Origin of the sequence: Marinirhabdus gelatinilytica (genome assembly GCF_003353425.1) — a bacterium.
In the GTDB taxonomy this organism is placed as follows: Bacteria; Bacteroidota; Bacteroidia; order Flavobacteriales; family Flavobacteriaceae; genus Marinirhabdus; species Marinirhabdus gelatinilytica.
Window position 1 is genome coordinate 284,102 of record NZ_QRAO01000003.1, and the last position, 115,343, is coordinate 399,444.

The window sequence follows — 115,343 nt, forward strand, 5'->3', positions numbered from 1 at the left end:
CAGTACTTACAGCAAAAGGCAAGCAAAGAGCAGATTTTTGGGCCACCCATTTTAAGGAAATACCACTAGATGCTGTTTATAGTACAGACTATGTCCGCACCAAGCAAACCGCTGCCCCAACGGCAGAGCGCAAGAACCTTCCTGTTAAAATGTACGATCCAAAAAACCTATACAGCCCAGATTTTCAAGAAAAGACCAAGGGAAAAACAGTTTTAGTAGTAGGACATAGCAACACAACCCCCGCTTTTGTAAATTCCATTTTGGGCGAACATACATATCCACAGATAAGCGATACTGAAAATGCACTACGTTATAAAGTAGTGGTTCCTGAAGCTGGGGAAACTATTGTAACTATCGAAAAATTTGAAATGCAGTAACATTGGTTAGCTCCAATCTGGCAATTGGTTTTGGAGCTTTAAAACTAAAGATCTATGACCACCTCATCAACGCCTCTGCGCACTTTTTTAAAGTCTGCAAACATATCATCCTTTGCGCGGTAGCCTACGGCAAGGACCAATACCGAGTGTAGGTTTTTTTCTTCCAGCTGTAAAAATTCATCATATTTTTCAGGCTCAAACCCTTCAATGGGGCATGCATCAATATCTTCCAAGGCACATACTGTTAGCAAGTTACCCAAGGCTATATAGGCCTGTTTTTCCATCCACTGGTTTATCTCTGTGGCTTCTTTTTCGGCAAAACTGTCTTTTAAAAAAGTCTCAAAAGGTTTTAAAATGGCCCTGGGGGTGTTCCGGGTGGAGGCCACATTGTTAAAATAGTTTCCAATATACTTGGAAGTAAGCTTGCTTTCCACGCAAAGTACGAGCACGTGGGATGCTTCTGCCACCTGTTGTTGCTCCATCGTAAAGGGTACCAATTGTTTCTGTAACTTCTTGTTTTGGATCGAGATCATTTTTAAGGGCTGTAATCCGTAGGAAGTAGCGGTAAGATTAAATGCCTCTTTAAGTATAGCAAGCTTTTCTTCAGAAAGTGTCTGGGTAGCATCAAACTTTTTGGTAGCGTAGCGCCATTGTAGTTTTTCGAGTATGTGGGAGTTCATTTACGTATCTTTGAAATACAAAGGTACAATTCCTATTTCAGTAGAAAAGCAAGACTGTATCATAGTATTCAATACACTAATAATCCAAACCAATGTCCAATACCGAAAACAGAAAAGACCAATCTGTAACCCGAATCTTTAAAGCCGTATTTCCCAACACTACGAACCATTACGATACACTCTTTGGCGGCACAACCCTGCATATGATGGATGAGGCCGCATTTATTTGTGCCACCCGTTTTAGCCGAAAGAAAGTGGTCACGGTTTCTACGGACAAGATAAATTTTACCAAACCAATCCCCGAGGGCACGATCGTAGAGCTTATTGCCCGTGTTGACAAGGTGGGCCGTACCAGTTGTGTGGTACGGGTAGATATCTTTATGGAGGATATGTATTCTGAAACCCGTGAGAAAGTGGTCACCGGATTCTTCACCTTTGTAGCAGTAAATGATGAGAAACAACCAGTGCCCATTATATAAGCACTGGATTTCAAGCTATATCCCCTCCAAAATATTTTAAACTGAAAAAATCCAAAGCACTACCCTATCCCATCAACTTTGTCTAACTTTAGGCACAAAATTATTGAACAACTACCCATGCCCGCTTTACAATAACCCATGTACGAAAAACAATACGATACCATCATAATAGGTTCAGGAGCCGGAGGACTATCGGCTGCTATTTGTCTTGCTCGAGAAGGACAAAAGGTTTTGGTCCTGGAGCAGCACGATGTTCCGGGAGGCTGGTGCCATAGCTTTTATCTGGAGGGACACAGGTTCACCCCCGGGGTGCATTATATAGGGCTACTGGACGAAGGAGAGTCTACAAACAACCTATACAAAGGGCTGGGAATAGCCAACGATCTTGTATTTTTCAGGATGGCCGAAAACGGCTATGAGCATCTGCATATGGGGGATGACAGGTTTGACTACCCATCAAATTTTGATGATCTGGTAGCTAAGCTGTGCGAAAGGTTTCCGAAGGAAAAGAAGGGCATTGTTAAATATCTTACACTCGTAAATAAAGTAAACCACCAATTACAGTTAATCCCGAAACTAAAGACCTTTTGGGAAAAATTGTTCGCTCCCTTCCATACCAAGGAAATGGGGAAGTATGCACTTTTCAGCTTAAAGCGTGTGATAGATTGGCACTTAAAAGATGAGAAGCTCAAAAAGATACTCAATGTGCAATTTGGCGACCACGGGATGCCTCCCAGTAAGGCAAGCTTTCCGTTACACTGCGCCATTATGGGGCATTATTTCCAAGGAGGCTACTACCCTATGGGCGGTGGAGGTGCTATTATAAAAGCAAAAACCAATCTTATAAAAAAGTACGGCGGTACTGTTCAAACCCGTGCCAGGGTGCAGCGTATCCTTACAAAAGGAGATGCCAAGAAAACTGCTATAGGTGTAGAACTTTCCAATGGCGAGAAAATACACGCAAAGCGAATTATCTCCAATGCAGATCCCGAGACAACCTACAGAAAACTGGTTGGCGAAGAAAATTTGAGCAAAAAACTCATAAAAAAGCTGGACAAGACAAAGTATTCCTGTACCTCGTTAATGCTCTTCCTAACAGTAGATATGGACGTAGCCAAAGCAGGGCTGGATTCAGGGAACATCTGGTTTATGGCAGATGAGGGCCTAGACGAAATCTACAACGATTTACAGAGAATCGATATTGAAAACGGCCCCTACTTTAAAGGGATGTTCGTAAGCTGTACCTCCCTGAAAGACCCTGTGAGTTTTGATGGAAAACACCACACTATAGAGGCCATAACCTACATAAACTACGATGCATTCAAAAAATTTGAGCACGAAGGAGCAGAAAGATCGCAGGAATATCTTTCTTTTAAAGAAAAACTTAGCAAGAAAATGCTGGCTACCCTTGAAAAAATAGTCCCCAGCATAAGCAACCATATCGTGAACAAAGAGCTTGGCACCCCAATAACCAATGAATATTACGTAAACACAACAAACGGGAGTGTCTACGGGACCGAAAAGAGCCTTAAACAAATAGGCCCTTTCGCTTATAAACCCAAAAGTGAGATTGAGAACCTCTACCTCTGCGGCGCAAGTATTGTATCCCACGGCATTGCCGGCGCCAGTTATTCTGGTGTACAGACCGCAGGAGTGATTCTAGGCAAACACCAGGACGAACTCCTACAACCAGACCCAGCCCAGACTCTTCGTATATACAATGCCGAGGATACGGCATCTTTCCCAGAATGGATGCAAAGGAAACAAGAAGTAAGGAAAGCACGATTAAAAGCCAATGACAAAAGGAAAAACCTAGAGGTATAGGTTTTTATTAAATGGATTGGGTGTTTTATTCTTATAAATAAAAGCTCTAGGCAGAGAAAGAGGAGTTACATTTCCCTACAATTTCCCCTCATGAGAATAAAACGCGATCTCGCTATCATAATCTCTACTTTTAGTGATACTGAATTAGTCACCCTTTAAAAAATCATCATAGAGGTTTCAGTACTAGTTACCATTTTTTTTTTAGATAAATAGGTAAACTTGAGCCGTTAATAAATACAATCACCTCAAAATACCCAAAAATATGAGCCGAATAGCATTCTTAATCGGCTCATAATATAAAATCGAGCTTTTAAAGATAGGATTAACGCCGTTGATCCCTCAATCAAATGCTGGTGACAATAAAGCTCGCTATCGCTATCGCGATCTCTGGCTTCTGATTTTTGTCCACTTACAAATACTTGCAGCATTTGATGTTTCAAAAAAACAAAAGCTCGATACATTAGCAGTAAATAGGACAAACAATTTTGAGGACATTGTTAGTAGTACAGTAATTACTGGCACAGGAAGCAGAATAAATAACAATCCTTCCCTATTAAAAAGAGCAAAAAGAAAAGCTATTACCAACGCCTTAGTTTTAGCTATGATTGATGTTGCAAACGAAAACGGTGAGATTGAATATATCAAACCCTATTGGAATACATACTACTGTCAAACTTCTTTAACAAGTACTGAAGGACTATATTATTGCAATTGGTGTAAAAACAGATGGTGCGCTACTTGTTGTGGTATAAGAAAGGCTCACATTCTAAATAAGTACTACCCTATTATTTCAACTTGGAAAGAACCTCATCTTCTCACTCTTACATTAAAGGCAGTTAAAGCTAAAGAACTTGATAGTAGAATTAATCAAATTACGAAGTTCTTCAAAAGAATCAATGACCGTTGTAAGAAAAGACACCAAAGAGGTAAAGGCATGAAAATAATGGGAGTAAAATCATTAGAATGCAATTTCAATGCGACAAAGCAGACTTACAATCCGCGTTATCATATTATTACACCCAATAGACAAACTGCTTTATACTTAAAACAAGAATGGAAAAAAGAATGTAACAAATATTCATTTCAAGCAGGTGAGAAAGGGCAAGATTTAAGACGAGTGAATAATACTGAAAGAGACTTGGTTGAGGTGATTAAATACGGAGCTAAAATATTAAGCAACCCCGACCCTACCCACAAAAGAAAACGTAAAAAAGGTGATATGACAGGTTTACACATTTATGCTAACGCATTACACACTATATACAAAGCATTTGATAGGCATCATTTATTTAGCAGTTTTGGCTTTAAGCTGCCAGAAGTTGTTGAGCACGAATCTACAGAAAGAATAGTTAAAGAGTTTGAAAAGTGGCAATACAGCCCCAAGTTAATGGATTGGGTGAACAATGACACAGGCAAACTCTTATCAGAATATGAAATAGACGGTTATTTAGAATAGATTTTGAAAACTTGTATCGATAAAGAACTTTGCTAATTACTTTTTCTATATTTGAGAATCATAATTTCCTCCCCAATAAAATATAACCAATGTCAGAAGAACAAAAACAACTCCTACAGCGTAAACTCTGGGAAATAGCAAACCTCCTAAGAGGTAAAATGAACCCAGACGATTACCGTGACTACATTTTAGGATTTATATTTTTCAAGTATCTATCTGAAAAACAGGAGCTTTATGCAAATCAACTACTTGAAGGTGAGGAAGTAACCGATTTCACGAAAGTGGAAGACCCAGAAACACTTGAGGCAATCCGAGAAGAGTCACTTATAAAATTAGGATACTATCTTAAGCCTGAAGAACTATTCGCAGCAGTAGCCAGCAAAGGAAGTTCTAAAATAGAAGGCGAAAGCACGTATATTCTAGATGACCTTCAGGAAATCCTACGCCATATCGAGCAAAGTACTATGGACAGTGAGTCTCAAGATGACTTTGAAGCACTGTTTGAAGACTTAGACTTAACCTCAACCAAGCTAGGGCGTACCGTAGGTGCAAGAAACGAGATTATCGTAAAGATTATCAATGCTTTGGATGAAATAGATTTCAGATTAGAAGATATCGATAGCGATGTATTAGGTGATGCTTACGAGTTCCTTATTGGTAAGTTTGCAGCTGGAGCTGGTAAAACCGCAGGAGAATTTTACACACCTCAACAGGTTTCTACCATACTGGCTAAAATTGTCACTACAGGAAAAACCAAAGTAAAATCAGTATATGACCCAACCTGTGGTTCGGGTTCGTTGTTATTACGTGTAGCCAAAGAAGCAGACGTGAGCGAGTTCTACGGTCAGGAATTAAACCGTACCACCTACAACCTCGCACGTATGAATATGATTCTGCACGATGTGCATTATCGTCAGTTCGATATACGTCAGGAAAACACGCTAGAAGAACCGCAACACCTAGAGTATCGTTTTGAGGCGATTGTGGCAAATCCACCGTTTTCAGCACATTGGAAAGGGAATAAAAACCCACTCAACAGTACAGACGAGCGTTTTAGTCAGTTCGGGAAGCTAGCACCTAACACAAAGGCAGATTATGCATTTGTAACCCATATGTATTACCAACTAGCAGATAATGGTACAATGGCGTGTGTATTGCCTCACGGTGTGCTGTATCGTGGCGCAGCAGAACACGTGATACGCAAATACCTCATCGAGGAGCTTAATGCATTAGATGCCGTGATAGGTTTACCAGCAAATATATTTTACGGTACATCCATTCCTACCTGTATTCTGGTACTCAAAAAATGCCGTGAGGCAAATGATACCATTATGTTTATCGATGCCAGTGGTGAAGACCATTACGAGAAGGTAAAGAACCAGAACGAACTGCGAGAGCAAGACGTTATGGAAATTGTAGAAACTTATCGCAATAGAACCGAAAAGGACAAATACAGCAACGTAGTCACCTTACAAGAGATACGTGATAACGATTACAACCTCAATATGCCTCGTTATGTAGATACGTTTGAAGATGAGGTCATCATCGACCTAGATGCGGTGACCGAAAGACTCAAAAATATAGATGAACAATTAGCCGAAGTCGATGAAGAAATCGCAGGCTATTGTGAAGAGTTAAACATTGCAACGCCTTTTTAGATGAAGTATAACAACTATTTGGGCGTGACCTTATCAGGTCGGGCTATTCGTTACAAGTCCTCGTTCGTGCCTCACTGTGGGCTTTACACTGCTATCCCTCACGCAAAAACCAGCTCGATATGTCAGAACAATTAAAGCCAGAGCTGCGTTTTCCTGAGTTTGATGGAGATTGGGGCGAGACTACGTTTGATTCACATTATTCGTTTAAGCCTACTAATTCATTTTCGAGAGATAAACTGAACTATGAAGCTGGAACAGTAAAGAATATCCATTACGGTGACATTCATACAGAATTTGACCTATTATTTGATGTAACAAAAGAGAAAGTACCTTTTATAAATGATGACGTTAACATTGAGAACATCGATGATGAAAATTATGTGCAAAAAGGCGATTTAGTCATTGCAGATGCTTCAGAAGATTATGCTGATATTGGAAAAGCTATCGAGGTAATAAACACAAACAATGAACGCCTTTTAGCAGGTTTACACACCTTTCTTGCAAGAAGAGAAGATGATGAGGTGGCTGAAGGTTTTTTTGCATTCTTATTGAATACCTACAAAGCAAGGTATGAGATAATGCGTATCGCTCAAGGAACTAAAGTATTAGGATTGTCTAAAAATAGACTAGGTGAAATACCGCTATACATACCAGAGCCTAACGAACAACAAAAAATAGCCAATTTCCTAAAAGCTATTGATAAACGCATCAAATTACTCAAAGCCAAAAAAGATGCCTTAGAAGAGTATAAAACCAGCATAATGCAAAAGCTATTTGCTCAAGAAATACGCTTTAAGCAAGATGATGGTAGTGATTTTCCTGAGTGGGAGGAAAAGCGAATTGATGAGATATTTGATGTTACCAGAGGAAACGTTTTAGCTGTTCCAGAAATGAGTGATTTACAAACCGAAGAGTACAAGTATCCAGTATACTCTTCACAAACAAAACTTGATGGGCTAACTGGCTATTATAAGGAATTTTTATATCAGGACGCTATTACGTGGACAACTGATGGAGCAAATGCTGGTGAGGTTAAATTTAGAAAAGGAAAATTTTATTGCACTAACGTTTGTGGTGTTTTACTCAGCACTGATGGATACGCAAACAGCTGTATAGCTCAATTATTGAATAAAGTAACTCATAGATATGTCTCCTACGTTGGTAATCCTAAATTAATGAATAACGTTATGGCAGGTGTGAAAATTGAATTTCCACACACCGATGAACAAGCTAAAATAGCAGAGTTTATTGATTCAATAAAAGTTAAGGTTGACGCATTATCTTATAAAATAGAGGAAATTGAAAACTATAAGGAATCTGTACTTCAAAAAATGTTTGTGTAGTTATGGAGTTGACGAAGGCAAAAATAGAGGAGTTTAAAGACGAAATAGAAGGCTTAACAGGCTATAGCTTAATTGTTAAAGAAATTGAGGAAAACCTACCTAAAAATCCAGATATCTCAATAGAATCTTGTAAATCATTGATAGAAGGACTTTGCAAAAAATCTTTAGAGCTTATCAGTGATAAGTACAATGACGATATACGAGTAAGAAGGAACTGCGAAGGTAAAATGACATATTTAGTAAGAATGGCTTTCGATGAGGTTTACAGAACTGGATTTGAGAGAGATTTACATATGTCACTCTATAAAATTATAAAAAATAAAGATAGAATTGACTCGCTCATTACTTCAGCCACCTTAGAAATGCAAAAGAACGCAAAGAAAGCAGTTGATAAGATAACAGCGATAAGACACGACAGAGGTGATATATCACACGGTAGAATTTATCCAAAACCTTCAGAAAGTGAACTACATCTAGCAAGGTCTATAGAGTCTATTACTGATGGTATTTGCTCGTTTATGATACACGAACTAGCCATACAGTATGAAATCAAAAAAGAAGAAGATAAAAAGCTGGTTTACAAAAAAGAAGAGGATTACAATGAGTGGCTAGACGACCAAAACGATAACCTCATTACAAAAATTGACTTCAGCAGATTGCTTTTTGACAACAGCTATGAGAAGTATGAGGAAATATACTACGCAGAGTATCAGGATTACCTAGATACACTTCAGGATGATGATGCAGATGAATCAGCAGACACACAACCAGTCGAAGCTGTACAACGTGAGGTGGAAAACCTCATCAATACATTCAAAGAAGAAGAGTTTTGGACACCTGAGCGATTAAAATCACTTGAAGATTGGACTAATGGCTACAATTTCAAAATAGATGAAACAAAGTCCGTTATCGAAGAATATCTTTTCACTGACAAATTGCCATTACCAGATGAAGCTATAAAGGTTTTAAAAGAAAAACCAAGTTTAAAAGAACGCAAAGAAATGGTTGAGTTTTCAATGGGACGAATTAGGATGATTGCGGAGTCATTAAAAGAAAATTAAAGAGCTTTTATATTGGATAGAATTGAGATAAATACACCAGAAGAATTTACCGAGTACTGGATAAAAAAGGAGACCCAAAATCTAAATATTAATTTTGAGTTTCTTATTCCATTTCCTATTCCTAATGTTAGACAGGGTGCAACTCATTTACAATCTGTAAAATTGCACGACTGTATTTTTGTACACGGTTTGAAGTTAAATTCCAATGGCCCGGTAACCAATAATGATGGAAAGGTTATCAGTGAGTCTAACTTGGAGTTCATTAATTGCGAGATACATAAAAAACTCGATGCTGAGGATTCGGTGCTAAATTGTAAGGTAAGATTTAGAAATTGTGACTTTTATGGTGATGTAAATTTTAGAAACACAAGTTTTAAACAATTAGCAGATTTTTGGAAATGTACATTTCATCAACCTACAACCTTTTACAAGACAGACTTCTGGGATATTACGGTTTTCTCGGCAGTAACATTTAAAGAGAACGTTTTGTTTACGTACTCATTGATTGATAAACTGATGATACTACGAGGTGCTAATCCAGAGAAGGGCTTTGATATTTCACTTGCCATTATAGCTGGTCAAATGAACGTTTATGATTTTCGAATGGACGACTACAAATCCTATGGAGAAATCTATAAGAAAGCAGCTAAACTCTCTAGTCATAAAGATGCTAAATCTTATAATGACGTTTTCGAGAATCTTTATGAAAATGCAGTTTCGTCACATCACAAAATCCCATTAGAAAACAAGAGAGAAACATATCGCATACTCAAAAGTCAACTTGAGTCTCAGAAAAACTTTGTAGATGCGGTACCATATCGAGTGATGGAAAGCAAGACACTTTTAAAAGAGTCTTGGAAAAAGCTAGTAAATGGTCATACATTCAGCAGACCGATTTCAAATATTATAGTATTATCACTTAATGCTATATCTAACTGGTTTGGTCAGTCTTATATTTTAGGTTTTGTTTTCACAGCTGGTGTAGGTGGTTTGTTTTTTACTTGGATGCTGTCCTATATTGGGAACTTTGAGTTGACTACAGATATCTCAGAATGGCAATGGCAGTACTTTGTACAGTACCTGAATCCCACACATAGAACAGATTTTATGAAAGCCATAGATGAAAACCCTAGTCAAGGATTTTATGTATTAGATTTCGTGGGACGAATATTTATAGGATATGGAATCTATCAAATCATACAAGCATTTAGGAAATACAAATAGATGACAACACAACCAGAACAAATATTAGAGAATAACCTAGTTATGCAGCTAGTCGCATTAGGTTACAAAAAAGTGGAGATAGTTGATGAGGTTTCTATGTTGTCCAATTTAAAAACGCAGTTAGAAAAGCATAATAAAGTAGCCCTATCAGAGCAGGATTTTAAGCAAGTACTTAACTACATTAACAAAGGGTCAATTTTTGACCGTGCAAAAATTCTACGTGACCGTGTACCGTATGTAAACGATAAAGGTGAAAACAAAACCATAGAACTCATTAACCAGATACACTGGTGTAGAAATGAATATCAGGTGACACAGCAAGTCACTATTGAAGGTAAGTACAAGAATCGTTACGATGTTACGATTCTCATAAACGGTTTACCATTGGTACAAATTGAGTTAAAGCGTAGAGGTTTAGAACTTAAAGAAGCATTTAACCAGATTAACCGCTATGAGCGTCACAGCTTTGGAGCTGGAGCTGGTTTATTTCAGTTTATACAGTTATTCGTAATCAGTAATGGAGTCAATACAAAATACTACGCAAACAGTCCTATCAAAGCTCGTTCGTTCAAGCAAACCTTTTACTGGACAGACACCAAAAATAAACTTATTACTCAGCTAGCAGACTTTTCTGAGATATTCCTAGAGCCGTGTCACGTATCAAAAATGATATGCAAGTACGTTGTGATGAACGAGTCAGGACGTTACCTGATGGTATTACGTCCGTATCAGTTTTATGCAGTAGAAGCTATTATCGATACCGTAAAGACCACAACAAAAAACGGTTACATTTGGCACACAACAGGTTCCGGTAAAACATTAACATCGTTTAAGACCAGTCAGATACTCACGCAAATGCCACAGGTTCACAAAGTGGTTTTTGTAGTGGATAGGAAGGATTTGGATTATCAGACCACTAAAGAATTTAATAGCTTCAGTAAAGGTAGTATTGACGGTACAAATGATACCTCAACACTAGTAAAGCAATTAACAGGTGATGCAAAACTAATAGTAACCACTATACAGAAACTTAATACCGCAGTGACAAAGTCACGCCATATCAAAAAAATGGAATCGCTTAGAGACAAACGAGTGATTTTCATATTTGATGAGTGTCACCGTTCGCAGTTTGGTAAAACACACGAAGCGATTAAGACGTTTTTTGAGAATAGCCAGATGTTTGGTTTCACAGGAACACCTATTTTTGAACCTAACGCAGGAAAGAACGAATATGGCAAACGTACCACTGCAATGCTATTCAATAAAGACTTGCACAAGTATGTGATTACTGATGCCATACGTGACGAGAACGTACTTAAATTCTCAGTAGAGTATATCCAGACCTTTAAAAAGAAAGATGGAATCCAAGATATTGAGGTAGAAGCGATTGATGAGAAAGAAGTAATGGAAGCACCTGAACGTTTAGATGCTATTACTAACTATATCATAGCAAACCACAACAGGAAAACCCACAGCCGAGAATTCACCGCAATCTTTTGTGTGAGTAACGTTGATACCTTAATCAAATACTACAACCTATTCCAACAGAAAAAGGAAGCTGGAGAACACAAATTACGCATAGCAACCATATTTTCATACAACGCAAATGAAGACGATAAGGAAGCAGTTGGTGATACGTGGACAGATGAAGAATATGCAAGAGCAGCAGAACCATCAGCAAGCTATGGAACAGCTGAGAAGAACCAGCACACCAGAGAACACCTTGAAGGTTTCATAGGTGACTACAATAAAATGTTTGCGACAAATTACAGTACTAAGGATTCGCATTCATTTTACAATTACTACAATGACATCGCAAAGCGAGTAAAGCACAAGCAAGTAGATATTTTACTGGTGGTCAATATGTTTTTGACTGGTTTTGATAGTAAGTCACTGAATACCATTTATGTAGATAAAAATTTAAGTTTTCACGGTCTAATACAAGCCTATTCCAGAACAAACCGAATATTAAACGAATTAAAATCGCAAGGTAACATCGTAGCGTTTAGAAATTTAAAAGAACGCACCGATGAAGCAATCAGCTTGTTCTCAAACATCAACGCAAAGGACGAAATTATAATGCAGCCGTACGAAGAGTACGTTGAAAAGATGAACGCAGCATTTATCGCATTACTGCTAATAGCACCTACGGTTAACAGTGTAAACAATCTGAAGGATGAAGAGGAAGAACTAGCTTTTGCGAAAGCATTTAGAGAGCTAATGCGTTTAAAAAATATTCTTAGCACGTTTACAGAGTTCACGTTTGATGACCTCAGCGTAAACGAGCAAACTTTTGAAGATTATAAAAGTAAGTATCTAGACCTATACGATAAAGTAAAGAGTCACGATGCAAAGGAAAAAGTATCGATACTTCAGGATATAGATTTTGAGCTGGAGTTGATACACCGTGACGAGATTAATGTTGCATACATTTTAAAGCTATTAGCAAAACTCAAGGATGCCACACCAGAAGATAAAGAAAAGCAAGAGAAAGCTATCTACGATATCATCGCTGGAGATACGAGATTACGTAGTAAGCGAGAACTAATAGAGAAGTTTATAAATCAACATTTACCACTAATTGAAGATTCTGAAGATATTGGTGACGAATTCACAAACTTTATAACTAAGGAAAAGCTAATGGCTATTAAAGACCTCAGCGATAAAGAAGACCTAGATGCTACTAAACTGGAGAAAGTAATCGGTGACTACCTATTCACAGAAAAAAAGCCTTTACGTGATGATATTGTTGATTTAATGAACCAAAGACCAAGTTTGAAGGAGCGAAAAGCAAAATCTGAAAGAGTGACTTCAAAAATTCTAAAGTTCGTTGAAACCTATATAAGTGGGATTAATTATTAAAATATATATATATGACTAAAAGAAAAGAAGATTTTAAAGTTTGGATGGTTCGTGCAGGAAGTGGTAGTTGGTTGCTAGATGATTTTCTAACTGAAGAAGTTGTAGCTATTGGTTGGAATGATTTAGGAGAATTGGAGAAGGGACTTACTTTAGAAAAATTAAAGAAAAGGTTAGTAGAAAACTATCCAGATGATTCAAAAGGGAGAATAGGTCAAAGTGCTGGACAAATATGGCGTCTCTATAGAGATTTTAAAGTGGGTGATAAAGTTATTACTTATGATTCTGATGCTCGAATGTATTATATTGGGGAAATTAAATCCGGTTATAAGTTCAGTGAAAAATTAAAATATCAGCATCATCGAAAAGTCAAATGGGAAGAAATTCCTATAGAAAGAGATTTATTAAAAGTAAGTTCCAAAAATACCTTAGGTTCAATTCTGACTATTTTTGAAGTCCCAAAGGAAATTTGGAATGAATTGAGAGAAGCTCATCCATATTATATACCTCAAGAACAAATAGATGAACAAGAAGAATTGCTTAGACGCTATGAAGAACAAGAATTAGAGCAATTAAAGGAAGATGTAGTTTATAGGTCAACGGAATTTATTAAGGATATAATTACAAAATTGTCCGCATCTGAATTGGAGGAATTATCAGCTGGCATTATGCGAGGAATGGGATATAAAACAAGAATGACCAAAAAAGGTGGTGGCGATTTAGGAAGTGATATTATGGTATCTCCAGATGGTTTATCAATGATTGAACCTATCATCAAAGTTGAAGTAAAGCATAAAATTAAAAGTAAAGATAAAGTATCAGCTCCTGAAATTAGGAACTTTGTAGGAGGACTAAGAGTAACGACAAAGGGAATTTATATTTCTTCAACAGGTTTTTCTAAAGAAGCACAATATGAAGCAGAAAGAGCCAACTTTCATATCACCTTAATTGATTTAGATTATCTAGTCGAATTAATTATAGAATACTATGAGAAGCTCGACTCCGAAACAAAATCTTTAGTTCCTCTGAGGGCTATTTACTGGCCACTATAAAATCGCTGGAACTGTCAACTATTTTGTCAACTGTAAAAACAAAGCCCCGACATCATTGCGATAACAGGGCTTTTTGCGGAGAAAGAGGGATTCGAACCCCCGGAGGTGTGACCCTCAACAGTTTTCAAGACTGCCGCATTCGACCACTCTGCCATTTCTCCTTGAGTGCTTCTCATCAAGGTATTTCCTTGAATGCGGTTGCAAATATACTACGTTTTTTAAAACCACATAAACTTTTTTGGCTGAAATTTCAGTACCTAAAGTATTGTTAAGTGTGTATCCCGTGTTGCAACAACTCATTAATTTTATTTGAAACTAACAAAACCTATCCATGTCCGAAATACTCAAACGTATCATAGCAGCACAGCAAAGCGACGACTCTCCATTTGTAAAAGATTCCGAAGGAAGGATCCTAGAACTTACCACTACCCAAGGCGAGGTGTTCACCGGCTATTACCAAGCCGATGATGGCACTTATTATACACAACAGGATTGGCTGGAGCACCAACGGCAGTTGGAACTGCAAAGAATTGCCGAAGAAGAATACGAAGCCCAACAAGCCGCGTTAGCACAGGAGAGAGCCCAACGTGAAAGAAAGAAAGAGCAATTGGCAGCACAGCAAAAAAAGAAAGTAAAAAACATAAGCAACATACCAAGAGCCAGAACCATGCTGGTCGCGATAATGGTGCTTTCGGGGATTGTGGTGTTATCCTTTATATTTTGGCCCGATACTATAAAAACAGATCAGGATACAAAACCAGAGGTTTCAACTAATGATGTTGTTACCCAGCAACCGTTGGATACTATCTTCGGAAATGCCATTATTACAGGTATAGATGTGAGAATGAGAGCCCAACCCAACCTACAAGGGAAAATTATAACCTACTTTCCTAAGGAGAATGAACGTGTGCTCGTGGTACAGGCAGTAAACGATACGTTGGACTGGGCCAGGGTAAGGCGTGAAAACGGTATCGAGGGCTGGGTCTTTGGGGAATATGTCAAGGCGATGGAGTAAGAATATTAAGTATGGAGTAAAATCAAAGTATGGAACTACCTATTATTTTAGTGTTTGTAATTATTGGTGTTACCATCCTATTGTTTGTTACTGAGTTTTTCGCAATAGACAAGATCGCGTTCCTTATTATCATCGCCCTTGTTCTCTTGCAGCTTACCACCCCAGAGGAAGCTATTAGTGGTTTTTCAAACCCGGCTGTCATTACCATTCTCTCATTAATGATACTGGCTATTGGACTAGAGGACAATGGTGTAATACAGTGGTTAACCTTGGGTATCAAGAAACTGAAGATACTTCCACTACTCCTGCTCACCCCAGCATTTATGGTACTCTCGGCTAGTATTTCGGCTTTTATAAGCACAACGGCCGTGGTAATCATATTTATAAAGATTGTGAGCCAGTTGGCCGAGAAGTACAATTTTGGGACGGCCAAATTGCTTATGCCAATTTCCTTTGCCGGGATCCTTGGAGGAAGCTGTACACTTATGGGGACCTCTACCAACCTCTTGGTAAATTCCATTTCAAAACAACAAGGGGTGGAAGCTTTTTCATTTTTTGAATTTACCCAGTACGGTCTTATTTTCTTGGCAATCGGTATCGTTTTCATGACAATAGCTGCACGGTTCCTACCTAAAAGACAAGCAACAGATCTCCCGCACGAATACGAAATCGAAAACTATATCTTCACCGTAGAGATTTCAGAAACATCAGACTTAGTTGGAAAGACCATCAAGGAAGTAGATTTTATGGCTGAAGATATTGCAACCGCCTTAAAGCTTATTAGAAATAACAACATTATAAATGCCCCTGGTATCCATGTAGACCTAAAAGCTGGCGACAACCTGGTGCTCATGGGCACTTTCGATAACATTACAGAGATTGTCCAACAACACGAACTGGCCATTAACGACCGTCGCCGTGATGCACAGAAAGATGTTTCGACAGAGAGTGATAATAAGGAAAGTGATACCATGGCGTATGTAGAATTGTTGATACTTCCGGGGTCGAAACTTATTGGAAGCACCTTAAAACATATGAGGCGCATGTCGCTAAATGGCGCCTACCCAATCGCCATTAAAAAAAGAAAGAACTTGAGGAACACCAAGGAGCGACTCATACGAAAGGACATAAGCGATATAAACATAAAATCCGGTGATCGTCTTCTGGTGGAGCTTCAGGAACAGCAATTGGGGAAGATGTATGCATTGGAGAATGTTGCCATACTAAACCAACACGAGTACCAACCCCCAGTGGCGTTTCGGCGTAAGATTACAGCGCTCCTTATACTGCTGGGAGTAATTGGACTAGCAGCCAGTGGCCTCTTGTCCATTCTAGCAGCTTCCTTAACCGGGGTTGCCGCCCTACTCCTCTTCAGGCTGATAACGCTAGAGAATATTTACCACAGGGTAAATTGGCAGATCATATTCTTACTGGCCGGAATGATCCCCATAGGAATTGCTTTGAACAATACCGGGGCCGATTCCTTTATTAGCGAACAACTTATGAAATTGTTACAAGGGCAATCCCCTATGATAGTAATTGGTTTATTGTTTGGAGCCACTATGTTGCTTTCAGGGTTTATAAGCAACAATGCCACTGCTATTATTATGACCCCTATTGCAATCGCTATGGCTTCAGGGTTTGGGCTGGATGTAAAGACCTTTGTGCTGGCCGTACTGTTTGGGGCAAATTTCAGTTTTTTTACTCCTGTGGGCTACCAAACCAATACGTTGATATACAGCACCGGTACTTATAAATTTAAGCATTTCGTTATTATAGGTGGCATACTTTCCCTTATCTTGTGGGTAGTTGGCACACTGTTATTAACCAATACTTTATAACATGTATTCAATAATTCAGCAAACCGAGGAAGACATCACCACCAGCAAAGGAATTGTTGCCACACTTACCGACACACTTTTGGGATGGTGGGAAGCTTTTATAGTAAAACTACCCAACATTGCGGTGGCCATACTCGTCATAATCCTATCGTTTATACTGGCAAGGGTTTTCAAAAACGTACTGCTACGTATCCTTAGAAAGCATATGGAAAACCGTTCTATGCGGCGCATACTGGCAAAAATGCTATACGCCTGTATTGTACTTATAGGTTTTTTTCTGGCTCTGGGAATCCTCAATCTAGATAAGGCCCTTACATCTATACTCGCAGGGGCAGGTGTGGTGGCACTGGCCATAGGGCTAGCGTTGCAGGGTACGTTGAGCAATACGTTCTCTGGTGTTATGCTCTCGTTCTTACCACGGATACGTATAGGCGATTTTGTAGAGACCAATGAACATGCTGGTTTTGTCCATGAAATAAGCCTTCGGAATTTAGTACTCCGCCAACCCGATAACAAATATGTTATCATGCCCAATAGCAAATTTATTGAAGAACCGTTCGTGAACTATAGCCTGGACACCCGGGGACGTGTCTCGGTATATTGCGGTATTGCCTACGGAAGCGACCTCCACGCTGTAAAGAAGCTGGTGCTGGAGCAAATTGAAGCCGCCTTCCCCCCTACCCAAGGTGAGCGCATTGAATTCTACTATACCGAATTTGCTGACAGCTCCATAAACTTTATGGTTCGCTTTTGGATAGATTACACCAAGAAAAGCCAGATGTATACCGCGCAAGACAAAGCCATCTTGCTCATAAACGATCTCTTCAACAAACATGGTATAGAGATACCGTTCCCTATACGTACCTTAAAGATGCCCGACCTAAAACACAAACCAAACGATTTATAATATGGAAACCCATACAGAAATAGCAAAGAAGATAAACACATTGGTCACAAAAAACAACGACCTCAACGCTAAGTTCCTTTCATTCTCCATACTGGCAGAAGGGGCCGTGCTACAAGGTATACTAAGAAAGCATGCAGATATGCACCGGTTTTTTAGTCTCCAGTTGGTGCACGACCTAAAGACCTATGTGCCAGATTTTAACCTAGAACTCAACCGCACCATAGCCAATGCACTGGAAATGGGCTGGGAGGACATAAAAGCTTCCCTAGGGTTGGAAAACGATAAGGATCTCGAGACCCAATTGGCAAAGGACCATAAAGCTAGTATAGCACTGTACAAAGAGATTCTCCTTATCCTACCAGAGGAAATGCCAAAACTGAAATCCCTCTTGGAAGCCCACCTCTCCTGGCACTACAAAGCAGATGAGTATCTACCAGAAATAGATGAATAACTTATTTATTGCATACTAGTACCTGTAACGTATTGCTGTTCTTTTTAAAACAGGTTACCTTTGTTCTTTTAAACTGAACAACCAAGAAACCATTCGATACATGCCAAAAAGCAGTTTTGTTCGCTATGGGCTCTCGTTACAGTCTTTCTCCTATGTTGAAAGGTCATTCAGGAACCAATTTTTTATTAATTCTAAATTCTATGAAATGCTAAAAGCAGTTTTGTTTGATATGGACGGGGTTATTGTAGATACCGAACCTTTGCACCGAAAAGCCTATTTCAATATGTTCAGCGATATGGGCATTACTGTTTCTGAAGAAATGTACACCGGCTTCACAGGACAGGCTACCCTAAATATCTGCAAGGAACTTGTTGAGCATTTTCAGCTTACCGAAGCACCCAAAACCCTTGTAAAAGTAAAGCGAAAGCACTTTAAGCATTTGTTCGATACCGATGACTCCCTCCAACTTTTGGATGGCGTACTGGAACTGATACAGGACTATTACAATAACGGACTCACCCTGGTCCTGGCCTCTTCTGCCTCTATGCCCAACATCAACCGTATTTTTGAACGGTTTGATCTGGACCAATATTTCGTGGCCAAATTGAGCGGTGCCGATCTGGAAAAGAGCAAGCCCCATCCCGAGATCTTCATTAAAGCTGCCGAAGCCGCAGGGCACCCAAGAGAGCACTGTATGGTGATAGAGGACAGTGCCAACGGCATCAAGGCCGCAAACGATGCAGGCATCTTCGTGGTGGGATACGACAGCAAGCACAGTACAGACCAAGATTATGACAATGCCAATAAGGTGGTTTCTTACTTTGATGAGATTTCTTATGAAAAGGTGAAGAACATTGTATAGCCTACCCTTTGTTATTACGTTTAAAGTAATCTATTACCCGTAGGCTGGTAAGCCCGTGTATAACGATACTGAACAGTACCACATAACTCACAATACCAAATAGCTCTCTATATCCTTCAAACGTTCCATGCATCAAGGCGAAACTTAAATAGAAGAAACTCCCTATCCCCTTGATACCAAAGAACCCTATCGCCCACTTTTTTGCCGTACTGAAATTGGTAGTGGCCATCGCCAAATAACCGAACAACGGCCGCACCACCACCACAATGGCCAAGGCCACCAACATTCCTCGCCAATCGGTAAAGCTTAGGATACCGGACATAACCGCTCCCCCAAAGAAAATGGTCCATAAAGCCACCAAGAGCTTTTCGGTTTCTTCAATAAAATGCACCATGGTAGTGTTGATGTTCTTATCGGTATCGGCTGGGCGGTAGTATTGCATAAATACCCCGGTAGCAAACACACTCAAGAAGCCATAAGTGCCAAAACCCTCAGCAAGACCATAGGAGAAAAAGGTAAGTGCCAGTGCTATAAAACCTTTTAGGATGTACTTCTTTTCCCTATCGGTATGGAAGCTTACGGCATAACTGTATATAAAGCCTATCACGGCACCAACCATAAGTCCCACAACTATTTTAAAAAGTACATAGTACCATGCAAAGTGCCACCAATCTATTTCCGCCAAGCTGCCGGACTCGCTCAACAAAATAGCAAGGAACACGAACGGAAATGCCAAACCATCGTTAATACCCGCTTCAGCAGTAAGGGTATAGCGCAATCCTGTGTTCTTCTCATCTAGGTCTTGGTGTTCCTCCAACTGTAGTTCCGAAGCCAGTACGGGATCGGTTGGAGCTAGGACGGCCGCCAACAACAGGGAAGCAGCGCCATGCAAACCCAATACAAAATGTGCAAGACAAAACACGGCCACCATAAACAAAGGCATGGTTATCACGATAAGAGACAACGGTTTTTTCCAATGACCCCAGGTGTAATTGGTTCCCACCTTTAGCCCTGCCGTCATTAGGCTAATAATTACGATGACTTCGGTCACTATCTTTCCAAAATTGAATTCCCACAAGGGGTCCGGCCACGGCAAGGGTGCCTCCAACCAATAGATAACCGCTCCCATTACGAGCAATGGGATGATATAGGTAATCTTGATCTTCTTGGTATAAATAGGGATAAAGGCCATTAGTGAAATGGCAAAACCCACATAGGCGAGGGCTAGGAAGTAATCAGATATTTCTTCAAACAAATCTCTCTACTTTATGGACACTAAAATACTATCTTTTATGCTAAAACACTAGTAGTAAGTATCGCTATGCACAATAGGCTACATCGCGATTATGAATCCTGTACGCCCTGTAATAATTTCTCCATTAATTTTTTATCGCCATTGTTGTGCAGTACCGAGACATCTCCAGTAGATTCCAACACTACGGCAAGGACTTCATCAAAATCTATTACGTTAGCTTCCCGAAGTTTTGCTATGAGGTCGTCTTCGCCCATATTGGTCTTGTGCAGGTTTTCATACAATATTTCCCCATCACGCATCAACAACATAGGTTTGTTGGTAAATATTTTCTTCAGTGTAGCAGATTTGCGCACACAAAAGGCAAACAGTGTTTGAAACGCAATGATACCCGCCAATGCCACGGCTCCCTTCAGCAAAGAGGTGTTGGTATTAAGCACTACGGTTGCCAAGATAGAACCTATGGCTATGGTACTTGCAAAATCGAAACTGGACATCTTTGCAAAGGTGCGAAGCCCAGAGATACGGGTTATGGTAATGATGACCGTAAAAATGATGACTATAGATGCCAGTACTTTTAACAACAAGGGTAATTGAGCAGTAATCCAGTTTTCCATGGGTGATATGTTTTTTGTGAAAATAGGTAATTATTGGAAAATTATTGAATGTAAAACCTACTAAATTTAACGTAATGATAGCAGAAACACCGTTACCATTTACCGAACTTTAGCCTATTAATTTTACACAATGAAAGTAGCTATTGTTGGCTTTGGCCCCAGGGGTTTGGCTTGTTTGGAAAATTTGGTGCTGGCATCCAGCCAGATAGCCCAATCCAAAAGGGTAACTATTGTACTCTTTGAACCCTCTGAAGCTATAGGTACAGGAAAGGCCTGGCGGCTGGACCAACCGGAAACCAATTATATCAATATTTCCAACAGGGCACTGCTGGATTTGCAAGGAAGGGAAAGGATAGTATGGGAGGGGATGGAGGTTCCTGCGTTTCCTTCGTATGCGAGTTGGTGCTTAGAGAACGATACCATATTTGATCCCGATACCGATAAAGACCAATTTCCACCAAGATCGCAAATGGGCACCTATTTACACCATCGTGCCAAGAGTATCTGTAAGGTATTACTAGCTGCCCAGCGTGCTACCTTAGTGCAACAAGAGGTAAAAAGGTTGTCGTACAACCCCAAAACAGTCACGCTCTATACACAAAACGAGCGCTATACCGTAGATGAGTGCCTACTTACCTTGGGCCATCTGCCCACTACAAACAGTGACGAAACCAAAAAATTTAAGAGGCACGCCAAAAAAGAGAAGCCTATCTATATACACAACCCCTACCAGCATACCCTAGCACATGAGGATTTGGGGGTTCGCAATTTGTTTATAAAGGGATTTGGGCTTACTATGCTAGATGTGATGCGGCAACATACCAATTATAAATTTGGAAAGTTCCAACATAAAAAGGGAAGTCATTATCTTACTTTTAAGGCGGCGACGGGCTGTATACGAAAAATAATTCCCTACAGTGACGACGGGCTGGCTTTGATACCCAAGCCCTATAGCAAAAGTATTGATGCTAAATTTACCCCCAACAAAGAGCAACAGAACCGTTTTGAACTCAATATACGCAACCATCTCTCCCAACCCAAACAATGCAACGATGCCCGTTTTTTTACAGACGCCTTTGCAACCGTTGCTACCGAGATATATACTGCAATTTGCCAAACTAACTATACGCAGGAGGAATTGCAACAAGTTACCGTACAGTTGTTAGAGGCTTCCAGCACCCAACACCCTAGCCTATTGGACACCTCCCTACCGGTAGTGACCTATATAAAAAAGAGTATCGAAATGGCCATGGGACAAGCCGAACCCACTTTAGACTATACCATTGGGCAGGTATGGCGGCACTTGCAACCCATAATGTACCGCTTGTTTGCGTTTAGCGGCCTCCCAGGGAAAGTGATAAAAGCCATAGTAGATATAGATGAAGGCACCAAACGCTATTCTTATGGTCCCCCAGTAAAGAGTATGTTGCAATTACTCGCTCTAGAGGAAGCGGGCATTGTGGACCTGCGCTTTGTGAACGACCCAGAGATTAACTGTATATCCCGTGGATGGCAACTGAAAACCAACGACCTCACCGTTACAGCGGGTATGTTATGCAACTCGGTAATGGAGCCGCCTGTGTTACGACAACTGGACCACCCCCTAATTACCAGCTTACAAGAACAAGGACTGGTACAAGAAGTTTACGAAGGACTGGGCATTGCTACCCGACCGGATGGTACTGCGCGCGCGCCTGCACACCCAGACCATAGGGTGCCCATTGCCGTGCTTGGCCGAAATGCCAAGGGCAGTGTACTAGGGACCGATGCCATTTTGGAATGCTTTAGTCCCGAGACCAAGGACTGGGCGTTGGGGGCGGCACAAGCTATCCACTAAATGATGTGTTTGATTTTTACGTTGTTGTGTATTTCTTAAATTTCAGAAATTATTGCTTTTTTACCATATTGTACACTTGGACTCACTTGGACTATATATGGAGTAGCTATGGGGGAACTAAGGTAGATTAGAGGTTGAAACCATCAAGAATCAACTAAAGATATATAAGTATATGAAAACCATAACACAATGGGGCAGCGATACTTTTTTTATTGCTATCAATAGCATAACATCTTGTAAATTGTATCTTTAACTATGACATTGACCTTACTACTTGCTTGGCTTATTGCAACTAGCTGTATGACCGGATTCAGTTATTTATTCTCTACGATACTGGGAGAGAATTTTAAGGAGCCCCAATTACTAACCGATCTATTGGGTGAAATTGCTGGGCGCAAGCTCTCGGTATGGGTGGGATGGGTCGTGCACTACCTCACTGGTATCATGTTCCTGGGTATGCTAATAGGATTGTATTCGATTACGGGGGTGGAGGTCTCCATAGTTTGGGGGATTGTTTTTGGGATGGTGATGGGTGGTATAGGCATCCTTATGTGGAAGGTGCTCTACAAAGTTGCACAGGAAGATCCGCCCACGAATACCCGATTGTTCCATTTGCAACTTATTATTGCGCATGTGTTCTTTGGGATGGCAGCGATTGCCATAGAAAAAGTATGTATGCCCTATCTAGGGAGTTTGTAACCTTTTTTTAACCTGCTAGGCACCCACTACCTCACCCCCATTGACATGGATGAATTGTCCCGTGATATAACTAGCGTCCCTTGAAGCCAAGAATACATAGGCGGGACCCACCTCGCTTGGCTGTCCTGCCCGTCCCAGCGGGGTGTCCTGACCAAAATCTGAAATGTTGTTAAAGGTAGCAGGAATCAAGGGGGTCCAGATTGGACCTGGGGCCACTCCATTAACCCGTATGTTCTTTTTTGCCAATTGCTTGGCTAGCGACCGTGTAAAACTAACTATCGCTCCCTTGGTACTCGCGTAATCCACAAGATGGTCGCTACCCCTATACGCAGTAACGGAACTGGTGTTTATAATACAATCGCCAGATTGGAGATGTTCCATCGCAATTTTTGACAGGTAGAAGTATGGGTAGATATTTGTTTTGTAAGTAGTATCGAAATCTTCCAGCGAAATGTCCTTTAGGGTATCCTTGGGGAACTGTACCGCGGCATTGATTACCAAAACGTTCAGTGCACCAAAGTGGTCTATACACTTTTTTAGAGTAGCCTCGCACTGGGAAGGTTCCTTTACATCTGCCTGGATGAGCAGACATTGCTGCTCTTCTTTCTCTACCAACTTCTTGGTTTGCTGTGCATCTTTTTCTTCGGACAGGTACACAATGGCCACATTGGCACCCTCGCGTGCAAAATGTACTGCAACACTACGCCCTATGCCACTGTCGCCACCAGTAATAAGGGCAATCTTGCCAGCTAGTTTGCCACTTCCTTTATAGTCGTCCCTAATTACTTCGGGTTCGGGATTCATCTTGTTCTGTCTTCCTGGCTGATCTTGGTTCTGTTCTGGGAATTCGGTGGGTTTGCTCATAGTGGTTTGTTTATATAGTATTCATTATTACCTATTATAGCCTAGTTCTCTTACATTCTGATAGGTTCTTGTACCGGTTACTCTTTTTCAGTGGTCTGCTCCTCCTCTTCCTCTTCTTCCAATTCTTCTTTTGAAATCAAGTGGTGGTCTTTCCCCAATCCCACGATATTGATAATATTGCTCACGGTATTATACAGCATTAGGATTACCGTAATAAGTGCACCACTCAACATAGAAGAAACAATGAGCGTAGACCAATAGATAACATCGTACCAAGTAGTGGGGACATTATCTGTCTCGGTAATGGGAATATTGAAAAGTTGGAACAAGACCAAGGCACATACGAACAAAATAGTATCGATAGTGGCAATGTTGAGTACCTGCTTATAGTGGGCTTTTTTGAGTTTATTTTTAGTACCGCTACTTATCCCCAACAACGTGAGCAAGAGTGCAAGGATCGTGGCCGAAGCCAACACTATGGTATTACACAGCATATTAAGCCCGGGCAGGGAACTGGCAATCAACTTTTTTGCTTCGTAGCCAGATATTTGACCTATAACAACCACGGCCAGTGTTAAAAATAGGGTTACAATAAGTCCGCCTATAAACGCCCTTTTATTCTTTTGGAAGATATTTGAAATTTTATTGTTTGATCCCATAGTTTTACTGTGTATCCATCATTTTTATTAAAATCCAATATTTTTTGTCTACTTGAGAAAACCCACTGGATACGCCTCGTTTAGCCCTTTTTTAGTTGCTTGCTTCTTTATCCTTGTTACAGTTCCTTAGATATATAGCCAGCATTAGCCCATTTAACACAAAGGAGACCCCATTGGTAAGGATTATAGGCCAGTCAGTTTTTATAATTCCATATACAGTCCATAAGCCCACCCCCAGTAGCAAAATGGACAAAAATACCGGACTGATGGATTTGACCTCCTGGGTTTTAAGTGCTTTGTAAATTTGGGGTATAATAGCAATGGTGGTAAAAATTCCTGCGAGGGTACCTATAATTTCTGTTATATCCATTATTATCTATTATTGTACACCTATGCGATTAGCAACGGGCATCTTGCTGGCGTTTGCATCGCTTACCATGAGCCACTTTATAAAATTAGAGTATATGCCCTAGTCCTGGTGTTAAGTTTTTGCTAATACCCATGGCAAAGCAGTATTAAATTTATTATAAATAAAAGTATTGTGTCTTTTAAGGAATGGTTGACGAACAAGGGATTTTATTTAACACAAAAGGAACTGAATAGTATTGGTAAGTAGTGTTGGGATGAGGGAGATTCTTCGGCTGTGCCTGAGAAGGACAATTTGGATTGTAGACTTACGAATTACGACTTTAGAATGAAGAGAAGGATGTGGGATTCCTCCCTGCGGTTCGGAATGACATTGGGAAGCCACCCTGTCATTCTGAACGGAGCACAGCGAAGTGAAGAATCTAATTCACGGTTGGAAATGGTATTGCAACTTGAGATACAAAAAGAGATTACTTACCTCTTTATCAAGATAATAATTAAGCAACCTGAACTAAATATACCCAGTATTGGGTATTAATTACTAATAAATTTTAGATATCTTTATAATAGCTAACAGATTGATAACCAATACATTTTAAGTTATGAAAAATAGATACCGTTTGTTAATGGTAGCACTTCTATGCACCATTACAGTACTCGCACAGCGTAATGCTCCAGTAGCTGGACATGCAGCACAACTTACAAATCTCTTAAAGAAAGATTATTCACGCTTAGACCCTGTCACTATAAACATTACTATTAATCAAGACAGGGCAACAGTAATAGGTATAATCAAAAATTATATTAAAGAGGATACTTTACTTTCTAAAGTCAATGTAAAAGAGAAAAAAGATAGTATTGATGATCTCCGATTAGAAATAAAAGCTCAAGAAAATAAAATTACCCAACTCACTAGAAAACAAGTTGAAAATAATAAAGATGTCCTTAATCAAATAAAAGAAGAAAGAGATAGTCTATTAACAAACCTTAATTTAATTGATTCCTTACTATGGGATATCCATAAAACTGAAATGGTAAAACTACAAGCTATTTTTAAGGACAATCCCTACCTTGTACATCTTATCGAGCTATTTATAAAAAAATACAATAATATAGCCTCTAAAAAGCTAGATACTTGGGCGAAAGAAAACAGCTTTGCAAGTATCCCAAAAAATTTATCCTTTTTGACGGGCGACCTGGCCTTTGGGACTCTAATAGACGGTATGAGCAAATTTCTAATAAAAAGGGCAAAGGAAGAGTTAACCGTTTACATTCTAGAAGAAACAGAAAAAAAACTGAGTGCGGCAGAAAGAGACACCCTTAACATACTTAATGAACTTATGCTCGTTATGCCAAAAACCTCCGAGTATCTAAAAAATTTCCAACCAGATGTTTATAGCCAAGAAACCTTGAATGATGTTAAACAATATGTTAATGCAGATATAGAACAACTACTTCACAATATTCCCAGGCTCGAAGAAAGCTTAAGATTTAAAGGAATAATTAATGGCAATGAGAGCCTGAAGATTTGTTTTCAGGCACTGAGATTAATACCTCAACTTTCCAAGGTTGAGCATCCTATAGACTATTACGAAATTCTCAAAAACAACCTATTGTTAAGCGAGTACCAAATAGACCGAGAAATAGTAGATATATTGGAAACAGCCGCCATGCTAACCTATAGCCTTACAGCTATAGATGGAAACCAAACTAAATTAGTCACCACAAAATTTATAACCACTTACAGCCAAGAGGAACATTTTTTAATGGGATATATAGGCTTGTTAAACCAACAACATCTTAAATATTTTAACATAGAATATAAAAATAGTGTCAAGGAAATTATGGACACCATTCCTCCCAATAAATTGGAAGAAAAGAAAATTGAGATACAAAATATTGTACGAACAATATTTAAGATTGTTGAGAATGCTGAACGTTTATATCAAAACGCTTCAGAAATTAAACAAAAAAGTGAAGAGAGCGAAGAGCAAATATCGCCAGAGGTTGTATATCAATATATAGAAGATTTTTTAGTAATGTTTGAAGATGCAAAAAAAGCAAGCATCTACCTCATAGAAATAAAAAACGGTAGAGTAGCTTCTATATATCAAAATTCATTTTCAAATTTTTTCAAAACAGCTCGCATAACCAATGAGATTGCACTAGACCTACAAAGAAAAAGGTATGCCAAAGCAATAATATCTGCTATTAAAATACCTCTTTCCTTAAATAATAGTAATAATGAAAATATAAGAGGTTACGAAACAACCTATAAGCTTATAAACTTTTACGATGATCTTGCCAACGCCACCGACGCCGAAAGTGCCGAAAAGGCCATAGAAGCCTTTGTATTGCCAAGAGGTAGCTATAAAATGAAAAGAAAATTTATTACACCAATAATGCTTAATGCCTATCCTGGTTTTTTAGGTGGAATAGAATTAAGTAATGTAGAGAACAATAAAACTTCTGGTTATGTAGGTATTACTGCCCCAGTTGGTATCTCGCTTGGTCTAGGAAAATTTGGACTGTTTACAAGTATAATAGACATTGCAGCACCAACCAGACTAAGATTGGACAGCAGTAAGGATACAAAAACACTCTCAGACTATACATTTAATAACATTTTTGCACCTGGATTATATTTCACATACTCTTTTGGCAATTCTCCTTTAGTATTATATGTAGGAGCACAATACGGCCCTGAGCTGGGTTTTACTGAGGATTTAAATGGCAATATTGCCACTACCAATACCGAAGTATTTCGCATTGGCGCTGGAGTTACTGTAGACATTCCCTTGCTTACACTCTATAGAAAACCAAAGCAATTTAAAACCCTTAAAGCAAATAGTAATAAGGAACAATTAAGAATATTAAGAAAAGAAAAGAAAAGGATTGAAAAAAGTATAGAAAGGTTGAAGGATGAAACTCAAAAAAATTAATTTATGAGGTTAATTTTCAAAACAAGTTTGTGTTTAATATTCCTATTCATTTGTTCTCAAACAATGGCACAAATTCATAATGAATTGTACATAGAAGAAATAGAGGAAGAACAAGAAACCTTAAATGAAAAGTATAAAAATGACGATACGCCTCAAGAAGGATATGAGCAACAAAAATCTGAACAAATCCTGTACTATGAGCTTGAGTCTAAACAACAAGAAGAATTAAAATACAAAATAAAAAAAATAGAATACTCAGTTGATGGTGAGGCTATAAAAAATTATTTGAAGCAACAACAGGTTGAAATTCCAGCGATAATTCAAGATTCCGAGGAAGAAAAAGATTCTACAATTGTTAAGTCAACAAATGAGGCAGCACAAGAAAATAAGAGAGATAATCATTATAAAAAAGACAATAATGAGCAGAAATCCAGAACACTATTTGGAGTGTCAAGATTCGACAGCCGTATTGAGTTTGCTGCTTTAGATGCAAATTATCCAGAAGAAAAGCAAATGTTACTTACAGCAAAATCGGTCGGTATGATCGTTGAAAAAAAACAACTTAAAAAAGTTTCCAAAAACTATTACCAGCTAAATACAACAAGAACACTGGCAAACACTTACAACGTATGTCCTGAAACTGCATTTAAAGAACAGCCTATTGCAGGTGTAGGCACAGCATTCGTAATTGGTGACAACCAGTTCATTACAGCTAAGCATGTCTTTGAGAAAGACCCAAAAAAATATGCTATTGTATTTGGCTATAAAGTTTTAAACAAAATAAATACAGTAGAAAATATCATAGCTGAAAGAGATATTTATTTCGTAGAAAAAATTACAAAATCTTCAAATCAACTGGATATTTGTGAGTTTACTACTAACAAGCAATTTTATGGTATTCCACTTTCAATTGAAAAACAAAAGCAAGCAAAATTTAACACATCTGTTTATATGATTGGTCACCCATTAGGTTTACCGAAAAAATTAACATTGAAAGCATCAATAAATAAAGCAGATCATCCTCAATACTTCTTAACAACTCTAGATAGCTTTGCCGGTAATTCTGGATCGCCTGTTTTTGATAAAACAACTCACAAAGTGATTGGAGTAATGGTCTCAGGAGAACTGGATTTTATTTTTAACGGTACCTGTTACAAAGAAAAATCCTGTTCCCCACCGTATTGTTTGGGTGAAAAAGTAGTTCGCATCACCTCATTTATAAATTAACATTACAATCAGAGATACAAAAAGAGATTCTTCGGCTAACGCCTCAGAATGACATTGTGATTTTGATTGATGATTTGATATGGGGTTTCCCCTGCGGTTTGGAAGGATATTGGGAAGCTCCCTCTTGGCATAAAAAAACCACCTAATTTATTTAGATGGCCTTTGCAAATCAATAGGAACATTTAATCAATCCCTTTGCCCACTTGGGCTTTCCTTTACCTTGCCGTTGTTATCATAACCCGCAGGATCATTGCTCTCCGGGGTTTTCTTGGGGTCGTTCTTTGTGGGGGTATCAGGTTCATTGGGTTTGCTGTTGGGCTCCCCGGGATAGTCTTGATTCTGTATGTTCTGCTCGTTTTTTTTGTCCTTATGGAGCAACGGTGCTTTTTTATCTTCTTTCATAATATCGGTTTTAGTTTATTTTTTTCTTTTCGCCATGGTTGCAAAAAATTAAGTGATTAGACTAATAGTACCATATCTAAACAAATTACGAAATACCCTATGGGTGAAAGTAATTCCAGATTGGATAAATTTCCTAAAACATTCCCCTTGCCCCCTTCGAAGGGGGGATTATAGTCCCTATCCTTTATGGAAGTGAGTTGGAGGGAATGTGTCCTTTGATTAATACTTATTTGTGTTCTAAGCAGCTAGGTATGCTTTGCAAGCGTCTATACATTCACGGCAGGCCTTTGCGCAGTCCTGGCAATGTTGGTGGTCGTGCTGCTCGCAGGTACTGGCGCAATCCTCACATACACTTATACAGTACTCAATCAATCCATTTACATTCTCGTAGGAGGTGTGCAGTACTTGTGAAAGACTGCTACATACCTCGGCGCATACACGGTCCGTACGGATACAGTGTGCCATTTGTTTAACATTATCCTCATCCAAACAGGCATCGGCACAATGGTTACAGGCATTGATGCAGCTTCCTAAGGTGCTAATGAGTTCATTCCTTTTCATAGTCTTTGTAGTTTAAAAAATTACTCTTCTTCTTGTTGTTGGGTGGTGGGAATGTCCCTACCCCCATACCCTGCTTTTTGATTATCTTTTTTGTTGATAATCTCAGGTTTTAAATCGGTTTGTTTCTTTTTGTCGGTCATAGTTTCCTTTATTAAGGTTAACTGTTCATGTTTTTATTTGGCTCATCCAGTTCCCTGTCCTTTTTAGTATCGTTCTTGGACTTTTTGGGTCTATCCTCGTTATCGTGGGTGTCTGGTGTATTGTTTTCGTCCAGTTCCCTATCGGGTGAGGGCTGTTGTCTCTTAGGACTAAAACCAGCCTTACGGTTTTTAATCCGCAGCTTAGTGGTTACACCGCTCTTTTTAGATTGTTTTTGATCGCTCATCATACTAGATCATTGGGTACGGGTGCTATCATCCTTATCACCATACTGGTTGGTATGCTCTCTCTTCTGGGGACCTTTACGGGTCTCTGGGTGCAAGCTCTCGGCGAGCTCTCCTTCTTTCTTTTGTTTTTCTTTTTTGTCGGACATAATTGTGGGGTTTCTGTTGTCTGTTGTCAGTTGTCTGTTGTCTGTTGTCTGTTGTCTGTTGTCAGTTGTCAGTTGTCTGTTGTCTGTTGTCAGTTGTCAGTTGTCAGTTTTCTGTTGTCAGTTTTCTGTTGGGGTTGAAATATCTCCCTAGCTCCATACAAAGGGGAATAGTGGGTTTGGCTTCTTTATTTTCGGAATCCTTTGTAATTGGAGTTAGGGAGTTTGCTTGTTAGGCTGTATCCCTTGGTTGGTGCTTTTCCCTACGTTGCTTTTCCTGATAATTGATCTCACGCCCATCTGCCTCATTAGCTTTTTCGTCAATGGCGCTATCCTTAATGCTGGTTTTGTGCTCATCCTGTCCGGGAATCTTTTTATCGTCTGTACTCATAACTCAATAGTTTTAAATTAGTATAGCTTAAAGATACCCTAAGAACTTCAAAAACTGAAGGGCATTAGCACTCTTTAACAGCCAATGTTAAACAGTTCTCAATTAGGATTTTGCTAAGAGATTTCAGTATATATTAAAAGTATCTTTATACTGAAAAAAAATAAACCGCTGGAACCTTTCAGTACAAAAAAAAGAAAACTATGAAAACTACAAAAGAACAAGCAGACCAAGACATCCATGAAAACTTAGTAAACAATCTACAGGAACTCCTGGAAAAAAACATTGATGCCGAAGAAGGATACTCCAAGGCCATGAAAGATGCCAAGAACAATAGGTTGAAATCCTTTTTACAACACCAAGCTGCCAAAAGAAGCCAGTTTGTTACCGAACTAAACCAAGAGATCCGTAACCTGAACGAAACCCCGAAAGAAAAAGGAAGTACTACAGGTAGCCTACACCGCACGTGGATAGACATAAAGTCTTCCCTAACCGGTAATGACGATGAAGCCGTACTGGAAGAGTGCATCCGTGGTGATAAAGCTAGCGTAGAAGAATATGAGGAGCGCTTGCAGGAAAACCGTTTCCCACAAAATATCCAGCAAACGTTGAACAACCAGCTCTCTGAGATACGGGGAACACTTTCCAAAGTGAAATCCTTGGAAGATATCGCAGATAATCTAGACTAAAATTTAATACCTGCTATGTAAGAACCGCCTTGAGGACTTATCCCAAGGCGGTTCTTTTTATTATAATTCTGCTGTAATGCTTTCGAGATGGTTTTAGTATCTCAATATAAATCGAGCAGACCTACATAAACGAAATAGTTTTTGCTATAAGGGACTAAGTAACTGGAATATTGGCTTCCTTGATGGCCTTGAAGCCTCCGGCTACATCAATTACATTGTGAATTCCCCGTGCTTTTAAAATGGAAGCCGCAATTACGGACCTATAGCCACCGGCACAGTGTACATAAAAGGATCCTTCTTCAGGAAATGCTTCCAAATGTTTATTGATATGTTCCAAGGAGGTATGAGTAGCCGAGGGAATATGGGCATTGTCCCACTCGCTATCCTTGCGCACATCGAACACCGGGGCATTGTCTTGCAATACTTCCTTGAGCTTTTCTGCTGGTACAGATTGTAGGTTGTCCGTTTCCTTGCCAGCTTCTTTCCAAGCTGTTATGCCACCTTTTAAATACCCTAGCGTATTATCGAAACCTACACGGGAAAGACGGGTCACCGTTTCCTCTTCCCTTCCCTCTGGTGTTACCAAGAGGATGGTTTGGTTTACATCGGCTATCATAGCACCTACCCATGGGGCAAAGCCACCATCTATACCAATAAAGATAGAGCGTGGAATATGTGCTTGTATAAATTCTTTTTGGTGGCGTACGTCCAAAACCACAGCTCCAGTGGCATTTGCAGCATCCTCGAACTCCTGCGGGGTCATTGCTTTGGTGCCCCTCTCTATCACTTGGTCAATATGATCGTAGCCTTCCTTGTTCATCTTTACATTCAACGGAAAATAGGCTGGTGGTGGTAACAAACCATCGGTTACTTCCTTTATAAACTCTTCCTTGGTCATATCTTCCCGAAGGGCATAGTTCATTTGCTTCTGGTTGCCCAAGGTATCCACGGTTTCTTTCATCATATTTTTTCCGCAAGCTGAGCCTGCTCCATGTGCGGGATAAACAATTACATCGTCATTCAATGGCATAATCTTGTTCCTAAGGCTATCGTATAGCATCCCTGCTAGGTCTTCTTGTGTAAGATCGTTTCCCTTTTGGGCTAAGTCTGGCCTACCTACATCGCCCAAAAACAGGGTGTCCCCACTAAAGATACAATGATCTTCTCCATTTTCGTCCTTAAGAAGATAGGTGGTACTCTCCAACGTATGCCCTGGGGTATGCAGTACCTTTAGGGTAAGCTTCCCAATGGTGAACTCTTGCCCATCCTTAGCTATTTCAGCATTAAAACTAGGGTTGGCATTGGGGCCATACACAATAGGTGCGCCGGTTTCCTTGCTAAGTGATAGGTGACCACTCACAAAATCGGCATGGAAATGAGTCTCGAAAATATATTTTATGGTAGCGTTATCCCGCTTGGCACGCTCCAAATAAGGCTTGGTTTCGCGAAGTGGGTCTATGATGGCAGCTTCTCCATTGCTCTCAATATAGTAAGCGCCTTGGCTTAAGCAGCCCGTATAAATTTGTTCTACTGTCATGGTTCTTCAAAATTTATGCAAAGATATAAAAGATGGAAGAGCGTAAGGGATTTTTAATTATGGATTGGATCATTCAAGGCTCAAGGATTCAGATTGTTTCTCACCCCTCATAGCTCAACACAGAAAATGTTACCTGCCCAGCTCTACCCACTACCTACTATCCCTTCTCCTCCTACGTATCTTTTTACTGTTTACTTTTTTCTGGAAAGCGCGGCTGTATTTGGTCATGAGCGCGTGGGTCTCTTTTTCGGGTTTGCCGTAAAGGCGTGCATATTCCTTTGCCATTATGTTGATCATGGTCTTGGAAAGCCACAGTCGCCTAAAATTGTGCATACGCTTGTGGAAGTCCATGGGCTCAAAGCGCATCCTATTTAAATCTATCAAGTAGAAATCGTAGGTACCGTCGCCCATATCATTTATCAAGGTGTTGCCTGGCGAGTGGTCCAAAAAATTGATCTCCTTTTCGTGCAACTGAAATGTAAACGCTGCCATTTGCCGTAATACCTCCGCACGGTTGGGCCAGTTGGGATTGTGGTTCAACACCCTGAAATCAAAGTCATAATCCACGTGCTTGGAAATGTAGTAGCTGTCTTTGAGTCCTCCAACGAACACCTCAACATACCCCACTGGCAAAGGGGTATTGATACCTTTTTCAGTCAAAATCTTGGCATATTGGAACGACCGTTTGGCCTTGCTCTTCCGCAGGTATCGGTACACCAAGCGCTGCACCGCATTTGGGGTCTTGAACTTTTTAATATTATAAACCTCGCCTTTAATTTCTACCTTTTTTATCACGTTGCGCTCGCCCTTGGTCACGTACGCGCCCATAGTTTCAAAATTGTCAATAGCATCCCACAATTGGGGTCCGATATGTTGGTAGTCTTTATGTACGTGGGTTACTTTCATGCGTCGGTTTGTTGGAGTCCGTAGGGCGTCCAGGTACTTTTGGTGGTTTTGGTGGTTTTACGTATCTGTTTGTTATTGGCAAGCATTTCTTCGGTTACATAGCCCTGTGGATGTTCCAGATGCATGGTCACCAAACTGTAACGCGCCTGGATAGGTCGCACTCCTTTGTTCATCAACCGCTCGCCCAATTCGCGGTCCTCGCCGCCATATTGCATGCGTTCGTCAAATCCGTTTACGGCTACGATATCCTCGCGCCAACCCGAGGCATTGTTGCCATCCCAGGTTGCCTTTGTGGGGGTGATCCAGTTCAGGAATTGTTCTTTGGTGCCGGTGGCTGTGAGCTTGTTCAGTTTAAAACTTTTTTTCAGTCCTTGGGCGACCAACCAATGTGCATCAAAACATTTTCGGGTGCGGATATCTTCTTCTGAAATATTTTCTGAAATATCCTCCGGCAACTTAAAATAGCCACCCGAAAGAAAGCTATTGGGTTTTCGCATAGCCAAATGCTTTTCCACCAAATCGAAACGTGGAATACAATCACCATCGGTAAAAATAAGGTATTCGGCTTCAGTGGCTTTGATGGCTTTGTTGAGGATCTTCGTCTTCTGGAACCCATCGTCCTCTTGCCAAATGTGTGCAATCTTCAGTACATTTTTCTGCTGAAATTGTTGGATGACCGTAGCGGTTTCTTCCGTAGAGCCATCGTCTGCGATCACGATATCGAAATTGGTAAAAGTCTGCCCCTCGAAGCCCCACAACGCTTTTGTGAGCCAGCGTGGCTGGTTGTACGTGCTAATTATCACCGAAACAGAACTCATGGTTGAAAAAAAATAAATACCTTGCGAAGGTACTCTTTATGAAACAAATTCTTGTTATACAGAACAAACGAATTGGCGACGTGCTCATAAGCTCTGTACTTGCCAATAACCTAAAGAAACGCTTCCCAGAGAGCCATATCACCTACCTTGTGTACCCCTATACGACTGGGGTACTGGAACACAATCCGAATATAGACCACATTTGGACCGTGGAGGAACAATGGCTAAAAAAACTGCCCAACCTGTTGCGGATGATAGCGCGTGTGCGCCGCAAGAAATATGATATTATCTTCGATCCCTACGCCAAGTTCCAGAGCAGGATGCTGTGTTATTTTTCGGGTGCCGAATACCGGATTGGTTTTAAGCGGCCGGGAAAAAAACTGAAGCTTCCGTTCTATTCACATCCCATTCATTTTATTCCGAAGAAGACACAGTTTTGCGGTAAAGCTATTGAGAATAGACTGAACCTACTGAATTCGGTATTCCCCATGGAAACTATGGACGATACGCCCAAGATTTATGTAACCGGCGAAGAAGCGCAGTACGACAAAATCGAGCACCTACATCGACCCGTCATTATGTTGGGTGTTTTGGGCAGTACCCCACAAAAATCAATGCCCTACGAATATATAGCGAAACTGATAGATTTTATTGCCAAAAATTACAATGCATCCCTCCTTTTCAATTACGCACCTTACCAAAAAACCGAGGCGCAGGCTATTTACGAACTGTGTGAGCATAAGGAACATATACATCTGGACATCTATGAGGACAGCATTCGTGGTTTTATTAACTTGATGAGCCAATGCGACCTGCTCATTTCCAACGAGGGCGGCAGCGTACACATTGCAAAGGCACTGGACAAGCCCACGTTTACCATCTATTCGCCCTATATTGAAAAAGAAGATTGGAACAGTTTTGAGGATGGGGTGAAACATCAATCGGTCCACTTGCTGGATTTTAAGCCCGAACTGTACAGTAGCTTTACCCGTGAAGAACGAAAAGCCATTGAGGCAGACCCTTCCAAAATGTATCACGAATTGACACCAGAACTGATTCTAACAAAGCTGAAGCCCTATCTGCAACATCACTTACAAAAATGATCCCACTATGAATATCTTGGATAAATTTCACCACTGGCGCCGCCGCAGACGATGGAACAAACAGTACCGAAGCGGGCGTTGGAAAAGCCTAAAAAGTGATTTGGAGGCGAGCCGTTATTTTAAGATCAAGCAGGATCTAGAAGCTTTTGCTCCTAAAAACCCAAGTATTTTGGATATAGGATGTGGCGACGGGGTGCTGAACGAACGTTTGGGCGATTTTGAGTTTTCGTATTTTCTGGGGGTCGATTTTTCTTCGGAATCTATTAAGCAGGCACAGGGAAAAAACTTACCCAAGTCCGAGTTTGAGCACTGTGACGTGCTGCATTTTGTACCCGAGCAAACTTTTGATGCTATTATATTCAACGAATCGTTCTACTATATCCCCGATACTGAGAAATCCCGAGTACTACAACTGTTGCTGGACCATCTCTCACCTGAGGGAGTGCTCATCGTTTCCATATTCAGGGACGGTCCAGGCTGTTGGGAATACTTCAAGGAACACCCCAACCTAAAAGAATTGGATCATGAGACCATCACTACCTCCAAGGAAATGACGTACTGGAAGATTGGAGCGTATAAATGTAGCCGGTAGTCTTTAGTCTTTGGACGGTATTTTTAGTAAGTATAAAAAACATACTGCCACTGGTCACTGCTAACTGTCTTACTTATCCTCTCCCTTTACGATCCCGTGCTCCGTCCATTTTTTCTTTTGGTCCCTTACTTCCTTTCTAATGGCAAGGTTACGGTCTAGGGATTCCTTGGTTTTGTAACCACGGGCGTGGTCCAGGTGCAATACAATGGCCTTGTGGCGGATTTGTTTGGGTTTGAGTCCGTAATTTTCCAAACGTTCGCCCAGCTCGCGGTCGGGACCCCCGTATTGCATACGTTCGTCGTAACCATTGATGGCAATGAGGTCTTCTTTCCAAGCACTACTATTACAGTTGTTAAAGCTAGCATTTGTGGGGGTTATAAAATCGAGAATGCTCGCCACGGTGTTGCCACTGTTCAATTTTAACGCTTGGGTTCCTTTAAGTTTGTCGTGTTGTTTTAACCAAGAGACGTCAAAGGCGTTTTCGGTCTTAATAGCCTCGTCGTCAATGGCCTCACTGGTTTTCATAGGCAACTTGCAGTACCCACCGGAAAGGAAATAGCCCTCTTCGGCATATTTTGCGTGTACCTCCACAAAATCCTTTCTAGGGATGCAATCGCCATCGGTGAACAAAATATAGGGTTTATCTGCTTCGGTAATAGCGATGTTCAAGATACGCTGGCGGCGGTACCCATCGTCCTCGTGCCATATATGGCGCAATGGTACGGGGTAATCTGCCTTAAAAGAATCTATCAATTCCTTGGTGGCGGGACGCGAGCCATCGTCTGCTACGAGTACCTCAAAATTATTGTAGGTTTGGTATTTGTAGCCCTCCAGCACCTTTTGCAACCATTCCTCCTTGTTGTAGGTACTCACTATTACGGTAATGCCTAGATTGTTCAAGTTTCTTATGTTTTAAAATAGGTTACAAAGGTACAAACTTTAGAGGGAGCATGTAAATTTTGGTATCTTTGGACCGTGCCAACACTCGCCGTCATTATGCCAACCCTGAACGAAGAAGCCTACGTGGAGGCTGCGCTTCGGTCTGTACGATTTGCAAATGAGATTATCGTGGTGGACTCCTTCAGCACAGATGATACGCCAGCGATTGCCAAAAAGTATGCTACCACCTTCCTGCAGCGGAAATTCGATAACTTCTCAAACCAAAAAAACTACGCCCTGGAACGCGCCAAGACCGACTGGGTTCTTTTCCTGGATGCGGACGAACGGATTACCTATCCCTTACAACAGGAAATACTAGCAGCTATGGAGAGCGGCACACACGGCGGCTACAAATTGAACTTCCCCCACTTTTATATGAACCGTTTTCTCTACCACCACAGCAATGATGTGCTACGCTTGGTAAAACGAAAAGGCGCTAGCTACCAAGGTTTGGTACACGAAAAACTTACTTGTGATGGTACCGTCGGGCAATTAAAAAATCCTGTGCTTCACTTTACATACAAAGGATTAGAACATTTCCTGAACAAGAAGGAAAGCTATGCATGGTTCCAGGCCGAGCAACTACAAAAGAAAGGCAAACGCACCACTTGGGGACATCTGTTCTTTAAGCCTACGTGGCGGTTCTTTAGCTCCTATATCTTCAAGGGAGGATTTCGGGACGGTATCCCGGGACTGACCATTGCGGCCAATAATGCCTACGGGGTGTTTCAGCGGTATGTGAAGTTGTTGTTGTTAAACAAGGGAATGAGATAAAGGTTCCAGGAAATACGTTAAAACAGTTTGCCGAATTTTAATTTCCGTTTGAATTTCAAGAGCGACCACTCCCCCTTCACATCTATACGGTTGATCTCGAATGGATTATGGAAAGGATATTTTTCAATCCTATTGCCAATGCGTAGGGCAAGTTGGAAACCATTTTCTTTCAGTTGCTGAAAGAACTGCTCTTTCTCGGGGTCCTTTCGGGGGAATTTTCCGTAGGGATAGGCAAGTACTTTTGTAAAATTCAGATTTTCTTCTGAAACTTTTTGGAAACACGTTTGGGTATCGGTTTCAACTTCTGAGGCTGATAGCGCATCGTAATTTCTATGCTGAAAACTATGATAGGCCAGCTCGATGGTTTCGGGCGGTAACGAGCGTAATTGCTGGGCGGTCATAATAGGTATTTCTCCATTATTCCATTGGTCACTTTTCCCCAAATATGCTAAAGGGATGAAAAACGTTGCTTTCAATTTGTATTTCTGGAGAATGGGCACCGCAAATTCCAATTGGTCCACGTAGCCATCATCAAAGGTAATGATACAGTTGTTGCCCCCTAAAAGTGTTCCAGCAGCTAAAATTTCAGCAAAATGATGCGTGCGGTATCCCTTGGATGCCAAATGTTTACACTGTGCCTCGAAGTCCTTTGCGTTTACGTGCAGCCCCTCCCCTTTTTTGGGAGAGATGTCGTGGTACATCAATATAGGGAGTTTTGCCATGGGTTGTGGGTGCAGTACTTCGGTAAAATTAGTATTTTTACCCAAACTACCACCCACTCTTGGAGCATACCGTAAAAATTTCGGCGCTTGCCATTACCTTGAACGAAGCAAATAACATGGACACCTTTGTGCAGGGCCTCTCCTTTGCCGATGAAATTATTATCGTAGATTCCTTCAGTAGTGATGAAACGGTGGCAAAAGCCAAGCAATACAGCAACGTTACTGTTTACGAGCGGGAATTCGACAACTTTTCGGCACAAAAGAACTTTGCAATTTCCAAGGCAAAAAACGATTGGGTCGTGTTTTTTGACCTGGATGAGGAAGTGACACCACAACTTGCCGAAGAGATCACCAACTCCCTTAAAGATCCAAGTGCCATTGCTTATTTTGTAAAGCGTGATTTCTACTTTATGGGGAAAAAGATAAAGTACAGTGGGTTGCAGAACGATTGGGTGATCCGGGTCTTCAACAAGGGCCACTGCCAGTACAACAAGAATTTGGTGCACGAAACCCTAGAAGCCAATGGACCTACAGCAAAACTTAAGGCGACACTCCCACACCATACCTACAAAAGCTTTGACGACTACACTGCAAAAATGCACCGCTATAGTGCGTTGCAGGCAAAAATGCTGTACAAGAAAAAAAAGAAACCTACGTTGTACCATTTTCTGTTCAGGCCTTTGTACAGGTTTTGGCACCAGTTTTTGATACGCTTGGGAATCTTGGACGGCAAGGAAGGCTTTATCCTGGCGTATGTGAGTGCGTTTTCAGTGTTTAAGCGCTATGTAAATCTCTGGTTGTTATACCGAAAAATAGACTGATATGAAACATATCTTTTTGGAAGCGCACAACCTAAAGAACAAATTTTCTGGCTTTGGGCAGTTCAATTACCACCTCATCAAAGGCCTTGCACAGCAGGATTTGAGTGGATTGGACCTTACATTGAACGTAAAAGACATTTCAGGATTGAAAGATGAATTTGGCAACACCTTCAGCTATAAGAAATACAAGAGCATTACCCGCCACAAGCCATTCCGCATCAAGAAAAAGTACGATCTGTGGCATTGCCTGAACCAAAATATTAAAGTAGAGCCCTTTTATAAGATTCCGTATCTGTTAACGGTACACGACATCCACTTTGTTACCGAAGGTTCCGAGGGCCTGCAGGCCAAACTCCGCAAACAATTTGAAAAAAAACTGAAACGCGCCACCGCCATCACCTATATCTCGGAATTTGCCAAAAAGGATGTCCACGACCATTTTGAAGTACCCGAAGTGCCAGAGCATGTAATCTATAACGGAAACACGATTACCAATACTTCGGTGCCTGAAAGCTTTAGCCCTAATATGGTTCCAAAACAGCCATATTTGTTCTCCATTGGCGATTTCAGTGAGCGGAAAAATTTTAAGAGCTTGGTGGAGATGCTTCGGTTTTTACCCGAGTACAACCTTGTACTTTCCGGTAACGATACTACTTTATATGCAGAGGGGCTACGGGAGCTTGTAGCAAAACATAGCCTGAACGATCGTGTTTTTATTACTGGAAAGATAGGTGACACTGAAAAAAACTACTATCTTCAAAACTGCGAGGCTTTTGTGTTTCCGTCCTTACGTGAAGGTTTTGGCATTCCGCCCATAGAGGCGATGCGCTTTGGAAAACCTGTGTTTTTGTCCAACAATACTTCCTTGCCTGAGATTGGAGGCGAGCAAAGCTTTTATTGGGACCATTACGAACCTGAATACATGGCCAGCATAGTAACAGATGGTCTAGAAACTTTCTACGCCCACCAAAATGCGTACGAAAATTGGTATGTGGCGCGTGCCCAGAGTTTTAATTGGGAAACAACCGCCAAGCGGTATTTAAAAATATATAGATCGCTTTTATAACGAAAAGACCGGTTGCACCCAGTTTTCAACACGGTATGGTGCTAGAATTTCTTCAGGTATTTCGAGGTACGGTGTGTTCACGAAGGTTTCGGGAATTTCAATGTTGTCTTCGTCTATCACAAGGATATTTTCGGGACGATAAAAATCGTAGTTCACAATATCCCTGTTTGTGGTAATTAGCTTTTTACGTTGCCCCAAAGCTTCAAAAATCCTGAAAGAAAGCCCTATCTGCTCGGCACGTTGGATTTCCACAACAATGCTACAATTTGAAATAAGCTCCGCAACCTCCTCACTGGATTTTTGGGTAGTAATAAGGGTTACGTGTTCCACGGGCATTGGGCTGCCGTTGTACACCAATATCTTTCTGGACCATCCCTTGCTATCTATATGCGCCGCTAGTCTTTCCAGGATGGGCAACCTATAATCGTTGGTGGAAATATTGAAGAATTGATACGTAGCCGGTATGTCCTCTTTAGCTTCGTGAAAAATATAATTGGTCAAAAATTGAAGATGGTACTGCTCTACGTCTTCTTTATCGTAACTATATAACACATCAAAAAAAGGAAGGATCTCTACCTTACGGGGAAACCGCCGGGTGCTGTCCCAATAGTAAGCCCTTAAATCGATTGTATAGGTTTTAATGGTCTTTAAGGTAGCGGTATCCAACACATCGGGGCGGATCATAAAAATAATATCCTGAGGACCGATGTATTTCAATATTTTCAGTATTCGTTTTGATACGAAGGTTTTTTTCAGGTTTTTGTCCAGCAATATTTTTGAGAACACATTCTGCAAGCGGTGCAAGCTGTTTTTGTACTGAAAAGCGGGATTGTCCAGGTAGATAATCGTGGGAGTTACTCCATTGTAGGATTTCAAAGCACGGAAGATGTGCGTTGTGTACCCAAAAGCATACGGAGCGATAATGGTGATTTTCTTTTCAGTCATTGCTTTGTTTTGACCTACACCACAATACCCAAACCGTTACAGTTAGGATAATTATACACACGTTTACCTGTAGCCTTGGCAATATCTATTACGGCACGTCGTACCTCTGGGAAGCTTTCGGTGTCATGGAAAATGGTACAGGTACTATGCTGTGCTGCCCAAAGACCACACTCGTAGGTTTCGGCATAATTGTGCACAATATCTACATGGGAAAAATCGTAGGTGCTATCGTCTTTTTTGATCCAGTCCTTGTAATCGGCTTTCACTAAAGTAATATTCTCAAAGTCTTGTAGTCGTTCTTTGGTTTCTTGGTAATGGTCACCTTTAAAATCGGTATGCTCATCGCCCACAAAGATATCTACTCCCGTAACTTTCTTGAAATAATTGGAAAACACTACCGAAGAATACCCAAATTCCACCCCAAACTCTATACAGCGCTCCCTGCCAATGTTGAAGGTATCGAGGATATCCTCTACAATCTCTTCCAGTCCTGCCCAGGCGGTTACCACCTCTATCATATTTTCGGGTTTTGAGTATTTTTTGGGTTGGTAGGTAGGCATTGGCAATCGCTTGTGCAACCGATATTTTTTGAATTTTGAACGTAGACCCATAGTGTATTGTATATTTGACAAATGTAACAAAACATACGCAGCATGCTAGATGTAGCCGTTATATTGATAAACTACAACACCGCCAAGTACACCCTGCAGAGCATTGAAAAGGTTAGGGAACATACGGGTGCAGACACTACCTGCCAGATTATTGTGGTGGATAATTGTTCGCAAATAGCTGACTATGAACACTTAAAAAAGCATTTCCCACAGCACCCCAACATCTCTTTATACCGTACCCCAAAAAATCTAGGTTTTGGTGGTGGGAATATGTACGGGGCGCACTATGCCAAGGCCTCTTATCTATTGTTTCTGAACAACGACGCCTTTTTACAGAACGATTGCCTCGGCATCCTAAAAACCTACATGGAAAACCAACCAAAAGCAGGTGTGACCACTGCGCAGAATTATGATGAACACGGTGCTTTTGTTCCTTCTTTTGACCATAATAAAGGGCTTCGTAGGTTGCTCTTTGGCCGTGGCTTTTTGGAAGCAACACACCCAAAACGCTATCCAAAACGGAACAGAGAGTACACCCAACCCATAACGGTAGATTGGGTAAACGGTGCCTTTCTTTTTTTCAGGACAGAAATTTTTAGGGCCATTGGAGGGTTCGACACCAACATTTTTTTATACTGGGAAGAAATGGATCTCTGTGAAAGACTGCGGAATGAAGGATATACAGCCGTACTGGTTCCCCAAGCAAAGATCACGCACATACAGGGAGCGAGTATTGGCAGTTCAAAAGCCATTAATAAAGAGAGCTATATTTCGTATCTCTATGTTGTGAAGAAGCATTTTGGGATATTTAAATACGAGCTCATAAAACGATATCTAAGCCTGTTGTTCCTACTGAAAAAAAAGAAACGTTACCTACGTCCCACTATTATAAACGACAATAGAATGGAGCATTCACTGCGACACAAACAAGAAGAAAAAAATCTATGAAGACCGAAATTGAAAATGCACTAAACACCCTGAAACGTGGCGGACTCATCCTTTATCCTACCGATACCGTTTGGGGAATTGGCTGCGATGCCACCAATGCAGAAGCTATTGATAAAATTTACAAACTGAAACAACGCGTAGAGAGCAAAAGCATGATCTGTTTGGTTTCAGATTTTAAGATGCTCAACCAGTTTGTGGAGGAAATACCCGAAGTAGCTTACGACATCCTGAAATACGCCGCAAAACCCACCACGATTATCTACGACGACCCCATTAGGATAGCAACCAATATCATTGCCGAGGACAATTCGCTCGCCATTCGAGTGGTGAAGGATGATTTTTGTAAAACCTTGGTACGTAAATTCAGGAAACCCATTGTATCCACCTCTGCCAACCTGAGCGGAAGAGCCACGCCCCGTACTTTTGCTGAAATTTCCGAAGAAATTAAAAACGGTGTGGACTATGTAGTGAACCACAACCAAAAGGCAAAAAACAGCAAACCTTCAGCCATCATCAAATTAACGCTGGACGGTAGCGTAACCGTTATAAGGGAATAAACATCCCGCTTCTTATGTTGCCAAAAGTATAGCTGTGTTGTATCTTTGCAAAAGCAAATTTTTTCTATGCAACCCAATTATAAAAACGCTCTTTCCAACCCTATTTTTGGTGTTATTTCCAAAGCTGCCAAAGAGCTTCAATTAGAGACCTATGTAATTGGCGGTTATGTGCGGGACTATATCTTACAGCGTGGCATTGCAAAGGACATAGATGTGGTTGCAGTGGGCAGTGGGATTGCCCTTGCCAAAAAAGTCTCGGCATTGTTGCCCGGTAACCCGAAAGTTTCAATTTTTAAGACCTACGGTACGGCTATGCTCAAGTCTGGCGGAATAGAGCTGGAATTCGTAGGGGCCAGAAAGGAATCCTATTCAGAAAACAGCAGGAATCCCTCTGTTGAAAACGGAACCCTCCAGGACGACCAAAACCGAAGGGATTTTACCATAAACGCACTCGCTCTCAGTTTGAACGATGCTACCTTCGGAGATTTGTTGGACCCCTTTGAGGGTGTTGAGGATCTTCAGAAAAAAATAATACGCACCCCGCTGGATCCAGATATTACCTATAGTGACGATCCGTTGCGAATGTTGCGGGCCATACGTTTTGCAACACAGTTGGATTTCAAGATTGAAAAAGATTCGCTCAACGCTATTTCCCGTAATGCAGACCGTATCAAGATCATATCCAAGGAGCGCATCGTGGACGAGATACACAAGATATTGATGGCTCCCCAGCCCTCCAAGGGATTTGCGCTGTTGCACAAAACCAAACTGCTGAAATATATCTTCCCAGAACTGGTAGCCCTACAAGGCATAGAAGAAAAAGAGGGACAACGACACAAAGACAACTTTTGGCACACCCTTGAAGTAGTAGATAATATTGCTGAAACGACCGATAACCTCTGGTTGCGTTGGGCTGCCCTGTTGCATGATATAGGCAAGGCCCCTACCAAACGTTTTGACAAAAAGATAGGCTGGACCTTCCACGGGCACGAGTTTGTGGGTAGTAAAATGGTGTATAAGCTCTTTAAGCGACTAAAGATGCCCTTGAACGACAAGATGAAATTTGTCCAAAAAATGGTCTTGATGAGCTCCCGCCCCATTGCACTGGCAAACGATGTAACCGATAGTGCGGTGCGACGATTGGTGTTTGATGCTGGCGATTATATTGAGGATCTTATGACCCTTTGTGAGGCCGATATCACCACGAAAAACCCTAAGAAATTCAGGAAATACCATAACAATTTCCAGAAAGTACGAGACAAGATTGTTGAAGTAGAAGAACGTGACAAAATACGGAATTTCCAGCCCCCCGTAAGTGGCGAGGAGATTATGGAAACCTTTAATTTGAAGCCGTCGCGGGAAATAGGGATTATAAAAGATGCCATAAAGGAAGCCATCTTGGAAGGCGAGATACCCAACGAGTATGAGGCTGCACAACAATATATGCTGAAAAAAGGAAAAGAAATAGGTTTAACCCCCGCCGTATGAAAGACAACAAAAAAGTAATCTACTGGTTACTCACGGGCTGTACCCTCATCTTTATCATGGTTGTGGTAGGCGGAATTACCAGGTTGACACATTCGGGCTTGTCCATTTCAAATTACAAATTGATTTCTGGTACACTTCCCCCTATGAGCCAAACCGAATGGCAGGCCGCCTTCGACCTTTACAAACAATACCCAGAATACCAAAAACTTAACTACAATTTTACCTTAGAGGATTTCAAGGATATTTATTTCTGGGAATGGTTGCACCGTGTTATCGGGAGGTTTATTGGAGTGGTTTTCATTATTCCTTTTCTGTATTTTCTGCTAAAAAGACAGCTCACCAAACCCACGATAAAAAAATGTATCATTCTTCTAATTTTAGGTGGTTTCCAAGGTTTTTTGGGCTGGTATATGGTAAAGAGCGGCTTGGTGGACCGGCCAGATGTGAGCCATTACCGCTTGGCCATGCATTTGACCACTGCATTTATCACCTTTGCCTATACCCTTTGGGTAGCGCTGGACCTGTGGTTCCCTGAAAGAAAGGAAGTGAATATCTCCTTTAGGAATCTGTTGCGTGTTGGGCTGGTTGTATTGTTAGTACAGATTATATGGGGGGCCTTTGTGGCGGGGCTGGACGCTGGTTGGATACACAACCACTGGCCCTTGATGAGCGATGGAAAATTGATACACGAAACCGTAACGCTAGAACAAAACCCCGTCTGGAAAAATTTTGTGGAAGGGAAGAGCGGCGTGCAGTTTATACATAGATATCTTGCGTATGTTGTGGTTGCTATAGTAGCAGTTATTTGGTATAAGGGTAGAAAGATAGCCCAAAACCGTTTGCAACATCAGGGGATTAACGTGTTGGTGTTTTTGGTGTTTGTACAGTTTGTTTTAGGAGTGTTCACGCTTATCCTACAAGTGCCCGTAGTTCTAGGGGTACTGCACCAAGTTGGGGCATTTTTCTTGTTGGCAGCGTTTACGTTTACGCTACACCGTTTTAGCAAATAAAATTCCCTTAGGTATCATTGTTCAAACAGTAGTACAACTACTTTTTTCATCTTTTTAACTCTCGCAAACTATCCCAGCATTTTTTAATATTTCCATCAATTGATCTGTTTCATATAACGTACCAAGAAAATAGGTAAAGTTGTCTTCATCTATAAATTTATAAAAACTCATAACAACTTCTTTTTCCTCACTTTTAGAGACCATCAGGAGAATTTCACCGTTGTTAGTTGTTATTGTTAAATCGCATAGGCTTGAGGCTCCGTGTAATCTTTTACCCTTTATTAAATCATTATTACTTAATATCCTAAAGGCTTTTTCCAGTCTATTTAAAATTATCGTATCTGATATTCTTCTATTCGTATCTTCTGAAGATATTGTTTTTAATTCAATATTCTCCAAGGGATAACTTAACTCAGATTTCTGTTCTTTAAAATTACAAGAAGTGAGAATTAGCAATATAACTATTATTCCTAATGATTTCATTGCTTAGAAACTCTTTAAAAAAATCTCATCTATAGTTAGTTGTTTGGGCACCTAGTTTAAAGGGACAACTACCGCACCCTCTGGTTTTGCAAAGACTGAAGCATCCAACTTTTGTGGAGAGACCGTCACTTTGCTGAACAACAAATCGTTACGCTCATCAGTTGGTTTCCCGTTCTCTACGTTGTACCAGGTGAGTTTTCTAGGCAGTTGTAGGCCATTGACCTCCTGCCAATCGTCGTATTTTATATAGCTCCATTTGTCGCTCTTTTCATCCTTGCCAAAAGTTACTGTATAACCCAACCATTCCATCTTGTGGGTATCGGGGTGGAAAAATAATTTATATTCATCTTCAGGGGAATCCCCTACTCCATTCTTGTAGCTTACCTTGATACCGTTGTATAACTTGCCATCCAGTTCGGTGGGTTCCATTTCAGAATACACAATACCATCGTCACTCAAAATAAAAGGCATGGCGTAAAAATAGAACATTAGGTTATGGTAAAAGCGCGCGTTGCCAGAATAGGCATCTTCTTCGTTTTCCAGTAGCCATACTTGGTTGCCATCGTACCCAATGGACCAGTCCTTGTGTTCAATTTTTGCCTTACGGTTCTTAAGATCTGTGGTGTGGGTCTCGGTACCATTTTTACCGTCCAGCTCAAAACAGAGGTTGTTCATGTGGTTCCATTGTTCCCAGCCACCGTGTGCTTCTAGCACGTTACCAAGTGTTTTGGGAAAGTTGGCCGTCTTGTTCTCGATTTTTGAAACTTTCACCTCATCGTGTATCACTACATCAGTTTCTTTTTCGGTATCGTTTTTACAGGCCACAAGTATTGAAATTGCCAGTAGGCCTAAGAGTGCTTTTTTCATGGTTGTTTGTTTAGTGGTATAAATGTAAAAAAGCTCCGCACCAAGTCGAAGCCTTTTTAGAAACCTTTATGAAGAAAGTTTTATTTTTTGATGACTTTTTTGGTCAACACTCCTTGCTGTGTAACTATTTTGACGAAATAGATGCCACTCCCCACTGCTGAAAGATCCATCACAGTGTTGGTTTCCCCAAACAATACGGGTGTTGTATTGATCAATTTTCCATCAAGACCATGCACCGAAATATGTTCCACAGTTGTGGTTGTATTCCAAATAATGCTCAGTTTGTTTTGGGTTGGATTTGGAGATAGGGTTACAGCCTGTGCCAAAAAGGAATTAGTACCAAGCACCACTTCTTCGTCCAGATAATCTGGTATGCCATTGTTGTTAGTGTCGTCATCGGTTGGGGAGCCGTTGTTGTTATAATCTTCTTGGGCGGTGAGGGTTCCGTCACCATCGTCATCGGTATCCTGAAAGTTTGGTAGGTCATCGCCATCGGTATCATCATCGGTTAGATCCCCGTTGTTGTTTACATCTTCTATTACATCAGGAAGGCCGTCGTTGTCGGTGTCCGTAAGTCCTGGACCATCGGTCGCGATAAGAAAATTTCTTATTGCAAAGCACCCAGTGTTTCCGTTTTGTACAGCCGTATAAATTATCTCAGGATTTGATGAATTTTCATAATTTTCTGTATTCACAATATAGTTTGTTAGATTACTAGCATCTGCAAAAGTTTGGAAATAAAAAATATTTGGGCTCGGAATGTTATCACTTAGAATTTCATCATTTTCAGTAAGATCAAAAACCGCAAAACCATCACCGTCTCCATCAAATACATACAGATTGAATGGATCATTTGGATTTGGAAGTGGTAATACTACCAGTTCTAATTGGACAATCTGAAAGCAAGAACTATTAACATTTTCTACCCGCGCATAAATAATTTGTGAGTACGGGACAATATTCGCGTATGGAGATGACAGCATGTTTGTGCCATTCTCTGCATCGGCCATAGTCTCATGATAGGATACTGAAGGTGAGGGATCACCATTGACAATTTCCGCACTCTTACTGTGTAAATCAAAAGCAGCAAAACCATCATAATCGTCATCACAAACTTCCAAGGGAGTGGGCGTTATGGCGGTTGGCAAATTATTTACAACTAAGCTAAAGTTGGTAGTGTCAAAATCTCCATTACCTACATTCTCAACACGGGCATAAACAGTTTGCGGATTGATTGTATTTAAATATGCGGTTTGAGCTACAATTGCGTTTGAACCGATAGTGGCCTCAGCCTGAGTTTCATAGAAGGTAACTGAATAGGCAGCAGGGTTTTGGGCCCCTAATATTTCAGGAATATTTACCGTTAAATCGAATGCTTCAATTTCATCACCAGAGTTATTGTAATCACAAAGCATTAGGTCACTGGCCTGATTCGCAGTAGCCTGCCCCAACGCAATAGCACTCGTTGTTAATAATAGAAGGGAAAGTAAAAGTGTTCTCATCGTGATGATTTTCAACAAATATAAAAGTTCTCTTTCTAATACTGCACTTTACCCAACACTTTCAATTCTATATCTTTGCTGTATGCACAAAACCATAAGCAGCACCCAAAATACACTGGTAAAACAAGTTGCCAAACTATCCTCTACCTCCCGGGAACGCAAAAGGACAGGTTTGTTCGTTATTGAGGGCGAACGCGAAATATCTCTGGCCAAAAAGGGCGGTTACATTTTTGAAACGCTTTTGTTCTGTGCTGAAATTTTTAAGGGCGACCCAAAAAGTTTTGCTGCTGAAGATACCGAGATCGTTCAAATTTCTGAGGAAGTCTATCAAAAATTGGCCTATCGCACCACCACCGAAGGTATCTTGGCGGTGGCCGAAGCCAAGGAACTTTCAGTAAACAATTTAAAGTTTCAGCGAGACAATCCTCTACTGCTAGTAGCCGAAGCTCCCGAAAAACCAGGAAACATAGGTGCACTGCTACGTACGGCAGATGCTGCGAACCTCGATGGCGTACTCATTGCCAATCCCAGGACCGATGTGTACAATCCCAATATTATACGTAGTAGCGTGGGATGCGTGTTTACCAACCAATTGGCAACAGGAACAACGGCAGAGATCATTTCATTTTTAAAGGAAAAAAATATAGCCTTTTACAGTGCTACGCTACAGGACAGTAAACCGTATCACGAATGTAACTTTACCATGGCAACAGCACTTGTCGTGGGAACCGAGGCGACAGGACTTTCGCAGGAATGGCGCACCGAGAGCACCCAGAACATCATCATCCCCATGCAGGGCGAAATAGATAGTATGAATGTTTCGGTAGCAGCGGGAATCCTTATATTTGAGGCGAAGAGACAACGCAATTTTTTGTAAAAAATGTAAATAACCAACTTCTTATCCAAAAAAACTGGAATTTAAATTTATGAACCCAACCACACTTTTTTATATCATTATTGCTATAATCGTTTTCAACTTTGTGGTGGATAAAATCTTGGGTAGCCTAAACGCAAAGCACTTTAACGATGCCCTCCCCCCAGAAATAGCTGATGTGTATGATGAGACGGAATACAAAAAGGCGCAACGGTACAAGAGAGAGAAATATCGTTTTGGGCTGTTAACTTCAACAATTTCGATAGTTGCTACCTTGTTGTTCTTTTTTCTAGACGGTTTTGAGATTGTAGATACGTGGGCGCGAAGTTTTTCGAGCAATTCCATAGTGATCGCACTACTATTTTTCGGCATCATAGTTTTTGCCAGTGATATCCTTGGGCTTCCCTTTAGTTACTATAACACCTTTGTTATTGAGGAAAAATACGGTTTCAACACAACCAATACAGCTACTTTTTTTCTGGACAAGATAAAAGGGTGGGCATTAATGGCTATAGTGGGTGGCGGCCTGCTGGCACTCATTGTTTGGTTTTATGAGGTTACGGGCGCTAATTTTTGGTTGTATGCTTGGGGAGCCGTAACAGTGTTCACCATATTTATGAATTTATTTTATGCCAGGCTCATCGTGCCGCTCTTCAACAAGCAGAGTCCGTTGGAAGAAGGCTCGTTGCGCAATAAGATTGAGGCCTATGCTAGTACGGTGCACTTTAACCTTGCCAATATTTTTGTGATAGACGGCAGCAAAAGAAGCACAAAGGCAAATGCTTATTTTTCGGGGTTTGGTCGCGAGAAACGTATTACATTGTACGATACTCTTATAAACGATCTGGAAGAAGAAGAAATCGTGGCCGTTCTTGCACACGAGGTTGGGCATTACAAACGGAAGCACATAATTTTTAATCTTTTGGTTTCAATATTGCTCACCGGATTTACATTCTGGCTACTGTCCTTGTTTGTTGGCAACGAAACACTTTCCTCAGCCTTGGGCGTTTCGCAGCCATCGTTCCACATAGGGCTAGTGGCCTTTGGGATTCTGTACACGCCCATATCTACCCTAACAGGTTTGTGCATGAACTTGCTTTCCAGAAAATTTGAATACCAAGCAGATCGTTTTGCAAAACAAACCTATGCTGGGGCGCCGTTGGTTTCAGCATTGAAGAAACTATCTAAAAACAGCTTGAGCAACCTTACTCCGCATCCTGCATACGTTTTTATGCACTATTCCCACCCCACCCTGTTACAGCGGTTTAGAAAGTTAGTATAAGCCAAAAGTATCAACTGCCATCGTGTAGTGTTAAATTAGTACCTTTAGACGTATGAAAAAGATAGTATTCTACATCACACTATGTATAGGGATTGTACACCAGGGCTATGCCTTTCAGGATAAAGAGAGTGACTCCACAGAAGTAAATAATGACAAGAACCTTCCTTCAAAAGATTATGTCATAAAAAATGAAGCACAATACGGCAATAATCCCTTTGACGATTACAATGAAGCCTTTTACCGTGTAGATAGGCTGAACGAACAAATTGGCTTGCCTCCTACAAATTTCAACTTAAGAACCCCGCAAGCAGTGCTGGAGCATTTTGTGATATCGGCCAGAAACGGGAAATACGAGGACGCCATACATGCCCTAAACCTAAATTTGATGCCCCTGAACCTAACCGAGGAACAGGCAATTGTTCTAGCAAAAAAGCTCTATTTTGTCATGAACCAACGGGTCACGGTAGACTGGGACGCACTTTCGGACAGACCCGATGGGCAAATAGACATTAGCACTACCACCAACCAGGCCATTGCAGGTAAGCCCAGACGCAGTGTGGTGTTTGGTGAAGTTGAAATAGACGGTCGTGATATTGTGTTACGGGTGCAGCGTATTCGTTACAAGGAATTTGGTGCGCTATGGCTCATCTCTGCCAATACTGTTGAAAATATTGAACCCTTGTACGAAGTGTATGGTCCCAAAAAAATGGACAGGATTATGCCGCAATGGGCCAATGTTCCCTTTCTGGGCATCTCATTGTGGAAACTTCTTGGAACACTACTCTTGGGGCTACTAGCCTACATTGTTATGCGCATAACCATTGTTGTGGCCCGTAAACTTTTTCTTAAAAGTGAAAAAGGTTGGATAAAGAACATAGCTAATAAATTGGCCAAACCAGCTGGGCTGTTAATAGGCACTCTCTTTTTTTACATTACGCTCAACGCACTAATATCACTCTCTGGAGCTTTTGCAAACTTTGTATATACCAGCCTTATAATTATGATAGTAGCATCTATTACCTGGTTTGTGACCAGAATGGTAGATTACCTCATGACCTATATTGCCGAAAACAAAGTGGGTGATATTTCTGAAGAAGAAAACGAAGAAGCCCGAAAGCTATTAACATACATATCGGTTGGCCGAAGGATAGTAACTTTCCTTATCGTAATTATTGGGGGCTATTTCATTATCTCCCAGTTCAGGGCTTTGGAAAAGGTGGGCATCTCTATTTTGGCATCTGCCGGAGTAGCGACCGTTATCTTGGGGATCGCTGCACAAAACACCTTGGGAAATATCTTTGCGGGGCTACAAATTGCTATCACTAGACCTGTAAAAGTGGGAGATACCGTAATAATTAACGACGATTGGGGCAACGTAGAGGAAATTGGTTTCACCTACTTGGTTATTCGCACTTGGGATTTGAGAAGATTGATAGTGCCATTAAAGTGGGTAATCTCAAACATTTTTGAAAATTGGTCCATGACAAGTTCCCATCAAATTAGACCCATAACCATTCACGCAGACTACAATTTAAATGTCCCCAAGGTCCGGGAAAAATTTGAAACCCTTGTTAAAGAGTCTGAAGATTGGGACGAGGACAACCCACCCATACTCGAGGTGGTTGATGTGACCGAAAAATCCATAAAACTCCGTGCCCTTTGTAGTGCAAAAGATGCCACCACTGCGTGGAAACTACACTGTAAATTAAGGGAGGAGCTGGTTGCTTATATCAGCAAACTTCAGGATGGGGCATATCTTAGCAAAAAACGGTTGGACATTAAGGACAAATCTTAGACAACCTTTAAGTGGAAAGATCTTCTTCACAAGTAATTTCTTGAAAATAATTTGAATATCTACCGTATAATCGTACATTTATTCTATGGCTGAAGAAGTGCTGGAATCCGAAAAAAAAGAGCTTGCCAAACAATACAAGCAACTCCTCAAAATTAGCTACCGAACCCTCTCGGCAGCCGATAAAAAACTCATACGCTCTGCCTTCGACGTTGCCGTAGACGCCCACAAGGACCAACGTAGGAAGAGTGGGGAAGCCTATGTGTTCCACCCTATTGCGGTTGCGAAGATTGTAGCCTCAGAAATTGGGCTGGATGCCACTTCCATAGCCGCGGCATTACTGCACGACGTTGTAGAGGATACAGATTATACCCTGGCAGACCTGGAACAACTCTTTGGCGAGACGGTCGCAAAAATTGTAGATGGGCTTACCAAAATATCCCAAATGCCATACGATGGCGATGTATCCCTACAGGCCGAAAACTTCAGGAAAATGCTACTTACCCTTAACGAGGATATAAGGGTAATCATCATAAAAATAGCCGATAGGTTGCACAACATGCAAACTATGGACAGCATGCCTTCCCACAAACAGGTAAAAATCGCTTCAGAAACCTTATACATCTATGCCCCTCTGGCACACAGGATCGGGCTATACAATATAAAGACTCAACTGGAAGATCTTGGCTTAAAATATACCGAACCAGAAGTATACAACGACATTTTAAGCAAGATCAAAGAAAGTAAGGAGGAACAAGATGCATATATCGAATCCTTCACGCAAGTAATAAAAGACTCCTTGGATGCCGAAAATCTAGAATACGAAATTAAGGGAAGACCTAAATCCATTTTTTCCATCCGCAGGAAGATGATTGCCCAAAACGTAAGCTTTGACGAGGTGTACGATAAATTTGCAGTACGTATTATCTACAAAAGCAACAATATTGAGGATGAAAAATTTATCGCTTGGAAAGTATACTCTATAGTGACTGATCACTTTAGACCCAACCCTACCCGTTTGCGTGATTGGATATCTTCGCCTAAATCTACCGGTTATGAGGCGCTGCATATCACCGTAATGGGGCCAAAGGGAAGGTGGGTGGAAGTGCAGATACGTAGCGAGCGTATGAACGAGATAGCCGAAAAAGGCTACGCAGCACACTTTAAGTACAAAACCAACGAAAAGGATGATGGACTGGAGGGCTGGCTCAACAAGCTTCAGGAGACTCTTGAAAACAGCGAGATAAGCGCAATAGATTTTGTGGAGGAATTTAAGCTGAATCTTTACGCCAAGGAAATTTTTGTATTCAGTCCTAAAGGGGATCTGTATTCGCTACCCAAAGGAGCCACGGCACTGGATTTTGCATTCCATATCCATACAGAGGTTGGTCTTAATACCCGCGGAACCAAGGTAAATGGTAAGTTAACCCCCCTTTCCCACGTGTTGAAGAGTGGCGATCAAGTAGAGATCATTACTTCTGAAAAAGCAAAACCCTCGGCAAACTGGCTGGATTATGCCACTACGGGTAAAGCCCGGAGCAAGATAAAATCGTCCCTTAAAGAGGAGCAAAAGCAAATAGCTTCAGAAGGCAAGGAAATCTTGGCCCGTAAACTGAAATCCTTAAAGATCACCTTGGACGAGCGTACCGTGAACCAGTTGGTACAGTTTTTCAAGTTGAAGACCAGTTTGGATCTGTTTTACCGTGTAGGGGCCGGCATTATAGACAACACCCAGTTAAAAGCTTTTGCGGCTTCGAGAAGCAATGCACTGGTAAGTTTCTTCAAAAATAAAATCAGGAAACCAGACAAACCGGCCGATGTTGATAAAGATGAAATTTCAGTAAAATACGATCAGTTGGTGTTTGGCAAGGACGAGCAACACTTGGATTACGTGCTTGCAAATTGTTGCAACCCCATCCCGGGCGATGATGTGTTCGGTTTTGTTACTGTGAACGACGGCATTAAGGTACATAAGCAAAACTGCCCTAATGCGCTTCAGCTCCAGAGTAACTATAGCTACCGTATTATGCCTGCAAAATGGATAGATTCTACCCAGCGGGAGTTCAAGGCACAACTAAAGATTTCAGGAATAGATGCAGTGGGGCTAGTGAATGAGGTAACAAAGGTGGTGAGCAACAACCTGCACATAGATATGAAGAAAGTCTATTTCGACTCGGATGATGGTATCTTCAACGGTGAGATTATAGTGGTGGTTAAAAACAAATCCATTCTTGATAACTTGGTTCAAAACCTGAAAAAAATAAACGGAATCGATAAAGTTACGAGAGTTTAAATAACTACATTTGCCCTTTGGTATGAGCGCATCTACAGAAAAAAATAATCAAGCTATCGTCAAGAATGTCTTTACGGGATTCTTGGAAGAGAAAGGGCACCGAAAAACGCCCGAACGCTTTGCGATCCTTCAGGAAATTTACGAGCAGGACGACCATTTCGATATTGAATCTTTGTATATCAATATGAAGAACAAAAACTATCGTGTGAGCCGTGCAACACTCTACAACACCATAGAATTGTTACTGGAATGTGGGCTGGTACGCAAGCACCAGTTTGGCCAAAACCAAGCACAGTACGAAAAGTCCTATTTCGATAAGCAGCACGACCACTTGATCCTTAACAATGGAGAGGTTATAGAATTTTGTGACCCGCGCATACAAACCATAAAAAAAACCATTGAAGAAGTGTTCGATGTAGAAATCACGAAACATTCACTCTACTTCTACGGAAACAGAAAAACGACCAATTAGACTATTATGGCAGTAGACTTACTACTAGGATTACAATGGGGAGACGAAGGTAAAGGAAAAATCGTCGACGTACTTACAAACAATTACAACATCATAGCTCGTTTTCAAGGAGGACCCAATGCTGGACACACCTTGGAGTTTGACGGTATAAAACACGTCTTGCACACCATACCCAGTGGTATCTTTCACGAAAACGCCATTAACATTGTAGGAAACGGAGTGGTTATAGACCCCGTTATCTTCAAAAAAGAATTGGATAATCTGGAAAAGTTTGATCTGGACTACAAGAAAAAGCTATTAATATCCAAAAAAGCGCACCTCATTTTACCAACCCATAGGTTGTTGGATGCCGCAAGTGAAACCGCTAAAGGAAAAGCTAAGATTGGTTCTACCCTAAAAGGGATTGGCCCAACGTATATGGACAAAACAGGCCGTAACGGAATAAGGGTTGGCGACCTGGAAATGGACAACTGGCAAGAAAAATACCGTGCCTTGGCAAACAAGCACGAGTCTATGATAGATTTTTACAATGTTGAAATTGAGTACGACCTTGCCGAACTGGAGCGAGAATTCTTTAAGGCTGTTGAAGTACTAAAAACACTAAAATTTATAGATAGCGAAGAATACCTCTACCAAGCCCAGAAAAACGGAAATTCAATTTTGGCCGAAGGTGCCCAAGGTTCGCTCTTGGATATAGATTTTGGAACATACCCCTTCGTAACCTCATCCAACACCACAGCCGCTGGAGCCTGTACCGGATTGGGAGTAGCACCTACACAGATTGGGGAAGTCTTCGGTATTTTTAAGGCGTACACAACCCGTGTGGGAAGTGGCCCCTTTCCTACCGAGTTATTTAACAGTTACGGAGAGACCATGGCAAGTGTGGGTAATGAGTTTGGAGCCACTACAGGCCGTCCCAGACGTTGCGGATGGCTGGATTTGGTCGCTCTAAAATATGCAGTGCGTATAAACGGCGTAACCCAACTTATGATGATGAAAGGTGACGTACTTAGTGGTTTCGATAAGCTAAAAGTATGCACCGCCTACAACTATAAAGGCGAAACCATAGAGCACCTACCCTACAATATTGAAGCAGAAAATGTAACCCCGGTCTATACCGAACTAAAAGGTTGGAAAGAAGACCTCACCAAAATGACCGAAGCTTCCCAATTCCCAAAGGAGCTGAACAACTACATCGCCTTTTTGGAGGAAGAATTGGAAGTGCCCATTAAAATAGTATCGGTAGGTCCGGATAGGAAGCAGACGATACATAGATAAAGGGTATCATTGTTGATATACTGAACAAAAACAAAATTGAAAGTAGACCTTACAATCCTGAAAGTTCCGAATGTCCGGTTGAGTACAGTTGGAACCCTTATTTTTTTGTTCTTTTTAGTCTTCTGTTCTTCACTCATAGCACAGTCCAACACCGAAAAACAAAAGGTTGATATAAAATCCGGCTATCTGGAAATTAAACCAGAGCTCCCGGATGCCGTAATCTATACCAAGGACGAAAACGGCCAGGTGTACGTGGTCCATGAAGGTGTTGAGATGTGGTGCGACCAAGCATATCTCTACCCGAAAGATAATTTTGTAAAAGCCTACGGCACCGTAAAGATCACCCAAGGCGATACGGTAACGATGAACAGTACCTATGCAGAGTACAACGGCAACACCAGCTTTGCATTTGCAAGTGGTGACGTAGTGCTAAAAGAACCCAAAACAACGCTCACTACAGACACCCTTTATTTCGACCGTGTAAAACAACAAGCCTACTACCGTACGGGCGGCAAAGTGGTGGATACCGCAAGCACCCTCACCAGCCGTATTGGCCGCTATTATGCCGAAAGTAAGAAATACCAGTTCCTTAGCGATGTTAAAATCGTAAACCCAAAATACACCGTAAACAGTGAGCAACTCGATTTTTATTCTGAAACGGGAGGCGCGTACCTATATGGGGAGTCCACAATTGTAAGCGAGACCAGCACCGTATATTGTGAACGGGGATATTACGATACCCGTGGCGATACTGGCTATTTTGTGAAAAATTCCAAAATAGACTACGAAAACCGAACCCTCTACGGAGACAGTATCTATTTTGATCGAAACAAGAGCTTCGCCTCTGCCACCAACAATATCAAGGTGTTGGACACCCTCAACAAAAGTATCGTCCGTGGCCACTATGCCGAAGTCTTTCGGGATAAGGATTCGGTTTTTATCACCAAACGTGCCGTGGCCGTGACCCTGCGGGACCAAGACTCTGTATACGTGCACGCCGATACCCTGCGCATCACCGGAAAACCCGAAAACAGAATATTAAAGGGTTTTTACAGGGCAAGGATGTTCAAATACGGTGCACCCGGCGAAGAACCCACCAGTGGGAAATGCGACTCTATTTATTCTTCAGAAAAATTAGGGATCACAAAGCTCTTGCGGGAACCTATTCTATGGAGTGGCGAAAACCAAATGACGGGCGATACCATCCACCTGCTATCCAACAAACAAACTGAAAAATTGGATACCTTAAAGGTCTTCAACAATTCATTTTTAGTACAAAAGGACAGTGTGGGATACAACCAGGTAAAGGGTGAACGGCTCATAGGGCTATTTACCAATAACGAATTGGACACAGTCTCCATCATCAAAAATGCCGAGGTGATCTACTACCCGAGGAACGATAAGGGTGAACTCATCGGCATCAACAATACCGTTTCCAGCGCTATTGAAATCTATATGAAAGAGCAGCGTATTACGGGTACAAAATTCATTAAAAAAGGGAAGGGGAAAATCTACCCAGAATCTGAATTGCCCGAGAACGCACGTATTTTAAAAGGCTTTGTATGGCGTGGCGACGAACGTTTGTTTACGGTAAACGATCTCTTTAAAGGAAAACCAAAACCGTTTCTCCCAAAAATTAAAGGTATCCCCCTCCCCGAAGATGAAGGCGAGTTCTTTGACGATATCCCCCTAGAAGAAATTGAACTCCCCGAAAGCTCAAAACTAAAACCCGAAGACCTCCAAAATCGCGAGGAAGACCCCAAGGCACGGACTAGGGAGGATGAGGATGAAGGTGAAGAATAAATCTACTTAAGATGAAAAAAATATCATTAATTCCACTTCTATCTATAAGTATTTTATTTTGCAGTTTTCTATTATTCTTTGCCTTCACACAAAAAAAAGAAGAATTCTATATAGCTGAAGCATATAAAAACAATTCTTACCAACAAAAAACAGGAATTAACGACAGTGTATATCATTCATTAGTTAGTGAAGAAGAAAAACAGGGTATTTATTTTCCTTCTCACAAGGTCACAAAAGCCATTCTACATTATAAAAACCCGCCGAAGAATCAAAGAGATTTAAACAAGACTGTAACGAGAGAAGTACTTAAGATATTAAATGATAGTTCAAGTTATCGTTGGGGAGAGCTAGGGACACCTGAAGTGCATTATTTTATAACGTTTTATGATAAAAACGATAAGTGTATTGGTGTCACTACCATTGATGTTGAAGGTATGGCTTATTCCTTTCCAGCAATCGCAAAAATGAAATGGGGTATGCTAAAAAAAATGTCTAATCTATTGAGTATATTAGAAGATAGCATTAACTAATCCAACCATTAACTGAACCATGAAAAAAGACTTCTTAACATATCAAGCGCAAACCACCCCACATCCACTTGCGATGGAGGTTTCGCATGCCAAGGGAAGTTACGTTTACGACGTGGAGGGAAACAAGCATTTAGACTTTGTTGCAGGTGTATCTGCCTGTAGCCTGGGGCATAGCCATCCACGTGTGGTAAAGGCTGTAAAAGAACAAGTAGACAAGTACCAACATGTCATGGTGTATGGCGAATATGTGCAATCTCCTGCAGTACAGCTCACTAAACTTTTGGCACAACAGCTCCCAGACCCATTGGAAACTACCTACTTGGTAAACAGTGGTGCCGAGGCCATTGACGGCTCCTTGAAACTGGCACGACGCGCAACGGGGCGAAAGGAGATACTTTACGCCCACCACGCCTATCACGGCAATACCTTTGGAGCCTTGAGTGTGATGGGGTACGAAGAACGCAAGACCCCATTTGCCCCACTCCTGCCCAATTGTCACCCCATTGAATTCAACAACCTTGCTGTATTAGAGAAAATAACCAAAGACACCGCAGCTGTGATTTTGGAAACTATACAAGGAGGAGCTGGTTTTATTCTTCCCGAAGGAGAGTATCTCAAAAAAGTGAAAGAGCGTTGTGAAAAAGTAGGTGCCTTGCTTATTCTGGACGAAATACAACCTGGATTTGGCCGCACTGGGAAGCTCTTCGGGTTTGAGCATTATGGCGTAGTGCCAGATATTTTGGTCATGGGTAAAGGAATGGGCGGTGGTCTCCCCATTGGTGCTTTTACCGCTTCCAAAGAAACAATGGCATTGTTGAGCGACAACCCAAAATTGGGCCACATTACCACTTTTGGCGGGAACGCCGTGATCGCCTCAGCGGCTTTGGCCACACTCCAGGAAATTACCGAAAGTGGTTTAATGGCGCAAACCCTTCAGAAGGAAAAATTGATCCGAAAGCACCTTCAGCACCCTATGATTTCAGAAATTCGTGGCAAGGGATTGATGCTTGCTGCAATGGTCGAGACTGCCGAAATCGCTTCAGAAGTAATCCTGCGATGCAAAGCACGAAATTTGATCCTTTTTTGGCTGTTGTTCGAGCCCCGCGCCATCCGCATTACGCCCCCCCTCACCATAGGCAATGACGAAATAAAAGAGGGTTGTGACATAATTACCGATGTACTGGGTGAACTCCAGAAAAAATAAATTCAATTTAAACTATTGGTTTTCAGAATATTAAAAACCGAAAGAGCTGTTAATAATCCTGTTAACAAGAAACACGGCACAACTATTGAAAACCTCTATACATTACTATCTTTAAAAAAGTAGTAATCGTTAAATCGTAGCGTATGCCCTCTAATCCTAACGAGTATAACAATTTTCCACTATCCCGTTTCGAATCTATGTTGAAGACGAACGATGTTTATTTTTTCGATTCGGAAGAATTTGAAGAGATCATCCAGTACTATCTAGAGAACGGAAAAGTAGCGCTTGCCAAAAAAGCAACTAAGCTTGGATTGGAGCAACACCCTACATCCACGAACTTAAAATTGTTCCAGATTGAAATGTTCATTTTTGAGAACGATTTGGAAACTGCTGAAGCTTTGCTGGACAATCTTTACGCCCTAGAGCAGAACAATGAAGAGGTGTACATACAAAAGGCAAACATACTGTCGCGCCGGGACGACCACAAGAAGGCCATCCAACTCCTGGAAATGGCCCTTAAAATAACCAACGACGAGTGTGACGTGCTTTCCCTCATAGGAATGGAATACTTGTTCTTGGAGGATTTTGAAAGTGCCAAACACTATTTTATGCGTTGCTTGGAACAAGATGAGCACGATTACTCCGCACTCTACAATATTATCTATTGCTTTGAATTTTTAGACCAATACGAAGCGGCCATAGACTACCTAAATGATTTCTTGAATAAAAACCCATATTGCGAGGTTGCCTGGCACCAAGTAGGTAAAATGTACTATATTCTCAAGGAATACAATAAAGCCCTAGCCGCGTTCGATTTTGCCATTATAAGCGACGATAGCTTTATTGGTGCTTATCTTGAAAAAGGCAAGACTTTGGAACGCCTGAAGAGATATGAGGAAGCAATTGAAAGTTATTCCATCACCCTGGGTCTCGATGATCCTACGTCCTTCGCACTCTTGCGCATTGGGAAATGCTACGAAAAGCTGGGAGACGGCGAGCTGGCTTTACAGTTTTTTACCAAGTGTGTAGAGGAAGACGGTCTTTTGGACAAGGGTTGGATTGCCATTACCGATAATTACATAAAATCCAAGGACTACGAAAAAGCACTCTATTTTATCGAAAAAGCTATTAATATAGATGGTGAAAATGTGCTGTACTGGAAACGATATGCCCGTATAAACCTACGTTTGCAACACTTGGAGGAAGCCGAACATGGATTTAGACGAACTTTGGAACTAGGGAATTACGAACTGGAAACATGGCTCTCCCGAAGTGATTTGCTCATTAAGTTGGGTGAATTCCAAGCCTCTGTGAACAATCTTTTCCAAGCCAGTGAGTTTTATCCAGAAAATGCCGAGATAGAATTTAGATTGGCAGGACTGTTCTATATTTTGAAAGAAACCCGCAAAGCAGAATTCCATTTAAAAAACGGGCTTAAAACCAACCCGGATTTCCTGATGATCCTGGAAGAATTATTCCCTAAAGTAATTGCAAGGAACCAAGTGCGGCAAATTATTACCAAACACAAAAATACCTCGGTATAATTTGTTTACTTTTGGGCAACTAAAACTGCTTTTCCATGCCTTCAAGAACGCTTTCTCAATATTTGGTCATCACGGCTAAAGGCCTCGCTATGGGTGCCGCCGATGTGGTTCCCGGTGTCTCAGGAGGCACCATTGCCTTTATAGCTGGTATCTACGAGGAATTGATAGAGACCATCCACAGGTTGGATATGGGCTTTTTTAAAAGCTGGAGAAAAAGTGGGTTTAAAGCGGCTTGGAAACACTATAACCTATCTTTTTTAATGGCTCTTTTTGCAGGAGTTTTTATAAGTATTCTCTCCCTTGCCAAGGCCATTACTTGGCTCTTGGCTGAGCATCCCATATTGGTATGGTCCTTCTTTTTTGGGCTGGTTGTAGCCAGTATCCTATATGTGGGAAAACAGATTAAAACCTGGAACCCAAAAGTACTTATCGCACTCCTCTTGGCAGCATGCATGGCGTATGCCATCACCCTAGCCAAACCCATTGGCGCGACAGATAGCACGTGGTTTCTGTTTGTTGCTGGCTTTGTAGCGATTATAGCTATGATTTTACCCGGGGTGAGCGGTGCTTTTATCTTACTTTTACTCGGGGCATATACTTCGGTAATTGGCACGCTCTCGCAACTAGGAGACGGTATTACCAAACTGGATAGTGGTATTTTCTTTTCGGCATTTTGGAAATTATTGATTTTTGGAGCTGGCGCCATAGTAGGGCTCAAGGTTTTTTCCAAAGCGCTCAATTATATGTTCAAGAATTTCAAGAATATTACCCTTGCAGTCTTAACAGGTTTTATGATAGGTGCCTTGAACAAAATATGGCCTTGGAAAGAAGTATTACAATACAGGATAAACCACAATGGCGAAGAAGTCCCATTTTTGGAAAGGAGCATTCTCCCCAATAGTTTTGAGGGTAACTCTCAAATAGGTTTGGCCATAGTATTTATGGTTATCGGCTTCTTAACAATTTTCTTAATGGAGCGTTTTGCAGCTTCAAAAAAAGAACGTTAATGCAAGATACCCGTACCTTTAGCGATAAGATATGGTTAGTTCTCAAGGGGCTGTCTATGGGAGCAGCCAATAAGGTGCCTGGTGTTTCAGGTGGCGTTGTGGCATTTGTTGCAGGATTTTACGAGGAGTTTATCTATTCACTACAAAAGGTGAACCGTAAAGCTTTTGCACTCCTCTTCAACGGACGGTTCAGGAGTTTTTTTAGGTATATTAACGGGCGGTTTCTGGGCCTACTCATTTTAGGGATGGTGATAAGCTATTTCAGTGTTTCAAAATTACTGGATTATCTCATTGTCCACTACGAACTTTTTGTGTGGAGCACTTTTTTTGGAATGATCATAGGCTCCATCTACTATATCGCAAAGGATTTTGGAGAGTGGAACCGAAAATATATTGCATACCTCCTCTGCGGCATCATCGCTGGGGTAAGCATAAGTTTTTTAGAACCCGCAAGAGAGAACAGCAACCTCATATTTGTATTTTTCTGCGGCATCATAAGTGTCTCTGGAATGACCCTCCCAGGGCTCTCCGGCTCCTTTATCTTAATTTTGCTGGGCAACTATGTATTGCTTCTTGTAGATTCAGTAAACGCGCTTTTTGATACCTTTTCAGATCTTTTGCAGGGTGACACCAGCTTTATCTATAGTTCAGAACGCATAGAGATGCTCAAGATATTGGCAGTTTTCACACTGGGCTCTCTTACCGGGCTTGTATCGTTGTCGCATCTTCTTGGTTATGTGCTAAAACGATTCAAAAAAGCAACCTATGCCGTTATCATAGGCTTTATTGCGGGATCACTTGGAGTAGTTTGGCCTTGGAAAACCAAGCAGTTCGAATACGACAACTACGGAAACATTAAAGTAGATGCCAATGGCAACGAGATTATTACGGGATACGACAGGTATTGGCCGTCAGATTTTTCGCTCGAAACCTTTTGGGCAATACTCTTTATATTTGTTGGCATAGCGATAGTGCTAAGTCTAGATGTTTACCACAAAAACAAAAAATCCTCAAAAAATGGCTAAATTCGGGCTCTTGGGAAAAGATATAGGATATTCTTTTTCCAAAACCTTCTTCAGCATAAAATTTGAGAAGGAATCGCTACCACATAGCTACGAAAATTTCGATTTGACGTGCATCGAAAATTTTGAAGAATTGCTCAGCGAGAACCCCGATATAAAGGGATTAAACGTTACAATCCCCTACAAAGAGGCCATAATTCCACACCTTTTCAAATTAGACAAGGAATCCAGAAGCATTGGTGCTGTTAACACCATAAAATTTAGGAAGGACGGAAAGCTCATTGGCTATAATACCGATCATTATGGATTTGCAACGGCTCTGGCCGAGTTTCTTCCCATTAAGGAGAAAACAGCATTGATATTGGGCACTGGCGGTGCCTCAAAAGCAATTGAATATGTATTGGACGCTTTGGGTTTCAGCTACTACAATGTATCCAGAAATCCAGAAAAAGGGCAGTTTGGTTACGACGAGCTCACCTCAAAAATTATAAAACAGCACTTCCTCATCGTAAACTGTACCCCCTTGGGAACCTCACCAAATACTCACCAGTTTCCCGATATTCCCTATATTCACTTGACAACGGACCACGTACTCTTCGACTTAATCTATAACCCACGCGAAACCGAATTTATGAAACGTGGCGCATCCAAAGGCGCTAGGGTAAGCAATGGTTTTACCATGCTAAAATACCAAGCCCTTAAATCCTGGGACATCTGGAACAGCAAATAGTATCAAAATAAGTCGATCTGCTTTGTCGTTTCTATTGTTGTTAGTATCTTGAACGCTCCTTTTAACACGAACCCTAACATTGAAAAAAATGTCCGACGAAAAATCACCTGAGAAAGAAAACACCTCCCCACAAAACGACGCCATAGAAAAAGCCCTCGTAGAAGAATCTGGAAAAGAACCAGACACTTCTTCTAATAAATTGGCCACAGATGCAGATGGTGGATTGGTTGAAAACGCTATAGTCGAAACTTCAGAAGAAAATAATACTGAAGAAAAAGATGAAGCTGAAACAATCCAAAAAAAGGAAGAAAAAGTACCTGAATCACCCGAAAAAAAATCAACCAAAACTTTAGATGGAGATAATAAACCTTCTGAAAGTGAAGCAGATGAAGAAAACAGTGTTGAAGTTTCAGAAAATACTGAAACTTCAGGGTCGGATTCCGAAGAAAACTCAAACCAGGATGACAGTGAAGAGGTAGATGAAGAAGAAGTAGCCTCCAGTGACGACGAAGAAAATGAAGATGAGGAGGACGATATAGATTATAGCTCACTCTCCAAAAAAGAACTCATAGCTGCATTTGCAAAATTGCTAAAGGACAAGCACGTCCAGAATATAAAAAATGAAGTTGAGGAAATAAAGACTGAGTTCAATTCTAAATTCAGTGAAGAGCTGGAAGAAAAAAAAGAACAGTTTCTTGCAGAAGGAGGCAACATAATAGACTTCCACTACTCCACCCCGATTAAAAAGGAGTTCAATTCGCTTTACTTCGATTACAAAGAAAAAAGGAACAACTATTATAAGAATCTCAAAAAAGATTTACAGGCAAACCTTGCAAAGCGCGAAGAACTCATTGAAGAATTAAAGGGACTGTTGGGTACCGAAGAAAGCATAAACACCACCTACAAACACTTTAAGGACATACAGGAGCGTTGGCATACTGCCGGACCCATCCCTCGCGACAAGTACAACCTTACTTGGAACACCTATCACCACCATGTAGAGAACTTTTACGACTTTCTACATTTAAATCGTGAGTTTCGAGACCTGGATTTTAAGCACAACCTCGAGCAAAAGTTAAAACTCATTATAAGAGCCGAAGAACTCCAGCAAGTACAAGATGTAAACAAGGCTTTCCGGGAACTGCAAATGCTCCACAAAATGTGGAAAGAAGAAATTGGCCCCGTAGCCAAGGAATACCGCGAAGATGTTTGGGACAAGTTTAGTGAGGCCACTAAGGTAATCCACGATAAGCGTCAGGCCCACCAAAAAGAATTGGACAAAAAATATGAGGCAAACTATGAGGCCAAGAAAGAACTGGTCGCAAAAATCAATGCACAAAAAGAAAAGGCAAAACCCAACCATAACTCATGGCAACACGCCATGAAAAAAGTACAGGAATTGCGAGATGCCTACTTTGAGGCCGGCAAGGTTCCCAGAAACAAGAACAAGGAAATCTGGAATGCCTTTAAGGAAGCGACCCGTAATTTCAACAAAGCCAAGAACAACTTTTATAAGGAACAAAAGAAAGAGCAGTACGCAAATCTTGAAAAAAAGAGAGAGCTTGTTAAGATAGCTGAAGAAAACAAGGACAGCGACGATTTTGAAGCAGTGACACCACTGATGAAGAAAATCCAAGCGGACTGGAAAAAAATTGGACATGTACCCAGAAAGGACAGCGACAAAATCTGGAAAGAGTTTAAAGCTGCCTGCAACTATTATTTTGATAGGATACATGCCAAGAAAAACGAGGCCAGCAAAGAGGAAGAAGAAAACCTAGCCAAAAAGCAAGATTTATTGGAACAGGTTAAGGCTACCGAACTCACAGGAAACCATACCGAAGATCTGACAACGATCAAGGAATCTATAAAAAAGTGGAAAACGTTGGGCCGTGTTCCCTACAAGAAAAAGAATATTGAGCAGGACTTCAATAAGGTACTGGACGGGCTTTTCAAGAAATTAGACCTTGGCAAAAAAGAAGCAGAGCTCATCAAGTACGAAAACAAGCTAAGCTCCCTTGTTTCAATGGACGACGAGCGCAAATTACAGAACGAGCAGTATTATATCTCTAAAAAAATAGATGAGGCGAAGGCTGAAATAAACCAACTGGAGAATAACCTTGGTTTTTTCCAGCACGTTCCGGATGACAACCCCATGGTGGCAGAGGTTCACAAAAACATAGCGCGTCACAAGGAACAACTTGAAATCTGGAAAAATAAGCTGAAGAAAATAAAGGCAGCCCGTAGAAACTCGTAATGTGCAACTGTATCCTTTGTAATAGCAAACAAGTGACCTCCTATTACAATACCCCTCTGCACCACTTTTTACTATGCGGAAATTGCACTACAGTTTTTAGGCATCCCAATAACTATGTTTCTGCGCAGGCAGAAAAAGCAAGGTACCTCACACACAATAATGATGTTGAGAACAAAGGCTACCAGAACTTCGTAAAACCCCTAACCAAAGCGATTTCCCGTGATTTTAACAGCTTTGCCAAGGGATTGGACTTTGGCGCAGGGACAGGCCCCGTTGCCGCTAAGATACTTTCAGAAAAGGGATACGATATTAGCTTGTACGATCCGTTTTTCCATCCCAGTAAGGAAACCCTGCAAACCCAATACGATTTCATTATTTGTTGCGAGGTGATGGAGCATTTCCACAAACCAATTCAAGAATTTAAACTTTTAAGGTCGTTATTAAAACCCAACGGTAAATTGTACTGTATGTCCAGTTTATGGGAGGGTACGCTTACCGAATTTTCAAAATGGTACTATAAAAACGATTGTACCCATACCATTTTTTACAACCCAGCAAACCTGGTGTTGCTAAAAGAGCTCTCAGGTTTTGAAAATGTAGTGATTGAAGGAAAAGCGATTATATTTTCAGTAGATTGAAAATGTTAGAGCTTTTTAGCCTCGTTCCAGTACACGTCCATTTCAGCAAGGGTCATATCCTTGAGCGATTTACCCATTTCTTTGGCTTTCCCCTCTAAGTACTGAAATCGGTTTATAAATTTTTTATTGGTCCGCTCCAGAGCACTTTCGGGGTCAACCTTTAGGAAGCGCGCATAGTTTATCATTGAAAACAGCACATCGCCAAATTCCTGTTCTATTTTTTCGGCATTGTTTTCGGAGACCTCGTGTTGTAGTTCCGCCAGTTCCTCTTGTAGTTTTTCAAAAACCTGTTGGGGTTCTTCCCAATCGAAGCCCACACCGGCCACCTTGTCCTGGATCCGGTTTGCCTTTACCATTGCGGGCAAAGATCTGGGAACACCTTCCAGCACGCTCTTTTTGCCTTCTTTAAGTTTCAGGTTTTCCCAGTTTTGTTTTACTTCTTCTTCATTTGCAACCTTAACGTCGCCATATATGTGTGGGTGGCGTGATATGAGCTTATCGCATATTTCATGGGCAACATCGGCCATGTCAAAACTATCTTTTTCGCTACCTATCTTGGCATAAAAGACAATATGCAGCAAGAGATCGCCCAGTTCCTTTTTTACTTCGTCCAGGTTATTTTCCAAGATAGCATCGCCCAACTCGTAGGTTTCCTCTATAGTGAGATGGCGAAGGGTTTGCATGGTCTGTTTCCGGTCCCACGGGCATTGTTCGCGCAGTTCGTCCATAATGGTTAGAAGACGGTCGTAGGCTGCAAGTTGTTCTTTTCTTGAATTCATAATAGCGTAAAAATAAAAATTCATTTGCTACGGGGTAACAAATGAATTTATAGTTATAAAAAGATTATCCACTTATTGGTGTCCCATAAGGCCAGATTCTTCTATTCCAATTTCAGGACTTACCTGTTCAATATTTGCTCTTCCTACTACTGCTCCAAAATTAATTCCACAACGAAAAAAATACTCTTTACCTCTTTCAATATTTTCATATACCTGGGTAATGTTCTCGGTCCTTGCCCAAAATTTATGAAGTCCAAAATCTTTGATCTTATATGAAAACTTCTCTCCGTCCCGCACTCTACCAATCACCGTTTCGTCGTCCATCCTTATTTTAAAACCAATCAATCCACCTTTGGGATTATGTGGCCTGTAAAAGTGTACTACCGCATAATCTGTATTTTCTGGCAACCTTGATGTATATCTATTTTGTTGTTTTTCAATGTAACCATTTACCAATTGAATGTTGGTGTTACGGTACAAGTTAGCCCCTATCCTATAACAGGTACTTGCAAAACTGGGCTTTTTTATTTTTTGAATGGATACAATATTGGCACCAGCTTTTCTAGCTTCTGTTTCCAAGATTTCAAGTACTTCGGTATAGGTACATTTTGTGGTAAACCCTGTATCACCCACATACGTTTCGCCCACAAATACCGATCCCTCGGGGACAGCTACGCTAACCCTAAGTGTTATTACTGGAGTGTGTGTTGAAAGTTGCTTGAACTCCTGTTTTTCTATGGAACTCTTTATTCTAGGCGAACACGATATTGCAAAAACGAATACCGCTAAAAGCAATATTATTGAACGCATGCCTACTCCTCCTCAGATGAAGCGCCTTCGGTTTCTTCAGAAAAATCTGTGATACCGTTTTTTTGCAACAAGTTGTACCACTGTACCACTTTCTTTATGTCGCTTGGGTACACGCGGTCCTCGTCGTAATCTGGCAACACTCCAAAGAAAAATTCTTCAAGCTCTACCTTGGGTACTTTATGGTGTATGGTAGGCCCTCCATTTTCCTTTTCAGAAATCTTTTTAAAAACTTCGCGCAGCGGGAGTTCCTCGGTAAGAGTATAGATGGCAATCTCGCTTAAAAGGCTCACGTTATCCCTGGCACCAACGCTTATTTTCCTACCGTCAATAAGGGATTCTGCCAAAAATCCATTACGGGTTTGGGCTCTTAGTTTGTACAGTCCTGGTTTGCCTGAAATAGAAAGGATTTTCTCTAAACTCATAAATAGTGTGTTGCTTTTTTTAAGTAAGGGTGCAAATATACTTGTTCGAGATGTATTTCAATAATGAAGAATTCAGAATTTTAGCGTATTTAACGTTTCTTTTTCGCAAGGGGGAACTTCATACGGTACGCCACATCTATATTTCCTTTTGAAATTTTTGTGAGCTTACTCTTCAACAAACGTTTTTTTAACACTGAAAGTTTATCTGTAAACAAAATTCCCTCAATATGGTCGTACTCGTGCTGAATGATACGGGCCACCATCCCATCAAAGGTTTCGGTTTTTTTATCGAAATTTTCGTCTTGGTACTCAATGGTGATCTGTGGCTTGCGGAACACGTCCTCATTAATATTGGGGATGCTTAAACACCCTTCGTTAAACACCCACTCGTCCCCTTCTTCCTCGATGATCTTGGCATTGATGAACACTTTCTTGAATTCTGAACAGAGTTTTCGTTCCTCTTCACTAAGGTCTTCGTCATCCTCAAAAGGTGTGGCATCTACAATGAACAACCGTATGGGCAGTCCAATTTGTGGTGCCGCAAGTCCAATTCCTCTTGCGCCGTACATGGTATCGAACATATTTTCAATCAGGGCATCCAGTTTGGGATAGTCTTCACTAATGGCGGTTGCTTTTTTACGTAAAACGGGATCTCCGTAGGCTACAATGGGTAGTATCATTTAAAATATTTAATGTTAAAAGTAAAATGAATAATGCAAAAGCTAACCCCTATTGGAGTTTTTTCTGCTGTAATTCTTGATGCAATCAAAATTGCCGTTAATTATTTCGCTTCTTTATAAACCGCTTCGTATCCTTTTGGTTGGAGTAGATTTTCATCTGCTAAAAATTCTATCCAAAACAGCGACTCGTCACACTCTCCTATGGCAATACTCAGTTTTGCAATAAAACATTTCTTTGTTTGACCAACTGAAGCTGCCCGATAGTATGCTACCGTTGATGTCGAAGATCGTAACAATTGTTTTCTAATATGATTTCCAATACATTCTCTGGCAATTGCAACAAAACTTATACGCAATCGTGAGCGAATTTCTTTGAACGGCTTTTTAAATCCCTTTTCATACAACAAAGATCATTGAAATATACGAAATATCAATTCTTCAACTTCCGTCAACAATCCTTAAACATTCAACCTTAGTCATTATAAAGGTATTGTTGAAGGATAATAGTAGCACTTATCTCGTCCAGTAATGCTTTGTTTCTTCGTTGTTTCTTTTTTAGGCCGCTATCTATCATAGTCTGGAACGCCATTTTACTGGTGTAGCGCTCGTCCACTCTTGTAAAGGGCATATCTGGAAACTCTTTTGAGAATATTTCTAAGAACTTCTTTATTTCGGTTTCCACATCACTGGGGGTACCGTCCTTTTGAAGCGGTTGCCCAATCAAAACCCGCTCCACGGTCTCTTGGCCAATGTATTTTTTTAAAAAGTCCATCAACTTTGGAGTTTCCACCGTGGTGAGTCCGGAGGCGATTAGCTGCAGTTCGTCTGTTACAGCTATTCCCGTGCGTTTTGTTCCAAAATCTATTGCTAGTATGCGTGCCATGGTTGGCTGCAAAAATAGGAGTTTTATTTAAGGATTGGAAAGGTAAGCTGGTCTTAAAATTTCAGCTAGCAACGCAATTTGTAGGTTACTTGTAGAATTTGGCATCCTTGCGCAGCTGTGCCATTTTAATGGCCGCTATGGCAGCCTCTGTACCTTTATTGCCGTACTTTCCTCCACTACGGTCCAAAGACTGTTGCAATGTATTATCAGTGAGCACACAGAATATCACCGGGATATCACCTTGCACATTCAAATCTTTGATTCCCTGTGAAACGGCCTCGCAAACATAATCGAAATGTTTGGTCTCGCCCTGTATCACACAGCCAATAGCAATGACAACATCCAGCATCTCGAAACTTTCGGTCATTTTTTTACAACCGTATAATAGCTCGAAGCTGCCGGGCACGTTCCAGCGGACGATATTTTCCTTTATCCCACCACAGTCCAAAATAGCATCGAAAGCCCCTTGGAACATTCCTTGGGTGACCTGTTCGTTCCATTCTGAAACAACAATCCCAAACCGAAAGTCCTTCGCGTTTGGGATTGTTGCTTTATCGTAAGCCGATAAGTTATTGTTTTTTGTGGCCATATTTGTTAGGCACTTTGGTTTATTGCATTGCCCCTACCTTACCTTTATAGGCAACGGCCTTTTTGGCCTCGGTAGATTTTGGGTATTGCTTTTCCAGTGCATCAAAATGTTTATGAGCTACATCGGGCTTTCCTAAGTTCAATGCTATAATACCTGCTTTAAGTAAGAAGCGTGGTGTTGTAACATCGTTCGAGCGCATAGTAGCAGCTTCTTCGTAATATCCCAGCGCCTCTTCTTTTTGGTCCAACTGTGCAAAGGCGTCTCCAATAGCACCTTTGGCAAGCGGAGCCAACATTTCGTCGTCGCTATTGAAATTATCTAAATGGTTTATTGCTTCTTGGTAGTTATTTGTGTTCAAGTACGCCATACCTGCATAATACTCAGCCAGATTACCAGCTTTTGTACTTCCGTAGTTATCTATAATATCCAGAAAACCATACTTCCCTCTACCACCATTTAGTGAAAGATCGTACAACGAATCGCTAACAGTCTCGTTACCCAATGCCTGCTCAAAGAACTGCTGTGCTTGGAACATCTCGTCCATAGCTTCAGCTTCCTTGGGGCCCTGTACCCATTGTTGGTACCCTAGGTAACCCAATACCGCTACTGCAATTATACCTACTACTATAAGGATCCCTTTTTGGTTTTTCTCTACCCAAGCCTCGGTTTTACTGGCACCCTCGTCCAAGGTGTTGAACACCTCAGCGGTTGTACTTTCCCCTTCAAAGAGTTCGTCTTTCTCTTCTTCGTTCTTTGGTTTGGGTTGTTTATACCCTCTCTTTTTATATGTAGCCATAATTTTGGTTTACTGACGGGCAAAAATAAAATTTTTATTAGAATTTAAAAGAGAAAAAAGTCCTTATTTTTCAATAATTTGCAAGCTTAATCACAATAGGGCAAATCCTTCAGTAAAAAATAGCAACTATCTGGTTTTTATGGTTTTAAATTCGGTTTCATTAATCAATTATAAGAATTTTGAATCGCAGCGCTTTCAGTTCGACCCAAAAATAAACTGCTTTGTGGGGAAAAACGGCGTGGGAAAGACCAATGTCCTGGATGCCATTTACCATCTCTCCTTCGGAAAAAGCTATTTTAATCCCATTACCAGTCAAAACATTAAACACGGAACCGATTTTTTCGTGATTGAAGGTAATTACGAAAAAAACGAACGGGAGGAAAAGATACTGGTAAGCGCCAAGAACGGGCAGAAAAAACATATAAAAAGGAACGGGAAGGTGTATGACAAATTCAGTGAACACATAGGTTTTTTACCGCTCGTGATTATTTCTCCAGCGGATCGAGACTTGATTATTGAAGGCAGTGACACACGCCGAAAGTTTATGGATGGGGTAATATCACAAGGTGACCCTAGCTATTTACATACCCTTATAAATTACAACAAGGTACTGGCACAGCGTAATGCCCTTTTAAAATATTTTGCTGCGAACAATACCTTTAACGCTCCACAACTGGACGTTTATAATCAGCAATTGCATAAATTGGGGATGCCTATTTTTGAAAAAAGAACCCAATTTATCGAAGCCTTTGCACCCATATTCCTAGAGCGCTACAAATCTATAAGCAACGGTACCGAAACGGTTGGTCTCAACTACAAGAGCCAGCTCAAGGAAACCCCTTTACATAGGTTATTGGAGGAGAACATTAGTACCGACAAACTGAAACAGTATACAGGCTTTGGAATACACAAGGACGACCTTAAATTTCACCTCAACGAGCATCCCGTGAAGAAATTTGGATCGCAGGGACAACAAAAATCGTATCTTATTGCCTTAAAGTTGGCGCAGTTCGACTTTATCAAGAAACAGAGCAATGTAACCCCTATCCTATTGCTGGACGATATTTTTGACAAGTTGGACGAACAGCGGGTAGCACAACTTATTACGCTGGTGGACAATGACCATTTTGGGCAACTATTTATAAGTGACACACACGCCGAAAGAACCGAAAAGATAGTCAAGGAAGTGAGCCAAACGTATAGAATGTTCCCCATTGGGTAGCTGTAAGACCATATAGAATAACTAGTAATGAAGCCCGCAATAAAAAAATACATAGTACTACTCTGCCTAGGAATGCTGCTCTCCTGTGGAAATCAGGATCCGAGTGGGCAAATACAATATTTGGATGGCTACTGGAGCATTGAAAAGGTAAAACTGAAGGATGGTACCGAAAAAAACTTTAGCATTAACAGCACGATAGATTTTATTGAAGTGAACGGTGAGAGCGGTATCAGGAAAAAAGTGCAACCCAGATTGGACGGTACTTTCCGCACGAGCAACGTTGCCGAAAGGTTTGACATTAAAATTGAAAACGATAGCTTACACCTTTACTACATAACCCCCTACGATTCGTGGAAAGAAACCGTTATAAAAGCAAAGGACAGTAGCCTTGTAGTATTGAACCGGGACGGAAAGCTTTATTTTTACGAGAAGTTCAAAAAATTCAATTTTGAATAAAACACCCAAAATCTCAAAAACACTAGATTAGAATGGCCAAAAGAAACGCAGAAGAATCCAAGATAGGCGATGTGCTCAAAGAGTTTATAGCTGTAAACAGGCTGGAAAAAGGCTTGGACAAGGTTTCGATCAAGGAAGCGTGGCACAACGTTATGGGTGACGCGATTTCTAAATATACAACTGCTTTGTCCTTGGACCGAGAAACACTTTTCGTGAGCCTGAGCTCTTCGGTGCTGCGGGAGGAACTTAGTTATGGCAAGGAAAAAATCATAACGCTGCTCAATGAGGAAGTTGGGAAAGAGTTGGTGAAGAAGTTGGTGTTGAAGTAATTCACGGGTTACATGTTAAAAACTTGACAGAACACCCCCTAGCCTCCCTCAAGGGGGAAATACCAAGATTTCAGCTTCGATTTCGATTTCGATTTCAAAAGAAAAACCCTCCTGAAACTTAGTTCCAGAAGGGTTTTAAAGAAAAATTTCAGTGTTTCCTAAAACATCTCACGTCCAGAGAAGTGGAAAGCACCTTCAATAGCTGCGTTCTCATCACTATCGCTACCGTGCACGGCATTCTCACCAATGGAAGCTGCATATAACTTACGGATGGTTCCTTCGGCTGCATCGGCTGGGTTGGTAGCGCCTATCAACGTACGGAAATCCTCCACGGCGTTGTTTTTCTCCAAGATGGCAGCCACGATAGGGCCACGCGTCATATACTCCACCAATTCCCCAAAGAACGGACGCTCCTTGTGGATAGCGTAAAATTCCTCGGCATCGGCCTTGGTCATTTGTGTCAATTTCATCGCTACGATACGGAAACCGCTAGCAGTAATTTTTTCTAAAATAGCCCCAATGTTTCCTTTTTCAACACTATCTGGCTTTAACATTGTAAACGTTCTATCTGTTCTCATAGTTTTTTCAAATTTGGTGCAAAAGTAGTTATTTAATTCTCAACCGCAACCGCTTAACAATTGTTTAATACTGCTGAGTAAATTCTTCATACAAAAAATTATCCTCTCCCCTAATTTGAAATGTCACGGTTTCTTCTTCAAAATTGAAATGTAAAACACCAAAATTAAGTTGCTTTACCACATTGCTCACCCTGTAGGGGTTCTTCTCTGTCCCACTGGTTATCCAAGTATGGGTAAGGCCACTCGTAGTAAAATCTACCAAAGGATACTCCAAACCTGCATTATCATTCACAGAAATTTCTGCAAGATGTCTATCACCACTTACTATAACTATGTTTTTGGCTTTTGCACTCCTAATAAGTTCATAAAATTTAGTGACTTCTGATGGAAAATTTCCCCATTTTTCCCAACCGTGTTGATCGCTTAAAAATTGGATACTTGTGTTAATTACCGTAAACTCTGTCGTATCATCTTTTAATTCATTTTCTAGCCACTTCCATTGTTCGTCGCCCAAAATAGTCCCAGAGTGGTTTTTTGGCCAAGCACTATAGCGCACAGCAGGGTCTTCTCCTTTCTTTAAAGCTGTCCTAAAGTAACGAGTATCGAGCAATATCAACTTTACGCTTCCTCCATTTCCCTCTAAAATTCTACTATGGTAAACGCCTTTTCTCGAACGCACTTTGGCTGTATCGGGATATTCTAGAAAATCTAGTAAGAGGGTCTTTGCATCATTTTTTTTCTCCCACTCATTACCTGCATCGTTCTTGCCATAATCATGATCGTCCCAAGTCCCGATGATTTCAACATTTTCTGCCAGTTTTTTATAAGATGGATTGTTGGCAACCTTATTATAATCATTTTTCATTTTTTCGAGATCGGCCGTATCCGCATATACATTGTCTCCACCCCATACAAATGCCTTGGGTTCGTTTTGTATTATAGATTGCCAAAGGGGCTGTGGGCGATCTTGATCGTTACAGCTTGCAAAAGCAATAGTTAATGGTTTTTCTATTTCTGAAATAGTTGTAACTTCTTTATCTTCAGGACTTTTTTTCTTTTCATTACAGCTAAATAAAAAAAGTACGGCACAACACACCAAAAAGGAGATAGGATTTTTCATAATAACGGTTGTTTAGTTTATCAAAGATACAATTGCACTATTACTCTAAGGTTAATAAATTGTATCTTCGCACTTCTATGGATAAGAAGATTGCGCAACAGGTTAAGACATTTTTACAAACTCCGCAAAATATAGTTATAGTGGGGCACAAAAATCCAGATGGAGATGCCGTAGGCTCTTGTATGGGCTTGTATTTTTTTCTGAAATCCCTGGGGCACAACACACAGGTAGTGATGCCCAACGATTATCCCAATTTCTTGAAATGGATGCCTGGAAACGAGACCATTTGCACCTACGAGAAAGAAACTGAAAAGTGCCAACAGTTTTTTGATGAAGCAAACATTGTCTTCACGCTAGACTTTAACTCTTTTACACGCGTGGGAGATTTACAAGGGGTATTGGAAAACTGTAAGGCCAATTTTGTGATGATAGACCATCATCAGGCACCTGGCGACTATGCCGTGGTAACGTACAGCGATGTAGGTATGAGTTCTACTTCTGAGATGGTATATCATTTTATGGCCGGGTTGGACAGGTTGGACTTGCTTTCAGAAAATATAGCCACCAATCTATACACGGGTATCATGACAGATACCGGAAGTTTCAGGTTTTCTTCTACCACGCCTACAACCCACCGTGTGATTGCCCATTTAATGGAAGCGGGTGCGAATGGAACCCAAATACATAACAACATTTACGATACCAACACGCCAGATAGAATAAAGCTATTGGGAGTTGCGCTCAACAACATGACCATCCTCCCTGAATATAATACAGCTTTTATCACCCTTACACAGCAGGAACTGGACGACCACAACTTTAAAAAAGGAGATACCGAAGGTTTCGTGAACTATTCCCTCTCGGTTTTGGGTATAAAATTTGCAGCAATCTTTATCGAGAACAAGCAGGAAAATATCGTGAAGATCTCTTTTAGGAGCAAAGGCGAATTTTCGGTAAACAAATTTGCAAGAGCGCACTACAACGGTGGCGGACACAACAATGCTGCTGGTGGTAAAAGCGATAAGAACCTAGAGGATACTGTTACTGAATTTATTAGTATCTTGTCCAACTATAAAAATGCCCTACAAAACAATGCGTAACCTATTTTTTTTATGTGCGTTTCTTCTCCTAGCTGTGGCCTGTAAAAGCCCCGAAGCACGTAGACCCGTACAGCGAAGCTCTGGCAGTTTTATCAAGGAAAGTGCCGAACGCAACAAAAAACTCTATAAAAAGGAGGAAGCTATCATCAACAAGATCATAGCCCAGAACAGCGACAAGGATTTTGAATCCAATCCCAACGGATTTTGGTATTTTTATAATGTCAAGGACACCCTGAGCACCGTCATGCCTAAATATGGCGATGTAGTTACTTTTACTTACGATGTAAAAAACCTGGAGGGAACCACTATAGTCTCTGAAAAAGAAATTGGTTTGCAACAATACCAAGTAGACCAGAGCAACCAAGAATTGATCTCAGGGATTCGTGAGGGACTTAAAGTTATGAAAGAAGGCGAAACAGTGACTTTTCTGTTCCCTTCCTATAAAGCTTTTGGCTATTATGGCATAGAAGAAAAACTAGGCGCCAATGTGCCAATACAAAGCACCATTACGCTTAGATCTATTGAATCTTCAGAAGAAAATTAACTAGAAACCTAAATTTAATCAAATCATACAAAATGAAAAAAATATCATTACTAGCTCTATTTGTTGTAACCCTTGTTATGACAGCCTGTGAAGACAAATATCCAGAATTGGGAGACGGTGTATATGCAGAGTTTGTGACCAACAAGGGAACCTTTGTGGCCAAACTGTACAACGATGCAACACCACTAACCGTTGCCAATTTTGTTTCCTTGGCAAAAGGCACAAATACTATGGTAGACTCTGCTTATGCCGATACCCCTTATTTTAATGGACTATCGTTCCACAGGGTAATCAAGGATTTTATGATACAAGGAGGAGACCCAAAGGGAGATGGAACAGGAAACCCAGGCTATAGATTCCCGGACGAGATTGTAGACACCCTAACCCATAAGAGCAAGGGTATTCTTTCTATGGCAAATTCAGGTCCTGCAACCAATGGAAGCCAATTTTTTATCACACTAAAGCCTACCCCTTGGTTAGATGGAAAGCATACCGTTTTTGGAGAAATTGTAATGGGCCAAGACATTGTTGATGCTATTGGGGTAGTACCAACCACAAAGCCTGGTGACAAGCCCGTTGATCCCGTAATTATGAACGAAGTGAACATCATAAACAAGGGTAACCAAGATGTAGCCGATTTTGCTGGAGAACTCGATAAGCTGGAAGCTGAAGAAAAAGCCAAGAGAGAAGCCGCACAAAAATTAGCTGCTGAAAACGCAATCGAATTTGCCAACAAGCGATCTGAAGCCAAAAAGCTTGAATCAGGTCTTGAAATTTTAGTGACCGAAGAAGGAACTGGCGAAAAGCCAACAGAAGGCAACAGGGTTTTGGTGAATTGTACAGGATATTTCTCTAACGGAACTCTATTCTTTACAACCTATAAAGATGTTGCCGAAAAATACAATGCCGTGGATCCACGAAACCCTTACCAACCCATGAATCCATTATATAGCACAGAAGCAAGGTTAATCCAAGGATTTAGAGAAGGTATGTTAACCATGTCCATTGGTGAGAAGGCTATCATGTATATCCCGTCCCACTTGGCGTATGGAGAGCGTGGTAATCCGCCAAGGATACCCGCAAATGCTGATTTAATTTTTGAAGTAGAACTTATTGGCGAAGCGGAATAAAATTTTCTCCAGAACACTTAAGCCCCTTTATAGGGGCTTTTTTTATACCCAATAGGCAAGGAACTATACTTTTAAAAAGTATCTTTGCCGCTTTTTGAAGCGGAAAAACTATGTGGCAAAAAACAATCAAGAATTTTACCCAAAATCCTAAGAACGATATCCTTTCAGGTTTAACCGTGGCTCTTGCTTTGGTGCCGGAAGCCGTTGCTTTCGCCTTTGTAGCAGGTGTAGACCCCTTGGTAGGACTGTACGGGGCATTTATGATGGGGATTATCACCGCGCTCTTTGGAGGACGCCCAGGAATGATCTCTGGTGCCACCGGTGCCATGGCAGTGGTAATGGTGCATTTAATTGCCAAAGGAAATGAGGTAGGTGAAGCCCTCGCAACACCCATCGAAAATCTTGGACTGCAATGGCTATTCATTACCCTACTTTTTGTGGGTGGCATCCAGATATTGGCCGGTGTACTTAGATTGGGAAAATTTGTAAGGCTTATCCCCCACCCCGTTATGATGGGCTTTGTAAATGGTTTGGCCATCGTAATCTTCCTGTCCCAGTTAGGGTTGTTCAAAGAAAATGTAGGTGGCGAGATGCAATGGCTCCAAGGAAAAGGTCTTTGGTTAATGTTAGGGCTGGTAGCTTTAACTATGGCAATTATGTTCGGCTTGCCCAAGCTTACCAAAAAAATTCCTGCGGCCCTTACGGCAATAGTAGTGGTAGCGGCTTTGGTTATCTTCGGAAATATAGACGTGAGCACGGTAGGTTCTTTTATTAGAGATGGAGGCGGTGAAGGTTTACAAGGAGGATTGCCTACTTTTCAAGAACAAATATTCACGCTGTTCTATACCATTGGGGATAACTGGGGAATGATACTCTCCACAGCCTTTATTCTTGCTGCTGTTGGGTTGATTGAAAGTTTAATGACACTGAATCTAATTGACGAAATGACCGAGACCCGAGGCTCTGGAAACCGGGAATGTGTGGCGCAAGGTGGTGCTAACATCCTCAACGGACTCTTTGGAGGTATGGGCGGTTGTGCTATGATTGGACAAAGCATCATAAATATAAACTCCGGTGGACGCGGCAGGCTTTCAGGCGCCATTGCAGCGGTTGCCCTACTATGCTTTGTATTGTTTGGTGCACCGTTAATTGAACAGATACCCATTGCAGCGCTGGTAGGTGTTATGTTTATGGTAGTGATAGGTACCTTTGCTTGGAGCAGTTTCAGGATATTACACAAAATTCCATTGACCGATGCCATTGTACTTATTGCTGTTTCAGCGATAACGGTTTGGCAGGATCTGGCCATTGCTGTAATTGCTGGGGTAATTATGAGCGCACTATCGTTTGCGTGGAAAAGTGCAACACGAATCAGGGCCCGCAAACGTATAAAGGAAGATGGGACGAAAGTATACGAAATCTGGGGGCCCCTGTTTTTTGGTTCCACGACAGCCTTCAACAGTAAGTTTGATGTTTCCAACGATCCTGAAAAAATTGAAATAGATTTTATTGAATCTAAAGTTTCGGATCATTCTGGTGTAGAGGCTTTACGCAATATTGCCAATAAATATCTAGATGCCGGAAAAAAAATAACCCTAACACACTTAAGCCCAGATTGTAAGGAAATGCTCATAAAATGGAACCCAGAGTTCAGCTCAATAATCCAAGACGCCATAGACGATCCGCGATATCATGTAGTGACCAATATGATGGATACCGAAGTGTAAGCCCCTAATCAGTATTTTTATTATATATTTAAGTTTTGTTATGTAGATAGCAATGATATATACCGTACATTCGTCTTCATTTTCAATATTGAAAAAATAGAAAAATGGTTCGCATCTTACTGATTTTCATCTGGTTTATAACCATATCGACCAGCATAGCCCAAATCGATACCACTGCAACAGACTCTGTTCCAAAAGCTGCGGTAGATTCTTCAGAAATTGCCCAAAATAACTTTCAGAAAAAACTGGAAAACCTGGAGAGACAGCGTCTCATAGATTCCATTAAAAAAGCTGAGCTGGAAGAACGCATCAAGGATTTAAAAAACTCAGATCCTACTGAGAAAAACAAACTCCAAGAGCAAATCAACGCACTGAACGCCAATGAAACCCAAAGGCTGGAACAAAAAAAGAAAGAGATTGAAGCCCTGAGGAAATCTACCAAAGGGCATCCTGTTTTCGGGTTTTTTGATGACACACTTTTTAATATCTATACAAAATTAGGAAGCTTTTCGGCCAAGGAACGTGCGGACGCCGTGACACGCAGGATAAACAAACTACCCGAAAATCTTGCGTTCACAACAGATTCACTTCTAATAAACACTGCTGAAAATGCTTCGGATATCGTGTACGGTGAGCATATAATTATGAGTGTCTCACAAAACGATGCACTCTGGGAGAATACTACTACGGAGGCCCTGGCCGTGAGCTATAGAGATGCCATAGCCACTTCGGTCACTAACTACCGGGAAGAAACAAATATCTGGACACTGGCCAAAGAGATTGGTTTGGCACTTTTGGTGCTGGTTGCGATTTGGTTTCTCATAAAATATATTATTAGATTCTTTAGGTGGAGCGCCAAAAAAATAGAACAGCAAGAAGATAAAAGAATAAAGGGTGTTAAGCTGAAAGACTATACATTGTTTGACGCAAAGCGACAAGTTACAGCCTTGCTATTGGTAAACAAAGTATTTAAATGGTTTGTAATCCTCCTTGCTATTTATATAGCACTTCCTATACTCTTCGGGATTTTTCCATGGACCCGCAATTTTGCCGATACGCTCTTTGGCTATGTTTTAAATCCTGTAAAGTCTATCCTGCTAAGCATCTGGAACTATCTGCCCAACCTTATCACTATAATAGTGATCGTACTGGTTTTTAGGTATGTATTGAAAGGGCTTCGGTTTTTGAGTATGGAGATCATGCGGGGAAACCTGAAGATAAATGGTTTTTATCCAGATTGGGCGCGTCCTACGTATCAAATAGTAAGGGTGCTGGTTATTGCGTTTATGATTGTTTCCATCTGGGGATATATTCCAGGAAGTGATTCACCTATTTTTCAGGGAATTTCGGTGTTTTTAGGCTTTTTGTTCACGTTTGGTTCCGCCGGTTCCCTTTCCAACATTATTGCGGGATTAGTGTTAACATATATGCGATTGTTCAAGATTGGCGATCGTGTAAAGATTGGGGAGGTTTTTGGTGATGTAATTGAAAAATCCTCGCTGGTAACACGGGTAAGGACCCCAAAGAATGAGATTATCTCCATTCCCAACAGTACGGTAATGAGCAGCCATACCATTAACTACAGTAGCGATGCGCCCGAAAAAGGGTTGATAATCCACACCACGGTAACCATTGGGTATGATGTTCCCTGGAAAAAAATGCACGCAGCTCTTATCGAGGCCGCCAAGCGTACCGAACTCGTGGTAGAAAATCCCGAGCCCTTTGTGCTACAGACCAGTCTTGAGGATTTTTACGTAGCCTACCAAATAAACGCTTATATCAAAGAAGCGAACAAGCAAGCCACCATATACAGTAACCTGCACCAAAACATACAAGATGTGTGCAATGAGCAGGGTATCGAGATACTATCGCCCCACTACCGTGCTGCAAGGGATGGTAACATGAGTACGATCCCTGAAAATTATTTACCAAAGGATTATAAGGCACCCAGCTTTAACGTGAAGCAGCAAAAAGAGTAATGTACCCCATAAAAAAAGCCGAATTTCTTGATTAAGGAAATTCAGCTTTTCTGTTCTTTGGCCGGCTAGCTATCGCAGCCTCAGGTCTATTTTTCGTAGGAGTGGGTGGCCCAGTGTGGTTTGAAAGGCTTCTTTAACAACACCGTGCCTTCTACATTTCTGCATTTTTAGTCCCCCACCATGTAAGATGTTAGATAATTTTCTCATTACTGTTCGGATTAAAGGTTGATTGATGGTGACCGAAGGTTACCTATACCGTCTCTTACTGTTCCAGGTATATGCCTTGGAAGTTTTTACTCTTGCTGTTAATGCGTTGCTGTCTAAAGTTCTCATAATTAATAGTTTTAAGGTTCTACTAAAGAGACGCCTCAGTATTGTTTTTGTTACAGTACTATGCATTACAAAGTAGCAATTTAACAAAATTTAACACTTTAGGGTGATTTGTATTGACACACACAACTAATAGCTATCCTACATGTAACATTTTCTTTTAAAGAGTATCTTTAGAAAAAACAATCATGAAATATTTTATCATACTTAGTATCTTAAGCTTCTTTATCTCTTGTACTGAAAACACTCAAAAAACAACTTCCCCTTCATCTGAAAGCATAGAAACCAGTACTAAAGACACTTTAAAAACACCATCCCACTTCTTTCCAGAGCAGAAAACAAAAGTACTGGTCGTGGGAACTTTTCATTTTGATTACCCGGGGCTGGATTCCCATAAAACCACACCTGAAGACCAAATAGATGTTTTGAAAGAACCAAAAAAATCTGAAGTGACTGAACTGGTTGGCTACATCAAAAAATTTAAGCCTACCAAAATTGCTATTGAAGCTAATGCCAACTGGAATGCGACCCAAAAACTACGTGAGTATGCACAGGGACAACACAGGGATAAGCGGGACGAACGTTATCAACTGGCAATGAGGACCGCAACAGAACTGGGGGTGGATACCTTATATGAGGTAAATGCTTATTCGCTACGTAGCGATTTATACAAAAAAGATTCGCTGTTTCTTAAAAGTATCACAGGAGATGTTAATTGGGACTATGAGGATCCGCTTTGGGAGGGTTTTGAAAACTGGATGGCGTACGATGATAAACTTATCCCGAAGATGAATCTCACAGAGTATTTCAAGCATATGAACTCGAGAGAATCGCACAATTACGGCTACGGAATTTACCTCCTCGGAAACTTTAAGTCTAAAAACAATCAGGGGGCAGATCATCTATCCATCTGGTGGTATAACAGAAACCTTAGGATTTTTAGAAATATCATTGGCATTACAGAGAGTCCCGAAGATAGAATTCTGGTCGTTATGGGCAACGGACACGCGGCTATTCTAAGAAATCTTTTTGAAACCTCACCAAACTATGAGTTCGTAGAATTTGATAGTTTGGAATAGTGTTTTATCGTAATGACAATACAATAAATACACATTTTATTTTTTAGTACCTTTAAGTCGTCCCTCATGGGATGCTCCCAAACAACAAGTAATTAAAGGTATTATGAAGCAGAGAGCGCTATTACTTCTTATTGTGGGGATGGTACAAACTGGCTTTTGCCAATCAAACGAACCTTTGGACGATCTGCGCCTGGGGTTTGGCATAAACATCACTGGAGAGCTACAATCTACCCCTGGAATTAATTTTAGGATAGCTGCAACGGGAGGCGTGGGCAATTACGTACCCATCGCCAGAGATGATTTTGGTATGTTACCAGCGGTACACCTAGGCATCTTGTTCTACAACAAAGGAATGCTGGGTAGCAACCTTAACAAGAACTATTACCGCACCACCTTCTTCGACTTTTTTGCAAACGCTACCTTTACTGCTGGAGCTAAGAACAACACCACGACCCAAGAACTGGAAGGTCGCTTTGTGCCGTTGTACCATTTTTCGGATTTTGTGGCAAATCCCTTGCAAAATACTTTTGGTTATTCCCTTTCCGTTGGATCCAACTGGCTCATGAACCCAGATAAGAACAGGGCCTCGCAAACAGTGGGCTTCTTTAATGTAAACGTAGCAAGGCGTGGGCAACTATCCTATTATAACGACGGGGGGCCGGTGTTGTCACTATTCGGAGATCGGGAGGATCGTTTCTATACGGGCGGGGTGGTCATTTCGGCACATTTTAATAGGGAGGCATATATAGACCTTGTAGAGCTTAGCTTCCATAAATTCACGGGCTGGCAACAATATGCAGTAGATGCAGCAGACAAGCTGCAACTGGACCATATCCCCTACTTTAACGAAGATGCCTTTGGCTTTAACCAGCAACAATGGAAATTGAACGTAACCAGCTTTCAACAAGGGTATAGTGGATATATTACGTTATACGATTTTAACGCGCTGGACCTTCAGGATTTTATACATTTCAGTACAGATTTTCCTTATCACCCAGACTATTATGCGGGATGGCGTGTGGCTACGGGAGTATCGTCACAATTTAAAACGGAAGATTAGCGTATGAAAACCATAAACTACATCGTAATTTCTTTTATAATACTGAGTGTTGTTACTGGGTGCAAAAGTGTGGTTTTCAAGAAAATTGAAGATGTTATCCCTATTTCAGAATACACTGCCTACGTTTTCAGGCTCTGTGAATATAGAAACACCTATGGAAACAAACGGTACTTTTTATGCGACAGCCCTTGTGAGGCGAGGGATGTGAACGCTAACGACTCTATACAAGTAGTTGAAGAATTGTACGCTTTCCAATCCAATACCAATCCTGAGGATATTGTGTACATCACTTCGAAATCTGATAAATATATTCTGAAAAACGCAGGAATCTTCAACGACCCACGTTACAAAAAATATATAGCCGTATACGATTTTGAATATGTGTACTTTGGAAATTTTACCGAAAATAAAAAGATAAGCTTTGTAAACCCTGAAGAGGCACTTACCTTCTGGCTTCGTCCCGTGCCTGAAGACTGCAGGTTTGTGGTAGACAGTATTTTTAGTGAAACGGCCGTGAAAAATTCCATAAGCAATAAAAAATTGGGGTTTGACGGTTTGTTTAAAGTACCCATCCAGTTTATTGAAACCGATAGAAAGATGGTACAATCCAGAAAAGACACCACTGCTGTAACCATTATGCGCCTGGCCGATGGCGAAATTTATTTTGAAGGCGGGGGGAAAAGATACAGCCTATCCCAAAAAAGGAGGTTACGATACCACCCAGTGTACCGCAATACACACGATTCCATTGTCCAAAAAATCGTGCTGGACAGTGTGAGAGCGAATAGACAACTTGAAATAGACTTTGGGGAGTATTGATCAGGAGATTTTCAGCCCGTTCTTTACTGCCAAATTAGGTTTCAGTAAAGTTACTTCTTTACCATTTACGGCTCCCAACACCAAGCATTCGCTCATAAAAGGTCCTATTTGTTTCTTTGGGAAATTTACCACCGCCACTACTTGTTGCCCAACAAGTTCTTTGGGACCGTATAGTTCGGTGATCTGTGCAGAGGATTTTAGGGTTCCTATATCATGGCCAAAATCAATTTTCAGTTTGTAGGAGGGATTGCGGGCCTCTGGAAAATCTTCGGCCGCAAGAATAGTTCCCACCCGCATATCTACTTTCTCAAAATCTTCCCAAGAGAGGTTATTCATTATGCGTAATCTTCAGTTTTTTGCGCATTTCTTCGGAGAGATAGGTACCCGCGGCACTATAATTATCCACCAACAAACCTTTCTGTCCATCGGTAGTCTCAATTGCATATAATATGGAGCTGTCCCCAGGATCTGTCATCCCTTCAAACCTAAAATAACGTACAACCTCACAATCTCCTGCCTTCCATTTCTTCTTGAGCCCCTTAGATTGAATTCCATCTTCAACAAGGTTAAAATCTACCGTATATCCTTCGTCTTGCAAGTTTTCTATCGCTACAGAGAGCGAACTATATCCTTTTTTCATACTAATTGGTTTTCCATAAAGATACACAGGCTATGAGAGACTTTCAAATTTTTATAATATGTTTAATAGTTTACTCTTATAGGCATTCGGATAAAAGCTGAGATATAAAAATAGTTTTGCATGATCTCAAAAACCATGACACATTTAGGCTTAACAATAAGTGCAGAAATTTAAAAAACAATGTATCTTTAAGCACGACACATAAAATTAGTTTTCAGCAACATTAAAAACATCACAATGCTTTTCTCTGTATTTCCCATCCTGAAAAAATTATATTTTATACCCTTGCTCACAATAGGCCTGCTTTTTGGATGTGAGACCGAAAAACAAATAAGCTCCGTTAACCCCGAAAATTGGTCCAAACGAATGGCCAATATGAGCCAAGTGGACTCGCTCGAGTATGGCAAATCCTATCTTTCCATCTATTCACAGATCTATAGCCTTTCTGAACATACCACACACAACCTAACGGCCATGGTGAGCATGAGAAACACCAGCGAGGAGGACACCATTTATATTTTACGGGCCGAATATTTCGACTCCCACGGAAGGTCTATCCGAAACTATTTTAAAAACCCCATTTATCTAGCTCCACTGGAAACTACAGACATTGTGATTGACGAGCTGGATATTACCGGAGGCACCGGAGCCAACTTTATCTTTGAATGGAACAAACCCCACAAGTCCCCCGAACCATTGTTTGAGGGCGTTATGAACTCTACCATGGGACAACAGGGGCTCTCCTTTACCACACAGGCAAAGCGCATTGAATAACTGCTTATAAAGAATATTTTTTGCGATATCCCTGCTGAAATTCTTTCAAAAAAAGACACTGACGTAACACAATAAAATCGATCGAAGCTGAAGTTTGAAGAGCGATCCTATTTCCGAAGCAAAAGGAAACTATTTTAAGGTTTCTATAAATTTTCATACCCCCTAGTTTCCTTATCTTTGTGCAGCTATGAAATTCAAGATCAAATCAGATTTTAAACCTACTGGAGACCAGCCCCAGGCCATACAATCATTGGTAAGCGGCATTGAGGGAGGAGAAAAATACCAAACCCTACTAGGGGTTACGGGGAGTGGTAAAACCTTTACTGCGGCCAATGTGGTGGAGAGCGTGCAAAAACCTACCTTGGTATTGGCACACAACAAAACCTTGGCGGCACAGCTGTACAGTGAGTTCAAACAATTTTTTCCAGACAATGCGGTGGAATATTTTGTCTCTTATTACGACTACTACCAGCCCGAAGCCTTTATCCCCAGTAGCGGCACCTATATTGAAAAAGACCTTTCCATTAACGAGGATATCGAGAAATTGCGATTGAGCACCACCTCTTCCCTACTCTCGGGAAGACGGGATGTACTCGTGGTCGCTTCGGTTTCTTGCCTGTACGGTATTGGTAATCCTGTTGAATTTCAGAAAAACGTTATAAGCCTCCAAAAAGGGCAAATTCTGGCACGCACCAAATTACTCCATAGGCTGGTACAAAGCCTTTATTCGCGTACCGAAGCAGAATTTTCCAACGGAAGGTTCCGCATAAAAGGAGACACCGTAGATGTGTACCCTGGCTATGCAGATGACGCCTTCCGAATCCACTTTTTTGGCGACGAGATTGAAGATATCGAAGCTTTCAATCCACAAACCAACGAGATTATTGAAAAATACGACCGCCTGAATATTTATCCCGCAAATATGTTTGTTACCTCACCAGATGTCTTGCAGGGTGCTATTAGGAACATTCAGGACGACCTCGTGAAACAAGTAGACTATTTTAAGGAGATAGGAAAACATCTTGAGGCAAAACGATTGGACGAACGTACCAATTTCGATCTGGAAATGATACGCGAACTGGGCTATTGCAGCGGTATTGAAAATTACTCACGTTACTTGGACCAGCGATTGCCAGGTACGAGACCTTTCTGCTTGCTGGATTATTTTCCGGACGATTATTTAATGTTGGTGGACGAGAGCCATGTATCCATCCCTCAAGTGGGTGCCATGTATGGTGGTGACCGTTCCCGAAAGGAAAACCTGGTGGAGTACGGCTTTAGGTTACCCGCCGCAATGGACAACCGCCCATTGAAGTTTGAAGAGTTTGAAACCCTACAAAATCAAGTGATCTATGTAAGTGCAACCCCAGCAGATTATGAACTGGAAAAAAGTGGTGGGGTATATGTAGAGCAGATTATAAGGCCCACTGGACTATTGGACCCGCCTATTGAAGTACGTCCAAGTTTGAACCAGATAGACGACTTGTTGGAAGAGATCCAGCAGCGTGTAGAGAAAGACGAGCGTGTGCTGGTGACCACACTCACCAAGCGAATGGCCGAAGAACTCACCAAGTACCTTAGCCGTGTAAACATACGCTGTCGTTATATCCATAGCGACGTGGACACCTTGGAACGTGTGGAGATTATGCAGGATCTCCGTCTTGGTATATTTGATGTTTTGGTTGGGGTGAACCTGTTGAGGGAAGGATTGGACTTGCCAGAGGTTTCACTCGTGGCCATTTTGGATGCAGATAAGGAAGGTTTCCTTCGCAGCAACCGTTCGCTAACGCAAACGGTGGGACGTGCCGCACGCCACATTAACGGAAAGGCAATTATGTATGCCGATAAGATTACCCGAAGCATGCAAGCAACCATAGATGGCACCAATTACAGAAGGGAAAAACAAATTGCCTATAATAAAGAGCACAATCTCACCCCAAAGGCAATAAAGAAGAGTTTTGAAAACGCACTCACCAAAAAGAAAACCGAGCGCTATACCTTTGATACTGCCGAAAGTCTAGCCGCAGAACCTGAAACTGAATACCTTACAAAACCACAAATAGAGAAAAAAATAAGGGATACCCGTAAAGAGATGGAAAAGGCAGCAAAAGAGCTCGACTTTATGATGGCCGCCAAACTAAGGGATAAGATAAAGAGCTTGCAGGGCCAATTGGAAAACGTTCAATCTTGAAAGCAAAAATATTTAGTATGCCCTTAACACGCTACATAGTTGCTATTTTGTACTTTTCTGCCTGTATGATCGCTACTTCCCAAATTGACCAATCCAACAAAATAATTCCCGAAGATATAAGAGCCGAAGCACTTACGGCCCTCTCCTATTATCCAGAATTAAAGGATACCGAAATCGAGTTCAAGTATAAGAACAACATCAGGAAATCTACCATGCAGGCACAGCCCACGTTTGGCAGTATTTTTAGGAGCAAGGAGAACAGGAGCTATATTATCTTGATAAGCCGAAAGATTCAAATTGAAGATGAGAGCTTCACTTTAAAGGACATCCCCAGCGATGTCATCATAGGTTGGTTGGGGCACGAACTGGGACATATTATGGATTACCGTGACAGGACGGGTGTAGGGATGATTATCTTTGGGATTAAGTATCTCTTTAGTGGTGCACATATCAAGGAAGTGGAGCGTGCGGCCGACACCTATGCCATTAACCACGGGATGGGAGAATACATCTTAAAAACGAAGAACTTTATCCTCGACAATGCCAGCTTTTCTGAAAGGTACAAAGCAAAACTCCGCAAACTCTACATGTCCCCAGAGGAGGTGATGCATTTAATAGAACAAAAACAGTAGCTAATAGCTAATGCCTAAAAATATTACTCCAGCTCCTCTTTTACAAACGCTTCCCAATCTGCAAATTTCTCTTCACCCATAACCCGTTCCATCTTTACCTGTCCGCCTTTCTTCTTGTTGGCGCCGCTCCATTCGTAAAATACATTGGGCGGGACGGTGGTAACCTTTACTCCTTTTAAAGATTTTCCACGCGCCACTTTGTAATTTTTATTGGCTTCTTGTAAAGTACTATCAAGGGCTTCGGCCAGTTTTGTTGCCGGAACAGTAGCTTCGGTGCCCAGATACCAGTGGTGATGGAACTCCCCATCGATCTTTACGGCAGCGAGGGTAAATTCAGGAATCTTGATATCGAACTGTTCCTCCATCTCGCGCAGGGCGGTTTCCATTTTGTTTACGGAAAGCTGGGAGCCCACGACATTCAAAAAGAATTTGGTACGTCCGGTGATCTTGATTTCGGCTTTTTCAACATCGGTAAAAGCAATGGTGTCGCCAATTAAATAACGCCACGCTCCCGAAACAGTGGAAATGATAAGCACATAATCTGTATCCTCTTCCACTTCAGCAAGGGTAAGTGCCGGCGCATCTTGAGAGAGCGAACCGTCTTCCTCGATGTATTCGGGCTTAAAGGGAACGAACTCGAAATATATCCCGTTGTCCGTTACCAATTTCATAGAAGTTGTTTCAGGTCTTTGCTGAAATGCTATAAAACCTTCGGAAGCCAGATAAGTGTCAATTACCGTAACCTCTTTTCCGCAGAGCTGCCTGAAGCTTTTTTCGTAGGGTTGAAATGCTACCCCGCCACTTGTAAAAACCTGTAAGTTAGGCCAAACGTCGTGTATCGTTTCAGCATCATGATACTTTATGACTTCCTTCATCATCAACTCCATCCAGGAAGGGATACCACTCAAGGCACCAATGTCCCACTCCTTTGCCCGTTTGGCAATAGTGGCCACGCGTTTGTCCCAATCGTCAATCTTTGCTATTTCCTCTCCGGGCTTGTAGTACCCACGGAACCAAAACGGAATATTACTGGCAGAGATACCGCTTATCTCGCCTTCGAGAAATTCGTCACGCTCGTTCAGGTCTGTAGAGCTTCCCAGCATCATGATTTCCTTTTCAAAAAAATCGGTCGGGAGGTCAAAGTTTGCCAGTGCACCCACTTGTTTTATGCCCGTGGTGCGTATGGCCTCTATCATTTCATCGGTTACGGGAATGCGTTTGCTGGTTTTTCCCGTGGTACCACTGCTCAGGGCAAAATAAGATGGTTTCCCGGGCCAGGTAATGTCCTCGAGACCTTCAATGGTCCGGTCCCACCAGTCGGCTTTCATTTGGTGGTAATCGAAGTATGGGACTTTTTCAGAAAACTGTGTTTGGAAGTCTTCGGGTTCCAGAATTTTTGAGAACCCATAATATTTTCCAAATGCAGTATCTCTTGCGGTTTCGAGCAGTTTTTTCAAGATTTTTTGTTGCTCTTCAATGGGGGAGGATTCTGAAACGATACTGTCCCGTAAATCTATTGCTCCCTTTATGATAGATCCTAGAATGGCCATGGTTTTTCCTTTTGATGTTAAAATTAAGATATTCTTTCAGCAGTAGGGTTAGGTTTAAATGAAGTTTAACGGTTCTATTCATTTCAGTACTTTTGCAGTATGAGCCACCATCCAGATTCTACCCGATTGAACAAAGCCATAAGCGATAGCGGTTACTGCTCGCGAAGGCAAGCGGATACCTTAATTGAGCAAGGCAGGGTTACCCTTAACGGAAAGCCCGTAAGTCTTGGCGACCGCGCCATGCCCGATGATGAGATACGGGTGGACGGTAAGCTGCTAACCGAAAACAACAACTTGGTTTACATAGCGCTGAACAAACCCGTGGGAATTACCTGTACTACGGACCAGCGTGTAGAAGGAAACGTGGTAGATTTTATAGGCCACAAGGAACGTATTTTCCACGTGGGCCGCTTGGACAAACCCAGCGAGGGATTGTTGTTGATGACCAACGATGGTGATATCGTGAACAAGATTTTGCGTGCTGGAAACAAGCATGAAAAGGAATACATCGTAAAAGTAGATCGCCCTATAACAAAAGAGTTTATACGTAGAATGGGCAATGGTGTGCCTTTGGCAGAATTAGAAACCACAACAAAGCGTTGCGAGGTTGAGCAATTGAGCCGGTTTGTCTTTAGGATCGTGCTCATACAAGGACTCAATAGGCAAATTAGGCGTATGTGCGATTATTTTGGGTATGATGTGCTCGAGCTGAAACGCACCCGCATCATGAATATTGAACTAGGTAATCTACCCATTGGAAAATGGCGTGATTTAACCGAAAAGGAACTAAAGGGCCTTCAGGATTTGGTGAAGGGATCGGACAACAGTTCTTATGTAGATAGGGTAGAAAAAAAGGGGGCTACCGGAAAGCGTCGAAGAGGCCGAAACAACAGCTAGTTGGATATACCCCAAAAAAAAGAGCCGCACCCCGATTGAGTAGGATGCGGCATTTTCAACTAACTAACCAAATTAAATTTCAATTATGAAATCTCAACCATTTTCTTCACTGCCTTCTCTTCTTCTTTTTTGGGAAGTGAGATAGACAGTATGCCAAGCTCGTGCCTAGCACTAATATTTTCAGTATCAATTGTTTTGGGTAAGGTAAAACTTCTTTCAAAGTTTTTAAAATCAAACTCCTTACGTGTGAACTTTGTGGTGTCCTCGGCAAGGGTTTCATCATTGGTTTGTGAAGAAACTTTCAGGATGTTTTTATCGATCTCGATAGTCACATCTTCTTTTGAAATACCGGGGATACATATTTCTATAACAAAATTCGTGTTTTTTTCTGAGATATTTACAGCAGGAATGCTAAATTTTTCATAATTAGGTACATCCAGTCTATTTTCAGTAAAGAGTCCATCGATAAAGGATGGAAACAGTTGGTTGTTTAATTTAACTAAATTCATATCTATTAATTTTTTATTGTGTTCGTTTAATTTTTAGCATACAGGTCAAAAAAAGTTCCAAGTTTTATTTACTGCCTTTTTGGCGTTATTTATTTAAATCTGTATGCCTTTTTGACGTGCTTTCAGTAAATAATGTTCATTTAATTCTATTTTAAGAAAAATACTGCCATAACCTCGTAACTTCGTTACCACCAAAAAACGGGTTATATGAAAAAAATCTACGTCCGCCTCAAGACCTTTTTCAACACCATACAAGGGAAAATAGCCTTTTATCCTACCGTTATGGCGTTTGTGGGTTTTATCCTAGCGTTTGGAATGGCTTGGCTCGAAGAGTCTAAAGTTTCTAGAGTGCTTCTGGAAAGGGCACCTCAACTTATGCTCGAGGATGGGGATACCGTGCTTACCATCATGAGCGCTTGCATTGGGGGAATCATCTCGATGATGGTGTTCAGTTTTTCTATGGTGATGCTGTTGTTGAGCCAGGCGTCGAGCAACTTTTCTCCCCGCTTACTACCAGGGCTTATAAGTGATAAAAAGAACCAACTTATACTTGGGGCCTACCTTTCCACCATAATCTACTTGGTATTTACATTATTTTCTATCGAGCCGGATGACGAAAAATATACCCTACCGGGACTTTCGATACTCTTGGGAATCCTGGCCACCTTCGCTTGTTTGGGGGCTTTTGTGTATTTTATCCATAACATGTCGCAGAGCATACAGATAAACAACATACTGGACAAGATTTACGACAAATCCAAAAGAAGATTACACCTCATTATTGATAAGGAGCAGGAAAAAGATCAAGATGTGGTGAACAGCTTTCCAGATACTAAAAACTGGTTTGAATACTCAGCTAAAAGCAGTGGGTATTTTCAGAATATTTCCCTGAAAAATGTGGTTACCATTGCCCTTGAGAATGAAACCAGGTTGTACTTTACCATCCCAAAGGGGTTTTTTGTGTTGAAAAACAAGCCTTTTATAAAATCTGAAAAGAAACTTGATGAGGAGACCGTAAACAAACTTTTGAGCGATATAAACTTTGCACGGGGTGAATTTGTGGAAGACAACTATATACTTGCCTTTAAACAGATTACCGAAATTGCCGTAAAGGCTATGTCGCCTGGTGTGAACGATCCCGGCACCGCTATCAATGCCATCGATTATTTAACCGAACTGTTTGCACTGCGCATCCAGAAAAGCGATAGTGGCATTATCGCAAAAGACGGAAAGGCTCTCGTAAAAATTGCCACCGTGAATTTTGATGATCTTTTGTACAACAATATGGCTTCATTACGCACCTATTGCAAACACGATCCCATTATCGTAGAAAAACTGATCTCAATGCTGGACTACCTGTATCACATGCAAGATTACTACACCAAAGATTACAAAGAAGCCATTAAGAGCGAAATGGAGTTATTGGTAGAGGATGCCAAAAGTGCCATGGCCAACAAAAAGGACTGGACACGAATAGAAAGACTCGTTCAAGGTTAATTGTAATAGGTATTGAAGATTTGAAGCAACCGTTCTGGAGGGATTATTTTGTGTTCATATTGCTCCATTTCCCCCAATACTTGATTTACCACACCGGGACGCAATCCCAGTTCTAGCCCGAAACCCCTCAAAAAGGCTATTTCTTTTTGGTGGGTCTCCCCGTCCACGTTCATCATGAGCACCATTTTGTGGAAATGGGTTATGCGCTCTAATTCGGTAAAAGATTTTTTAGTGGATACTGGGTTATGGTACAACTCCCTAACCTCTTTTTCTGAAATTCCCATACGCTCTGCGATGCGGTGGATAAAGTCGTATTCTCCCTGGGTTATTTTCTCGTCTGCCTTGGCCATGAGGATTAAATCGCTCAAAAGTGATTTTTGGTCTTCTTTGTTGATAAATGGGTTATTGGCCATACCCCAAAAATAACAAAATAGGGCAGTAATCGCAATTGAATTTTATGGTTTGAGTTAAGTGTCTGAGTCTTTTGTTTCCGTAGCACCGGGAATACCTTTGCTATCTTCTGGAGGTATGGGGGTAAAATCGGAAAGCTGGAAAGGTTTTGCTTTTAATTTGGCTGCGTGCTTATTTGCCTTATCGAGCATTTCTCGCAATTGGGGTTCAAAATAAGTTGAGAGGGCATCAATAAATTCGCGTTGTTGTGGCATTTTGTAATCTTTGGCAAATCTATAAACCGTTTCATAGGAAGGAGCCATAGAGGCACTCGTAACAATATCTACTATTACTTTTTTTGCATTATGTATTGCTTTTTTGCGGGACTCTTCATCTATAGCACGTTTTAGGTCTATCATAAATATCTGAAGTTTTAGCGCAAGGGCCACTCCGTATGTATCCTGTATATCCAATGATTTGTCAAGATATTGCAATGCCCGTTCGCGCTCTTTCCTAGCTGAACCATAGCGGAGATACTTGTTGAACGCCGTGAGACCTCCGTTCACATACGTACTGTAATGGAGCTCGTTACTCTTTTCGTATTTTTCGATCAGGGAAAGCAATACGGTGTCGCTCTCGTTTTTGTTCCTATTGTACAAATAAGATACAAAATGGCTCAATAACAACGGAAGCCTTTTTTTGTGTTTTTCTGATTGGTGTATCTCCTCGAGTAGTTTTGTGGTTTGCTCTTCTATTCCATATACTAATTCGTTTTTCTTGAGCTTTGCCTCAAGGTCATCTATCTCTATATTGGTAATGTACTCCTCTGCCCTGGCAACTTGATTTACGGTCTGTTCATTCTTGAACTCTACAGATTGCAACTTGAGCTCTACCTCACCCCTTACCTCCTCCAACTCTTTTTTAATCTTGATGTCCTCATTCTCCATCTTTAAATTGAGTTGGTCCATTTTAGAATCAATAGTACTGTTTACGCTTTCCTCTAATGCCATCTTAGTTTCATTCTTGAACGCACCCATTTGCGCCTCTATGTGTTCCTTCAACATGTTCTTGGACCTATTGGTCTGTACCAATGAAAAAATGGAAAGCACCCCAAAGACACCCCCTAGGATCGCAATGAGAAAGTTGAACTTATCGTTTACCTCGTTTGCGATCCGGTTTTCTATGATGGAATCAAAATCTTTTTTTGGGATGCGCACATATTCATTTTCTACAATTTTTTCCACTGCCGCTTCCAAGGCACTGTCCTGCGGAACCTCGGTGGTTTCCTGCGATATGGAGAACTGAAATACGGAAAGCACAAAAAATAGGGTTACAAATGTTTTCATGGCTATTGTATTGAAATACTTTCATAAAAATAATCCAGAAACACATAAAAACACACTAATACACTAAAATACAGTTGTTTACCCCTTGTTAAAGAGGGAAAAACACCTCACAAAAAAAGCCTTGGGAAACCAAGGCTTGTCTTATATATTTTTTGAAAGTATGCTTAAGACAGCACTTCCTGTACCTTATCGGCAGCTTCCTGAAACTGAACGGCACTCTGTACATCCAATCCGCTGTTATCGATGAGTTCCTTTGCAATATCTGCATTGGTCCCTTGTAGTCTTACGATAATTGGGATATCTATAGTCCCGATGTTTTTGTAGGCATCTACAATTCCCTGTGCCACACGGTCGCAACGAACAATTCCTCCAAAAATGTTTACCAAGATGGCTTTTACATTAGGGTCCTTCAAGATTAAGTTAAAAGCGGTCTCTACACGTTCAGCATCTGCGGTACCTCCCACGTCCAAGAAGTTTGCGGGTTCACCACCTGCTTGTTTAATGAGGTCCATCGTGGCCATTGCCAATCCTGCTCCGTTTACCATACAACCTACGTTTCCGTCAAGGTCTACGTAGCTTAGCCCCACGGCCTTCGCCTCAACTTCGGTTGCGTTTTCCTCACGTACATCGCGCATTGCTGCGTAATCCTTATGGCGGAACAGTGCATTGTCGTCTATGGTCACTTTTGCATCTACGGCAATAATCTTATCGTCACTTGTTTTCAATACGGGGTTGATCTCGAACAGAGAAGAATCGCTATTTACGTACGCTTTATACAAAGCAGTAACAAACTTGGTCATTTGCTTGAACGCCTGCCCGCTCAACCCGAGGTTAAAGGCTACTCGTCTTGCCTGGAACGGCATAAGCCCCACGGCTGGGTCTACTTCTTCATGGAAGATTAAATGTGGAGTCTCTTCGGCAACGGTCTCTATGTCCATTCCGCCTTCGGTAGAGTACATAATCATGTTTTTTCCCGTTGAACGATTCAACAGTACGCTCATGTAATATTCTTCGGGTTCGCTATCGCCAGGGTAGTATACATCTTCAGCAACCAGTACTTGGTGTACTTTTTTACCTTCGGCACTTGTTTGTGGGGTTACAAGGTTCATCCCAATGATCTCACCAGCGATATCCTTTACTTCCTGGATATTTTTTGCCAGCTTTACACCGCCGCCCTTACCACGGCCACCTGCGTGTACCTGTGCTTTAATTACGTGCCATCCGGTCCCTGTTTCTTCGGTAAGCTTTTTGGCAGCTTCAACAGCTTCTTCGGGGGTTATGGCAACAATCCCGCGCTGTATCTCAACGCCAAAACTGTTCAAAATTTCTTTTCCTTGATATTCGTGTAAGTTCATAATAGGATGTTTCTGTTTTTTAAGCGGAACAAAAATACAAATTGTCTGAGGTTTATGGTTATTTCTTCGGAATTTCCTTCAAAATTTCTTTTACAAATTTCCAGAACTTTTGTGTGGAGGAAATACTCGCGCGTTCATCGGGCGAATGTGCTCCCTTAATGGTGGGGCCAAAGGAAATCATATCCATCTGTGGATAGTTTTGCCCTAAAATACCACATTCCAATCCAGCATGGCAAGCTGCAACGTGCGCTTTCTCGCCATGCAATTTTTGGTACAGGTTGTCCAGCACTTTTAGGATAGGGCTCTCCATATTGGGTGCCCAACCGGGATATTCGCCAGAAAAAGCAACATCGAAACCGCCAAGATGAAAAACAGACTCGAGCGTATTTGCCAGATCCAATTTTGAAGAATTTACCGAGGAGCGTGTAAGACATTCAATTTTAATGCTTCCTTCTTTAACCGAAACCTTTGCGATGTTATTTGAGGTCTCCACCAAATCCTCTATGGCGGGACTCATACGGTACACCCCGTTATGGGCAGCGTACATCGATTGTAAAAACTTGGTTTGGTCAGTCTTTACCATAACCTTATCAGCAGCTTCCGAAGCTTTTTCCACCACGATCTCTAGGTCTTCTTCCAGTTCTTTGTACTCTTCTTTAATAGCTGTTGCTATTTGCTTCCACTCTGCCTTAAATGCATTGTCGTTTAAATTTTCCACTACAATGGTGGCAACGCTTTCCCGTGGGATGGCGTTACGCAGGCTTCCTCCCTTGATACTTGCAATTTTGATGATATCCTGGCATGCGTATAGAACACGGTTCATCATTTTGTTGGCATTGCCCAGTCCTTTTATGATGTCCATCCCGCTATGCCCGCCCTGTAAACCTTTTACGGTTAAGGTGTAGGTTACAGCCTCATCGGGAACGGTTTCCTCTTTGTAATGTTTTGTAGCGGTGATATCTACACCACCGGCACAGCCTACGCCTATCTCGTCATCTTCTTCGGTATCGAGGTTCAATAAAATATCGCCTTGTAGTATGCCGCCCTTTAAACCCATGGCTCCTGTCATTCCTGTTTCCTCGTCTATGGTGAAGAGGGCTTCAAGATCTGGATGGGGAATATTGTCACTTTCAAGAATCGCCATAATGGTCGCTACGCCCAAACCATTGTCGGCTCCCAAGGTGGTTCCCTTTGCGCGCACCCAATCTCCATCTACGTACATTTCAATTCCTTGGGTATCGAAATCGAACTCGGTGTCGTTGTTCTTTTGGTGCACCATATCCAAGTGGCTCTGCATCACGATGGGGGTACGGTCCTCCATTCCCTTGGTGGCGGGTTTGCGAATAATTACATTACCCACCTCATCCTCTAAGGTTTCCAGCCCTAAGCTTTTACCAAAATCCTTCATAAATGCAATGACGCGTTCCTCCTTTTTAGAGGGTCTTGGCACTGCGTTAAGGTCGGCAAATTTGTTCCAAACGGCTTTGGGTTCAAGGTTTCTTATGGCTTCGTTCATTACTTTCTTTTTTATTAACATTTCGCCCCACAAAGTTACAAGGTTTTACTATTTTTAAGGGCTAATAGCTAGTTATGTTTTTTTTCGGACACGTTAAATCTTTGCCAGTGGCTTCAGTTTTTTAGCTATTGCGCTGTGTTGGCTACTGTGCTACAAGGAACGTATAAATTGCTTTGTTTTCAGTAAGAACAATTTCTGAAATTTGATGACCGATACACTAATCCTATCAAAAAAATAATCGTTGAGTAGATTTTCAAAATTCTTTACCGGGCAGCGCACCAAGGTAATTCTTGCCGTATTGCTCCCACTTCAGTTTTATGGTATTAAGTTGTTGCGCTATTTTCCTGAATTTGTAGAAACCTACTACAGCCAAGGCTTGTTTCCTATCCTCTCAACAATCAACAGGTACCTGTTTGGGTGGATACCGTTTTCCATAGGCGATATTTTTTATATCCTCATTGGGCTGCTGGCCCTACGGTGGCTGTATAAAAATGTTAAAAGATTGCGGTACGAGCCCGTAAAGTTTGTGGTAGATATTGCCGCTACCGTCTCGCTGGTATATTTCTTTTTCAACTTGTTATGGGGGTTTAACTACTACCGGATGCCCTTGCACAAAACTTTGGGACTGGAACGTGATTATACCACCGAGCAACTCCTGGCCACCACCAAACGCCTTATTGCAAAATCCAACGCACTGCACCGCGAACTGGGCTATAGGGACAGTACCAAGATTGATCTCCCCTACTCCCAACAGGAGGTGTTTGCCATGAGCGACAACGGCTACAAAAACCTTGAGGGCCAATTCCCACAACTTGCGTACCATCCCAAGAGCATAAAAAAAAGTGGGTGGAGCCTAGGACTTACGTATATGGGCTATAGTGGGTATTACAATCCATTTTCGGGAGAGGCACAGGTAAACAACTTGATAAAAACCTACAAATTTCCTGTGGTGAGCTGTCACGAACAAGCACACCAGATAGGCTATGCCGCCGAGAATGAGGCCAATTTTATCGCTACCCTCGCCACGCTAAATAATGATAATACCTATATAAAATACTCTGGCTACATCTTTGCGCTACGGTACTGTGTAAACGAGCTGGCACGAAGGGATATGGCACTGTACGAGGAGCTGTTGCCCACCATAAATTTTGGTATTTTGGAAAGCTACCGCGAGATGCGAGAGTTTTGGGACAGCTACCAAAACCCTTTTGAAACGTTCTCCAAGGCCTTTTGGGACCAGTTTTTAAAGGCCAACAACCAGTCCAAGGGCATTATGAGCTATAGCTATATGGTAGCGCTGGTGGTAAATTATTTTGAGGAGGAACCTTTTTAGGGTGTTTTTTAAACCAAGCAGGTTTTGGTATTTTTAGCCTAAGAAATGCCTGGGATACCTATGATAAATGTTGTGATATAACTAGTTATGTGTAATTATGAAAAAAATATTGTTCTTTTTAATTATATTTTTGATTTTAAGTTGTAAATCAAGCAATTCCTTAAATCAAAAAGTTGAATATGAAGTTATTCAAGTACCGATTGTACAACAAAATGATACAATAATATCTAACGAGCTTCGGTTTTACAAAATTAGGTCAGCCAATAACTCTATGCAATTGATGTATGATAATTTTGGTAAATGGGACATGACTTTAGCGGGAAGATATCAAGTAAACGTCCCACAATTAGTTTGGGAGAATATTAATTTGATAGATGGTGATGAAGTTTATAATATTTCGGCTAGTGGAACTGAAACAGAAAATGAATTTTTCTCTTCGTTTATAATTCTCAACGAAAAGGGATTAGATATGCTTTCCGAGACAAATCAAAACAGACAACTGATTATTGAATTTTTTAAATCTAAAATGAAAGAATTAGGTAACTCGAAAAAATTTTATTCTGTCTATCGGACAAAATAACTACACATAACAAAGCAAAAGGTCCATTGCTCTGCGTATCCTAATCGGATACGACTCGCGGGCGGGCAATGCGGGAAAATCTACGTAACTTCGTCTTAAGGTTCCGCAACGGAACCTTTTACTAAACCGCTGTGCACAATTTTGAGGAGCGACCTGCGAAAAACAATAAATGGAGATATATAAAAGGGTTATTGAACTAATTGATACAAATCTGATTTTCTGTCTGATTCCAATAATTCTGACATTGATTCTTGTCGAACTGATTTTTAAAAACCGGTTTGAAACAAAAAAAGTGTTGAATTTAATTTGCTGGATCATTGTTTTCTACACAATAACCACGTGGACTTTCTATCTAATTGGAATGGCAACAACTGAAAATCCAGATGAATATGCATTTGTCAACAGAGCTACTGGACTATATGCTTGGGCTTATTGGGTCATGTTTTTATCTGCTTTGATTTTACCTTTCACTTTATTGATTAGAAAATTAAGGAGAAAATTTTGGTTCGTGCTTTTAGTCACTTTAGTAATGAAAAGTGGATTTTATTTTGAGCGCTACGTAATTATTGTTACCAGTTTCCATAGAGATTATCTTACTGGAAATGGAAGTCCAGAATACACGAATTCATTGACATATGGACTTGGAATAATATTCCTTCAGGGTATAGTTATCGCTATCCTGACTTTAGGAATATTTGAGATAATGAAACAAAAAAACATAGCCCCACAATAGATTGATTAAAAAAAGCGCTTCTAATTAATGAGTACTAGACAACCTACCGGGAGTTCCACCCCCAAAGAACAACAAACATTAGCAACGAGTGATACTTGGCGTTGGTCACAAAAACTAATTCTATTCATAGTTTTCTCTTTAGTGGTAAACCATTTAACAACTCGCGATAGTTTTCCAGGTAGTGATCGGTATAGGTTCCCCATAGAAGGTTTTCTGTCGTCTATTGCGTTATGTATACTCATTGGAACTATTGCTGAACTTAATTTTAATTTTTACAAGAAAAAGTATTTCTCTAAAAAAGTTGAAATCGTATCTATCTCATGGTACATGGTCACAACTCTTGGGTATGTTACTGCCATGTATATTCCTTTAAGTGTTTTACTAAATAAAATTGCGGGTGGAGAAACAGAGTTCTATTATTTATTAATTGGCCTGCTAATTACCCTATTATTGAGTTTTATCCTCATAAGTTTAGCGTATGCACAGGACATTTATAATTTATATAGGCTTTCCATTAAAGATGCTGAGATTACTATTGAAAGCGGTGCAAAAACAACCAAGCTTACCTACGGGAACATTGCGTGTTTTTACAGCGAAAACAAAATTGTATATACAGTTCAGAACGACGGTACCACCATTACCACCGATTTTACTTTAAATGAGCTCGAAGAAAAAATAAACGATCAATTGTTTTTTAGAGCCAATAGGCAAATGATCATTCATAAAGATGCGGTAGACCAAATTGAAAAGATTGAAAATGGAAAGTTGCGTGTTCGATTAAAAGCTTCCGTTGAAAATGATGCAATTGCCGAAATCAATATAAGTCGCTATAAGCGAAAAGCATTTATGGCTTGGTTTCAATAGAAGATGCCAAAGAATTACCGACTATTCAGTTATAGATTTACTACCATTCAGTAAAAGCATACGTGTTTAAAGGGGTTTTCAAGGATTTTGTCCATTCATTTGATAAGAATTTAAAATCAATCAACAATGAACAAGTTGAGCTTACGCCAAATAGTAATTCCATTAATCACCATTGCGATCATCTGCTTTTTATGGTTTGGACCAATTCGCATACCTTACATAGAAAATATCATCATTTCTATAGTAATCATTATAGCGAATTACATAGAATACAAAGGGAAACCATTTTCAGCACTTGGATTCCAACGTAAAAAATTCACATTCAAAAACCTCCTCGTACTTGCTCCATTGGTTGCAGCGGGACTTTTTGCTTTGTATGTATTTATATTGGTCCCTGGAATTACAAAAATTACAGGAGCACCAATAGACTATTCAAGTTTTGATGAACTTGTAGGTAACCTTCCAGCCTGCTTAGTCGCTCTGGCATTGGTATGGGCTACTGCCGGTTTTGGAGAAGAAATTATTTTCCGCGGTTATTTTATGCGACAGTTTGTAAAATTCTTTGGAGAGAGTAAAGTGAGTATTGTGCTCAATATTGTGCTTCTGTCTTGTTTTTTTGGCTTTATGCATAGTTACCAGGGAATTACGGGGCAACTTGTTACAGGAGTTGTTGGAGCGCTCTTGGCCCTGATATTCTACGTACGCAAATACGACTTATGGTTTGTTATTGCTGTACACGGCTTTTTTGATACCCTTGCTTTAATTTGTATTTACTTTGGCTTGGCATAATGATACCTAAAAATAATATCTACACCCTGAGTTTACCCGATACAATACGTGCTTTTGCACTTATTGAGGAATACCTATGCAAGAAAACAAAGATTAGTGCTTACAGGGAAAAACCACAGCGGGTAACATTCGTCCTTAATTAAATTCCCTAACTTTATACAAAATTGGTAGAGCGGATAATTACGTAGTAGCGGCGCCTAGTGTCCTCCTCTCACTAAAAAACTAAATAGAGGCAGGTAGCTATTTAGCACACTAGTGTTTCCCACTTTTACTACCACAAAATGTAGGCTTGCCAAAACTACCCCAAAAAAACTGCCCCTCATTTATAAACCCCTTATAGCAAATTGACGCAACCAATTGGAAAATTTAATCTCTTCTTTAAAATAAAAAATCATAAAATATAGAACTTTAATCGTCCTAATTGTATTCATTGGCCTCACTTCTTGTGACAGTGATGATGACAACGTAAATAGCAATGCGGTAAGTTGTGATTTTGAAACAATAATCAATGCTGATCTATACACAAACGCCCCCAATGATGAACTATCAATTAACGAGGCAACTATTATTGGTAATTGTTTACAATTAACGTTTAGTGCAAATGGTTGCGACGGCAGTTCCTGGGTGGTGAAATTGATAGACTCTGAGGAAATTTTTGAATCATTACCTGTTCAACGAAATTTAAGACTTTCATTAGAAAATATCGAAGCTTGCACGGCAGTACCGACCAAAACTTTGACTATTGACATCTCTGAATTACAGATACCCAATGAAAATCAGGTCTACTTGAATATAACCAACTCTGGGGATCAAATTCTTTACGAATATTAAAAAACGTGCTATAACAAACAACTCAACCAATAATCTACCACGACGTCACTACAAATCTTAATGCCTTGTTAAACCAGTCTTAATATTTTTAAAAAACCATCTTGGTGTAGTATCTTCACAGAGCAATAACTTCAACCAACAAAAGATGGAAAAAAGATTTTTATGGGTGCTGGCATTTCTTAGCATTTCCATAGTCTCGGCACAAGAGTACTTCCCCAACAATGGCGGGCTAAAACAAGAAAACACCAACTACACGGCACTCACCAATGCAACGCTGTACATCACCCCCACAAATGTGGTAAAAAATGGCACACTGCTCATTAAGGATGGTAAGGTAGTGGCCTCCGGGAAAAGCGTCAATATCCCAAAAAATGTTGTAAAGATAGATCTGGACGGGATGTATATTTATCCCTCTTTTGTAGATCCCTATACAGATTTTGGAGTAGAAAAACCCGAGCGCGAAAGAGCTAGGGGTCGTGAACCACAGTACGACGCCTCCCGTGACGGTTTTTACTGGAACGACCATATCATGCCAGAGTTCGAGGCAATTTCGGCCTTTACATACGATAGCAAAAAAGCCAAGGAATATCGGGAAGCTGGCTTTGGTACGGTGAACACCCACAGGATGGACGGTATAGCCCGTGGTACCGGGGTGCTGGTAGCCCTTAATGACGAGGATGGCGCAGGAACCCGTATCATCAACGATAAGAGTGGACAATATTATAGTTTTGAAAAAAGCGTGGCAAGCCGCCAGTCCTACCCTACATCTCTTATGGGTGCTATGGCACTGCTCCGCCAGATGTACCACGATGCCGCTTGGTACGCAAAAGGCAACAGCGACACCAAGGACCGCTCGCTAGAGGCACTCAACGCCAACAAGGCCGTAGTTTCCTTTTTTGAGGCGGGAAGCAAGGACAACAATGTGAGAGCCGATAAGATTGGCGACGCCTTTAATATTAATTACGTGATCGTAGGCGGGGGCAACGAATATGAAATGATAGATAAGATACAGAAAACCAACGCCCGCTATATCATCCCGCTGGACTTTCCCGAAGCTTTCGACGTGAGCGATCCCTATTCCCAAAAATACATGAGCCTGGCAGATATGCGCGATTGGAACCAAGCGCCCATGAACCCCAAATGGTTATCGGACAAAGGCGTAGAATTTTCATTGACTACCTTCAAACTGAAGAAACCTTCAGAATTAAAAGAAAACATACAAAAAGCCATCGCTTATGGCTACAACGAGACCAAAGCACTACAGGCATTGACCACCATACCTGCTTCTTTCCTGAATGCTTCAGATAAAATAGGCACGCTACAGGAAGGACGATATGCCAATTTCCTTATTACCTCTGGTCCTATCTTCAATGCTGAAACCACTATTTATGAAAACTGGGTGCAAGGGCAGAAAAACATCATCAACACCAAGGATCTTAAGGACATCCGCGGAAATTACAAGATTACGGTAGGCGGAAAATCCTACGATGTAAAATTGAGTGGTGATATTTCAAAACTGAAATCGGACGTAAAACAAGGCAGCACTACCTATCCTTCAAAAATTGACTACAAGGACAATTGGGTAAGCTTGAGTTTTACCAATGAAAAGACCAAAGAAGTATTCCGCACCACGGGAATCATCCCAAAAACCGACCAAAATTTTTACGGCCGCGTGGTATTGCCCTCCGGAGCCGAAGAAGAATTTACCGCAGTAAGGCAGTCTGGTGGGGCCAACGGCAGCAGCAAAGATAAAGACAAGGTTAAGAAGCACGAGATAGTACCCCTAACCTACCCCAACGTAGGCTACGGATTTGAAAAGATACCACAATCACAAAACATACTTTTTAAAAATGCCACCGTCTGGACGAGCGAAGAAGCTGGGATTCTAGAAAATACCGATGTACTTGTTAAAAACGGGAAGATAGCTGCAGTTGGTAAAGATTTAAAGGCTGGTGGAGCAACCACCGTAGATGCTACCGGCAAGCACCTCACTGCAGGGATTATAGACGAACACTCGCACATCGCTGCTTTGTCCATAAACGAGGCCGGGCATAATTCCTCAGCAGAGGTTTCCATAGAAGATGTGGTAGATCCAGAGGACATCAATATTTACCGTAACCTGGCCGGAGGGGTAACCTCTATTCAGATACTGCACGGTAGTGCCAACCCAATTGGGGGACGTTCTGCAATTCTGAAATTGAAATGGGGCGAGGATGCCGAAGGGTTGATATACGATAACAGTCCCAAATTCATAAAATTCGCCTTGGGTGAAAACGTAAAACAGAGCAACTGGGGCAGCAATGTACGCACCCGTTTCCCACAAACAAGGATGGGGGTTGAGCAGGTGTACATCAACTACTTTAACCGTGCCAAGGAATACGATGCCAAGAAGAAAGCAGGAAAACCATACCGATACGACGAGGAAATGGAAGTGCTTGCTGAAATTTTAAATGGCGAACGCTTTATTAGTTGCCACAGCTATGTACAGAGCGAAATAAATATGTTGATGAAGGTGGCCGAACAGTTCGGTTTTAAAGTGAACACCTTTACCCACATTCTCGAAGGGTACAAAGTAGCCGACAAAATGAAACAGCACGGTGTGGGCGCCTCCACCTTTAGCGATTGGTGGGCCTACAAATTTGAGGTGAACGATGCCATCCCCTACAACGCAGCAATTATGGCAAGCCAAGGATTGGTAGTAGCCATAAACAGTGACGATGCCGAAATGTCCCGCAGGCTCAACCAAGAAGCTGCAAAAGGTGTGAAATACGGCGGAATGAGTGAAGAAGAAGCTTGGAAGATGGTGACCATAAATCCAGCAAAATTATTGCACTTGGACGACCGTACAGGAAGCATCAAGGAAGGAAAAGATGCCGATTTGGTGCTGTGGAGCGACCACCCACTTTCAGTATATGCAAAAGCTGAAAAAACCCTTATCGATGGCACGACCTACTTTGATATTGAAACCGACAAAGAAATGCGCCAAAACATACAAGAGGAGCGCAACAAGTTGGTCAAGCTTATGCTAGACGAAAAAGAAGCTGGGGGCAATACCCGTTCTCCCAAAGGAAAGGATAAGATTCATTTTGAGTGTGAGACCATACACTAATAAAATTATTAACACAAGAGACATGAAAAATTATATATATACAATCATTTTATTGGTTTTTGGAGGGACGGTTTTCGCCCAACAAACCCCGGCCCCAAAACAAACCGAAGTAATTACTATAGTTGGCGCCACGGCCCACGTGGGCAATGGGACCTATATTGAAAAAAGTGTGATTGTCCTAGAAGATGGAAAGATAGCCGCTATTGGCACCTCAGAGGTAACACCACGGGGAAGAGTGATAGATGCCCATGGAAAGCACGTATATCCGGGTCTTATAGCACCCGCAAAATCATTGGGACTGGTAGAGGTAAATGCGGTTAGGGCGAGTAACGATCAAGACGAAGTGGGGGAATTTATCCCCAACGTACGTAGCCTAATAGCCTATAATGCCGAAAGCAAGGTGGTAGAGAGTATGCGCCCCAACGGAGTGTTGCTAGGACAAGTGGCTCCTCAGGGTGGTACCATAAGTGGTACATCCTCTATTGTTCAGTTCGATGCTTGGAATTGGGAAGATGCAGCCATAAAGGTGGATGATGGTATCCACTTAAATTGGCCCAACAGCTTTAAGAGAGGTCGCTGGTGGCTGGGCGAAGAAAGAGGCTACAAACCCAACAAGGATTACGCAGAGGACATCCAAAAAACAGTAGATTTTATATTGAGTGCCAAAGCCTATGGCAACGGAAAAGCTGGCGAACAACCCAACGAATCCTTTAAGGCAATGCAAGGCCTCTTCGAAGGTTCCAAAAAACTATATATCTACGCAAACGGCGAAAAAGAAATAATAGATGCTGTGACCAACACCAAGGAAAACGGTGTAAAACACGTAGTCATCGTTGGAGGATATGAAGCCCATAAGATTATCCCCTTCTTAAAAAAGAACAACATTCCTGTGCTGGTACAACAACCACACGCCCTCCCCTCCCGCGAGGACGATGATTACGATATGGCTTATAAACTCCCCAAGATACTTTCAGAAAGTGGTTTGCTGGTGGGGCTACAAAACGAGAGTATGAGCAATTTCCAAACACGTAACCTTCCTTTTTATGCCGGACACGTGGCCGGGCAGGGATTGGACAAGGAAAAAGCACTACAAATGGTTACTGGGAATAATGCTAAGATTCTGGGGATAGACGACTCCTACGGAACCTTAGAGAGAGGGAAGAGCGCAACACTCTTCATTAGCGAAGGGGATGCATTGGATATGCGTACCAATATCTTGACACACGCCTTTATCGATGGTAGGGAAATTTCCCTAGAGACCCACCAAACCGAGCTGTGGAAGCGCTATATGGAAAAATATAGCAGGGAGTAAGCTGAACAAATTTTAGAGAGGTTGTATAAAAAGTAGAAAAATATTTGTCAGGTTGAGCGCAGTCGAAACTTTTTTTAAAAACTAATACGTAAAAGTCCTCGACTGCGCTCGAAGAGACATCGTTAAGTACTTTTTATACATCCTCGTTCGTCCCAACTCCTTAATCTTTAACTCCCCAACTAAATAAAATGAAACCCGCTACAGCCGTACAAATCCGTAAGGAACTGAAATTCCGCTCTAAGGAAGAGCTAGAGCAGTTGTGCTTGCGGTTGTCCCGTTTCAAGAAAGAGAACAAGGAGCTCCTTACCTACCTGCTATTTGAGGCAGACCACGAGGATAGTTACGTGGAAGAGGTAAAGGATTTTATTACCCAACAGTTCAAAGAAATACCCGCCACCAATTTTTACCGGACCAAAAAACGCATACGCAAGATACTGCGGGAGACCAAGAAGTTTATCCGCTATTCTTCGGTAAAGGAAACAGAGGTAGCACTGCTGCTTCACTTTTGCGATGAGATGATTCACTATAGCAATAGTGTTAAACGTAGCAAGACCATGCTTCAGTTGTATGAAAGGCAACTCGCTCTAATTGAAAAGAAAATAGCTGGATTGCACGAAGATTTGCAAATGGATTATATTTCAGAATTAAAAGAGTTACCAAGACACAATCTCTAAATTTTCAAAAAAATGATCACCATATACCACAACCCACGTTGCAGCAAGTCCAGACAAGGTCTTGCCATTCTTGAAGAAAGCGGAAAGGAATTTAAAGTAGTAAAATACCTGGACACGCCACTTTCCGAGGCAGAAATTTCAGAAATCATTTCAAAGCTGGGTATCTTGGCCGAGGAACTGGTGAGGAAGAACGAAGCCGTCTGGAAAGAAAACTACAAGGGCAAGCAATTGAACGAGGGGCAAATAGTTTCGGCAATGGCGCAACACCCAAAACTAATAGAGCGCCCAATAGTTGTAAAAGGAGCAAAAGCTGTGCTAGGTAGACCTCCAGAAAACATCCACGGTATTTTATAATTGTATGGTTTTTATTTAACAAAACTTTACATTTTCTCGCCTAAACCCAATTGTATTTTCGCAGTCTAAACCCGAAACAAAACTCATGAAAATACATATTGTCCTGGTAGCACTACTTAGCAGTAGCTTTTTATTTGCACAAAATACCATTACCGCAAAAGGTAAGGTCCTAGAGCAAGGTACCAATTACCCACTAGAATATGCAACCGTTTCGTTTGTGGACCCCGCGGGGAAAACTGTAGAAGGTGGCATAACAGATATGGATGGAAATTTTGCAATTGAAATCCCAGCCGGGACCTACACCGTAAAATATGAGTTTATTAGTTATAAAACTATTGAAAAACCCAACCAAAACCTCCAAAGCAACACTACACTGCCCACAGTATACCTTTCTTTGGATTCTGAAAGTTTGGACGAGGTAGTGGTGCGCGCCGAGACTACCGAAGTACAGGTACGCCTAGACAAAAAAGTATACAATATAGGAAAAGACCTTACCACCAGTGGTGCCACCGTGAGCGATGCCCTGAACAACGTACCTTCGGTTACGGTAGATGTTGAAGGAGCCATTGCCCTACGTGGAAATGAGAACGTACGTATTTTAATAAATGGAAAACCCAGTGCCATTGCAGGCTTTGGAAGCACCGATGCGCTTAGACAGTTACCTGCTGAAGCCATTGAACGTGTGGAGGTGATTACGTCCCCTTCGGCACGTTACGATGCAGAGGGTACTGCAGGAATCCTGAATATTATCCTAAAAAAGGAAAAAACATTGGGGCTTAACGGTTCCGTACAGGTGAATCTGGGTGTCCCGCTAAGCAGTGGGATTACGGGCAATATAAATGTTAGGACCGATAAGTTCAATATATTCAACACCACAGGTATTCGCTATCGGGAGTCGCCCGGAAATGCGCTTTTTGAAACACAGTACCTTAATGCAAATGCCTCCAATCCGCTGGTTATTGAAGATAGAGATTACGACAGGTTGAATAGAGGTTTCAACACCAATTTAGGGATTGAGTATTTTTTGACTGAAAATTCATCGATTACAGCTTCAGGATTTTTACGCCTGGGAGACGATGAGGATTTAACCACAAACTTAACGAGCGAGTTTGATGCCGCCAATGCCCTTGCCGTAATGCGTAGCCGTATTGAGACTGAAACCGAAGAGGACACCAGCCTTCAGTTTTCATTGAACTATGTAAACAATTTTAGCGACGATGGCCATAAACTTACTATAGACCTTCAGGCCGAAGATGATAGGGAAACCGAAACCTCGTTGATCGACGAGTTCAATACCTTTCCAGCCACAGCATTGTTGCCTTCAGAATTTATTACCCAGAAAGAAGACCAAAACGAATATTTGGTACAAGCAGATTATGTGCTGCCCATAGGCGAAAATGCGCAATTTGAAGCAGGCTACCGAGGCACTTTCGAAAAGACCACCACAGATTATCTATTGACCGAACAGTTGGAAACCGGTGGTCCTTTTATAAGAAACGACAGCCTCTCCAACGTGTTTGTGTACGAGGAGAACGTAAATGCACTGTATACCCAATACGGGAACAAATTTGGGAAATTTTCGTTTTTACTTGGCTTACGTCTGGAAGATACCCAACTTATAGGTAACGTAACAGGCGAGGACATTACCACCAACGACGATTTTGACGTAAATTTTGACAATAGCTATACAGAGTTGTTCCCAACTGTAAACTTGGTATACGAACTGGGAGAACGTGAAAACGTAACCTTGGGCTATAACAGGAGGATAAACAGACCTAGAGGATTCTTTGTAAACCCCTTCCCCTCCCGTAGCAGCGAGGCCAATGTATTCCAGGGAAATCCCAGCTTGCGCCCCGCCTTTGCCAATGCGTTTGACCTTGGATACCTTAAGCGTTGGCAAAAACTAACACTTACCTCTTCTATTTACTATCAGCGAGAGACCGATGCTTTTGAGCGTGTGAGCGAGGACACTGGAGAAGTAACATCTAACGGAGTACCTATCATCAGGACCATCCCTATTAACCTTGCAACAAATGAACGCTATGGTTTTGAGGCAGGCATACTTTACAACCCTGCAAAATGGTTACGTTTAAATGGTAGCTTTAATCTTTTCCGTTTCAAGACCGAAGGTTTCTTTAACGGTGTAGACTACGGAACAGTGAACAACAGTTGGTTTGCTCGCGGAAGCAGTAAGGTTACGCTCCCTTCAAAAATCGATTGGCAGACTACGGCATTTTATCGTGGCCCTAGAAATGATGCCCAGTCTGAAACCGAAGGGATACTGAGTATAAACCTGGCTTTCAGTAAAGATATTATGGACGAGAATGCAACCATAGGCTTTAACGTAAGTGATCTATTCAACAGCAGAAAGCGGATTACCCACACCGAAACCGATTCGTTTATTTCCGATAGTGAGTTCCAATGGAGGGAGCGACAGTTCAACCTAACATTTACCTACCGTTTCAACCAGAAAAAACAGAGACAGCGTGGTGGCCGTGACAATGGGGACTTCGAGGATGATGGTGATTTTGGTGGATCTTAAAGGAATCTAGGACCTCTAGTATTCCTACACCTTCAGAGGAAGGAGGATTGATAAAACAAAAAAAAGGAGCCCACATGGAGCTCCTTTTCTTTTATGTATTTATAGGGTTATAAATTTTCCTCTCGTTCTTTTCTTTTCGCCTCACGTTTCATTTTGAAGTTTTCTATCAAGGCACCACCAATCCAATACGGGATAAAAGACACCAAAAAAATCATCAACCAAAACCCGATGGTCAAAATGGTCAAGAATGCTAAAAATCCTAAGTATTGGTCAAAGTCGAACATAACGTGTGTCTTTTTGAAATGATGAGGCAAAGATAAAAAGGTTTTTTCAGAAAAAACAATAAAACTTTCCTATTTATAAACAACAATTAAACAACCCTGCGCTTTAAACACCCTTACCAATTTTGTATTTTTGCAACCTAAAATATACCCACAATGGAATACCGAATAGAAAAAGACACCATGGGCGAGGTAAAGGTACCCGCCAATAAACTTTGGGGCGCCCAGACAGAGCGTTCCCGCAATAATTTTAAGATTGGCCCTGCAGCAACTATGCCGCTGGAAGTGGTGTATGGCTTTGCATATTTAAAGAAAGCGGCCGCTCACACAAATTGCGAACTGGGTGTTCTCTCTGAAGAAAAAAGAGACCTCATTGCTACCGCCTGTGACGAAATTTTAGCCGGAAAACACGATGAGCAGTTTCCGTTGGTAATCTGGCAAACAGGTTCTGGGACACAGAGTAATATGAACGTAAACGAAGTAGTTGCCAATCGTGCCCACCAATTGGCTGGCAAAACCATTGGCGAAGGCGACAAAACCCTACAGCCCAATGACGATGTAAACAAAAGCCAGTCCAGTAACGATACGTTCCCAACCGGAATGCACATCGCTGCCTACAAAAAAATTGTAGAGGTTACCATTCCCGGGGTGGAGCAATTGCACAGAACCCTTGTGAAAAAATCGGAAGATTTTAAGGACGTTGTAAAAATAGGCCGTACCCACTTAATGGACGCTACTCCCCTCACCTTGGGCCAGGAATTTAGTGGGTATGCATCGCAGCTCGATCACGGATTGCGGGCTTTGAAAAATACCTTGGCACATCTTTCTGAACTTGCTCTGGGAGGAACCGCAGTAGGGACCGGCATCAATACTCCAAAAGGATATGCCGTAAAAGTTGCAGAATACATCGCAAAGTTTACCGAGCTCCCTTTTGTTACCGCAGAAAATAAATTTGAGGCCCTTGCGGCCCACGATGCTATAGTAGAAAGTCACGGGGCATTAAAGCAATTGGCCGTTTCCTTGAACAAAATCGCAAACGATATTAGAATGCTGGCCAGCGGTCCTCGTAGCGGAATAGGAGAGATAACCATTCCCGCGAACGAACCAGGTTCATCTATTATGCCCGGAAAAGTAAATCCCACGCAATGTGAAGCATTGACAATGGTATGTGCCCAGGTAATGGGTAACGATGTTGCCATAGGCGTTGGTGGTATGCAAGGACACTACGAACTCAATGTGTTTAAACCTGTAATGGCGGCCAATATCTTGCAGTCGGCACAACTTATTGGCGATGCCTGTGTTTCGTTCGACGAGCATTGTGCACAGGGAATAGAACCAAATACCGAAGTGATCCAAAAAATGCTGAACAACTCTTTGATGTTGGTTACCGCACTGAACACAAAGATTGGGTATTACAAAGCTGCCGAAATTGCCAATACTGCGCATAAAAATGGAACCACCCTAAAAGAAGAAGCCGTAAACCTAGGCTATTTGACAGCCGAAGAATTTGACGCTTGGGTAAAGCCTGAAGATATGGTTGGTAATAAATAATTAGACCTTTTTCTATTTTAGGACTCCTATTTAACGATAGGAGTTTTTTTATAATAAATCTTAAACTTTAAAAAAACCTATATTTTATCGATTAAATGCAAAAAAGTTAGTTGAAATGTAAATTTTAT

Annotated in this window: 112 protein-coding genes and 1 tRNA gene (1 of these 113 cut by a window edge); 72 read left to right on the forward strand and 41 right to left on the reverse strand. The window is 41.3% G+C overall.

All coding sequences use genetic code 11. The features are described from left to right. A protein-coding gene (locus C8D94_RS10335) for a SixA phosphatase family protein (RefSeq protein WP_115123867.1) crosses the window boundary here: on the forward strand, positions 1-377 show its 3' portion. 145 nt of this gene lie to the left of the window's left edge; the window shows 377 of its 522 coding nt (coding positions 146-522); its start codon lies off the left edge, out of view; it ends in the stop codon at positions 375-377. Between the two features lie 44 nt (positions 378-421). On the opposite strand, the gene C8D94_RS10340 is transcribed toward C8D94_RS10335, so the two are convergent. Beyond that, positions 422-1,057, reverse strand: coding sequence for an NAD(P)H-dependent oxidoreductase (locus tag C8D94_RS10340; RefSeq protein ID WP_115123868.1), 636 nt, complete (start codon positions 1,055-1,057; stop codon positions 422-424). A gap of 92 nt (positions 1,058-1,149) precedes the next feature. Here C8D94_RS10340 and C8D94_RS10345 point away from each other — a divergent pair, with 92 nt between their 5' ends. The 9 genes from C8D94_RS10345 (at position 1,150) to C8D94_RS10385 (ending at position 14,013) form a co-directional block, all read left to right on the forward strand. Continuing rightward, positions 1,150-1,536 (forward strand): acyl-CoA thioesterase, encoded by a 387-nt coding sequence (locus C8D94_RS10345; protein ID WP_115123869.1) that lies wholly within the window; start codon positions 1,150-1,152, stop codon positions 1,534-1,536. A gap of 138 nt (positions 1,537-1,674) precedes the next feature. Beyond that, complete coding sequence (locus C8D94_RS10350) at positions 1,675-3,360, forward strand: phytoene desaturase family protein (protein WP_115123870.1); 1,686 nt, start codon at positions 1,675-1,677, stop codon at positions 3,358-3,360. A gap of 331 nt (positions 3,361-3,691) precedes the next feature. Next, positions 3,692-4,816, forward strand: a complete 1,125-nt coding sequence (locus tag C8D94_RS10355) for a protein rep (RefSeq protein WP_115123871.1) — start codon at positions 3,692-3,694, stop codon at positions 4,814-4,816. An 89-nt stretch (positions 4,817-4,905) separates the two neighbouring features. Beyond that, positions 4,906-6,474 (forward strand): type I restriction-modification system subunit M, encoded by a 1,569-nt coding sequence (locus tag C8D94_RS10360; protein WP_115123872.1) that lies wholly within the window; start codon positions 4,906-4,908, stop codon positions 6,472-6,474. A 119-nt stretch (positions 6,475-6,593) separates the two neighbouring features. Continuing rightward, the gene (locus C8D94_RS10365; protein WP_115123873.1) at positions 6,594-7,817 is read left to right on the forward strand and encodes a restriction endonuclease subunit S; all 1,224 of its coding nucleotides are present in this window, start codon (positions 6,594-6,596) and stop codon (positions 7,815-7,817) included. A 2-nt stretch (positions 7,818-7,819) separates the two neighbouring features. Continuing rightward, a complete protein-coding gene (locus C8D94_RS10370) occupies positions 7,820-8,878 on the forward strand; it encodes a hypothetical protein (protein ID WP_115123874.1) in 1,059 nt (352 codons plus the stop codon). A 12-nt stretch (positions 8,879-8,890) separates the two neighbouring features. Further along, positions 8,891-10,102: a pentapeptide repeat-containing protein gene (locus tag C8D94_RS10375; RefSeq protein WP_115123875.1), complete on the forward strand. Its 1,212-nt coding sequence runs from the start codon at positions 8,891-8,893 to the stop codon at positions 10,100-10,102. Next, positions 10,103-12,964: a type I restriction endonuclease subunit R gene (locus C8D94_RS10380; protein WP_115123876.1), complete on the forward strand. Its 2,862-nt coding sequence runs from the start codon at positions 10,103-10,105 to the stop codon at positions 12,962-12,964. It abuts the gene before it with no gap. 11 nt (positions 12,965-12,975) lie between these two features. Then, the gene (locus C8D94_RS10385; RefSeq protein WP_115123877.1) at positions 12,976-14,013 is read left to right on the forward strand and encodes a restriction endonuclease; all 1,038 of its coding nucleotides are present in this window, start codon (positions 12,976-12,978) and stop codon (positions 14,011-14,013) included. 76 nt (positions 14,014-14,089) lie between these two features. Here the strand turns inward: C8D94_RS10385 and C8D94_RS10390 are convergent. Continuing rightward, a tRNA-Ser gene (locus tag C8D94_RS10390) sits at positions 14,090-14,174 on the reverse strand. A 170-nt stretch (positions 14,175-14,344) separates the two neighbouring features. Here C8D94_RS10390 and C8D94_RS10395 point away from each other — a divergent pair. The 5 genes from C8D94_RS10395 (at position 14,345) to C8D94_RS10415 (ending at position 19,089) form a co-directional block, all read left to right on the forward strand. Further along, positions 14,345-15,028: an SH3 domain-containing protein gene (locus C8D94_RS10395; protein ID WP_115123878.1), complete on the forward strand. Its 684-nt coding sequence runs from the start codon at positions 14,345-14,347 to the stop codon at positions 15,026-15,028. Between the two features lie 29 nt (positions 15,029-15,057). Continuing rightward, entirely contained in the window at positions 15,058-16,869 is a 1,812-nt protein-coding gene (locus tag C8D94_RS10400; RefSeq protein WP_115123879.1) for an SLC13 family permease, read from the forward strand. A gap of 1 nt (position 16,870) precedes the next feature. Then, complete coding sequence (locus C8D94_RS10405) at positions 16,871-17,776, forward strand: mechanosensitive ion channel family protein (protein ID WP_115123880.1); 906 nt, start codon at positions 16,871-16,873, stop codon at positions 17,774-17,776. Position 17,777: 1 nt separating this feature from the next. Then, complete coding sequence (locus C8D94_RS10410; RefSeq protein WP_115123881.1) at positions 17,778-18,227, forward strand: hypothetical protein; 450 nt, start codon at positions 17,778-17,780, stop codon at positions 18,225-18,227. Positions 18,228-18,432: 205 nt separating this feature from the next. Then, positions 18,433-19,089: an HAD family hydrolase gene (locus C8D94_RS10415; RefSeq protein WP_115124043.1), complete on the forward strand. Its 657-nt coding sequence runs from the start codon at positions 18,433-18,435 to the stop codon at positions 19,087-19,089. Position 19,090: 1 nt separating this feature from the next. Here the strand turns inward: C8D94_RS10415 and C8D94_RS10420 are convergent, their stop codons facing one another. Together C8D94_RS10420 and C8D94_RS10425 are read right to left on the reverse strand one after the other, a co-directional pair. Beyond that, positions 19,091-20,344 carry a cation:proton antiporter gene (locus C8D94_RS10420; protein WP_115123882.1) on the reverse strand — a complete coding sequence of 418 codons (1,254 nt, stop codon included), beginning with the start codon at positions 20,342-20,344 and terminating at the stop codon, positions 19,091-19,093. An 89-nt stretch (positions 20,345-20,433) separates the two neighbouring features. Then, positions 20,434-20,958 carry a DUF421 domain-containing protein gene (locus C8D94_RS10425; RefSeq protein WP_115123883.1) on the reverse strand — a complete coding sequence of 175 codons (525 nt, stop codon included), beginning with the start codon at positions 20,956-20,958 and terminating at the stop codon, positions 20,434-20,436. A gap of 130 nt (positions 20,959-21,088) precedes the next feature. On the opposite strand from C8D94_RS10425, the gene C8D94_RS10430 reads away from it, so the two are divergent. After that, complete coding sequence (locus C8D94_RS10430; protein ID WP_115123884.1) at positions 21,089-22,795, forward strand: FAD/NAD(P)-binding protein; 1,707 nt, start codon at positions 21,089-21,091, stop codon at positions 22,793-22,795. Between the two features lie 255 nt (positions 22,796-23,050). After that, entirely contained in the window at positions 23,051-23,494 is a 444-nt protein-coding gene (locus tag C8D94_RS10435; protein ID WP_115123885.1) for a hypothetical protein, read from the forward strand. 15 nt (positions 23,495-23,509) lie between these two features. Here the strand turns inward: C8D94_RS10435 and C8D94_RS10440 are convergent, their stop codons facing one another. From C8D94_RS10440 to C8D94_RS10450, 3 genes are all read right to left on the reverse strand, one after another. Next, positions 23,510-24,358, reverse strand: a complete 849-nt coding sequence (locus C8D94_RS10440; protein ID WP_115123886.1) for an SDR family oxidoreductase — start codon at positions 24,356-24,358, stop codon at positions 23,510-23,512. Between the two features lie 77 nt (positions 24,359-24,435). Then, on the reverse strand, positions 24,436-25,017 hold the full coding sequence (locus C8D94_RS10445) for a hypothetical protein (protein ID WP_245946270.1): 582 nt from the start codon (positions 25,015-25,017) through the stop codon (positions 24,436-24,438). Between the two features lie 91 nt (positions 25,018-25,108). Continuing rightward, positions 25,109-25,387, reverse strand: coding sequence for a SemiSWEET family sugar transporter (locus C8D94_RS10450; RefSeq protein WP_115123887.1), 279 nt, complete (start codon positions 25,385-25,387; stop codon positions 25,109-25,111). A 291-nt stretch (positions 25,388-25,678) separates the two neighbouring features. On the opposite strand from C8D94_RS10450, the gene C8D94_RS10455 reads away from it, so the two are divergent. The 3 genes from C8D94_RS10455 to C8D94_RS10465 all read left to right on the forward strand — a co-directional run bounded on the left by C8D94_RS10455 (position 25,679) and on the right by C8D94_RS10465 (position 29,552). Beyond that, on the forward strand, positions 25,679-25,921 hold the full coding sequence (locus C8D94_RS10455; RefSeq protein ID WP_147278537.1) for a hypothetical protein: 243 nt from the start codon (positions 25,679-25,681) through the stop codon (positions 25,919-25,921). A gap of 64 nt (positions 25,922-25,985) precedes the next feature. Beyond that, positions 25,986-28,325, forward strand: coding sequence for a hypothetical protein (locus C8D94_RS10460; RefSeq protein WP_147278538.1), 2,340 nt, complete (start codon positions 25,986-25,988; stop codon positions 28,323-28,325). Between the two features lie 63 nt (positions 28,326-28,388). After that, positions 28,389-29,552, forward strand: a complete 1,164-nt coding sequence (locus C8D94_RS10465) for a trypsin-like serine peptidase (RefSeq protein WP_170134759.1) — start codon at positions 28,389-28,391, stop codon at positions 29,550-29,552. A 186-nt stretch (positions 29,553-29,738) separates the two neighbouring features. On the opposite strand, the gene C8D94_RS10470 is transcribed toward C8D94_RS10465, so the two are convergent. From C8D94_RS10470 to C8D94_RS15330, 5 genes are all read right to left on the reverse strand, one after another. Next, positions 29,739-29,954: a hypothetical protein gene (locus tag C8D94_RS10470; protein ID WP_115123891.1), complete on the reverse strand. Its 216-nt coding sequence runs from the start codon at positions 29,952-29,954 to the stop codon at positions 29,739-29,741. Between the two features lie 237 nt (positions 29,955-30,191). Beyond that, complete coding sequence (locus tag C8D94_RS10475; RefSeq protein ID WP_115123892.1) at positions 30,192-30,515, reverse strand: four-helix bundle copper-binding protein; 324 nt, start codon at positions 30,513-30,515, stop codon at positions 30,192-30,194. A gap of 157 nt (positions 30,516-30,672) precedes the next feature. Further along, positions 30,673-30,903 (reverse strand): hypothetical protein, encoded by a 231-nt coding sequence (locus C8D94_RS10480; protein WP_147278539.1) that lies wholly within the window; start codon positions 30,901-30,903, stop codon positions 30,673-30,675. A gap of 6 nt (positions 30,904-30,909) precedes the next feature. Next, a complete protein-coding gene (locus tag C8D94_RS15325) occupies positions 30,910-31,047 on the reverse strand; it encodes a hypothetical protein (protein ID WP_170134760.1) in 138 nt (45 codons plus the stop codon). A gap of 229 nt (positions 31,048-31,276) precedes the next feature. Then, a complete protein-coding gene (locus C8D94_RS15330; protein ID WP_170134761.1) occupies positions 31,277-31,435 on the reverse strand; it encodes a hypothetical protein in 159 nt (52 codons plus the stop codon). A 200-nt stretch (positions 31,436-31,635) separates the two neighbouring features. On the opposite strand from C8D94_RS15330, the gene C8D94_RS10490 reads away from it, so the two are divergent. Next, the gene (locus C8D94_RS10490; RefSeq protein WP_115123895.1) at positions 31,636-32,121 is read left to right on the forward strand and encodes a ferritin-like domain-containing protein; all 486 of its coding nucleotides are present in this window, start codon (positions 31,636-31,638) and stop codon (positions 32,119-32,121) included. 154 nt (positions 32,122-32,275) lie between these two features. On the opposite strand, the gene C8D94_RS10495 is transcribed toward C8D94_RS10490, so the two are convergent. The 3 genes from C8D94_RS10495 to C8D94_RS10505 form a co-directional block, all read right to left on the reverse strand. After that, entirely contained in the window at positions 32,276-33,658 is a 1,383-nt protein-coding gene (locus C8D94_RS10495; protein ID WP_115123896.1) for an MBL fold metallo-hydrolase, read from the reverse strand. A gap of 150 nt (positions 33,659-33,808) precedes the next feature. Then, positions 33,809-34,564 carry a lipopolysaccharide kinase InaA family protein gene (locus C8D94_RS10500; protein WP_170134762.1) on the reverse strand — a complete coding sequence of 252 codons (756 nt, stop codon included), beginning with the start codon at positions 34,562-34,564 and terminating at the stop codon, positions 33,809-33,811. Then, a complete protein-coding gene (locus C8D94_RS10505; RefSeq protein WP_115123897.1) occupies positions 34,561-35,382 on the reverse strand; it encodes a glycosyltransferase family 2 protein in 822 nt (273 codons plus the stop codon). Before C8D94_RS10505 ends, C8D94_RS10500 begins: the two co-directional genes overlap by 4 nt. Positions 35,383-35,420: 38 nt before the next feature. On the opposite strand from C8D94_RS10505, the gene C8D94_RS10510 reads away from it, so the two are divergent. Both C8D94_RS10510 and C8D94_RS10515 read left to right on the forward strand, forming a co-directional pair. Beyond that, positions 35,421-36,485, forward strand: coding sequence for a glycosyltransferase family 9 protein (locus C8D94_RS10510; protein ID WP_115124046.1), 1,065 nt, complete (start codon positions 35,421-35,423; stop codon positions 36,483-36,485). Between the two features lie 7 nt (positions 36,486-36,492). Continuing rightward, entirely contained in the window at positions 36,493-37,077 is a 585-nt protein-coding gene (locus C8D94_RS10515; RefSeq protein WP_115123898.1) for a class I SAM-dependent methyltransferase, read from the forward strand. A gap of 69 nt (positions 37,078-37,146) precedes the next feature. On the opposite strand, the gene C8D94_RS10520 is transcribed toward C8D94_RS10515, so the two are convergent. After that, positions 37,147-37,977 (reverse strand): glycosyltransferase family 2 protein, encoded by an 831-nt coding sequence (locus C8D94_RS10520; RefSeq protein WP_211308912.1) that lies wholly within the window; start codon positions 37,975-37,977, stop codon positions 37,147-37,149. Between the two features lie 96 nt (positions 37,978-38,073). Between C8D94_RS10520 and C8D94_RS10525 the strand changes: the two genes are divergently transcribed. Beyond that, positions 38,074-38,790 (forward strand): glycosyltransferase family 2 protein, encoded by a 717-nt coding sequence (locus C8D94_RS10525; protein ID WP_245946272.1) that lies wholly within the window; start codon positions 38,074-38,076, stop codon positions 38,788-38,790. A gap of 17 nt (positions 38,791-38,807) precedes the next feature. Here C8D94_RS10525 and C8D94_RS10530 read toward each other — a convergent pair whose 3' ends face one another. Next, positions 38,808-39,512 (reverse strand): polysaccharide deacetylase family protein, encoded by a 705-nt coding sequence (locus C8D94_RS10530; protein ID WP_115124047.1) that lies wholly within the window; start codon positions 39,510-39,512, stop codon positions 38,808-38,810. A 59-nt stretch (positions 39,513-39,571) separates the two neighbouring features. Between C8D94_RS10530 and C8D94_RS10535 the strand changes: the two genes are divergently transcribed. Continuing rightward, positions 39,572-40,333: a glycosyltransferase family 2 protein gene (locus C8D94_RS10535; RefSeq protein WP_115123901.1), complete on the forward strand. Its 762-nt coding sequence runs from the start codon at positions 39,572-39,574 to the stop codon at positions 40,331-40,333. 1 nt (position 40,334) lies between these two features. Then, positions 40,335-41,399, forward strand: a complete 1,065-nt coding sequence (locus C8D94_RS10540; RefSeq protein ID WP_115123902.1) for a glycosyltransferase family 4 protein — start codon at positions 40,335-40,337, stop codon at positions 41,397-41,399. On the opposite strand, the gene C8D94_RS10545 is transcribed toward C8D94_RS10540, so the two are convergent. Then, a complete protein-coding gene (locus tag C8D94_RS10545) occupies positions 41,394-42,344 on the reverse strand; it encodes a hypothetical protein (protein WP_115123903.1) in 951 nt (316 codons plus the stop codon). The genes C8D94_RS10540 and C8D94_RS10545 overlap by 6 nt on opposite strands. 14 nt (positions 42,345-42,358) lie before the next feature. Next, positions 42,359-42,955: a class I SAM-dependent methyltransferase gene (locus C8D94_RS10550; protein WP_115123904.1), complete on the reverse strand. Its 597-nt coding sequence runs from the start codon at positions 42,953-42,955 to the stop codon at positions 42,359-42,361. A gap of 42 nt (positions 42,956-42,997) precedes the next feature. On the opposite strand from C8D94_RS10550, the gene C8D94_RS10555 reads away from it, so the two are divergent. From C8D94_RS10555 to C8D94_RS10570, 4 genes are all read left to right on the forward strand, one after another. After that, positions 42,998-43,903, forward strand: coding sequence for a glycosyltransferase family 2 protein (locus tag C8D94_RS10555; protein ID WP_115123905.1), 906 nt, complete (start codon positions 42,998-43,000; stop codon positions 43,901-43,903). Continuing rightward, complete coding sequence (locus C8D94_RS10560) at positions 43,900-44,460, forward strand: L-threonylcarbamoyladenylate synthase (protein ID WP_115123906.1); 561 nt, start codon at positions 43,900-43,902, stop codon at positions 44,458-44,460. The genes C8D94_RS10555 and C8D94_RS10560 overlap by 4 nt, the downstream gene beginning before the upstream one ends. Positions 44,461-44,526: 66 nt before the next feature. After that, positions 44,527-45,948 (forward strand): CCA tRNA nucleotidyltransferase, encoded by a 1,422-nt coding sequence (locus C8D94_RS10565; RefSeq protein WP_115123907.1) that lies wholly within the window; start codon positions 44,527-44,529, stop codon positions 45,946-45,948. After that, complete coding sequence (locus C8D94_RS10570; RefSeq protein ID WP_115123908.1) at positions 45,945-46,958, forward strand: COX15/CtaA family protein; 1,014 nt, start codon at positions 45,945-45,947, stop codon at positions 46,956-46,958. The genes C8D94_RS10565 and C8D94_RS10570 overlap by 4 nt, the downstream gene beginning before the upstream one ends. 54 nt (positions 46,959-47,012) lie before the next feature. Here C8D94_RS10570 and C8D94_RS10575 read toward each other — a convergent pair whose 3' ends face one another. The 3 genes from C8D94_RS10575 to C8D94_RS10585 form a co-directional block, all read right to left on the reverse strand. Continuing rightward, positions 47,013-47,441, reverse strand: coding sequence for a hypothetical protein (locus C8D94_RS10575; protein ID WP_115123909.1), 429 nt, complete (start codon positions 47,439-47,441; stop codon positions 47,013-47,015). Between the two features lie 51 nt (positions 47,442-47,492). Beyond that, positions 47,493-48,308, reverse strand: a complete 816-nt coding sequence (locus C8D94_RS10580; RefSeq protein ID WP_211308913.1) for a DUF6503 family protein — start codon at positions 48,306-48,308, stop codon at positions 47,493-47,495. Between the two features lie 80 nt (positions 48,309-48,388). Beyond that, positions 48,389-49,810 carry a T9SS type A sorting domain-containing protein gene (locus C8D94_RS10585; RefSeq protein ID WP_115123910.1) on the reverse strand — a complete coding sequence of 474 codons (1,422 nt, stop codon included), beginning with the start codon at positions 49,808-49,810 and terminating at the stop codon, positions 48,389-48,391. An 82-nt stretch (positions 49,811-49,892) separates the two neighbouring features. Between C8D94_RS10585 and C8D94_RS10590 the strand changes: the two genes are divergently transcribed. From C8D94_RS10590 to C8D94_RS10660, 15 genes are all read left to right on the forward strand, one after another. After that, positions 49,893-50,687, forward strand: coding sequence for a TrmH family RNA methyltransferase (locus C8D94_RS10590; protein WP_115123911.1), 795 nt, complete (start codon positions 49,893-49,895; stop codon positions 50,685-50,687). Between the two features lie 49 nt (positions 50,688-50,736). After that, positions 50,737-51,966, forward strand: a complete 1,230-nt coding sequence (locus C8D94_RS10595; protein ID WP_115123912.1) for a M48 family metallopeptidase — start codon at positions 50,737-50,739, stop codon at positions 51,964-51,966. Between the two features lie 52 nt (positions 51,967-52,018). Then, complete coding sequence (locus tag C8D94_RS10600) at positions 52,019-53,761, forward strand: mechanosensitive ion channel family protein (protein WP_115123913.1); 1,743 nt, start codon at positions 52,019-52,021, stop codon at positions 53,759-53,761. Positions 53,762-53,846: 85 nt separating this feature from the next. Then, entirely contained in the window at positions 53,847-56,051 is a 2,205-nt protein-coding gene (locus tag C8D94_RS10605; protein ID WP_115123914.1) for a RelA/SpoT family protein, read from the forward strand. A gap of 22 nt (positions 56,052-56,073) precedes the next feature. Next, positions 56,074-56,523, forward strand: coding sequence for a Fur family transcriptional regulator (locus tag C8D94_RS10610; protein ID WP_115123915.1), 450 nt, complete (start codon positions 56,074-56,076; stop codon positions 56,521-56,523). A gap of 6 nt (positions 56,524-56,529) precedes the next feature. Continuing rightward, positions 56,530-57,801 (forward strand): adenylosuccinate synthase, encoded by a 1,272-nt coding sequence (locus C8D94_RS10615; protein WP_115123916.1) that lies wholly within the window; start codon positions 56,530-56,532, stop codon positions 57,799-57,801. 36 nt (positions 57,802-57,837) lie between these two features. Continuing rightward, positions 57,838-59,604, forward strand: a complete 1,767-nt coding sequence (locus tag C8D94_RS10620) for an OstA-like protein (protein ID WP_245946274.1) — start codon at positions 57,838-57,840, stop codon at positions 59,602-59,604. Between the two features lie 11 nt (positions 59,605-59,615). Continuing rightward, a complete protein-coding gene (locus tag C8D94_RS10625) occupies positions 59,616-60,134 on the forward strand; it encodes a hypothetical protein (RefSeq protein ID WP_115123918.1) in 519 nt (172 codons plus the stop codon). 19 nt (positions 60,135-60,153) lie between these two features. Next, complete coding sequence (locus C8D94_RS10630) at positions 60,154-61,338, forward strand: aspartate aminotransferase family protein (protein ID WP_115123919.1); 1,185 nt, start codon at positions 60,154-60,156, stop codon at positions 61,336-61,338. A gap of 143 nt (positions 61,339-61,481) precedes the next feature. Next, positions 61,482-62,882: a tetratricopeptide repeat protein gene (locus C8D94_RS10635; protein ID WP_115123920.1), complete on the forward strand. Its 1,401-nt coding sequence runs from the start codon at positions 61,482-61,484 to the stop codon at positions 62,880-62,882. 35 nt (positions 62,883-62,917) lie between these two features. Continuing rightward, positions 62,918-63,889 carry a DUF368 domain-containing protein gene (locus C8D94_RS10640; RefSeq protein WP_115123921.1) on the forward strand — a complete coding sequence of 324 codons (972 nt, stop codon included), beginning with the start codon at positions 62,918-62,920 and terminating at the stop codon, positions 63,887-63,889. Next, positions 63,889-64,914, forward strand: coding sequence for a DUF368 domain-containing protein (locus C8D94_RS10645; RefSeq protein WP_115123922.1), 1,026 nt, complete (start codon positions 63,889-63,891; stop codon positions 64,912-64,914). Before C8D94_RS10640 ends, C8D94_RS10645 begins: the two co-directional genes overlap by 1 nt. Further along, on the forward strand, positions 64,907-65,641 hold the full coding sequence (locus tag C8D94_RS10650; RefSeq protein ID WP_115124048.1) for a shikimate dehydrogenase family protein: 735 nt from the start codon (positions 64,907-64,909) through the stop codon (positions 65,639-65,641). Before C8D94_RS10645 ends, C8D94_RS10650 begins: the two co-directional genes overlap by 8 nt. Positions 65,642-65,729: 88 nt before the next feature. Next, positions 65,730-67,895 (forward strand): DUF349 domain-containing protein, encoded by a 2,166-nt coding sequence (locus tag C8D94_RS10655; RefSeq protein ID WP_115123923.1) that lies wholly within the window; start codon positions 65,730-65,732, stop codon positions 67,893-67,895. Then, on the forward strand, positions 67,895-68,533 hold the full coding sequence (locus C8D94_RS10660; RefSeq protein ID WP_115123924.1) for a class I SAM-dependent methyltransferase: 639 nt from the start codon (positions 67,895-67,897) through the stop codon (positions 68,531-68,533). The genes C8D94_RS10655 and C8D94_RS10660 overlap by 1 nt, the downstream gene beginning before the upstream one ends. 5 nt (positions 68,534-68,538) lie before the next feature. Here the strand turns inward: C8D94_RS10660 and mazG are convergent, their stop codons facing one another. From mazG to C8D94_RS10700, 8 genes are all read right to left on the reverse strand, one after another. After that, positions 68,539-69,312, reverse strand: coding sequence for a nucleoside triphosphate pyrophosphohydrolase (gene mazG, locus C8D94_RS10665; protein ID WP_115124049.1), 774 nt, complete (start codon positions 69,310-69,312; stop codon positions 68,539-68,541). Between the two features lie 72 nt (positions 69,313-69,384). Further along, positions 69,385-70,122 (reverse strand): hypothetical protein, encoded by a 738-nt coding sequence (locus C8D94_RS10670; RefSeq protein ID WP_115123925.1) that lies wholly within the window; start codon positions 70,120-70,122, stop codon positions 69,385-69,387. 2 nt (positions 70,123-70,124) lie between these two features. Then, positions 70,125-70,544, reverse strand: coding sequence for a DUF5606 family protein (locus C8D94_RS10675; protein ID WP_115123926.1), 420 nt, complete (start codon positions 70,542-70,544; stop codon positions 70,125-70,127). 89 nt (positions 70,545-70,633) lie between these two features. Further along, positions 70,634-71,224 carry a peptide deformylase gene (gene def / locus C8D94_RS10680; protein WP_115123927.1) on the reverse strand — a complete coding sequence of 197 codons (591 nt, stop codon included), beginning with the start codon at positions 71,222-71,224 and terminating at the stop codon, positions 70,634-70,636. Positions 71,225-71,325: 101 nt separating this feature from the next. Next, positions 71,326-71,631, reverse strand: coding sequence for a four helix bundle protein (locus C8D94_RS10685; RefSeq protein ID WP_115123928.1), 306 nt, complete (start codon positions 71,629-71,631; stop codon positions 71,326-71,328). 65 nt (positions 71,632-71,696) lie between these two features. Beyond that, complete coding sequence (gene ruvX, locus C8D94_RS10690; RefSeq protein ID WP_115123929.1) at positions 71,697-72,107, reverse strand: Holliday junction resolvase RuvX; 411 nt, start codon at positions 72,105-72,107, stop codon at positions 71,697-71,699. A gap of 85 nt (positions 72,108-72,192) precedes the next feature. Next, positions 72,193-72,696 carry a 6,7-dimethyl-8-ribityllumazine synthase gene (gene ribH, locus C8D94_RS10695; RefSeq protein ID WP_115123930.1) on the reverse strand — a complete coding sequence of 168 codons (504 nt, stop codon included), beginning with the start codon at positions 72,694-72,696 and terminating at the stop codon, positions 72,193-72,195. Positions 72,697-72,715: 19 nt separating this feature from the next. Next, positions 72,716-73,492 (reverse strand): tetratricopeptide repeat protein, encoded by a 777-nt coding sequence (locus C8D94_RS10700; protein ID WP_115123931.1) that lies wholly within the window; start codon positions 73,490-73,492, stop codon positions 72,716-72,718. A gap of 139 nt (positions 73,493-73,631) precedes the next feature. Between C8D94_RS10700 and recF the strand changes: the two genes are divergently transcribed. Genes recF through C8D94_RS10715 form a run of 3 tightly spaced genes read left to right on the forward strand, consistent with a single transcriptional unit; the run spans position 73,632 to position 75,499 of the window. Beyond that, positions 73,632-74,714 (forward strand): DNA replication/repair protein RecF, encoded by a 1,083-nt coding sequence (gene recF / locus C8D94_RS10705; protein ID WP_115123932.1) that lies wholly within the window; start codon positions 73,632-73,634, stop codon positions 74,712-74,714. A 27-nt stretch (positions 74,715-74,741) separates the two neighbouring features. Beyond that, positions 74,742-75,170 carry a lipocalin family protein gene (locus tag C8D94_RS10710; RefSeq protein ID WP_115123933.1) on the forward strand — a complete coding sequence of 143 codons (429 nt, stop codon included), beginning with the start codon at positions 74,742-74,744 and terminating at the stop codon, positions 75,168-75,170. A 32-nt stretch (positions 75,171-75,202) separates the two neighbouring features. Beyond that, positions 75,203-75,499, forward strand: coding sequence for a DUF721 domain-containing protein (locus C8D94_RS10715; RefSeq protein ID WP_115123934.1), 297 nt, complete (start codon positions 75,203-75,205; stop codon positions 75,497-75,499). A gap of 158 nt (positions 75,500-75,657) precedes the next feature. Here C8D94_RS10715 and C8D94_RS10720 read toward each other — a convergent pair whose 3' ends face one another. Next, entirely contained in the window at positions 75,658-76,077 is a 420-nt protein-coding gene (locus C8D94_RS10720) for a nucleoside-diphosphate kinase (RefSeq protein ID WP_115123935.1), read from the reverse strand. A gap of 64 nt (positions 76,078-76,141) precedes the next feature. Beyond that, on the reverse strand, positions 76,142-77,197 hold the full coding sequence (locus tag C8D94_RS10725) for an alkaline phosphatase D family protein (RefSeq protein ID WP_115123936.1): 1,056 nt from the start codon (positions 77,195-77,197) through the stop codon (positions 76,142-76,144). A gap of 77 nt (positions 77,198-77,274) precedes the next feature. On the opposite strand from C8D94_RS10725, the gene C8D94_RS10730 reads away from it, so the two are divergent. The 8 genes from C8D94_RS10730 to C8D94_RS10765 all read left to right on the forward strand — a co-directional run bounded on the left by C8D94_RS10730 (position 77,275) and on the right by C8D94_RS10765 (position 86,965). Beyond that, positions 77,275-78,297 (forward strand): DHH family phosphoesterase, encoded by a 1,023-nt coding sequence (locus tag C8D94_RS10730; RefSeq protein WP_115123937.1) that lies wholly within the window; start codon positions 77,275-77,277, stop codon positions 78,295-78,297. After that, on the forward strand, positions 78,290-78,841 hold the full coding sequence (gene gldI, locus C8D94_RS10735) for a gliding motility-associated peptidyl-prolyl isomerase GldI (protein ID WP_245946275.1): 552 nt from the start codon (positions 78,290-78,292) through the stop codon (positions 78,839-78,841). The genes C8D94_RS10730 and gldI overlap by 8 nt, the downstream gene beginning before the upstream one ends. Positions 78,842-78,873: 32 nt before the next feature. Then, complete coding sequence (locus C8D94_RS10740) at positions 78,874-79,971, forward strand: peptidylprolyl isomerase (protein WP_115123939.1); 1,098 nt, start codon at positions 78,874-78,876, stop codon at positions 79,969-79,971. Positions 79,972-80,081: 110 nt separating this feature from the next. Beyond that, on the forward strand, positions 80,082-81,698 hold the full coding sequence (locus C8D94_RS10745) for a SulP family inorganic anion transporter (protein WP_115123940.1): 1,617 nt from the start codon (positions 80,082-80,084) through the stop codon (positions 81,696-81,698). A 104-nt stretch (positions 81,699-81,802) separates the two neighbouring features. After that, a complete protein-coding gene (locus C8D94_RS10750; protein WP_115123941.1) occupies positions 81,803-83,677 on the forward strand; it encodes a mechanosensitive ion channel domain-containing protein in 1,875 nt (624 codons plus the stop codon). Positions 83,678-84,195: 518 nt separating this feature from the next. Continuing rightward, positions 84,196-85,086, forward strand: coding sequence for a DUF5694 domain-containing protein (locus C8D94_RS10755; protein WP_245946277.1), 891 nt, complete (start codon positions 84,196-84,198; stop codon positions 85,084-85,086). Between the two features lie 103 nt (positions 85,087-85,189). Beyond that, positions 85,190-86,146: a hypothetical protein gene (locus C8D94_RS10760; RefSeq protein WP_147278540.1), complete on the forward strand. Its 957-nt coding sequence runs from the start codon at positions 85,190-85,192 to the stop codon at positions 86,144-86,146. Between the two features lie 3 nt (positions 86,147-86,149). Then, positions 86,150-86,965, forward strand: a complete 816-nt coding sequence (locus C8D94_RS10765) for a hypothetical protein (RefSeq protein WP_115123943.1) — start codon at positions 86,150-86,152, stop codon at positions 86,963-86,965. On the opposite strand, the gene C8D94_RS10770 is transcribed toward C8D94_RS10765, so the two are convergent. Both C8D94_RS10770 and C8D94_RS10775 read right to left on the reverse strand, forming a co-directional pair. After that, a complete protein-coding gene (locus tag C8D94_RS10770; protein ID WP_115123944.1) occupies positions 86,966-87,301 on the reverse strand; it encodes a tRNA-binding protein in 336 nt (111 codons plus the stop codon). Beyond that, positions 87,294-87,605 (reverse strand): phosphoribosylpyrophosphate synthetase, encoded by a 312-nt coding sequence (locus C8D94_RS10775; protein ID WP_115123945.1) that lies wholly within the window; start codon positions 87,603-87,605, stop codon positions 87,294-87,296. Before C8D94_RS10775 ends, C8D94_RS10770 begins: the two co-directional genes overlap by 8 nt. 237 nt (positions 87,606-87,842) lie before the next feature. Between C8D94_RS10775 and C8D94_RS10780 the strand changes: the two genes are divergently transcribed. The 3 genes from C8D94_RS10780 (at position 87,843) to C8D94_RS10790 (ending at position 91,202) form a co-directional block, all read left to right on the forward strand. Continuing rightward, positions 87,843-88,379, forward strand: a complete 537-nt coding sequence (locus C8D94_RS10780) for a DUF3124 domain-containing protein (RefSeq protein WP_115123946.1) — start codon at positions 87,843-87,845, stop codon at positions 88,377-88,379. A gap of 187 nt (positions 88,380-88,566) precedes the next feature. After that, positions 88,567-90,570, forward strand: a complete 2,004-nt coding sequence (gene uvrB / locus C8D94_RS10785) for an excinuclease ABC subunit UvrB (protein WP_115123947.1) — start codon at positions 88,567-88,569, stop codon at positions 90,568-90,570. A gap of 17 nt (positions 90,571-90,587) precedes the next feature. Then, entirely contained in the window at positions 90,588-91,202 is a 615-nt protein-coding gene (locus tag C8D94_RS10790; protein WP_394340215.1) for a hypothetical protein, read from the forward strand. A 23-nt stretch (positions 91,203-91,225) separates the two neighbouring features. Here C8D94_RS10790 and C8D94_RS10795 read toward each other — a convergent pair whose 3' ends face one another. Then, positions 91,226-92,752: a GH3 family domain-containing protein gene (locus C8D94_RS10795; RefSeq protein WP_115123949.1), complete on the reverse strand. Its 1,527-nt coding sequence runs from the start codon at positions 92,750-92,752 to the stop codon at positions 91,226-91,228. A gap of 99 nt (positions 92,753-92,851) precedes the next feature. Here C8D94_RS10795 and rluF point away from each other — a divergent pair, with 99 nt between their 5' ends. After that, entirely contained in the window at positions 92,852-93,649 is a 798-nt protein-coding gene (gene rluF, locus C8D94_RS10800) for a 23S rRNA pseudouridine(2604) synthase RluF (RefSeq protein ID WP_115123950.1), read from the forward strand. An 83-nt stretch (positions 93,650-93,732) separates the two neighbouring features. On the opposite strand, the gene C8D94_RS10805 is transcribed toward rluF, so the two are convergent. Next, the gene (locus C8D94_RS10805) at positions 93,733-94,158 is read right to left on the reverse strand and encodes an Hsp20/alpha crystallin family protein (RefSeq protein ID WP_115123951.1); all 426 of its coding nucleotides are present in this window, start codon (positions 94,156-94,158) and stop codon (positions 93,733-93,735) included. Between the two features lie 207 nt (positions 94,159-94,365). On the opposite strand from C8D94_RS10805, the gene C8D94_RS10810 reads away from it, so the two are divergent. After that, positions 94,366-95,655 (forward strand): DUF2254 domain-containing protein, encoded by a 1,290-nt coding sequence (locus tag C8D94_RS10810; RefSeq protein ID WP_115123952.1) that lies wholly within the window; start codon positions 94,366-94,368, stop codon positions 95,653-95,655. Here C8D94_RS10810 and C8D94_RS10815 read toward each other — a convergent pair. The 4 genes from C8D94_RS10815 to C8D94_RS10830 form a co-directional block, all read right to left on the reverse strand. Beyond that, positions 95,652-96,068, reverse strand: a complete 417-nt coding sequence (locus C8D94_RS10815; protein WP_115123953.1) for a tellurite resistance TerB family protein — start codon at positions 96,066-96,068, stop codon at positions 95,652-95,654. The two genes, C8D94_RS10810 and C8D94_RS10815, sit on opposite strands and share 4 nt — an antisense overlap. Before the next feature lie 54 nt (positions 96,069-96,122). Next, a complete protein-coding gene (locus tag C8D94_RS10820; RefSeq protein WP_115123954.1) occupies positions 96,123-97,391 on the reverse strand; it encodes a hypothetical protein in 1,269 nt (422 codons plus the stop codon). Between the two features lie 164 nt (positions 97,392-97,555). Then, positions 97,556-98,746: an ADP-forming succinate--CoA ligase subunit beta gene (sucC, locus tag C8D94_RS10825; protein WP_115123955.1), complete on the reverse strand. Its 1,191-nt coding sequence runs from the start codon at positions 98,744-98,746 to the stop codon at positions 97,556-97,558. A 58-nt stretch (positions 98,747-98,804) separates the two neighbouring features. Continuing rightward, positions 98,805-100,262, reverse strand: a complete 1,458-nt coding sequence (locus C8D94_RS10830) for an aminoacyl-histidine dipeptidase (protein ID WP_115124051.1) — start codon at positions 100,260-100,262, stop codon at positions 98,805-98,807. Between the two features lie 241 nt (positions 100,263-100,503). On the opposite strand from C8D94_RS10830, the gene C8D94_RS10835 reads away from it, so the two are divergent. From C8D94_RS10835 to C8D94_RS10880, 10 genes are all read left to right on the forward strand, one after another. Further along, entirely contained in the window at positions 100,504-101,595 is a 1,092-nt protein-coding gene (locus C8D94_RS10835; RefSeq protein ID WP_245946280.1) for a DUF3810 domain-containing protein, read from the forward strand. 97 nt (positions 101,596-101,692) lie between these two features. Then, on the forward strand, positions 101,693-102,175 hold the full coding sequence (locus C8D94_RS10840; protein ID WP_115123956.1) for a hypothetical protein: 483 nt from the start codon (positions 101,693-101,695) through the stop codon (positions 102,173-102,175). A 169-nt stretch (positions 102,176-102,344) separates the two neighbouring features. After that, positions 102,345-102,908: a hypothetical protein gene (locus C8D94_RS10845; protein ID WP_115123957.1), complete on the forward strand. Its 564-nt coding sequence runs from the start codon at positions 102,345-102,347 to the stop codon at positions 102,906-102,908. A 27-nt stretch (positions 102,909-102,935) separates the two neighbouring features. Next, positions 102,936-103,772, forward strand: coding sequence for a LytR/AlgR family response regulator transcription factor (locus C8D94_RS10850; RefSeq protein WP_115123958.1), 837 nt, complete (start codon positions 102,936-102,938; stop codon positions 103,770-103,772). Positions 103,773-103,898: 126 nt separating this feature from the next. Continuing rightward, positions 103,899-104,561, forward strand: coding sequence for a CPBP family intramembrane glutamic endopeptidase (locus tag C8D94_RS10855; protein ID WP_115123959.1), 663 nt, complete (start codon positions 103,899-103,901; stop codon positions 104,559-104,561). 976 nt (positions 104,562-105,537) lie between these two features. Then, positions 105,538-108,501 carry an amidohydrolase family protein gene (locus tag C8D94_RS10860; RefSeq protein WP_115123960.1) on the forward strand — a complete coding sequence of 988 codons (2,964 nt, stop codon included), beginning with the start codon at positions 105,538-105,540 and terminating at the stop codon, positions 108,499-108,501. 22 nt (positions 108,502-108,523) lie between these two features. After that, the gene (locus tag C8D94_RS10865; RefSeq protein ID WP_115123961.1) at positions 108,524-109,813 is read left to right on the forward strand and encodes an amidohydrolase family protein; all 1,290 of its coding nucleotides are present in this window, start codon (positions 108,524-108,526) and stop codon (positions 109,811-109,813) included. Between the two features lie 188 nt (positions 109,814-110,001). Beyond that, the gene (locus C8D94_RS10870; protein WP_115123962.1) at positions 110,002-110,487 is read left to right on the forward strand and encodes a hypothetical protein; all 486 of its coding nucleotides are present in this window, start codon (positions 110,002-110,004) and stop codon (positions 110,485-110,487) included. Between the two features lie 12 nt (positions 110,488-110,499). Beyond that, a complete protein-coding gene (gene arsC, locus C8D94_RS10875) occupies positions 110,500-110,841 on the forward strand; it encodes an arsenate reductase (glutaredoxin) (RefSeq protein ID WP_115123963.1) in 342 nt (113 codons plus the stop codon). Between the two features lie 85 nt (positions 110,842-110,926). Beyond that, a complete protein-coding gene (locus tag C8D94_RS10880) occupies positions 110,927-113,383 on the forward strand; it encodes a TonB-dependent receptor domain-containing protein (protein ID WP_115123964.1) in 2,457 nt (818 codons plus the stop codon). Positions 113,384-113,490: 107 nt separating this feature from the next. On the opposite strand, the gene C8D94_RS15190 is transcribed toward C8D94_RS10880, so the two are convergent. Next, positions 113,491-113,697: a hypothetical protein gene (locus C8D94_RS15190; RefSeq protein WP_147278541.1), complete on the reverse strand. Its 207-nt coding sequence runs from the start codon at positions 113,695-113,697 to the stop codon at positions 113,491-113,493. A 123-nt stretch (positions 113,698-113,820) separates the two neighbouring features. On the opposite strand from C8D94_RS15190, the gene fumC reads away from it, so the two are divergent. Continuing rightward, on the forward strand, positions 113,821-115,215 hold the full coding sequence (fumC, locus tag C8D94_RS10885; RefSeq protein ID WP_115123965.1) for a class II fumarate hydratase: 1,395 nt from the start codon (positions 113,821-113,823) through the stop codon (positions 115,213-115,215). The last annotated feature ends 128 nt before the right edge of the window (positions 115,216-115,343 follow it).

Bases quoted from the DNA above. Each gene is read 5' to 3' on its own strand.
- C8D94_RS10340 (WP_115123868.1), bottom strand. From the start codon at position 1,057: ATGAACTCCCACATACTCGAAAAACTACAATGGCGCTACGCTACCAAA.
- C8D94_RS10345 (WP_115123869.1), top strand. From the start codon at position 1,150: ATGTCCAATACCGAAAACAGAAAAGACCAATCTGTAACCCGAATCTTT.
- C8D94_RS10350 (WP_115123870.1), top strand. From the start codon at position 1,675: ATGTACGAAAAACAATACGATACCATCATAATAGGTTCAGGAGCCGGA.
- C8D94_RS10360 (WP_115123872.1), top strand. From the start codon at position 4,906: ATGTCAGAAGAACAAAAACAACTCCTACAGCGTAAACTCTGGGAAATA.
- C8D94_RS10365 (WP_115123873.1), top strand. From the start codon at position 6,594: ATGTCAGAACAATTAAAGCCAGAGCTGCGTTTTCCTGAGTTTGATGGA.
- C8D94_RS10370 (WP_115123874.1), top strand. From the start codon at position 7,820: ATGGAGTTGACGAAGGCAAAAATAGAGGAGTTTAAAGACGAAATAGAA.
- C8D94_RS10380 (WP_115123876.1), top strand. From the start codon at position 10,103: ATGACAACACAACCAGAACAAATATTAGAGAATAACCTAGTTATGCAG.
- C8D94_RS10385 (WP_115123877.1), top strand. From the start codon at position 12,976: ATGACTAAAAGAAAAGAAGATTTTAAAGTTTGGATGGTTCGTGCAGGA.
- C8D94_RS10395 (WP_115123878.1), top strand. From the start codon at position 14,345: ATGTCCGAAATACTCAAACGTATCATAGCAGCACAGCAAAGCGACGAC.
- C8D94_RS10400 (WP_115123879.1), top strand. From the start codon at position 15,058: ATGGAACTACCTATTATTTTAGTGTTTGTAATTATTGGTGTTACCATC.
- C8D94_RS10405 (WP_115123880.1), top strand. From the start codon at position 16,871: ATGTATTCAATAATTCAGCAAACCGAGGAAGACATCACCACCAGCAAA.
- C8D94_RS10410 (WP_115123881.1), top strand. From the start codon at position 17,778: ATGGAAACCCATACAGAAATAGCAAAGAAGATAAACACATTGGTCACA.
- C8D94_RS10415 (WP_115124043.1), top strand. From the start codon at position 18,433: ATGCTAAAAGCAGTTTTGTTTGATATGGACGGGGTTATTGTAGATACC.
- C8D94_RS10425 (WP_115123883.1), bottom strand. From the start codon at position 20,958: ATGGAAAACTGGATTACTGCTCAATTACCCTTGTTGTTAAAAGTACTG.
- C8D94_RS10430 (WP_115123884.1), top strand. From the start codon at position 21,089: ATGAAAGTAGCTATTGTTGGCTTTGGCCCCAGGGGTTTGGCTTGTTTG.
- C8D94_RS10435 (WP_115123885.1), top strand. From the start codon at position 23,051: ATGACATTGACCTTACTACTTGCTTGGCTTATTGCAACTAGCTGTATG.
- C8D94_RS10440 (WP_115123886.1), bottom strand. From the start codon at position 24,358: ATGAGCAAACCCACCGAATTCCCAGAACAGAACCAAGATCAGCCAGGA.
- C8D94_RS10445 (WP_245946270.1), bottom strand. From the start codon at position 25,017: ATGGGATCAAACAATAAAATTTCAAATATCTTCCAAAAGAATAAAAGG.
- C8D94_RS10450 (WP_115123887.1), bottom strand. From the start codon at position 25,387: ATGGATATAACAGAAATTATAGGTACCCTCGCAGGAATTTTTACCACC.
- C8D94_RS10460 (WP_147278538.1), top strand. From the start codon at position 25,986: ATGAAAAATAGATACCGTTTGTTAATGGTAGCACTTCTATGCACCATT.
- C8D94_RS10465 (WP_170134759.1), top strand. From the start codon at position 28,389: ATGGCACAAATTCATAATGAATTGTACATAGAAGAAATAGAGGAAGAA.
- C8D94_RS10470 (WP_115123891.1), bottom strand. From the start codon at position 29,954: ATGAAAGAAGATAAAAAAGCACCGTTGCTCCATAAGGACAAAAAAAAC.
- C8D94_RS10475 (WP_115123892.1), bottom strand. From the start codon at position 30,515: ATGAAAAGGAATGAACTCATTAGCACCTTAGGAAGCTGCATCAATGCC.
- C8D94_RS10480 (WP_147278539.1), bottom strand. From the start codon at position 30,903: ATGATGAGCGATCAAAAACAATCTAAAAAGAGCGGTGTAACCACTAAG.
- C8D94_RS15325 (WP_170134760.1), bottom strand. From the start codon at position 31,047: ATGTCCGACAAAAAAGAAAAACAAAAGAAAGAAGGAGAGCTCGCCGAG.
- C8D94_RS15330 (WP_170134761.1), bottom strand. From the start codon at position 31,435: ATGAGTACAGACGATAAAAAGATTCCCGGACAGGATGAGCACAAAACC.
- C8D94_RS10490 (WP_115123895.1), top strand. From the start codon at position 31,636: ATGAAAACTACAAAAGAACAAGCAGACCAAGACATCCATGAAAACTTA.
- C8D94_RS10495 (WP_115123896.1), bottom strand. From the start codon at position 33,658: ATGACAGTAGAACAAATTTATACGGGCTGCTTAAGCCAAGGCGCTTAC.
- C8D94_RS10500 (WP_170134762.1), bottom strand. From the start codon at position 34,564: ATGAAAGTAACCCACGTACATAAAGACTACCAACATATCGGACCCCAA.
- C8D94_RS10505 (WP_115123897.1), bottom strand. From the start codon at position 35,382: ATGAGTTCTGTTTCGGTGATAATTAGCACGTACAACCAGCCACGCTGG.
- C8D94_RS10510 (WP_115124046.1), top strand. From the start codon at position 35,421: ATGAAACAAATTCTTGTTATACAGAACAAACGAATTGGCGACGTGCTC.
- C8D94_RS10515 (WP_115123898.1), top strand. From the start codon at position 36,493: ATGAATATCTTGGATAAATTTCACCACTGGCGCCGCCGCAGACGATGG.
- C8D94_RS10525 (WP_245946272.1), top strand. From the start codon at position 38,074: ATGCCAACCCTGAACGAAGAAGCCTACGTGGAGGCTGCGCTTCGGTCT.
- C8D94_RS10530 (WP_115124047.1), bottom strand. From the start codon at position 39,512: ATGGCAAAACTCCCTATATTGATGTACCACGACATCTCTCCCAAAAAA.
- C8D94_RS10540 (WP_115123902.1), top strand. From the start codon at position 40,335: ATGAAACATATCTTTTTGGAAGCGCACAACCTAAAGAACAAATTTTCT.
- C8D94_RS10545 (WP_115123903.1), bottom strand. From the start codon at position 42,344: ATGACTGAAAAGAAAATCACCATTATCGCTCCGTATGCTTTTGGGTAC.
- C8D94_RS10550 (WP_115123904.1), bottom strand. From the start codon at position 42,955: ATGGGTCTACGTTCAAAATTCAAAAAATATCGGTTGCACAAGCGATTG.
- C8D94_RS10555 (WP_115123905.1), top strand. From the start codon at position 42,998: ATGCTAGATGTAGCCGTTATATTGATAAACTACAACACCGCCAAGTAC.
- C8D94_RS10560 (WP_115123906.1), top strand. From the start codon at position 43,900: ATGAAGACCGAAATTGAAAATGCACTAAACACCCTGAAACGTGGCGGA.
- C8D94_RS10565 (WP_115123907.1), top strand. From the start codon at position 44,527: ATGCAACCCAATTATAAAAACGCTCTTTCCAACCCTATTTTTGGTGTT.
- C8D94_RS10570 (WP_115123908.1), top strand. From the start codon at position 45,945: ATGAAAGACAACAAAAAAGTAATCTACTGGTTACTCACGGGCTGTACC.
- C8D94_RS10575 (WP_115123909.1), bottom strand. From the start codon at position 47,441: ATGAAATCATTAGGAATAATAGTTATATTGCTAATTCTCACTTCTTGT.
- C8D94_RS10580 (WP_211308913.1), bottom strand. From the start codon at position 48,308: ATGAAAAAAGCACTCTTAGGCCTACTGGCAATTTCAATACTTGTGGCC.
- C8D94_RS10585 (WP_115123910.1), bottom strand. From the start codon at position 49,810: ATGAGAACACTTTTACTTTCCCTTCTATTATTAACAACGAGTGCTATT.
- C8D94_RS10590 (WP_115123911.1), top strand. From the start codon at position 49,893: ATGCACAAAACCATAAGCAGCACCCAAAATACACTGGTAAAACAAGTT.
- C8D94_RS10595 (WP_115123912.1), top strand. From the start codon at position 50,737: ATGAACCCAACCACACTTTTTTATATCATTATTGCTATAATCGTTTTC.
- C8D94_RS10600 (WP_115123913.1), top strand. From the start codon at position 52,019: ATGAAAAAGATAGTATTCTACATCACACTATGTATAGGGATTGTACAC.
- C8D94_RS10605 (WP_115123914.1), top strand. From the start codon at position 53,847: ATGGCTGAAGAAGTGCTGGAATCCGAAAAAAAAGAGCTTGCCAAACAA.
- C8D94_RS10610 (WP_115123915.1), top strand. From the start codon at position 56,074: ATGAGCGCATCTACAGAAAAAAATAATCAAGCTATCGTCAAGAATGTC.
- C8D94_RS10615 (WP_115123916.1), top strand. From the start codon at position 56,530: ATGGCAGTAGACTTACTACTAGGATTACAATGGGGAGACGAAGGTAAA.
- C8D94_RS10625 (WP_115123918.1), top strand. From the start codon at position 59,616: ATGAAAAAAATATCATTAATTCCACTTCTATCTATAAGTATTTTATTT.
- C8D94_RS10630 (WP_115123919.1), top strand. From the start codon at position 60,154: ATGAAAAAAGACTTCTTAACATATCAAGCGCAAACCACCCCACATCCA.
- C8D94_RS10635 (WP_115123920.1), top strand. From the start codon at position 61,482: ATGCCCTCTAATCCTAACGAGTATAACAATTTTCCACTATCCCGTTTC.
- C8D94_RS10640 (WP_115123921.1), top strand. From the start codon at position 62,918: ATGCCTTCAAGAACGCTTTCTCAATATTTGGTCATCACGGCTAAAGGC.
- C8D94_RS10645 (WP_115123922.1), top strand. From the start codon at position 63,889: ATGCAAGATACCCGTACCTTTAGCGATAAGATATGGTTAGTTCTCAAG.
- C8D94_RS10650 (WP_115124048.1), top strand. From the start codon at position 64,907: ATGGCTAAATTCGGGCTCTTGGGAAAAGATATAGGATATTCTTTTTCC.
- C8D94_RS10655 (WP_115123923.1), top strand. From the start codon at position 65,730: ATGTCCGACGAAAAATCACCTGAGAAAGAAAACACCTCCCCACAAAAC.
- C8D94_RS10660 (WP_115123924.1), top strand. From the start codon at position 67,895: ATGTGCAACTGTATCCTTTGTAATAGCAAACAAGTGACCTCCTATTAC.
- mazG (WP_115124049.1), bottom strand. From the start codon at position 69,312: ATGAATTCAAGAAAAGAACAACTTGCAGCCTACGACCGTCTTCTAACC.
- C8D94_RS10670 (WP_115123925.1), bottom strand. From the start codon at position 70,122: ATGCGTTCAATAATATTGCTTTTAGCGGTATTCGTTTTTGCAATATCG.
- C8D94_RS10675 (WP_115123926.1), bottom strand. From the start codon at position 70,544: ATGAGTTTAGAGAAAATCCTTTCTATTTCAGGCAAACCAGGACTGTAC.
- def (WP_115123927.1), bottom strand. From the start codon at position 71,224: ATGATACTACCCATTGTAGCCTACGGAGATCCCGTTTTACGTAAAAAA.
- ruvX (WP_115123929.1), bottom strand. From the start codon at position 72,107: ATGGCACGCATACTAGCAATAGATTTTGGAACAAAACGCACGGGAATA.
- ribH (WP_115123930.1), bottom strand. From the start codon at position 72,696: ATGGCCACAAAAAACAATAACTTATCGGCTTACGATAAAGCAACAATC.
- C8D94_RS10700 (WP_115123931.1), bottom strand. From the start codon at position 73,492: ATGGCTACATATAAAAAGAGAGGGTATAAACAACCCAAACCAAAGAAC.
- recF (WP_115123932.1), top strand. From the start codon at position 73,632: ATGGTTTTAAATTCGGTTTCATTAATCAATTATAAGAATTTTGAATCG.
- C8D94_RS10710 (WP_115123933.1), top strand. From the start codon at position 74,742: ATGAAGCCCGCAATAAAAAAATACATAGTACTACTCTGCCTAGGAATG.
- C8D94_RS10715 (WP_115123934.1), top strand. From the start codon at position 75,203: ATGGCCAAAAGAAACGCAGAAGAATCCAAGATAGGCGATGTGCTCAAA.
- C8D94_RS10720 (WP_115123935.1), bottom strand. From the start codon at position 76,077: ATGAGAACAGATAGAACGTTTACAATGTTAAAGCCAGATAGTGTTGAA.
- C8D94_RS10725 (WP_115123936.1), bottom strand. From the start codon at position 77,197: ATGAAAAATCCTATCTCCTTTTTGGTGTGTTGTGCCGTACTTTTTTTA.
- C8D94_RS10730 (WP_115123937.1), top strand. From the start codon at position 77,275: ATGGATAAGAAGATTGCGCAACAGGTTAAGACATTTTTACAAACTCCG.
- gldI (WP_245946275.1), top strand. From the start codon at position 78,290: ATGCGTAACCTATTTTTTTTATGTGCGTTTCTTCTCCTAGCTGTGGCC.
- C8D94_RS10740 (WP_115123939.1), top strand. From the start codon at position 78,874: ATGAAAAAAATATCATTACTAGCTCTATTTGTTGTAACCCTTGTTATG.
- C8D94_RS10745 (WP_115123940.1), top strand. From the start codon at position 80,082: ATGTGGCAAAAAACAATCAAGAATTTTACCCAAAATCCTAAGAACGAT.
- C8D94_RS10750 (WP_115123941.1), top strand. From the start codon at position 81,803: ATGGTTCGCATCTTACTGATTTTCATCTGGTTTATAACCATATCGACC.
- C8D94_RS10755 (WP_245946277.1), top strand. From the start codon at position 84,196: ATGAAATATTTTATCATACTTAGTATCTTAAGCTTCTTTATCTCTTGT.
- C8D94_RS10760 (WP_147278540.1), top strand. From the start codon at position 85,190: ATGAAGCAGAGAGCGCTATTACTTCTTATTGTGGGGATGGTACAAACT.
- C8D94_RS10765 (WP_115123943.1), top strand. From the start codon at position 86,150: ATGAAAACCATAAACTACATCGTAATTTCTTTTATAATACTGAGTGTT.
- C8D94_RS10770 (WP_115123944.1), bottom strand. From the start codon at position 87,301: ATGAATAACCTCTCTTGGGAAGATTTTGAGAAAGTAGATATGCGGGTG.
- C8D94_RS10775 (WP_115123945.1), bottom strand. From the start codon at position 87,605: ATGAAAAAAGGATATAGTTCGCTCTCTGTAGCGATAGAAAACTTGCAA.
- C8D94_RS10780 (WP_115123946.1), top strand. From the start codon at position 87,843: ATGCTTTTCTCTGTATTTCCCATCCTGAAAAAATTATATTTTATACCC.
- uvrB (WP_115123947.1), top strand. From the start codon at position 88,567: ATGAAATTCAAGATCAAATCAGATTTTAAACCTACTGGAGACCAGCCC.
- C8D94_RS10790 (WP_394340215.1), top strand. From the start codon at position 90,588: ATGCCCTTAACACGCTACATAGTTGCTATTTTGTACTTTTCTGCCTGT.
- C8D94_RS10795 (WP_115123949.1), bottom strand. From the start codon at position 92,752: ATGGCCATTCTAGGATCTATCATAAAGGGAGCAATAGATTTACGGGAC.
- rluF (WP_115123950.1), top strand. From the start codon at position 92,852: ATGAGCCACCATCCAGATTCTACCCGATTGAACAAAGCCATAAGCGAT.
- C8D94_RS10805 (WP_115123951.1), bottom strand. From the start codon at position 94,158: ATGAATTTAGTTAAATTAAACAACCAACTGTTTCCATCCTTTATCGAT.
- C8D94_RS10810 (WP_115123952.1), top strand. From the start codon at position 94,366: ATGAAAAAAATCTACGTCCGCCTCAAGACCTTTTTCAACACCATACAA.
- C8D94_RS10815 (WP_115123953.1), bottom strand. From the start codon at position 96,068: ATGGCCAATAACCCATTTATCAACAAAGAAGACCAAAAATCACTTTTG.
- C8D94_RS10820 (WP_115123954.1), bottom strand. From the start codon at position 97,391: ATGAAAACATTTGTAACCCTATTTTTTGTGCTTTCCGTATTTCAGTTC.
- sucC (WP_115123955.1), bottom strand. From the start codon at position 98,746: ATGAACTTACACGAATATCAAGGAAAAGAAATTTTGAACAGTTTTGGC.
- C8D94_RS10830 (WP_115124051.1), bottom strand. From the start codon at position 100,262: ATGAACGAAGCCATAAGAAACCTTGAACCCAAAGCCGTTTGGAACAAA.
- C8D94_RS10840 (WP_115123956.1), top strand. From the start codon at position 101,693: ATGAAAAAAATATTGTTCTTTTTAATTATATTTTTGATTTTAAGTTGT.
- C8D94_RS10845 (WP_115123957.1), top strand. From the start codon at position 102,345: ATGGAGATATATAAAAGGGTTATTGAACTAATTGATACAAATCTGATT.
- C8D94_RS10850 (WP_115123958.1), top strand. From the start codon at position 102,936: ATGAGTACTAGACAACCTACCGGGAGTTCCACCCCCAAAGAACAACAA.
- C8D94_RS10855 (WP_115123959.1), top strand. From the start codon at position 103,899: ATGAACAAGTTGAGCTTACGCCAAATAGTAATTCCATTAATCACCATT.
- C8D94_RS10860 (WP_115123960.1), top strand. From the start codon at position 105,538: ATGGAAAAAAGATTTTTATGGGTGCTGGCATTTCTTAGCATTTCCATA.
- C8D94_RS10865 (WP_115123961.1), top strand. From the start codon at position 108,524: ATGAAAAATTATATATATACAATCATTTTATTGGTTTTTGGAGGGACG.
- C8D94_RS10870 (WP_115123962.1), top strand. From the start codon at position 110,002: ATGAAACCCGCTACAGCCGTACAAATCCGTAAGGAACTGAAATTCCGC.
- arsC (WP_115123963.1), top strand. From the start codon at position 110,500: ATGATCACCATATACCACAACCCACGTTGCAGCAAGTCCAGACAAGGT.
- C8D94_RS10880 (WP_115123964.1), top strand. From the start codon at position 110,927: ATGAAAATACATATTGTCCTGGTAGCACTACTTAGCAGTAGCTTTTTA.
- fumC (WP_115123965.1), top strand. From the start codon at position 113,821: ATGGAATACCGAATAGAAAAAGACACCATGGGCGAGGTAAAGGTACCC.